We start from the raw sequence: 112,341 nt of genomic DNA on the forward strand, positions 1-112,341 counted from the left end.
CGCGCCCCCCGAAGCCGAGGCCAAAAACCACGGCGGCGCCTGAAACGCCGCCAACCCGCGCCACCGTGTTCCAGCTCCGCGCCTTGGCCCGCGGGGCCAAACCTGAAAGAATGCAGTGCTGGTCCGGACGCCCGCCCAGGTCCTGGGCCGGCCCTTTCCGGGCCTGCACGCCTGCCGCCAGCGAAAACCAGATGTCCGACATGAACCCGGTACTCCGCTGGTTCCACCAGCTGGGGTCGCCCCCCTACTTCGACCGCTTCGCCGCCCGCTGGGCGCCGTGGGGCTATGTCCTGGGCGCCCTCGTCATGGCCTGGGGCGTGTACGGCGCGCTGTTCCAGGTGCCCGCCGACTACCAGCAGGGCGACAGCTTCCGCATCCTCTACATCCACGTCCCGGCCGCGTGGATGAGCCTGCTCGTGTTCGGCCTGATGGCGCTGTATTCCGCGATCGCGCTCGTCTGGCGGATCAAGCTGTGCGAGATCCTGGCGATGGCCTGCGCGCCGATCGGCGCCGCCTTCACCGCGGTGACCCTGGCGACCGGATCGATCTGGGGCAAGCCGATGTGGGGCACCTGGTGGGACTGGGACCCGCGCCTGACCAGCCAACTGGTACTGCTGTTCCTGTACCTGGGCGTGATCGGCCTGTACCACGCCATCGACGACCGCCGCACCGCGGCACGCGCCGCCGGCCTGCTGGCCCTGGTCGGCGTGGTCATGCTGCCGATCATCCGCTACTCGGTGGTGTGGTGGAACTCGCTGCACCAGGGCCAGACCATCCGCGTGTTCGGCGAGTCCACGATGGACCCGAGCATGCTGCCGCCGCTGGTGTGGATGCTGATCGGCACCAAGCTCTGGTTCGCCGGTTCGCTGCTGGCGCGTGCGCGCGCCGACAACCTGCAGCGCGAGGCGGGCAAGGACTGGGTGCGCCGGCTTGCCGGGGCCGGGAGCACGCCATGAGCTATCGCGAATACGTCATCGCCGCCTACGCGGTGTTCGCCCTGATGCTGGCCTGGGACTACATCGCCCCGCGCCTCGCCATCGCCCGCCAGCTGCGCGCAGCGCGCAGGCTGGCCGCGCGCCGCGCCGCACGCCCTGCCGGCAACACACGTCCCACGGAGCTTGGTCGATGAATCCCACCCGCCGCAGGCGCCTCTGGTTCGTGCTCGCCGTCGTCGCCGCGGCCGCCCTGGTGGCGGTGCTGGTCGGCGCGGCGCTGCAGCGCAACGTCGCCTACCTGTTCACGCCGGCTGAGATCCTCGATGGCCGCGCCGGTGCCGACGTGGCTTCGGGGGCGACCCGGTTCCGGCTTGGCGGCATGGTCGCCAAGGGCTCCTTCGAACGCACGCCCGGCTCGATGGAGGCGCGCTTCCAGGTCAGCGACGGCGACGCGCTGATGCCGGTGGTGTACTCGGGGATTCTTCCCGACCTGTTCCGCGAGAGCCAGTCGGTGGTCGCCACCGGGCGCATGCGCGCCGACGGGACCTTCGTCGCCGAGGAAGTGCTGGCCAAGCACGACGAGACCTACGTGCCCAAGGAAGTGGCCGATAAGATGGGCCTGGCGCACGAGAAGCACAACGTCGACATGCCTGCCGCGGCCGACGAAGGCGCGCGCTAGTGCTGCCGGAGATCGGCCAGGCCGCGCTCGCCCTGGCGCTGGTGCTCGCGGTGCTGCAGGGCATCGCCGGCCTGGCCGGGGCCGCGCGCGGCCGCGAGGACCTGGCCGCGGTCACGCGCCCGGCCGCGATCGCACAGCTGGTGCTGGTGCTGGCCGCGTACGTGCTGCTGACGATGGCCTTCGTCACCGGCGACTTCTCGGTCAGGTACGTCGCCGACAATTCCAACACCCTGCTGCCGCTCGTCTACCGCTACACCGCGGTCTGGGGCTCGCACGAGGGCTCGCTGCTGCTGTGGGCGCTGATGCTGGCGGTGTGGAACGCCGCGGTCGCGCTGATGTCGCGGCGCATTCCGTGGAGCTTCCGCGCGCGCGCACTGGGCATCATCGGACTGGTGGCGGTGGGCTTCCTGTCGTTCATGGTGTTCACGTCGAATCCGTTCGACCGCCTGCTGCCCGCGGCGGTCGAAGGCCATGACCTGAACCCGCTGCTGCAGGATCCGGGGATGATCATCCATCCGCCGCTGCTGTACATCGGCTACATCGGCTTCGTGGTGCCGTTCGCCTTCTCGCTCGCCGCACTCCTGGAAGGCGTGGTCGACGCGCGCTGGCTGCGCTGGTCGCGGCCCTGGACCAACATCGCCTGGGCGTTCCTGACCGTCGGCATCGCCATGGGCAGCTGGTGGGCCTATTACGAACTCGGCTGGGGCGGCTGGTGGTTCTGGGATCCGGTGGAGAACGCCAGCTTCATGCCGTGGCTGGTCGGCGCGGCGCTGATCCATTCGCAGGCGGTGACCGAGAAGCGCGGAAGCTTCGGCAGCTGGACCATGCTGCTGGCGATCGCGGCGTTCTCGCTGTCGCTCCTCGGCGCGTTCCTGGTGCGCTCGGGCGTGCTGACCAGCGTGCACTCCTTCGCCGCCGACCCGTCGCGCGGCCTCTTCATCCTGGTCTTCCTCGGCGCGGTCATCGGTGGCGCGCTGCTGGTGTACGTGATGCGGGCGCCGCGGCTGGCGCAGGGCAAGCCGTTCTCGGTGTCCTCGCGCGAGACCCTGCTGCTGGTCAACAACCTGCTGCTGGCCTCGGCCTGTGCGATGGTGCTGTTCGGCACCCTGTACCCGCTGCTGGCCGACGCGCTCGACCTGGGCAAGGTCTCGGTTGGTCCGCCCTACTTCGGCACCCTGTTCCTGGTGCTGATGGCGCCGCTGGTGATGCTGGTGCCGTTCGGGCCGCTGACCCGCTGGCAGCAGGAGCAGGCGTCGAAGCCGATGGCGATGCTGGCGCCGTGGCTGGCGCTCGCGCTGGGGCTGGGCGTGGCGGCGTGGTTCCAGGCGCCGCAGGGCGCGGTGAAGACCGGGTTCGGCGTGTTCGCCGCGGCCTGGGTGGCGCTGGGCACGCTGCGCTTCGTCTGGACCCGCATCCGCGCGAAGGGCCGCAGCTTCACCCCCGAGATGCTGGGCATGGTGCTGGGCCACCTCGGCATCGCGGTGTTCGTGGTCGGCGCGATGCTGGTCGAGGCGCAGAACGTGCTGCGCGAGGTGCCGATGCTGCCGGGCCAGACCCAGACCATCGGCCGCTACGACTTCCGCTTCGACGGCGTCGACCGCGTGCAGGGTCCCAACTACATGGCCGACCGCGGCCACGTGCAGGTGTTCCGCGATGACCGGCCGCTGGTGCTGCTGCATCCGGAAAAGCGCGCCTATGCCAGCGGCGGCCAGGTGATGACCGACGCCGGCATCCACGCCGGCCTGCGCGCCGACATCTTCGTGGCCCTGGGCGAGCCGCTGGGCAATGACGCGTGGGCGGTGCGCCTGCACGTGAAGCCCTTCGTGCGCTGGATCTGGGCCGGCGCGCTGCTGATGGCGCTGGGCGCCGTGGTGGTGGCCTTCGACCGCCGCTTCCGCCTGCCGCTGAAGAAGGAGGATGCGCGATGAACACGCCCCTGCCGCCTGGAGCCCCCTTGCCGGGCGCGCCTGTGCCCGGAGTGCCGCCCACCGGCGGACGCCGCCTGCTGGCCGTCCTGCTGGTCGGGGGCTTCGTGGCCCTGCTGGTGCTGCTGGCCTGGGGCGTGAGCCGCTCCGACCGCCCCGACCGCGAGTCCCTGCCCTCGCCGCTGATCGGCAAGGCGGCGCCGCAGTTCTCGCTGCCGGTCCTGCATGACGCCAGCTACCGCGTCGGCAGCGGGGACCTGCGCGGCCAGCCCTACATCCTCAACGTCTGGGGCAGCTGGTGCCCGGGCTGCCAGGAGGAGCATCCGGTCCTGGCGCGCTACGCGGAAACCAAGAAGATCCGCGTGGTCGGCTACAACTGGAAGGACGAGCCCGCCGACGCGCTGCGCTGGCTGGAGCAGTTCGGCAATCCCTACTGGGTCGTGATCACCGACTACGAAGGCGAAACGGCCATCGAGTGGGGGATCTACGGCGCGCCCGAGACCTTCCTCGTCGACGCCGAGGGCATCGTGCGCTGGAAGCACGTCGGCCCGCTGACCGACGCGATCGTCGACGACGTGCTCGCGCCGATGGTCGCCGGGCTGGAGTCCGGCGGATGAGCGCGCGCGTGGCCCATGCCGCGAAGACCGTCCTGCTCGCCGGCGCGCTCGCACTGCTGGCCGCGGCCGGCCTGCTCGCACCGCAGTCCGCCGCCGCGCAGGCGGTGCGCAACGTCCAGCCACTGGAATTCCGCGACCGCGCCGAGGAACAGCGCTTCCACCAGCTCACCCTCGAACTGCGCTGCGTGATGTGCCAGAACCAGTCACTGGCCGATTCCGACGCGCCGATCGCCCACGACCTGCGCCGCGAGGTGTTCAACCTCATGCGCGAAGGCCGCAGCGATGCCGAGATCAAGACCTTCCTCGTCGAGCGTTACGGCGAATTCGTGCTCTACCGCCCGCCGTTCGGCGGCGGCACCCTGCTGCTGTGGCTCGGTCCCGCGCTCGTGCTGCTGGCCGGCGCCGTGGTGCTGGTGGTCGTCGTGCGCCGGCGTGCCTCGGCCAACCGCGTCGCGACCGATCCCGTCGACGACGGACAGGAGTGGTGATGACCGCGGTCTTCCTCCTCGTCGTGCTGCTCGTCGCGGTGCTGGCCACCGCCATGGTCGCCGCCCCGCTGCGACGTGCCTCGCCGCGCACCTGGCTGGTGGTGATGGCGGCGGTCCCGGTGCTGTCGCTGGGCCTGTACCAGACCCTCGGCACGCCCGCCGCGCTCGACCCCGCCGCCAGAAGACCGGTCGCCGATGGACTCGATGCCGCCACCCAGGTCGATCCGGCGGAGTTCGCCCAGGCCATCGCGGAGCTGCGCACGGAACTCGAACGCAATCCGGAGCAGCCCGAAGGCTGGGTGCTGCTTGCACGCTCGATGTCGGTCCAGGGTGACCATGCGGCCGCGCACGACGCCTACAGCCGGGCGCTGCGGCTGGTGCCGGACGAACCGGCGCTGATGGTCGAGGTCGCGCAGTCCAGCGCGCAGGCGCATCCGCAGAACCGCTTCAGCGACGACGCGGTGGCGCTGCTGCAACGCGCGCTGTCGCTACAGCCGGGCAACCAGCGCGCACGCTGGTTCCTGGGCGTCGCCCAGCGCCAGCGCGGCCTGGATGCCGAGGCGGCGGCCACTTGGGAAGGGCTGCTGCCACAGGTCGACGAAGCCACCGCTTCCAGCCTGCGGCCACAGATCGCGCAGGCCCGCGAGGCCGCCGGCCTGCCGCCGCTGGACCAAGCCACGGCTCCCGCTGCGGGCATGGCCACGCCATCGTCCGACGCGACCGCGGCCCGCGGCTCCACGGCTGCGGGCACCGCCGCCGGCGGCCTGCGGATCCGCCTGAGCCTTGCGCCAGGCGTGGCCGAGCGGGTTGGCCTGGAGGCCACGGTCTTCGTCATGGCGCGCCACCCCGACGGGCCTCCGATGCCGGTCGCCGCCGAGCGCCACCCGGTGTCGGCCCTGCCGCTGGACATCGTGCTCGACGACGGCGACAGCCCGATGCCGACCCAGCTGCTCTCGCAGCTGGACGCGGCGGTCGTCTCGGCGCGGATCTCCGCGCGCGGCACGGTCGAACGCCGTGCCGATGACGTGGAAGCCGCTCCGGTGCGGGTCACCCTGCCCAACGCGGGCACGGTCGAGCTGGTGATCGGCGCGGAGTGAGTCCGCGCGCGCGGATCGGCGCCTCGGCACTTCGGCCGCGGCGGTAAACTGGCGCCCATGACCGAATTCATCCCGCCCGGCACGCGCTGGATCGAGCTGCCCGCCGGCTTCGCCATGAAGCGCGGCGGCGTCCTGCCGCAGGGCCGCATCGCGTACGAGACCTGGGGCCGGCGCAATGCCGCCGGCGACAACTCCATCCTGATCCTCACCGGGCTGTCGCCGGACGCACACGCCGCGGCGAGCGCCGACGACCCCTCCCCCGGCTGGTGGGAGCCCATGGTCGGGCCCGGCAAGGCGATCGACACCGACCGCTGGCACGTGGTCTGCGTGAACTCGCTGGGCAGCTGCAAGGGATCCAGCGGCCCGGCGTCGGTCGACCCGGCCACCGGGCAGCCCTGGCGGCTCGCCTTTCCCGACGTCGCCATCGAGGACGTGGCCGACACGGCCGCCCACGTGGTGTGCGCGCTGGGCATCGGGCGGCTGGCCTGCGTCGTCGGCAACTCGATGGGTGGCATGGCGGCGCTGGCGCTGCTGGCGCGGCATCCAGGCATCTCGCGCAGCCACGTCAACGTGTCCGGCGCGGCGCGCGCGCTGCCGTTCTCGATCGCGATCCGATCGCTTCAGCGCGAAGCCATCCGCCTGGACCCGCACTGGAACAACGGCGAGTACGACGAGGCGCGCTATCCCGAGAGCGGGATGCGCATGGCGCGCAAGCTCGGCGTCATCACCTATCGTTCGGCGCTCGAGTGGGACGGACGTTTCGGCCGCGTGCGCCTGGACTCCGACCGCCGCGACGACGAAGACCCGTTCGGGCTCGAGTTCGAGGTCGAGAGCTACCTCGAGGCGCACGCGCGGCGCTTCGTGCGCAACTTCGACCCGAACTGCTACCTCTACCTGAGCCGCTGCATGGACTGGTTCGACATCGGCGAATCCTGCGGCGGCACCACCGCCCAGGGCCTGGCGAAGATCCAGGTCGAGCGCGCGCTGGCGATCGGCGTGCAGACCGACATCCTGTTCCCGCTGCAGCAGCAGGAGGAGATCGCCGATGGCCTGCGCGCAGGCGGCGCGGCCTCGACGTTCCTGCCGCTGGAGTCGCCCCAGGGGCACGATGCCTTCCTGGTCGATTTCGCGCGTTTCTCTCCCGCGGTCGGCGACTTCCTGGCCGCGCTGTGAGCCGGAAGCCGTCCGTTCGGGCCGCGGCATGCTGCGCCGCGGCGCGGGCGATGTGGCGGCCCGTCGTACACTCTTCGCCATGAGCAAGCCCAGCGAAGGCGCCGGCGGCGCCCTGCCCGACGTCCCGTTCCACGGTCGCGAGCGCCTGGTCGCCGGCATCGACCAGGCCCTGGCGGCCGGTGACTGCCACGCGGTGACCGCGGCGCTGCGCGTCGTCATGTGCGAGCTGATCCGCGACCCGGGCGTGCGCCTGCCCGACTGCGTGCACAGCCCGATCGAGGACCACTACGCGCGCCGCGAGCTCTATCGCAGCCCGACGCACGGCTACAGCGTGGTGGCGATGACCTGGGGTCCCGGACAGGGCACGCCGATCCATGACCATGCCGGCTGCTGGTGCGTCGAGGGCGTCTGGGAAGGCGAACTCGAGATCACCCAGTTCGAGCTGGTCGAGCGCGACGGCGACCGCTTCCGTTTCCGCTCCGCCGGCGGCCTGCAGGCAGGCCCCGGCAGCGCCGGCAGCCTGATCCCGCCGCACGAGTACCACACCATCCGCAACGCCGATCCGAGGGCCATCGCCGTTTCGCTGCATGTCTACGAGGGACCGCTGGAGCAGTGCTCGCGATTCGAGCAGGCCTCGGGCGAGTGGTATCTGCGCGTCGACACCGCCTTGCGCACCGACCAGGCTGCATGAGCTTCCGCTGCCGCTATACTTTGCGCCCGCGCCGGAATGGCGGAATCGGTAGACGCAGCGGACTCAAAATCCGCCGCCCTTAAAAGCGTGTGGGTTCGAGTCCCACTTCCGGCACCACGGTAGGATTTTTCTGACCCTCGAACGGGGCCAGCGCCGATACGGGCCTGGCGCGTGTCCGCGCATCATGTCCGCACCGGCAGCACAGCGCACCAACGGACGGAGCGCCGCCTACAGGGATGCATGGCCGTGGTCACTGACCACGGTGCTGGGCCGGATACCTCTCGCCTCATCGGCACCCCGCGCGGCTAACATGGCCCCATGTGCCTGATCGCCCTCGCCTGGCGCCAGCATCGCCACTGGCCGCTGGTCATCGCCGCCAATCGCGACGAATTCCACGCCCGCCCCACCGCCGACGCCGGCCTCGATCCGGACGACCCCACGGTCTATGGTGGACGCGACCTCGTCCAGGGCGGCGGCTGGCTGCAGGTCTCTGCGCGTGGCCGGCTGGCCGCGGTCACCAACGTCCGCGACGGCCCTGGCGCCTGGGCGCAGCCGCGGTCGCGCGGATGGCTGGTCCGCGACTTCGTCCGCGGCGATCTCTCCGCCAGCGACTTCGCCGCCGGACCGGCCGCGGAAACCGGCTACGGTGCCTTCAACGCGCTGCTTTGGGACGGATCCATGCTGGTCCATGCCAGCAACCATCCGGGCATGCAGCATGGCAACGTGGCGCCGGGCATCCACGCCATGTCCAACGGCGCCTTCGACGCGCCCTGGCCCAAGAGCATGGCGGCGACGCGCGCGCTGGAGACGTGGTTGGGCTGCGTCGCCGATATCGCGGATCCGCCTTGCACGGCCGACGTGCTGGAGCCGCTGTTCGCAGCCCTGGCCGACACGCAGGTGGCGCCCGACGCCGACCTGCCGGATACCGGCATCGGACTGGAGCTGGAACGCGCACTTTCACCGCCCTTCGTCTCCAGCGGCGTGGAATACGGGACGCGCTGCAGCAGCGTGGTGCTGGTGGGTCGCCGACAGATCGTGTTCGCCGAACGGCGGTTCGGGCCACGGGGCGGCGCCATCGGCGGGGGCATCGCCCGTATTCCGCTGCCGGGCAGCTGACGCGTCAGGGCGAGCTGGCGCGGCAGCGCAGCGGCGCGCTGTGCTCCAGGCCCTGCTCCCAGCCGTTGGGCCGGCGCAGCGCGATGGTGTCGTTGATGCAGGCCCGCTCCGCGCCGTCGCGCATCGCGGCAACCGGGCCTGGCAGCAGCACGACGTCGCCCCCGCTGCTCGTCCCTACCGTCACCCTGGCCGCGTCATCGACCGCGGCGTCGCCATCCGCCGTGCCGTCGGCCGGATCCTGCGGCACGGTCGCGATCGCGGCCGCGGGCACATCGTCATCGGCGAAGGCGGCGCCTGCCAGGTGCCGCACGATGTCGGCCACCAGGATGCCCGCCGCGACCGCCAGCAGCACGGGCAGGAAAAGCGACCACGGGTCGCGGCTGTCGCGCGGGATGACTCGGTTCATGGCGTGCCCCTCGGGAAGCGCCAGAGTAGCGCTTCGCGGCCCGGTCGCAGCCTCGGGTCAACCCGAGGAGACATCGCCATCGCACCGTCAATCCACCCGACCGTCCATCGGCGGACCTGGCCAGGGCCACCAGCCGCGCCCCGTCAGCGCATAGCGGTCGGCGGCCCGCTCGAAGCGGTTGCGCACGCCGATGCCGCCGCACAGGAAATACAAGGGCAGGAAAAACGGCCCCAGCGCCATGTACTGGTACACGTGCGCGCGTTCGTGGTCGGCCAGGCGCACGGTGCGCTGCTCGCACAGGCCTGCCCTGTGTGCATAGGTCAGGCAGTCGCCGTCCAGGCTGTCGCCGGTGTGCAGGATCACGTTGCCCAGCGTGAGCGCGCCTCCCGGACCCCAGGGCACGCCGTCGAAGGCCAGCGCGCGATCCGCGGCGCGCAGCCGCATCCGGGCACCGAACGGGAGCGCGGCCAGGCCGACGACCAGGCCCGCCACGGTGTTGGGCAGCGCCCACGCCATGCCCAGGATCCCGACGGCCAGGCGTGCCGCGCGCCTGTGCGCGCTCAACCGTCCTCGGGCATCAGCAGCCACAGGACCAGGTAGACCAGGATGCCGGGGAAGGCCGCCGACAGCACCGAGGCGACCACGTAGACGACGCGCAGCAGGGTCGAACTCCAGCCGAAGCGCCGCGCGATCCCGCCGACCACGCCCGCGAGCACGCGGTCGTCCAGCGGACGTGCCAGCCGTGGGCGCACGCTGCTCATCGCTGCGACAGCCAACCGTGGATCGCGTCGGGCACTTCCTTCTGCGCCCGGCCCGAAACGTAGATGCCGATGTGGCCGCCGCGGAACGACAGCTCGGAGTAATCGTCGGTGCCTACCAGCCCGCGCAGCGGCCTGGACGCAGACGGCGGCACCAGGTGGTCCTGCTCGGCGAAGATGTTGAGCACCGGCATCTCGACCATGCCCAGGTGCACCTCGCGGCCGCCGATCTCGATGCCGCCTTCGACGAAGCCGTTGCCCTGGTAGTACATGGTGATGAACTGGCGGAAGGCTTCGCCGGCCTGGTCCGGTGAATCGAAGATCCACTTCTCCATGCGCAGGAAGTCTTCCATCGCCGCCTTGTCGTCGAGGATGTCGGCCATGCCGACGTACTTCTGCACAAACAGGCGCCACGGCTTCAGCGTCAGGTAGCACATGTTCATCAGGTCGGCCGGGACGTTGCCGAGGGTGTCGACGAACAGGTCGACGTCCATCCCGCGGGTCCAGTTCGACAGCATGTTGTCCGGAGTGTGGAAATCCACCGGCGTGACCATGGTGATGAGGTTGCGCACCTTCTCCGGGTTGAGCGCGGCATAGCTCAGCGAGAACGCACCGCCCTGGCAGATGCCGAGCAGGTTGATCGCGTCGACGTCGTACTCGCCGCGCAGGTGGTCGACCGCGCCGCCGATGAAGCGCTCGATGTAGTCCTCGAGGTCGAGGAAGCGGTCCGAGCGGTCGGGGTAGCCCCAGTCGATGATGTAGACGTCCTGCCCGCGCGCGAGCAGCTGGCGCACCAGCGACTTGTTGTCCTGCAGGTCGACCATGTAGGGACGGTTGACCAGGGCGTAGGCGATCAGCAGCGGCACGCGCACCGTGGGTTCGCGCTCGCCGATGAAGCGGTAGAGCACCACCTTGCCATCGCGCCAGACCTCCTCGCGCCGCGTGGCGCCGAAGTCGACGTCGTCGACCTCGCGCAGCACCTGCAGTCCGGCGGTGAGCTTCTGCTGCAGGCGGAGCGCCTCCTCGGCCAGGCTCGCGGGCGTGATGTTGAGCGGACCGTACATGTCAGCGCTTCCCCTTCTTCACCGGCTTTGCCGCCTTCGCAGCGGGGCCCCTGGAGGGGCCCTTCCCGGCCGACTTCGCTGCCTTCGCCGGGCCCTTCTTCGCGATCGGCTCGGGTGCGCGCGGCACCGAACCGGAGATCGCGCCGCCGAATCCGCTGCGCGCCGACGACGCGCGCCTGGCCGCCTTCTTCGGCGCGGCGGCGGGCGCCGCAGCCGCGCGTCTCGCGGCGGCGCCGGAGGTACCGGCACGGGCCGCCGTCTTCGCCGCTTTCCTGGACGCGCTGCCGCCCCGCTTCGCGGGAGCCGGCGCGGCCGCTCCACGACGACGCGCCGGGGCCGCCGTCGTGCCGGCCCCAACCGGCTCCGCGGCGCCTGGCGGGGGCGTACGCCCCAGCGCATCGCGCAGCCGGCGCACCTCGCGCTCGAGCTGCGCCAGCTTGCGATGCGCGCCGTCGAGCTCGCTGCGCGTGGGCATGCCCAGCTGCGCGGTGGCGTCCTCGACCATGCGCTGCACGCCGCCGCGCACGCGCATCTGCGCGTTCACCAGCTGACCGTAGACGTCGCGGAATTCCGGCGACAGCGCGATGTCGGCATAGGCTTCCTCGGCGGCGTCGATCCAGAGGTCGAACAGCGCGCGCCCGGACTGCAGCTGCCGTCCCGGCTCTTCGTGGTCGATCAGCCGGTTCTCGAAGATCAGGAAGGCCTCCTGCTGCGCCTTCGCCATCAGTGCGGCATAGGCACTGGACGCCTGCTGGTATTCGACCATGTGGCCAGTCAGCTGCTGCATCCGCTCCTGCTGCTCGCGGCCGGCGCCGAACGCCGGCATCCGCAGCCAGGACGTGCCCTCGTCGCGCACCGACTGCAGCCAGGGCGACGAATCCTCCACCCACTGCTCCAGGCCCTGCAGGCCGTGCCCGCGCAGGCTGCGCAGCATCTCGGGGAAGGGATTTTCGCCGGCGGCGCCCAGGGCTTCCTTCCAGGCGCGCGCGACGTCCACCGCGTTGGTTTCCTGCCCGGCGAAACGCGCCGCGACTTCCTGCATGCGGGCGTACCACTGGCGGGCCTGGGTGTTGAAATGCCCGACCGCGTCGTTGGCCTCGGTGCGGCCGCCGTGCGCCAGGCGCGTCCACAGGTCCAGCGATTCCTGCCAGGCCTCGACGCCGGGGGGCAGCTGCGGTCCGCCCATCCCGGGAATGGTCGCCGCGGCCGGCGCCGCGCCGCGCAGCACGTCGCCCCATGCGGCCCAGTAGCGTCGCGCCAGCGACTCGAAATCACCCTGAGGATTGCCCAGCATTGCCCGTCTCCATCCGCGTGGCCCGATCATAGCAACCGCACAAGGCGGCGCCAGCGCCGGCTCAGGGCTTGGGAATGCGCAGGGTCTTGCTGATCATCAGCGAGCCGGACAGCGCGTACACCAGCACCAGCGGATGCAGCTGCCACGGCCCGACCTGCCACTGCCCGAGCCACAGGTTGTCGCCGATCGCACCCTGCCACGCGGCCACGGCCAGCAGTCCGACGATCGCGACGCTGGTCGGGATCGGCGTGCCTTCGAAATACTTCACCTTGTCGCCGCCGTCGGCCAGCGTCTCGGCGGTCACGTTGTAGCGCGCCAGGCGGCTCACGCCGCAGCCGACGAACCAGCTCAGGACCACCCAGTCCCAGCCGCCCTGCAGGCCGCAGGCGTAGCCCAGCGCGGCGGGTGCGACGCCGAAGGAGATGACGTCGGCCAGCGAGTCCAGTTCGCGCCCGAGCGTCGAGGCCACCTTGCGCCAACGCGCGATGCGCCCGTCGAAGGCATCGAAGACGAAGGCCAGCGGGATCAGCGCCATTCCGAGCAGCAGGTCACGGACGCCGCTGCTTCCAGCGCCCTCCTGCAGGTAGCGCATCGCGGCGAAGATCGCGCCGGTGCCGCAGAACGCATTGGCAAGCGTGAACCAGTCCGCCAGGTGGAAGTCGCGGAGCATGGAGAAGTGGCGCTGGCGGGTCATCGACGCTCCAATGTGCGCAAGGAAGGCTGCAGCATGCCAAACCCGATGTCAGCGCGGGGCAAATCCGCGTCAGCGCGGCATCGCGAGGTGGGAGACACCCAGTGCCGCGGCGCCGCGCGGCGTCGCTTCGATCACGGCGTCGACCGGCAGCGCCGCGCCATCGAGGTGGGCATCGACCCGGTCCAGCGCCTCGTAGACATAGGGCAGGAGCGGCAGGTAGCGCGCGCCATAGTCGGGGAATGCGAGGAAGCCGTCGAAATGCTGCACGTTGCGCACCTGCCAGTAGCGCACGTCGCGGCCGGCGGCACGGGCATGGCCGACGTAGGGCGCGCTGCTGAAGGCGACCGGGATCAGGCCGTCGTCGAGCCCATGCACCACCACTACCGGCAGCCCGGCGCGCGGCGGTGCCGCGCGCGTGGCGGCGATGCCGGCGCGCACGCGGTCGGCGTCGGGGCCCTGCCCGGTCGACAGGCCGCGCAGGCACTGCAGGCCGGTCCACGCCAGGTCGGGTGGCGCGAGGCCGACGTCCACCAGGCCCACGCCGGAACCCGGTGGAATGCCGCTGGCATCGGACCACCAGGCGGCACGTTCCGCGGCCGTCGCCGCTCGCGGCCGGAAGTCGCTGCCCTGTGCGGCGTACGAGAGTCCGCATGGCCCCTCGCCCACGCCGTAGCGGCCGTATGCGCTCGCATAGGTCGCGGCCACCGCGCGCCAGAGGTCGAAGCCGGCCGACAGCGCACCGGCGCGCAGCGCTTCGTCGGTCCAGCCGCTGTCGGCCAGGCGCTCGCGCGCCTGTCCGGCCTGCGCCGCGGTGTCCGCGCCGTCCAGCAGCCCCTGCGCGGCCAGCGATGCGCAGCGCGCGGCGTACAGCGGACGCACCTGGTCGAGCAGCGGCGGCTGCGGCAGCTGGTCCACCGCCAGCAGCGCGCAGGGCATCAGCAGCGCGGCTTCGGTGGTGTAGTCGTAGAGCGCGCGCGCGCCCGGCGCGTCGACGTACACATTGGGCTCGCCGGCCACGACCGCGTCCAGCCAGTCGCCTTCCAGCTCGGCCGCGCGCAGCACCGCGCCGCCGCCGTTGGAAATGCCCACCGCGATCACGCGCGTATTGTCGAAGGTGAAAGGCGCCTGCGCAGGCAGGGCCTCGTCCAGCGCGTGCAGCGCGAACTCGGCGGCCTGCTTCACGTGGCGGCCCCAGTCGGCTTCGGGGTTGTCCTGCGAATGGGCGTGCTTGAAGGCCACCCCGGTGGCGCCCTGCGCCGCGTCGGGCGCGAAGGCGATGTCGCCGGCGTCGCGCGCCGCGACGCGTCCATCCGCCCCGAAGCCCAGGCCCGCGTCGAGGTCGAAGTAGTCGCTGCCCGCGCCCTTGTCGGTATAGGCGACGGCGCAGCCGCGCGGCAGGCCCCAGGCACCGGCCACCGCGATCGAGCCGTAGATGCCGCGCGAGCCGGAAGATGCGGTGACCACCACGCAGCGCTTCGCGGCGTCGAAAGCGTCGGGCACCTGCGCCAGCACGCGGTGCGGATGGGTCGCGCCGGGGACGGTGGCATAGGCGGAGAATTCGCGACCGGGAACCGCGGCCACGCTGCCGTACAGGGTGCCGTAGCCACCGGCGGGGCCAAGGTCGGCAATCCCGCGCCAGTTGCTCCAGAGCGCGCGGCGGCGCAGTTCGGCGGCCGTCGGCGCCGCGGCGTCGGCGAACGCCGGCGGCACCATCTGGCGCAGGCCGTCGAGGCCCAGGCCCGCGGTCAGCAGGTCGTCGCCATCGCGATGCAGGCTGCTGCGTGGCTGCTCGAACATCACCGTCTCCCTTGCGTCGCGTGCGGCGGTCGAGGCGCAGCCGGCCAGCACGACCAGGGCCAGCGTCGCCGCCGTGGCGACCAGGCGCGCGCTCGGCGTGGTCGGGTTGGAATGCGGAAACTGGCGCACGTGGGCCACCTCAGGCTACCGGGAGTGCCCGCACCCTAGCAGCCACCCGCAGCCGCGGCATCGTACTTTCGTACGCGGGGGCCGGCCACCCTGGTTTGCTAACGTGGGCCATCCCCGCCAGGCATGCCCCAATGACCGACACCTTCCTCACCGGCCGCACCGCGCTGGTCACCGGCAGCACCTCCGGCATCGGCCTGGCCATCGCCTGCTCGCTTGCAGCGGCCGGTGCGCGCGTCGCGGTCAACGGACTGGGCGACGAGGCGCAGGTGGGGGCGGCACTGGAGGCGGTGCGCCAGGCCGGCGGTGGCGACGCCCGCCACTTCGACGCCGACCTGCGCGACGCCGACGCCATCGCCGCGATGATGGCCGGGATCGACGCCTGGTCCCCGGTCGACGTGCTGGTCAACAACGCCGGCATCCAGCACACCGCGGCGTTCGCGCAGATGCCGGTGGGCAAGTGGAACGACATCATCGCCATCAACCTCAGCGCCGCCTTCCACACGATGCGGGCGGCCCTGCCGGGGATGGCCGGGCGGGGCTTCGGGCGCGTGGTCAACATCGCCTCGGTGCATGGGCTGGTCGCGTCGAAGGACAAGGCGCCCTACGTCGCGGCCAAGCACGGCATCGTCGGGTTGTCGAAGGTGGCCGCGCTGGAGTATGCCGCGGCCGGCAGCCGCGACAGTGGCGGCGTGACCGTCAACTGCATCTGTCCGGGGTGGGTGGAGACGCCGCTGATCGAGCCGCAGATCGAAGCCCGCCGCAACGGTGGCAGCCGCGAGGACGGCGTGCGCGCCCTGGTGGCGGAGAAGCAGCCCAGCCTGCGCATGACCCTTCCCGCGGAAATCGGCGCGCTGGCCGTCTGGCTGTGCCGCCGCGAGGCGCACAACGTCACCGGCGCGTCGTTCCCCGTCGACGGCGGCTGGACCACGCAGTAACGCCGCGCGCGCCCGCAGGCCATGGCCACCCTCCTCATCGCCGACGACCATCCGCTGTTCCGTGCCGCCCTGCGCGGCGCCGCGGTCGAGGCCGAGGCCGGCACCGGCGTGCTCGAGGCCGGCACCCTGGACGACACGCTGGCCGCGCTGGAGTCGCGCGCCGACATCGACCTCGTGCTGCTCGACCTGCACATGCCCGGCAACCACGGGCTCGCCGGCCTGGCCGCGATCCGCGCCCGCTTCCCCGCCGTGGCGGTGGTGCTGGTGTCCGCCAACGAGGATCCGCAGGTGGTGCGCCGCGCGCTCGACCACGGTGCCGCCGGCTACATCCCCAAGAGCGCCGGCCTGGACGAGATGCGCGACGCCATCCGCACCGTCCTGGCCTGCGAGGAATGGCTGCCGCCGGCGCTGCGCGGCGCGGTCGCACGGGCCGCGTCCGCTCCGGGCGACGCGGATCTGGCCGCACGCCTGGCGAGCCTCACCGCGCAGCAGTTCCGGGTGCTGGCGCTGGTCGCCGAGGGCCTGCTCAACAAGCAGATCGCCGACCGCCTGGACGTGCAGGAGCGCACGGTCAAGGCGCATCTCTCGGCGATCTTCGAGAAGCTCGGCGTGCGCAACCGCACCCAGGCCGGGGTGATCCTGCGCGGGCTCGAACTCAGCGACCCGGCGCGCCAGGTCGAAAGCGCCGGCTGAGCGTCGGACGCGGCCGGTCCCGGCCCCCACGTGGTCCGCGCGAGATCAGCGCGAGAACGCCCAGGACTCCATGCGCCCGTCGCGATACGGCATCACGCCGTGGAACGGCCGCGGATCCCCGTCGAACACCAGCGGCACGAAGTGGCGATCGCCCTCCCACAGCGGCAGCTCGAGGATCCGGTCGACGTCGACCCACTCCAGGGTGCCTTCCGGGTTCGAGCCCGGCGGCGTGCCGGTGAAGTCCGTGACCAGGAAGACGAAGGCGAACCAGTCCTCGCCGCCCTTGCCGAAGCCCGGCCAGCCGATGGTGCCGCGCAGCGTGATGCGCGTGCAGTCGATGGCGGCCTCCTCGTGGATCTCGCGCCGCATGCCGGCGAGCGCGTCCTCGCCGGCTTCGAGTTTCCCGCCGAGGCCGTTGTACTTGCCCAGGTGCTGGTCGCCGGGCCGCGCGTTGCGGTGGACCATCAGCACGCGGCGTTGGTCGGGCGACAGGACGTAGCCGAGGGTGGCCAGGATCGGTGTGTAGGGCATCGGCACGGAAGGCAGCGGACGGACGCTGATTGTAGGGTCCGTGCCGCGCTCAGCCGGCGGGCGAGCGGGTGATGCGCATCCGGCCCAGCATCGACTTCAGCGCCAGCGGCCGCACCGGCTTCTGCAGCAGGCCGAGGCCGTGTTCGGCGACCTCGCGGCGCACCGCGTCGGTGGCATCGGCGCTGAGCACCAGGGTCGGCACCGCGGCGTAGCGCGCCGCCAGCCGCTGCCAGGCCTGGATCCCGGTATCGCCATCGTCGAGGTGGTAGTCGAGCAGCCACAGCTCGGCCGCGCGCTGCCCGTGCGCGCGCAGGGCGGCCTCGCTGCCGGCCACGGCGTCCACGCTGCAGCCCCAGGCCTGCAGCAGGTCGGACAGCGATGCCAGGGCCATCGGATCGTTGTCGAGCACCAGCACGTGCGCGCCGGCAAGCCCGCCACGCCCTGCAGCCGGAACCGCCTGTGCCGGCGCCGGCACCGCGGGCAGCGCGATCGCGAACACGGTGCCGACGCCCGGCCGGCTGTGCAGCTCGACGCGCGAACCGAGCAGGCGCGCGATCCGCTCGGCGATCGCCAGCCCCAGGCCCAGGCCCTGCCCGCCCACGCCATCGCCACGGCGGAACTCCTCGAAGATCAGCGTCTGCTGCGCGGGCACGATCCCGGGACCGGTGTCATGCACCTCGATGCGCAGCCCGCCCGCGCTGCGGCGCACGCCCAGCAGCACGCGTCCCTCGCGGGTGTAGCGCACGGCGTTGGCCAGGAAGTTCTGCAGCACCCGGCGCAGCAGCTGCGGGTCGCTGTGCGTCCAGGCCGCGGTGGCCACGTGGTCGAAGCCCAGGCCGCGGTCGCCGGCCAGCGCGCGGAACTCGGAGGCCAGCGGCTCGAGCACTTCGGCCAGCGGAAAGTCGCGCGGCTGTGGAACGAGGCCGCCGGCCTCCAGCCGCGCCATGTCGAACAGTCCGGTGAGCAGGTCGGTCGTCGAATCGAGCGCGCCGCGGATCTGCCCCAGCGACGCGCGCTGCGTGCCCGCCACCTGCTCGGCCAGCGCGTCGGTGAACAGCTGCGCCGCGTGCAGCGGCTGCAGCAGGTCGTGGCCGACGGCGGTCAGAAAGCGGCTCTTGGCCTCGTTGGCGCGCTCGGCTTCCTGCCGCGCCAGGTCCAGGCTGGCGGTGCGCTCCTCCACGCGCTGCTCGAGGGTCTCGTTGCTGCGCTTGAGCTCGGCCTCGGTGCGTCGGAACTGGGTCACGTCGGTGAAGGTGGCGACGAAGCCGCCACCGGGCATCGGGTTGCCGCGGATCTCGACGATGCCGCCGTCGGGGAACACGCGCTCGCTGACATAGGGCGTGCCGGCGCGCATATGCCGCAGGCGCTTGTCGGCCTCGGCATCGATGCGGCCGTCGACGCCTTCGACCAGCCCGCGGCCGAGGTTGTACGCCACCAGCTCCGCCACCGGCACGCCGATCCGCAGCAGCCCCGGCGGATAGCCGAACAGCTCGGCGTAGCGCCGGTTCCAGGCCACCAGGCGCAGCTCCCGGTCGACCACGCTGATGCCCTGGCTCATGTTCTCAAGCGCCGCTTCGAGCACCCGCTGGTTGAAGCGCAGGTCCTGCGAGGCCTCGCCGACGATCTCGGCCACGGTGTCGAGGTCGGGCCCGGCCTCGCGCCGCGCCGCGTCCAGCAGCAGCCGGGCCGACGCGCTGCCCAGCACCGCGGCGAGTTCGCGCTCGAAGCGCGCTTCGATCAGCGAAGGCACCGGGCCGCTGGCCGGCGCGCCGCGCAGCAGCTCGTCCACCGTGCGCGCCGGCAGGAAGCGCCGTCCGGCCTGGCGCAGCGTGCGCAGGTCCGAGCCGCGGGCCACGTCGCGATCGGGGGCGGACAGCCAGGCCGACAGCGCCAGGGTGGTGGCCGCGCCCACGAACAGGCTGACCCCGACCGCGCGCCCCAGCCGGCTCCAGCCGGTGAGCCCGAAGATGCTTTCCGGCGCCAGCCAGGCGATGCTCCAGGGGCCCGCGTGCAGCCAGTCGGCCTGGCCACCCACCAGCTCGACCAGCATCGGCGACAGCATCACCCAGGCCCAGGCCAGGAAGGCTATGACCACGCCCCACGTCGCCGCGGCCGCCGGCGTTCGCGTGCGCCACACCGCGCAGAACAGCGCCGGGGCCAGCGTCGCCAGCGCCGAGAACGACACCGCGCCGACGTCGGCCAGGGTCTCGCTGCCCGCGATCACCCGGCTGTAGGCCCAGGCCATCAGCATCACCGCGACGATGCCGGCCCTGCGCAGCGCCAGCAGCGCGCCACGGTGGTCGTCGCCCTCCCCGCGTCCGACCGCCCACGCGCCGCGCAGGAGGCCCGGCGTGAACCAGTGGTTGCCGATCATCAGGCTGAGCGCGAGCGTGCTCACCACCACCATGCCGGTGGCCGCGCTCAGTCCACCGAGGAAGGCGAACAGCGCCAGCCCGTCGTGGCCGAGGGCCGCGGGCAGCGCCAGCGCATACATGTCCGAGGGCACGCTGTCGCCCAGGATCGCCGTGCCGGCGCGCGCCAGCGGCAGCGTCGGCAGCGCGATCAGCACCAGGTACAGCGGGAACTGCCAGCGTGCGGTGCGTACGTCGCGCTCGTCGCGGCACTCGACCACGCCGACATGGAACTGGTGCGGCAGGATGAACATCGCCAGCGCGCCCAGCAGCACCAGCGGGATGAAGCCGCCGACCGGTTCGGGCGGCGACAGCGGCGCGGTGACGTCGATCTCGCCGAGCCCGAACCACACCAGCAGGCCCAGGGCCAGCATCGCGAGCAGTTTGAACAGCGACTCGAAGGCCATCGCGAGCACCAGGCCGCGGTTGTGCTCCGCGGCGCTGGCGCGGCGCGTGCCGAAGGCCATCGCGAACACCGCCATCGCCAGCGCGACGTAGAGCGCGCCGTCGCGCCAGGGCGGCACGGCCGCGGCCACGTCGCCGGCGCTGGTGAGCGTGGCGAAGCTCATCGTCACCGCCTTCAGCTGCAGGGCGACGTAGGGCACCATGCCCAGCAGCGCGACCAGGGTGACCACGGCGGCCAGCCACGGGTCCTTGCCGAGCCGGGTCGCGATGAGGTCGGCGATCGAGGTCGAGTTGCCCTCGCGCGCCAGCCGCACCAGCCGGGTCATGAACCCGAAGGCGATGATGTAGAAGACGATCGCGCCGAAGAAGGTCGGCGGCAGCGGCCAGCCGTAGCGCGCGGCCTGGGTCACCGTGCCGTAGAAGGTCCACGAGGTGCAGTGCACCGCCAGCGACAGCGCGTAGACGTGGCGCCAGTGACGCGCCAGCGCGCCGGGGTGCCGCTCGGCATAGAGGGCGACGCCGAACAGCAGGGCGAGCCACAGCGCCGCGGCGGCGACCACCACGCCGACGCTCACGCGGCCACTCCGTGGCGTCCGGTTGTCGTCAAGCGCATCGGCAAGGCCGGGCTCCCCTGTCCACGGCGCAAGGATACGGCAGTAGCCGGGCGCAAACGCACAGCGGCCGGGAGGTCCCGGCCGCTGGCACGCCAGTCACGATGGCTTCGGATCAGAAGTCGTAGCGCGCGGTCAGGCTGTACTGGCGCGGCGGGCCGTAGAAGCCGGTCAGCACGCCATAGGCCGGGATGTTGTAGCCGGTGGTGCGGTATTCCTTGTCGGCGAGGTTGCTGCCCTGGAGCGAGAACGACCAGGTGTCGTTGACGCGCCAGATCACGCCGGCACCGACCAGGCCGTAGCCGTCCTGGCGGATCGCCGGGCTGAGGTCGGTGGTTGGCCACACCTCGGACTGGTAGCTGTAGCCCACGCGCGCGGACAGGTTGCCGCCGTTCGCGAGGTCGGTGCGGTACTCGACGTTCAGCGCGCCGGAGAACTCCGGGGCGTTGGTGAAGTGCTGGGTGTCGGCGATGTCGACGCCGCCGCTCAGGAACTCGTCGTACTCCGCGTCCAGCCACGCCAGGTTGCCGCTGATCACCCAGTTCTGCGTCGGCAGGTACTGGTACTCGACCTCGACGCCCTGCACGGTGCCCTTGCCGGCGTTGGTGAAGTCGCCGAAGAAGCTCTGGCTGCCGTCGGGCAGGGTGTAGGACGTGAACACCGACAGCTGGATGTCCTCGTACTTGTTGTGGAAATAGGCGAGGTTGAGGAACAGGCGCTGGTCGAGGAAGGCCATCTTGCTGCCGACCTCGAAGCTGTCGACCTGCTCGTCGTCGAAGGGCTCGCCCGAGCGCGGGATCGAGGTGGTGTTGGCGCGGATGTTGAAGCCACCGGATTTGAAGCCACGCGAGGCCGAGCCGTAGACCATGACGTCGGGCGTCACCTCGTAGTCCAGGGACACGCGCGGCGAGGTGTTCTTGAAGTTGACGGTCTTGTCGAAGTTGGCCGCCGTGCCCCACACCGTGGTGTAGGCGGGATCGAGGTAGAAGCGGTTCAGCGCCACCGCGTGCTTGTCCTCGTCGGTATAGCGCGCGCCGACGTCGAGGCCGAGGCGGTCGGTGAGGTCGAACGTCCAGTTGGCGTACACCGCGTGGCTCTCGGTGAACACCGTGCCCTGGGTATCGCCGTACAGCGGGTTGGTCAGCGACGGCGCCAGGAGGGGGTTCGCGAAGTGGTTCAGCACCTGGCCGCCGGCCTCGCCGTCGAAGTAGTAGTAGCCCACCACGCCGCGGTGGCGGCCACCGGCGTCGTAGTTGGCCTGGACCTCGTGGCTGACCTGGCTGTCGCTATAGAACGCGCGCACGTCGACCAGCTTGAGCGGGGTCAGGTCGAAGTCGATGTTGGTTTCGGTGTCGGACTCGCGCTTGGCGATCACGTACTTGAACGCCCAGTCCGCGTTCGGACGCCAGTTGACGGTCGCCGAGGCGCCCTTCATCTCGGTGTCGTTGACGTTGGCCATCGCGCTGCCGATGTCGTAGCGGTCGTCGAACGGCGGATACGCAGGCGCCAGCGGGTTGGGCGCGAGCATCTTCGCGCCGCGCACGCCGGACTGGTCGTCGAGGTAGTCGAGCGCGAACTGGACGTCGAAGGCTTCGCTGGCGAAGGCGCCCAGCTGGAAGCGCAACGCGTTGATCTCCTTGTCGCTCACGTCCTGGCCGGTGTAGGTGTTGGTGCCGAAGCCGTCGCGGTTCATGCTGGCCACCGACAGGCGGGCGCGCAGCGCCTCGGTGCCGCCGATGGGACCGCCAATGCCGCCCTTGACGTCCAGCTGCCCGTGGTTGCCCACGGTGACCGCGGCGTAGCCGTCGAGTTCCTTGGGCAGCTCGCGGCCGATGTACTTGATCGCGCCGCCGATGGTGTTCTTGCCGTACAGCGTGCCCTGCGGGCCGCGCAGCACCTCGACGCGGCCGACGTCGAACACGTCGAGCAGGGCGCCCTGCGGGCGTGCGATGTAGACGTCGTCGAGATAGATGCCCACGCCCGGGTCGACGCCCCACAGGGTGTCGGACTGGCCGACGCCGCGGATGTAGGCGGTGGCGGCGCTGCTCGAGCCGCGCGCAGCGTAGATGGTCAGGTTCGGCACCTGCGCGTCGAGGTCGCCGATGTCCTGCACGTTGAGCCGGTCCAGCACCTCGGGGGTGAACGCGGTCACCGCGACCGGCACGTCCTGCAGCGTCTCCTCGCGCTTGCGCGCGGTGACGGTGAGGCCGCCCAGCGTGGTCGCGTCGCGGGCTTCGGCGCGCGGCGCGGTGTCGTCGCCGGCGTCCTGCGCCAGGGCCATGGGCGACGACAGCCCGAGGGCGATCGCCAGGCTCAGGGCGGTGTGCGGGATCTTGGCTCGCTTCATCTTGTTCCCCTCGGGATATGCGTGTGCGTGCGGCCGGATGCCGCCTTGATCGCAAGCCTAGGGGCCGCCCCCGCGGGTGGGCATCGTACCTTCGGACAATGGGAGGGCCGCACCCGCGGCGGGAACACTGTCTGCCGCACTCCGTCCCGCAGGACATCCCATGTCGTTCCTGATCGTGCTCGCCGCGCTGGTCTTCCTGATGTACGTCGCCTACCGCGGCCACAGCGTGATCCTGTTCGCGCCGATCGCGGCACTCGGCGCGGTGCTGCTGACCGACCCGTCGCTGGTCGCGCCGATGTTCACCGGCCTCTTCATGGACAAGATGGTCGGCTTCCTCAAGCTGTACTTCCCGGTGTTCCTGCTGGGCGCGGTGTTCGGCAAGCTGATCGAGATCTCCGGCTTCTCGAAGTCCATCGTCGCCGCCACGATCAAGGTGGTCGGCGCGCAGCGCGCGATGCTGTCGATCGTGATCGTCTGCGCGCTGCTGACCTACGGCGGCGTGTCGCTGTTCGTGGTGGTGTTCGCGGTGTATCCGTTCGCGGCCGAGCTGTTCCGCCAGGGTGACATTCCCAAGCGGCTGATCCCGGGCACGATCGCGCTCGGCGCCTTCACCTTCACCATGGACGCCCTGCCCGGCACGCCGCAGATCCAGAACATCATCCCGACCGCGTTCTTCGGCACCGACACCTGGGCGGCGCCCGTGCTGGGCACGCTCGGCGGCATCTTCATCCTCGCCCTGGGCCTGTCCTACCTCGACTGGCGCCGCCGCGTGGCCCAGCGCGCCGGCGAAGGCTACGGTGACGCCGCCACCCTGCTCAACGAGCCGGCGCCCTTCATCGGCGAACGCCTCGCGCATCCGCTGGTCGCCCTGCTGCCGCTGGTGATGGTGGGCGTGTCGAACCTGGTGCTGACCCGGCTGATCCCGGGCTGGTACGGCGACAGCCACAGCTTCATCCCCGCGGTCGTCGGCAACCCGGCGCCGGTGATCCAGGAAGTGGCGAAGATCGCCGCGATCTGGGCGGTGATGGGTGCGCTGCTGATCGGCATCGCGACGGTCATGGTGTTCGCGTGGAGGACGGTGTTCGCGCACTTCGCCGAGGGCACGAAGTCGGCGATCGGCGGTGCCCTGCTGGCCTCGATGAACACCGCGTCCGAGTACGGCTTCGGCGCGGTGATCGCGGCGCTGCCCGGCTTCCTGCTGGTGGCCAACGCGCTGGGCGCGATCCCGGACCCGCTGGTCAACGAAGCGGTGACGGTCACCGCCCTGGCCGGCATCACCGGCTCGGCCTCGGGCGGCATGTCGATCGCGCTGGCGGCCATGGCCGACACCTTCATCGCCAACGCGAACGCGGCCGGGATCCCCATGGAGGTCCTGCACCGCGTGGCGTCGATGGCGTCCGGGGGCATGGACACCCTGCCCCACAACGGCGCGGTGATCACCCTGCTGGCGGTGACCGGGCTGACCCATCGCCAGGCCTACAAGGACATCTTCGCGATCACCATCATCAAGACGCTGGCGGTGTTCGTGGTGATCGGGCTGTTCTACGGCTTCGGCCTGGTCTGAGGCCCGGGACGGGCGGCCGACGCCGACGACCGCCCGTCCGATCCCTGCCGGCGGTCACACCTCGCGGCGCCCGGCCTGGGCGATAGTCCACCCAGGGGACCATCGCGTCGGGGGACACCATGGCAAGCAACAGGGCGGCCGCAGGCCGCGTTTCGATCGAGGCCGTGCTGCGCGAGCGCTACGGCAGGAACTTCGACCGCGCCGCACGGCGACCCACCCCCGTCATGCCACCACCCGGTCCGCCCGGCGACGGCGACCGTCGCCTGCGCGACCCCGTCCTCCACCTGCCGCCGGCACCGGCCTGGGTGCGTGCGTGGAGCCGCCTGGGATACGGGATCTTCCCGGGCGCGCGGCAGGCCTTCGACGCCCTCGGTGGCAGCGACGTCGCGCGCTACGAGGCGCTGGTCGAGCAGCAGCTGGCATGGGAGGCGATCGACGACTCCGCGCTGGAGGACCGGCTGCAGGCCGGCGGCTACAGCACGCTCGGCAAGGGCCTGACCCAGCTCTGGGCCGACCACGTCCTGGGCAATCCGGCGTGGGAGGTCCGCATGCGCCCGGCCTGGGAATCGCAGCGCGCATGGATGATGCGCGCGGCGTTCTCGCGGCGGCAGCTGCACGAGCGCATGACGACGTTCTGGCACGACCACTTCCACGTCACCGGCAGCGACTACGACGTCGGCCCGGTGTTCGTGCACCACAGCCGGGACGTGGTCCGCGCGCATGCGCTGGGCAACTTCCGCGCCATGCTCGAGGCGGTGGCCAGCAGCACGGCGATGCTCTACTACCTCGACAACCGCTCCAACACGATCGCCGGGCCCAACGAGAACTTCGCCCGCGAACTGCTGGAGCTGCATACCTTCGGCGTCGAGAACTACCTCGGCTTCATGAGTCCCGCGCAGGTGCCGCCCTGCCCCGAGGATCCGTCGTATCCCATCGGCTATACCGACGTCGACGTCTACGAGACCGCGGCGGCGTTCACCGGCTGGTCGGTGCGCAACGGCCACTGGCAGTATCCGGGCGAGAACGACGGCAACTTCGTCTATCGCGCCGCCTGGCACGACGCCGGGCCGAAGTCCGTGCTCGGCATGTACCTGCCGCCGGCGCAGCCGGCGATGAAGGACGGCCGCGACGTCCTGGGCCGGATCGCCAGCCACCCCCGCGTGGCACGCTTCATCTGCCGCAAGCTCGTGCGGCACTTCGCCGGCGACAACCCGCCTGCATCCCTGGTGGCCAGCGCGGCACAGCTCTTCCGCAGCCACTGGCAGGATCCGGACCAGATCCGCGTCGTGCTGCGGCACATCCTGCGCTCGCCGGACGTGCGCGACGGCCGCCAGGGCAAGCGCCGGCGTCCCGCGGAGATCATCGCCGCGACCCTGCGCGCCGCCGCAAGTCCCTTCACCCTGCGACCGGAGCACGGCCGCAGCGACGACTTCATGTGGCGGCTGGGCGCCACCGGGCACCTGCCCTTCGACTGGCCGGCGCCGAACGGCTATCCCGACCACGCCGATGCCTGGTCGGGTGCCAACAGCTTCGGCATGGCCTGGCGGATGCTGGGCTGGCTGGCCGAGACGTCGGATGCGGACGTGCGCCTGCTGCCGATCGTCGAGGACAGCCGCGCCGGGGTGGCCAGCTGGACCGCCCCGAACCTGGTCGACTACTGGTGCCAGCGGCTGCTGGGGCGCGCGCCCGCGCCGGCCCGGCTGCAGGCGCTGCGGGCCTTCATGGGCCAGGGCGCCGCGGCGTCCTATGTCATCGCCGACAGCAATGCCTGGAGCGGCAGCGACCTGCGCGCGCACTACAACCACGACCGCCTGCGCAGCATGGTCTCGCTGCTGCTGATGTCGCCCGAATTCGCCACCCGCTGAGGACCCGACATGGCCGACCATCCGCTCTCGCGCCGCGCCTTCCTCAAGGGCTGCTGCGCCACGGCCGCCATCGCCGGCATTGCCCCGTCGATGTTCTACGCTCAGCCAGCCATCGCCGGCACGCCGCACGACACCCTGGTCCACGTCTTCCTGCGTGGCGGCATCGACGGCCTGAACCTGGTGGTCCCGGTCGGCGGCAATGACCGCGGCCACTACGAGGAAGCACGCCCCTCGCTGGCGATCGCCGCCAGCGGCGCCTATGGCGCCCTGCCGCTGACCCTGCAGGGCGGAGCCGGCACCGGCTTCGGCCTCCACCCGTCGGCCGGCGGCCTGCACGCGCTGTGGCAGGAGTCGCGGCTGGCCATCGTGCACGCCTGCGGCATGTCCACCACGCTGACCCGCAGCCACTTCGACGCCCAGCTGTACTGCGACCTTGGCACCCCGGGGCGCGCCGGAGGCGGAAGCGGCTGGCTGGCCCGTGCCTGGGACAGCGATCCCGCCGGCGCCAGCGCCGACATGCCGCTGCTGGGCGTGGCCAGCGGCCAGCGGCCAGCCGGCCAGCCTGCTCGGGGCCGCGGATGCCCTGTCGATGGCCAACCCCACCGAGTTCGCGCTCAACGACGGACCCTGGCAATGGCGCGAGGCGCGGCCAGGCGGGCCGGCCGGGCTGCAGGGCGTGAACGATGTCCTCGCCGGCTTCCTCGCCGGGCGCAGTGCCGTGGAGCATCAGTCGCGCGCCGCCGAGGCCGCGCTGCGCCGCATCCGCCAGCTGCCCTTCGCGGCCACGCTGCCGGCGGGCTGGCCCACCAGCACCTTCGCCCGCCAGCTCTGGACCGTGGCGCAGGCGATCCGTTTCGGCACCGGCCTGCGCTACGCCACCCTGGACCTGGGCGGCTGGGATACGCACGAGGGACAGGGCACGGCGGGCAGCGGCTACCACTACTACCAGAACAAGATCAGCGAGCTTTCCGAAGCCCTGACCGCGTTCTACGTCGAGATGGCCGCCGGCGGCGAGTCCTCGCGGGTGACGGTCGTGGTGCAGTCGGAATTCGGCCGCCGCGTGCGCCAGAACGGCAGCGGCGGCACCGACCACGGCTACGGCAATCCGCTGCTGGTGCTCGGCGACACCGTCAACGGCCGCCGTTTCTACGGCACCTGGCCCGGCCTGGACCCCGAGGTGCTCGCGCCCTGGTTCGGAGACCTGCCGGTGACCACGGATTATCGCCAGGTGTTCTCGGAACTGCTCATCCGCCGCATGGGCAACAACCGGCTGGGCCAGGTGTTTCCGCAGTACGCGGGCTACGCCCCGCTGGGCATCGTCCAGGGCCAGGACCAACCGCCGGTCTACGGCAGGCCGCCGGGGCCACGCACGCGAATCCGGGTCCTCGGGGGCTGACGCCGGCGCTGGCCAGGACGCCCGTCTCCGACGCGCCTTCGCCGATGGGAAGGTTCAGTTCCCAGGTGGGGGAGGCGCCCGGTGCAGCGTCGCGGCGCTTCGACGCATGGCCTGCTGCCGCTCATGTCCCCCGGTGCCGGCCTGCGGGCCGGCATCTCCTCCTGGACTTCCCGCTACGTGCCCTGTGCCCTGTGCCCTGTGCCCTGTGCCCTGCGTACAACGGCCAGCGGCCGAACCGCTCCGAACTGCGGTGCGATGCCTGCTGACGGGAAGTCAAGGAGGAGGCTTTGGCCGCAAGGCCGAAGCCGGGGGACATGAGCGGCAGCAGGCATCGCAGCACCGCCAGCCACCCCGCCAGCCACCCCGCCGGGCGACGTTCCGGGCGAAGTGGGACCCTGGATCCTGGAAGAGTGCCTCGTTCGAGTTCTCCCGTACGCCGGAGAAGCACAAAGAAAAAGCGGGCCGAAGCCCGCTTTCCCTGATGCTGCACGGCGCGATGGCGCCTGCGGACTTCCGGCTTACTCGGCCGGGGTGCCCTCGCCTTCCTCGACGGCCTTCATCGACAGGCGGATGCGGCCCTGCTTGTCGACTTCCAGCACCTTGACCTTGACCACGTCGCCTTCCTTGAGCACGTCGCCGACCTTCTCGACGCGTTCGTTGGAAATCTGCGAGACGTGCACCAGGCCGTCCTTGCCGGGGGAGATGGTCACGAAGGCGCCGAAGTCCATCAGCTTGACGACCTTGCCCTCGTAGATCCGGCCCGGCTCGACGTCGGAGGTGATCTGCTCGATGCGGTCCTTGGCGGCCTTGCCGGCGGCGGCGTCGACCGACGCGATGGTGATCGTGCCGTCGTCCTGGATGTCGATCTGGGTGCCGGTCTCCTTGGTGATCGCCTGGATGACCGAGCCGCCCTTGCCGATCACTTCGCGGATCTTGTCGGGGTGGATCTTGATGGTGATCAGGCGCGGCGCGAAGTCCGACAGCTCCGAGCGCGCGGTGGTCAGCGAGCTGGCCATCTCGCCCAGGATGTGCAGGCGGCCATGCTTGGCCTGCTCCAGCGCCACCTTCATGATCTCTTCGGTGATGCCCTGGATCTTGATGTCCATCTGCAGGGCGGTGATGCCCGCTTCGGTACCGGCCACCTTGAAGTCCATGTCGCCCAGGTGGTCCTCGTCGCCGAGAATGTCGGACAGCACGACGAAGTCGTCGCCTTCCTTCACCAGGCCCATCGCGATGCCCGCGACCGGCGCCTTGATCGGCACGCCCGCGTCCATCAGCGCCAGCGACGAACCGCAGACCGACGCCATCGAGGACGAACCATTCGACTCGGTGATCTCGGACACGACGCGGATGGTGTACGGGAACTCTTCCATCGTCGGCATCACGGCGAGCACGCCGCGCTTGGCCAGGCGGCCGTGGCCGATCTCGCGGCGCTTCGGGCCCATCATGCGGCCGGCTTCACCCACGGAGTAGGGAGGGAAGTTGTAGTGGAACAGGAAGTGTTCCTTGTACTCGCCGGAGACGGCGTCGATCACCTGGCCGTCGCGGGCGGTGCCCAGCGTGACCGCCACGATCGCCTGGGTCTCGCCACGGGTGAACAGCGAGGAGCCGTGCACGCGCGGCAGGATGCCGACGCGGCTGGCGATCGGGCGCACGGTGTCGAGCGCGCGGCCGTCGATGCGGACCTTGGTCTTGAGGACCGAGTCGCGCATGGTCTGGTATTCCTGCTCGCCGAACTCCTTGGAGAGTGCGCTCGAGGTCCAGGCATTGGCCTCGGCCTGCGGCGACAGGGCGTCAAGGATCGCCTTCTTGACCTTGGAGATGGTGTCGCGGCGCTCGAGCTTGTCACGCACCTGGAAGGCGCCCGCGAGCTGCTCGCCGATGGCGGTGCGCAGCGCGGACACCAGGCCCTCGTCGGCGGCCGGAGCGGTCCATTCCCACTTCGGCTTGCCGGCTTCGGCGACGAGCTCGTTGATCGTGGCGATGGCGGCCTGCATGGCCTTGTGGCCGAACATCACGGCACCCAGCATCACCTCTTCCGACAGCACGTTGGCTTCGGACTCGACCATCAGCACCGCGTTGGCGGTACCGGCGACGACGAGTTCGAGGTCGGACTCCTTGAGCTCCGACACGGTCGGGTTGAGCAGGTACTGGCCGCCCTTGTAACCGACCTTGGCGGCGCCGATCGGGCCGTCGAACGGCGCGCCCGAGAGCGACAGCGCGGCCGAGGCACCGATGAGCGCGAGGATGTCGCCGTCGATCTCCGGATTCATCGACATCACGGTGGCGATGATCTGGACTTCGTTGCGGAAGCCGTCGGGGAACAGCGGGCGGATCGGGCGGTCGATCAGGCGCGAGGTCAGCGTTTCCTTCTCGGTCTGGCGTCCTTCACGCTTGAAGAAGCCGCCGGGGATGCGACCACCCGCGTAGAACTTCTCCTGGTAGTCGACGGTCAGCGGAAAGAAATCCTGCCCTTCACGGGCGGTCTTGTTGGCGACCGCGGAAACCAGCAGCACGGTGCCGTCGCAGGAGACCATGACCGCGCCGCCGGCCTGGCGGGCGATCTCGCCGGTCTCGATGGTGACGGTGCGCTCGCCGTACTGGAAGCTCTTGGTAACTTTTGCCACGTTGTGAATTCCTTGGTGCGTCTTGCGATGAACCGGCGTGGGCCCTTGCCCCGGCCGGGTGGCGCGCCTGCAACGCGCCGGAAAAAGAACCGCGGCGCATTTCTGCGCCGCGGCGGGGTGTGGATCAGCGACGCAGGCCGAGCTTCTCGATCAGCGCCTTGTAGCGGCCGACGTCCTTGCGGTGCAGGTAGTCGAGCAGGCTGCGGCGCTGGTTGACCATCTTCAGCAGGCCGCGGCGGCTGTGGTGGTCCTGCTTGTGCACCTTGAAGTGCTCGGTCAGGTGCACGATGCGCGCGGTGAGCAGCGCCACCTGGACTTCCGTGGAGCCGGTGTCGTTCTCGCCGCGCTTGTTGTCTTCGATGATCTTGCTGGTGTCGATGGTCATGCTGTCGCCCTGGGTGATGCGTGGACCGCAGGAACCCCTTCGTGCGCATGGCAGGAAGGACGCACCGCGAGAACCGCCGCTTGCTGTGGATGCCGTGGCGACCGGTGCCCCGGCCGTCGGCTGCTTGGAAATAAGCCTTCGAATTGTAACGCGCCGCGGCCGGGCCGGACAAGGCGGACTCAGCCGGCCCGGGGGTTCCGCGGGCCGGGCTGGGCGCAGGCCCAGCTGAACATGCGCCGCGGGCGCAACCCGCCCTCGCCGTCGCGCAGGCCCAGGCCGAGCACCCGGCCTTCCGGGCCGAATATGGCCACTTCGCCGGCGGCGCCCGCGGCGCCGTCCGTCCCCTGCCCGTAGGCGAAGCCGGCGGCCGCCGATGCGTCGATCTCCACCCGGGGCCACGCGGCCATGCCCGATTCCAGCGGCAGCAGGCAGGCCTCCAGGCTGGACTCGCCGCGCTCGGCCAGCGCCTCGAGCTCGGCGAAGCTCCACATCCGCGGGTTCCTGAACGGGTCGACCCAGAGCCGGCGCAGCTCGGCCACATGCGCCCCGCAGCCGAGCGCCTCGCCGAGGTCGCGGACCAGGCTGCGGACATAGGTGCCCGAGCCGCACTCCACGCGCAGGCGCAGGATGTTGCCGGGGGCCACGCCTTCGGCGGCGTCGACGAGGTCGGCAGCCGAGAGCAGGCTGAATTCGTGGACCTCGACCTCGCGTGGCTCGACCTCCACGTCCTCGCCCCGGCGTGCCTTGGCGTACAGCGGCTCCCCGCCCCGCTTGAGCGCGGAGTAGATCGGCGGGCGCTGCTGGATGCGGCCGGTGAGCGGGCCAAGGGCCGCATCGATGGTGGCGATGTCGAGCAGGGGGACGGGCCGCTCGCGCAGCACCTCGCCTTCGGCGTCGTCGGTGTCGGTGACCTGGCCCAGCCGCGCCACCGCGTCATAGGCCTTGCGTGCGCCGAGCAGGCCGCCGGCGATCTTGGTCGCTTCACCGAAGCACAGCGGCAGGAGGCCGGTGGCGAGCGGATCGAGGCTGCCGGTATGGCCGCCCTTCTCGGCGCGGAACAGGTGGCGCGCGCGCTGCAGCGCCTGGTTGGAGCTCGGGCCCCGCGGCTTGTCGAGCAGCAGGATGCCGTCGAGCTTGCGGAATCTGGTGCGCGCGCGGGCAGTCATCGGATCATCGGACCGCCAGGCGGCCGGGAACTCAGTCTTCGGCCGGCGCGTCGGGCAGGTCGCGCAGCAGGTTGTCGATGCGCTCGCCGCGATCGACGGAGTCGTCGTAATGGAAGTGCAGCTCGGGCACGTGGCGCATCTTCACCGCGCGCGCCAGCCGGTAGCGCACCTCGGGCGCCACCGCCTTGAGGCCCTTGACGGCCTCGAGGGCGCGCTCGGACTGCAGCGCGGTGACCCAGACCTTGGCGTGCGCCATGTCGCGGGTCACCTCGACGTCCGAAACGCTCACCGACGGCAGGCCGTGCTCGGCCACCGCCTCGCGGACCAGCGTACCCAGCTCCCTGCGGAGCTGGGCGGACACGCGGTCGGTGCGATGGAAGGACTTCTGCGCCATCAGAGGGTGCGCTGCACTTCGACGCGCTCGAAGCACTCGATCTTGTCGCCCGGCTTGATGTCGTTGTAGGCCTTCACGCCGATGCCGCACTCGGTGTTGACGCGCACCTCGTCGACGTTCTCCTTGAAGCGGCGCAGCGATTCCAGCTCGCCCTCGAAGATGACCACTTCGTCGCGCAGCACGCGGATCGGCTTGTTCCTGCGGACCACGCCCTCGATGACCATGCTGCCGGCCACGGCGCCGAACTTGGAGCTGCGGAACACCTCGCGGACCTCGGCGGTGCCGATGATCTCCTCGCGGATCTCCACGCCCAGGATGCCGGACGCCACCTGCTTCACCTGGTCGATCACGTCATAGATGATCGAGAAATAGCGCAGGTCGAGGCCGTGCGTGTCGACCACCTTGCGTGCCGACGCATCGGCACGGACGTTGAAGCCGATGATCGTGGCCTTGGACGTCGCCGCCGAATTGGCGTCGGACTCGGTGATGCCGCCAACGCCGGAACGGATGATGTTGATCCGGATCTCGTCGTTGGACAGCGCGGTCAGCGCCTGGCGCAGCGCCTCCACCGAACCTTGCACGTCGGCCTTGATGACCAGCGGCAGCTCGAGCTGCTGGCCGCCGCCCATCTGCGCCATGATGTCTTCCATGCGGTTGCCCGCGGCCTGCACCAGGCGCGTTTCGCGGCGCTTGGCCTCGCGCTGCTGCGCGACTTCACGGGCCAGGCGCTCATCGTCGACGACCACGAAGTCGTCGCCGGCATCGGGCACGCCGGACAGGCCGAGCACCTGCACCGGGATCGACGGCCCGGCCGACGGCACCTGGCCGCCGGTCTCGTCGAACAGTGCGCGCACGCGGCCGTACTCGACGCCGCAGACCAGGAAGTCGCCCTTGTTGAGCGCGCCCTGCTGCACCAGCACCGTGGCCACCGGGCCGCGGCCCTTGTCCAGCGAGGACTCGATGACCGTACCGCTGGCGCGGCCCTCGGACATCGCCTTGAGTTCGAGCACCTCGGCCTGGATGCTGATCGCTTCCAGCAGGTCGTCGACGCCGTCGCCGGTCTTGGCCGACAGCTCGACCATCTGCGTATCACCGCCGAAGTCCTCGGCCACGATGTCGTGCGCGAGCAGCTCGTTCTTGATCCGCGACGGGTCGGCCTCGGACTTGTCGATCTTGTTGATCGCCACGATCAGCGGCACCTTGGCCGCCCTCGCGTGCTGGATCGCCTCGACCGTCTGCGGCATCACGCCGTCGTCGGCCGCGACCACCAGCACCACGATGTCGGTGAGCTTGGCGCCGCGCGCGCGCATCGAGGTGAAGGCGGCATGGCCCGGGGTGTCGAGGAAGCTGATGACGCCCTTGGCAGTCTCGACGTGGTACGCGCCGATGTGCTGGGTGATGCCGCCGGCCTCGCCGGTGGCGATCCTGGTGCGGCGGATGTAGTCCAGCAGCGAGGTCTTGCCATGGTCGACGTGACCCATGATGGTGACCACCGGCGGACGCTGGGTCTGGTCGCCCTGCACGTCCTCGACGTGGGCGAGCAGCTCGCTTTCCGCATCGTCGGCATCGGCGCGGATGGCCGTGTGGCCGAGTTCTTCGGTCACCAGCACCGCAGTGTCATGGTCGATGGACTGGGTGATGGTCGCCATGACGCCCATCTTGAACAGCGCCTTGACCACGTCGCCGCCCTTCAACGCGAGCTTCTGCGCAAGGTCGGCCACGGTGATCGCCTCGCCGATCGCGACTTCGCGCACCACCGGCGCGGTCGGACGGGTAAAGCCGGTCCCGGTCCGCGCCTGGTCGGGCTGGCGGCCGCGCTGCTGCTGGCGGCCCTTCGAGCGCGAGGCGCCGGCGCCGCGACGTGCACGGTCGGCGGGCGACAGGTGCAACTGGCCGGCAAAGCGCGCGGCGCTGTCGTCGTCCTCGACGCCGGCGACCATCGCGTGCGAGCCGCGGTTGGGCTTGCCCTTGTTCGCGGCGCGGTCGTCGCGCGGCGGCACGGCCGGCTTGGGATGGCCATGGCCATGCGCCTTGCGCGGGGTTTCCTCGACCGCGGACGCGGTCGCGGCGGCTTCCTTGCGGACGCGGTCGGCTTCCTGCTCGGCAACCAGCCGCTTGGCGGCTTCGGCTTCCTCGACGCGGCGGCGGTCGGCCTCGGCCAGGCGCTGCTGCTCGTCGAGGTTGCGCTGGCGCGACTCCTCGAGCTTGCGCAGGATTTCGGCGCGCTCGTCGTCGACGCCACCGCCGCTGCGGGCGCCGGATGCAGCGTCCTCGGGCTTGAGCGTGACCTTCTTGCGCACCACGACGTCGACGGTCGGCTTGTTGCGGCCGCCGCCCACGGTGAGCGTGCTCTTGCGCTGCAGGGTGATCTTCTTGGGGGCGACCGGATCCTCGGCGGCCTTCTCGGCACGACCGTGGGTGCGGCGCAGGAAGCCCAGGAGCTTCACCTTCTCGGTACTGGTCACGACCTGGTCGGGATCGCTGAACTTCATGCCCGCTTCGGACAGCTGTTCAAGCAGTTTCTCGACCGGCGTGTTCACCAGTGCGGCCAGCTTGCGGATGGTGGTTTGCTGCGACATTCGGATTCCGGTTCCTTGGGCGTCGGCTCGTGCCGCGCGCTATGGATCGATCAATTCATGGTGGTTTGCCGTTCTCGGGGGCCGTGGACGGCCCCGGCCTGTCAGCCTTCGGCCTCGAGGCGCGCGATCTCTCCGGCGCGCGCGGCCAGGACCAGCGCGGCGGCGCGTTCCCCGTCCAGGCCCTCGATGCCGAATTCCAGCACCTCGTCGGCGGCCAGGTCGGAGAGGTCCTCGGCGGTGCGCACGCCGTTGGCGGCCAGGGCGAACGCCGTCTCGTCGTCCATGCCCTCGAGCGCCAGCAGGTCGTCGGCCGGCACGTTCTCGCCGATCTCCTCCTCGACCGCAAGCGCGTCGTTGAGCAGCGCGTCGCGGGCGCGGGCACGCAGTTCCTCGACGATGTCCTCGTCGAAGCCCTCGACCGCCAGCAGCTCGCCGACCGGCACGTAGGCGATTTCCTCGACCGTGCTGAAGCCCTCGGCCACCAGGATGCCGGCGATTTCCTCGTCGACCTCGAGCTTCTCCTGGAACAGCGCGCGCGCCGTGGCCTGCTCGGCCTCCGACTTCGCGGTGACCTGGTCCTGGGTCATGACGTTGAGCTGCCAGCCCGACAGGCGGCTGGCGAGGCGCACGTTCTGGCCGCCCTTGCCGATGGCCTGCGCGAGGCGGTCTTCGGCGACCGCGAGGTCCATCGAGTGCTTGTCCTCGTCGACGACGATCGACTGCACTTCGGCCGGCGCCATCGCGTTGATCACGAACTGCGCCGGGTTGTCCGACCACAGCACGATGTCGACGCGCTCGCCGTTGAGCTCGTTCGACACCGCCTGCACGCGCGAACCACGCATGCCGATGCAGGCGCCGATGGGATCGGTGCGGGTGTCGTAGGCGACCACCGCGATCTTCGCGCGATCGCCCGGGTCGCGTGCACAGGCCTTGATCTCGACCAGGCCCTGGCCGACTTCCGGCACTTCGAGCTTGAACAGCTCCATCATGAATTCAGGCGCTGCGCGGCTGATGAACAGCTGCGGGCCGCGCGGCTCGGTGCGCACGTCGTACAGGTAGCCGCGGATGCGGTCGCCGGCGCGCACGACGTCGCGCGGGATCGCCTTGTCCTTGGGGATGAAGGCCTCGGCGTTGCCGCCGAGGTCGACGAAGACGTTGCCGCGCTCGACGCGCTTGACCACGCCGGTCACCAGCTCGCCGACGCGATCCTTCCACGCATCCACGACCTGCTGGCGCTCGGCCTCGCGCACGCGCTGGACGATGACCTGCTTGGCGGCCTGGGCTGCGATGCGGCCGAAGTCGACGTTCTCGATCTGTTCCTCGATGTAGTCGCCGACCTCGACGCCCTCGGCCTCGTCGACCGCGTCCATCAGGCGGATCTGCCGGTCAGGCGACTCCATGACCACGTCATCGGCCACCACTTCCCAGCGGCGGAAGGTCTCGTAGCTGCCGTCCTTCGAGTCGATCTGCACGCGCGTGACCACGTCCTGCTCGAGGTAGCGCTTCTTGGCCGCGGTGGCGAGCGCCGCCTCGAGGGCTTCGAGGATCACCGACTCGGGCACACCCTTCTCGTTGGCGACCGCATCGACGACCAGCAACAGTTCCTTGCTCATCTTCTGGTTCACTCCGCACTGGACGGCTTCGACGCCGCCGGCTTGTTGTTGGTATTGGATTTGCTGGCCGCCCCGCGCTTGCCGGGCCGGGCATCGCGGCCGGACGCGTCCTTCGCGGGGCCGTAGCCCAGCGCGACCCAGTCGGGGACCAGGCGCGCCTTGTCGATGTTGCCGGCGGACACCGCGAACGGCTGGCCGTCGACGTCGAAGGTGATCGTCTCGCCCTCGACCGTGGCGATCCGGCCCTGCAGGCGACGGCGTCCGTCCTGCGGCAGCTTCAGCGCGACCTTGGCCTGTTCGCCGAGGAAGCGCTCGAAGTGCGCCGGCTTGAACAGCAGGCGGTCGACGCCGGGCGACGACACCTCGAGGGTGTAGTTGCTGCTGATCGGGTCCTCGACGTCGAGCTGGGCCGAGACTTCGCGGCTCACCGCCTCGCAGTCCTCGATGCCCACGCCCTGCCCTTCGGCCATCGGGTCGGCGCCCGGGCGGTCGATGTACAGGCGCAGCAGCGCGCCGCCGCCGGGCGACGGCAGGTACTCGACGCCGAGCAGGTCCAGGCCCATCGCGGACACGGTCGGCGACAGGAGCTCAGCGATGTCGGTCGACTTGTCGGCCACGATGTCTCCTCTGTCCTGGTCGCCTGGCGCCGCGCGGCGCGGAAAAATGAAAAAGGGCCCGATGGGCCCCTTGTCCGATGCTGCTGGATCCGGTGCCGGCGCGCCTCGATGCGCACCGCGCGAGCCCGACTCCCGCAATCGAAAAAAGCCTCCTCGGAGGCTTTTCGTCGACTGCGAAAAGCTTGCAGCGGGTTTGCCGGGGCCGGCGCCTGTTGCGCCGATGCCATCCTGCAGGGTCCCGCTGAGCCGCTGGATTATAGGCCTCGCGCGCCCGTGCCGCAAGCTCACGGCGCGCGTGGCGCACCATCGGTTAACCTCTGCCTCTCCACGCGCAATCCGGTACCGGCTTCGATGAAACGCTCCCGCAAGACCGCCCTCGTCCTCATGGGCTCCGCCCCGCTGCTGCTGGTTGCCTGCGCGCAGCAGCCGGAGGTGCAGACCTCCGAAGGCCTGTTCACCACGGTCGAGGCCTGCGCCGCGGAAACCATGAATCCGGGGATGTGCCGCCAGGCCTTCGACGCCGCCCAGGCCCAGGCCGACGAAGTCGCGCCGCGCTATGCCTCGCGCGAGGACTGCGAGGCCGAATTCGGCGAAGGCCAGTGCGCGACCCGGCAGCACGCGGGCGGCAGCTTCGTCGGCCCGCTGATGGCCGGGTTCGTGCTGTCGCAGATGATGGGCGGCAGGGGCGGTGCCCTGGCGCCGGCGCCCGGTGCCGGACCCGCCGCGGCGGCTCCCGGCAACGCGCGTGCCACCCCGGCCTTCCTGTCCAACCAGTCCGGCTGGCTGCGGCCGCAGGCGGGCCCAGGCGGGGCGACGGCGCTGGCCCGCACCGGCCTGCAGCCCGACCGCGCCCCGACCGTCAGCCGCGGCGGCTTCGGCCGCTCGGGCGCGGGCCGCAGCGCCGGCGGCTGATGCGCCGGGTCGCGATCGAGGAGCGCCCCGACTGGCGCCAGCGCGCCGCGGACTGCGGCTTCGCCTTCCATACCATCGAGGGCGAGCGCTACTGGGACGAACGCGCCTACTACGCCTTCGACCTGCGACAGGTCGAGGACGACATCGAGGACCCCAGCGCGGAGCTCCACGCCATGGCCATGGAGCTCGCCGCCGAAGCCGCCGGCAGCCAGGAGCTCATGGAGCGGCTGGCGATTCCCCCCGACGCCCGCGACCAGGTGGCGGACAGCTGGCGCCGCCGCGATCCGCACCTCTATGGCCGGATCGACCTCGCCTATGACGGCCACGGGCCGGCCAAGCTGTACGAATACAACTACGACACGCCCACCTCGCTGTTCGAGGCGGCGTTCTTCCAGTGGGACTGGCTGGAGCGCCAGCGCGAAAGCGGCGTATTGCCCGGCGGCGCGGACCAGTTCAACTCAATCCACGAGGCCCTGGTGGCGCGCTTCGTCGCGATCGCCGGGCAGCTTCCGGCGCCGCTCTATTTCTCTGCGTCCGGCGACAGCGCGGAGGACCAGGGCACGGTCGACTACCTGCGCGACTGCGCCGCGCAGGCCGGCATCGAGTCCGGCACGATCGCGCTGGAGTCGATCGGACTCTCGGCCGACGGCCGTTTCACCGCCGGCGACGACGTGGTCATCGCCAGCCTGTTCAAGCTCTATCCGCTCGAGGACCTGTTCGCGGACGCGTTCGCTTCGGCCCTGCCCGGCTCGGGCCTGCGCCTGCTGGAGCCGCCGTGGAAGCTGCTGCTGAGCAACAAGGGCGTGCTGCCGCTGCTGTGGGAGCGACACCGCGGCCACCCGAACCTGCTGCCGGCCGAGTTCGACGCCGGCAGCGAGCTGCCTCCGGGCTGGGTCCGCAAGCCGCTGTTCTCACGCGAGGGCGCGAACATCGAGATGCACCTGCACGACGGCGACCGGATCGAGCAGCCCGGGCCCTATGCGGGTCCTGCGATCCGCCAGGCGCTCCACCTGCTGCCGACGTTCGACGGCGCGTGGCCGCTGGTCGGCAGCTGGGTGGTCGGCGACGTGGCCTGCGGCATGGGCATCCGCGAGGATGCATCGCCGATCACGCGTGACACCGCGCGCTTCGTGCCGCACGCGATCGTCGATGACGGGCGCCGGCGGATGGTGCTGGAGGCCTGAGCCACAAAAGAGAACGGCGCCCCTGTTTCCAGGAGCGCCGTTCGTGCTGCGTATGGTAGCGGGGGTAGGATTTGAACCTACGACCTTCGGGTTATGAGCCCGACGAGCTGCCAGACTGCTCCACCCCGCAGCAGACGAACATTATGCAGGAGTACCTGCTTTTCCGCAAGCTCCCGCGCGTCATCGCCGCGCGGAAGCGTGTGGCTTGCCTCAGGCGAACGCCGCCTGGCACCAGGCCATGACCGGGCTCCAGGCGATACCCAGCACCAGCAGCGCCAGCGCGTTGACCGCGAACAGCGCCTTCAGCGGCATGCTGTCGCGCGCTTCGATCACCCGGCCCTCGGGCTCGTCGAAGTACATGACCTTGATCACGCGCAGGTAGTAGAACGCACCCACCACGGCGAACACGATGCCGACGATCGCCAGCCACAGCATGTCGCCCTGGATCGCCGCGCGCAGCACCACCAGCTTGGCCCAGAATCCGAGGAAGGGCGGCACGCCGGCCAGCGAGGCCATGATCACCAGCACCATCGCCGCCATCCACGGGCTGCGGGCATTGAGGCCCTTGAAGTCCTCGATGCGGTCGGCTTCGAAACCGTTGCGCGCCAGCACCACGATCGCGCCGAACGCGGCCGCCGACATGATCGCGTAGCTGATCGCGTAGAACATCGCCGCCGCGTAGCCCTCGGGACCGCCGCCGGCGAGGCCGAGCAGCAGGAAGCCGACGTGCGACACCGTCGAGTAGGCCAGCATGCGCTTCAGGTTGGTCTGTGCAATGGCGAAGATGTTGCCGACCACCAGCGAAAGCGCCGCGATCATCGCCACCATCAGCTGCCACTGGTCCTGCAGCGGACCCACGCCGGATTCGAGCAGGCGGTAGGCCATGCCGAACACGGCCAGCTTGGGTGCCGAACCGATGAACAGCGTCATCGGCGTCGGCGCGCCGTGGTAGGCGTCGGGCAGCCACATGTGGAACGGGGCCGCGCCGAACTTGAAGCAGACGCCCACCACCAGGAACACGGTGCCGGTCAGCAGCAGGGTGCGCGTGCCGCCGTCGACGGTGGCGGCGGCGCTGGCGATGCTGGCGAGGTCCAGGCTGCCGGTGGCGCCGTAGACCAGCGACATGCCGAACAGCAGCAGGCCGGATGCCAGCGAGCCGAGCACGAAGTACTTCATCGCCGCTTCGGAGCCGACCGGGTTGTCGCGATCGATCGCCACCAGCGCGTACTGGCACAGCGCCAGCAGCTCGAGGCCGACGTAGATCGTCGCCAGGTTGGGCGCGGACACCAGCAGCATCATGCCGACCGTCGCGAACAGCATCAGCACCGGCAGCTCGCCCTTGTACAGCCCGCGCTCGCGCATGAAGTGCCAGGCATAGCCGAGCGACATCGCGGTGATGACCAGGATGAAGACCTTGAGCACGTCGGCGGCGGTGTCGCGCACGAACATGTCCGCCAGCACCATGCCCTGCCCGCCCACGCCGGCGACGATCATCGCCGCGGCACCGAGCAGGAGCGCGATCGCCAGCGAGTGGGTGACCACCCGGCGGCGCTCGTCGAGGAACAGGTCCAGCATCAGCAGCGCGAACGCGCCGATCACCACCACGAGCTCGGGCGCCAGCGGCGCGATATCGGCCAGCGTCCGGACGGGAAGGTTCAATTCACCAGGCATCATCGCGTCACGTTCCTCAAAGCTTGCTGTTGGCGAGCATGTCCGCCAGCTGCGCGATGGAGGGCTCCATCAGGTCGGTCAGGGGCCTGGGCCAGATGCCGATGAGCAGCACGCCGGCGGCGAACACGCCCAGCACCAGGGCCTCGCGGCCATTGATGTCCTTCATGGCGGCGACGTGGGCGTTGCCGGCCTCGCCATACATCACCCGCTTCACCAGCCACAGCGTGTAGCCGGCGCCCAGGATCAGGGTCAGCGCGGCCACGAAGGCGATCAGCGGGTGGTGCTGGAACGAGGCGACGATGACCATGAACTCGCCGACGAAGCCCGAGGTGCCCGGCAGGCCGGAGTTCGCGAACGCGAACAGCACGTAGAAGGCGGCGAACCAGGGCATCACGTTCGCCACGCCGCCGTAGTCGCGGATCATGCGCGTGTGCATGCGGTCGTAGAGCACGCCGACGCAGGTGAACATGGCGCCGGACACGAAGCCGTGCGAGATCATCTGCACCATCGCGCCCTGCATGCCCAGGCGCGCGGCTTCGGGGTTGCCGGTGTCGCGCACCAGGGCGAAGGCGATGAAGATGCCCAGCGTGACGAAGCCCATGTGCGAGACCGAGGAGTACGCGATCAGCTTCTTCATGTCCTGCTGGACCAGGGCCACGAGGCCGACGTAGACCACCGCGATCAGCGACAGCGCGATCAGCAGCCAGGCCCATTCGTGGCCCGCGTCGGGCGTGATCGGCAGGCTGAAGCGCAGGAAGCCGTAGCCGCCGATCTTCAGCATGATCGCGGCCAGGATCACCGAGCCGCCGGTGGGCGCCTCGACGTGGGCATCGGGCAACCAGGTGTGCACCGGGAACATCGGCACCTTGACCGCGAACGCGATCAGGAACGCGAAGAACAGCCACATCTGCTCGGTGGCGGTGAGCGGAAGCGCGTACAGGTCGGGCAGCTGCCAGCTTCCGGCCTTGAGGTACAGGTACACCAGGCCGACCAGCATGAAGACCGAGCCGAGGAAGGTGTACAGGAAGAACTTCACCGACGCATACACGCGGCGCGGGCCGCCCCACACGCCGATGATGATGAACATCGGGATCAGCATGCCCTCGAAGAACACGTAGAACAGCATCGCGTCCACGGCCGAGAACACGCCGATCATCAGCCCCTCGAGGATCAGCATCGAGGCGAAGTACTGGTTCACGCGCTTGTCGATCGAGGCCCAGGCGCCGATCAGCACCAGCACCGTCACCAGGGTCGTGAGCACGATCAGCGCGACCGAGATGCCGTCCGCGCCCAGGTGGTACTGGATGTCATAGGCCGGGATCCACTCCCGGGTCTCGACGAACTGCATCGTGGCCACCGCCGCCGAGGCGTCGTAGCCGGTGAACAGCGGGATGCTGATGGCGAACACCACCAGCGCGATCGCCAGCGACAGCCAGCGCGCGGCGCTGGCGCGATTGCCGAGCGCGAGCACCATCGCGCCACCGAGGATCGGCAGCCAGATGAGGATGCTGAGGAGGGGCCAGTTCGACACGTATCGTCTTCCGTCAGGTCCAGAGGTAGATCAGCACGGCCAACAGCAGGATCAGGCCGACGATCATCGCGAATGCATAGTCATAGAGGCGGCCCGACTGCAGCCGGCGCGAGACGGCCGACACCAGTCCGACCAGTCGCGCGGTGCCGTTGACGATGACGCCATCGATCAGGCGGCCGTCGACCGCGCTGGACGCCTTGCCGAGCTGCAGGCTGCCGCCCGCCAGGCCGCCGATCCAGAGATCATCGGCCCAGTACTTCTTCTCGAGCACGTTGACCGGCAGCGCGAACATGCTGCGGGCCTTCGTCGCGAGCTCGGGACGCCACCAGTACATGACCGTGGCGAGCACGAAGCCGGCCAGCGTCAGCCAGAAGGCGGGCGTCAGGAAGCCGTGCAGCGCGAACGCCACCGGTCCGTGCCACAGCTCGGACGCCACGCGCGCGAGGGTGTCGTTCTCCGGCAGCAGGTCGATCGCGCCGGTAAAGAACGGCATCACCTGCGCGCCGCCACTCCAGCTGGTGCCGAACAGCATCGGGCCGGCGGTGAAGAAGCCGATCGCGATCGAGGGAATCGCCAGCAGCACCAGCGGCAGGGTCACCACCCAGGGCGACTCGCGCGGTTCGTGCACGCCGTGGTGGTCGTCGTGCGCGGAATGCCCGTGCGCGTCGAGCTGCGAGGGCTCGTGGCGGGTCTCTTCGCCATGCGTGCCGTGCGCCTCGGCGGGATGCGACTGCTCGACCTCGCGGAAGCGCTCGCGCCCGAAGAAGGTCATGTACAGCAGGCGGAAGCTGTAGAACGAGGTGACGAAGGCGCCGAGCAGGACCGCCCAGTAGCCATAGCTGCCGACCCAGCCCATCCCCTCGGCGCCGGACTTCGCCGCTTCGATGATGGTGTCCTTGGAGTAGAAGCCGCTGAAGAACGGCGTCGCGACCAGGGCCAGGGTGCCGATCAGCATGGTGGCGAAAGTGATCGGCATGTACCGGCGCAGGCCACCCATGCGGCGCATGTCCTGCTCGTGGTGCATGGCGATGATCACCGAGCCCGCGCCGAGGAACAGCAGCGCCTTGAAGAAGGCATGGGTCATCAGGTGGAACACCGCCGCCGAGTACGCCGACACGCCCAGCGCCACGGTCATGTAGCCGAGCTGCGACAGCGTCGAATACGCGACCACGCGCTTGATGTCGTTCTGCACGATGCCGATCAGGCCGGTGAAGAAGGCCGTGGTCGCGCCGATGAAGAGGATGAACTGCAGCGCGGTCTGGCTGAGCTCGAACAGCGGCGACATGCGCGCCACCATGAAGATGCCGGCGGTGACCATGGTCGCGGCGTGGATCAGCGCCGAGATCGGGGTCGGGCCTTCCATCGAGTCCGGAAGCCACACGTGCAGCGGAACCTGCGCCGACTTGCCCATGGCACCGACGAAGAGGCAGATGCAGATCAGGGTCGCCACCGACCAGGCATAGCCCGGGATGATCTCGATCACCTGGCCGCCGCCGATCGTCGGCCCGGCATTGGCGAAGACCGTGGCGTAGTCGAGCGTGCCGAACCAGTAGGCGACGCCGGCAATGCCCAGCAGCATGCCGAAGTCACCCACGCGGTTGACCAGGAAGGCCTTGAGGTTCGCGAACACCGCGGTCGGACGCTTGAACCAGAAGCCGATCAGCAGGTACGACACCACGCCCACCGCTTCCCAGCCGAAGAACAGCTGGAAGAAGTTGTTGGCCATCACCAGCGTCAGCATGGAGAAGGTGAACAGGCTGATATAGCTGAAGAAGCGCTGGTAGCCCGGGTCGTCGGCCATGTAGCCGATGGTGTAGATGTGGACCAGCAGCGACACGAAGGTCACCACCACCATCATCATCGCGGTCAGCCGGTCGACCATGAAGCCGATGTGGATCTCGTAGCCGGCGACCTGGAACCAGGTGTAGAGGTTCTCGTTGAACGGCGCGGCGCCCTGCCCGACCAGCTGCCAGAGCACCCAGCTCGACAGCGCGCAGCTGACCGCCACGCCCAGGATCGTGGCCGTCTGCGCACCGACGCGACCGACCTGGCGGCCGAACAGGCCGGCGATGATCGCGCCAAGGAGCGGCGCGATCACGATCGCGATCAGCACCGCCTTCGAGATGACAATTTCCATGCCAGGCATTCCGTCAGCCCTTCAGCGTGTCGAGTTCGGCGACGTTGATCGTGCGCCGGTTGCGGAACAGCGTGACCAGGATCGCCAGGCCGATCGCGGCCTCGGCCGCGGCCACGGTGAGGATGAAGAACACGAAGACCTGGCCGGCGGCGTCGCCGAACTCGCGCGAGAAGGCGATGAAATTGATGTTCACCGAGAGCAGCATCAGCTCGATGCACATCAGCAGGATGATCACGTTCTTCCGGTTGAGGAAGATGCCGGCGACGCTGATGCAGAACAGCGCAGTCGCCAGCGTCAGGTAGTGGCCAAGCGCGAGGCCCTGTCCGAGGAATTCCATCACTTGCCCTCCACGCCGGTGGCATCGGTGGCCGGCGCTGCGTCGTCGGCGACGTGCACCGATGCAGGCATGTCGACCATGCGCAGGCGGTCACCCGGACGCGTGCGGACCTGGTCGCCCGGGACCTGGTGCTTGGTGCCGGGACGGCGGCGCAGGGTGAGCGTCACCGCGGCGACCACCGCGACGGTGAGGATCACCGCGGCGACCTCGAACGGCAGCAGGAAGTCGGTGAACAGCCGGCGCGCGATCCACACCGTGTTCGACACGCCGGCGGCCTCGACCGCGTCGGGTGCGAACGGCGTGGCGACGAAGGCCATGATCCCGATCAGCGACAGCAGCTCGAGCAGCATCACCACCGCCACGACCAGTCCGACCGGCAGGTAGCGCACGTAGCCCTCGTTAATCGGCACCAGGTCGATGTCGAGCATCATCACCACGAACAGGAACAGGACCATCACCGCGCCGACGTAGACCAGCACCAGCGCGACCCCGAGGAATTCGGCGCCCGCGATGATCCAGGTGCAGGCCACGCTGAAGAAGGTCAGCACCAGGAACAGCGCCGAGTGCACCGGGTTGCGCGCGCCGATCACGCCGATGGCGCCGGCGATCGCGACCGCTGCGAATGCGAAGAATGCGAGCTGTACGAAGTCCATGGCTTACCTGTATGCGGCGTCGGCGGCGCGGCGTTCGGCGATCTCCGCCTCCAGGCGGTCGCCCAGGGCCAGCAGCTGCGGCTTGGTGACGATGTTCTCGCCGCGGTTCTCGAAGTGGTACTCGTGGATGTGGGTCTCGACGATCGAGTCCACCGGGCACGATTCCTCGCAGAAGCCGCAGAAGATGCACTTGAACAGGTCGATTTCGTAGCGCGTGGTGCGCCGCGTGTTGTCCTCGCGCTGTTCGGAGTCGATGGTGATCGCCAGCGCCGGGCAGACCGCCTCGCACAGCTTGCAGGCGATGCAGCGCTCTTCGCCGTTCGGGTAGCGACGCAGCGCGTGCAGTCCCCGGAACCGCGGCGACTGCGGGATCTTCTCCATCGGGTACATCATCGTGTACTTCGGGCGCCACAGGTAGCTGACGGTCAGCGCCATGCCGCGGATCATCTCGATCAGCAGCAGGCTCCTGGCCCAGGAAACGAACTTGCCCATCACGCACCTGCCTCGAAGACGCCGAAGTACGCCATCAGCGCCGTCACCGCGATCCACGCGATCGACAGCGGAATGAACACCTTCCAGCCCAGGCGCATGATCTGGTCGTAGCGGTAGCGCGGGAACGTCGCGCGGAACCAGACGAAGCAGCTGGCGAAGAAGAAGGCCTTGGCGAACAGCCACCACCAGCCGTCACCCAGGATGACCGAGAGCACCGGGATGTCCGGGATCCAGGCCACCGGGATCGGCGACAGCCAGCCACCCAGGAAGAAGATCGCGGTGAGGAAGCTCACCAGGATCATGTTGGCGTACTCGGCCAGGAAGAACAGCGCGAACACCGCGCCCGAGTACTCGACCATGTGGCCGGCGACGATCTCGCTCTCGCCCTCGACCACGTCGAAGGGCGAACGGTTGGTCTCGGCCACGCCCGACACGTAGTAGATGACGAACAGCGGCAGCAGCGGCACCCAGAACCATTCCAGGAAGCCGGCGTCGCCCGACTGCGCCATCACGATCTCGCTCAGGTTCAGGCTGCCGGAGGCGACCATGACGCCGACCAGGGCGAAGCCCATGGCGATCTCGTAGCTCACCACCTGGGCCGCCGAGCGCATGGCGCCGAGGAAGGCGTACTTGGAGTTGGAGGCCCAGCCCGCCAGGATCACGCCGTAGACCGCCAGCGAGGTCATCGCCAGCAGGTACAGCAGGCCGGCGTTGGCGTTGGACAGCACCATGCGCGTGTCGAACGGCACCACCGCCCAGGCCGCGAGCGCGGGCGCCAGGGTGATGAGCGGCGCCAGGATGTACAGCACCTTGTGCGCGGCGCTCGGCCGGATGACTTCCTTGAACAGCAGCTTGAAGACGTCGGCGAAGGCCTGCAGCACGCCGAAGCCGACGTACATCGGCCCGTGGCGGACATGCATCCAGGCGATCAGCTTGCGCTCCCAGACCACGTAGAACGCCACGGCAATGATCACCGGCATCATGATCGCGAGGATCAGCAGCACCAGCCACAGGACGGTGCCGACCGGGCCGAGCGAATCCAGCCAGTTGCGCAGGGGTTCGAACCAGCCGAGCAGGACGCCGGCGGTGTTGTTCGTCGTCGTGCTCATGCGGCCTCCACCCGCACCGCGCCGGCGCCGAGCGCCGCGGTGGCGCCGTAACCGGACTCGACCAGGGCCGCACCGCGCGCGACGCGCTCGCTGGTGGCGACCGGCAGGGTCGCGGTACCGGTGCCGTTGGCGACGCGCGCCATCGCGCCGTCGCGCAGCCCGGCCGCGGATGCGTCATCGGGATTGAGGGTGATGCGTGCGCCCACGCTCAGCGGATGCGCCTGCAGCGCCGCCGCCCGGCGGGTCACGCCGTCGACGCGGTAGATCGCCTGCGCCACCGCGAGCTCGAGGCCGCCCTCGCCTGCCGCCGGCGCCGCGCCGCGCGCGACCTCGACCCGGCGCGGGGACACCAGCGCACGCGCGCCGGCGAAGTCGGTGAAGTCGAAGCCGTCCAGCTCCAGCAGGCCACCCAGCGCACGCAGCGCCTTCCAGCCCGGACGCGCCTCGCCCGGCAGCTTGCCGCCGGCGACGGTGCGCTGCTCGCGGCCATCGAGGTTGGTCAGGCTGGCATCGAGCTCCGGCAGCAGGCCGATCGGCAGGATCACGTCGGCGATGCGGCGCGTCGACTGGCAGGCGAAGTGGCTGAAGGCCACCACCTGCGCACCGCCCAGGGCCTGCATCGCCTTCGCCTGGTCGGCGAAGTCGAGGCCCGGCTCGATGCCGTAGATCACGTAGCCCGCGCGCGGCTGGGCCAGCATGCCGCCGGCATCGCGCGAAGCGGGAAGCACGCCCATGCGCGCCAGGCCGACCGCGTTGGCGCCCTGCGGGATGCGGCACAGCGCGGCGTTTACGCGACCGGCGAAGTCGGCGGCGGCGCGGCGGATGGCCGCGGCATGGATGCCGCATTCGGCCAGCGCGCCGACGATCACCACCGGTCGCACGGCGCCGTCGAGCGCGGACGCAAGCTCCGCCGAAGCCAGCGCGTCGGCGATCCGCGACGGTGCGACGATCGACGTGTGCGCGATGTCGAAGGTGAACTCGAAGTCCACCGGATTGACCACGTGCACCTTCGCACCTGCGCGCCAGGCCTTGCGCACGCGCTGGTGCACCAGCGGCAGCTCGTGGCGCAGGTGGCTGCCGACGATGACGATGGCATCGGCCTTCTCGATGTCCTCGACCGGCATGCCGAAGGCTTCGGCCACGGCGCCGTCGGACAGGTCGTGCTGGGCGATGCGGTGGTCGAGGTTGCCGGTGCCAAGGGCTTCGGCGAGGCGTGCGATCAGCGCGCCCTCCTCGTTGGAGGTCGACGGATGCACCAGGACGCCGAGGTCGTCGGCGGCGTTGTCGCGCAGGATCTGCGCGGCGCGCGCCAGCGCCTCGTCCCAGCTGGCCTCGCGCCAGTCGCCCTCGTCGCCGTTGGAGGCGACGCGGACCATCGGTCGCGTGGCGCGGTCGTCGGCGTACAGGCCCTGGTGCGAATAGCGGTCGCGGTCGGACAGCCAGCACTCGTTCACGGCCTCGTTGTCACGGGGCACGGTGCGCATCACCTCGCCGCGGCGGGCGTGCAGGAACAGGTTGCTGCCGAGCGCGTCGTGGTAGCCCAGCGATTCCTTCGCGATCAGCTCCCAGGGGCGGGCGCGGAAGCGGAACACCTTGTTGGTCAGCGCGCCGACCGGGCAGACGTCGATCACGTTGCCGGACAGCTCGGTGGTAAGCGGCTTGCCGTCGTAGGTGCCGATCTGCAGGTTCTCGCCGCGCTGCATGCCGCCCAGCTCGTAGGTGCCGGCGATTTCCGCGGTGACGCGGACGCAGCGCGTGCAGTGGATGCAGCGCGTCATCTCGGTGGCGACCAGCGGACCGAGGTCCTCGTCGGCGACGGTGCGCTTGCGCTCGGCGAAGCGGCTCACCGACCGGCCGTAGCCGATCGACAGGTCCTGCAGCTCGCACTCGCCGCCCTGGTCGCAGACCGGGCAGTCGAGCGGGTGGTTGATCAGCAGGAACTCCATCACGTTGCGCTGCGACTTCAGCGCCTTCTCGCTGCGCGTCTGCACGCGCATGCCGTCCATCACCGGCGTGGCGCAGGCCGGCGCGGGCTTGCCCATCTTCTCGATGTCGACCAGGCACATGCGGCAGTTGGCCGCGATGGCGAGCTTGTCGTGGTAGCAGAAGCGCGGGATCGGGATGCCGGCCTTGTCGGCGGCCTGGATGATCATCGAGCCCTTGGGCGCGGCCATCTCCACGCCGTCGATGAAGACGGTGACGTGGTCGGGCGGCAGGTTCGGGTTCACCGGCTGCGCGCTCATGCCGCGGCCTCCGTGCGTGCGTCGACGATCGAACGCCCGTGCTCGATGTAGTACTCGAATTCGTGCCAGAAGTGGCGCAGGAAGCCCTGCACCGGCCAGGCCGCGGCCTCGCCGAAGGCGCAGATGGTGTGGCCCTCGATCTGGCCGGCGGACGCGCGCAGCATCTCGACGTCCTCCATGTTCGCCTTGCCTTCGACAATGCGGGTCAGCATGCGGTGCATCCAGCCGGTGCCCTCGCGGCAGGGCGTGCACTGGCCGCAGGATTCCTGCCAGTAGAAGCGCGAGATGCGCTGGCAGGCGCGCACCATGCAGGTGCTGTCGTCCATCACGATCACCGCGCCGGAGCCCAGGCCGGAGCCGGCCTTCTGCAGCGCGTCGTAGTCCATGGTCAGGCCCATCATCGTCTCGCCCGGCAGCACCGGCATCGACGAGCCACCCGGGATCACGCCCTTCAGCGTACGTCCGGGACGCAGGCCGCCGGCCATTTCCAGCAGTTCGGAGAACGGGGTGCCGAGGCGGATCTCGTAGTTGCCCGGCTTCTGCACGTGGCCCGAGACCGAGAAGATCTTGCAGCCGCCATTGTTCGGCTTGCCCAGCTGGGCGAACCACTCCGGACCGTTGCGGAGGATCGCCGGCACCGAGGCATAGGTCTCGGTGTTGTTGATCGTGGTCGGCTTGCCGAACAGGCCGAAATTGGCCGGGAACGGCGGCTTGTAGCGCGGCTGTCCCTTCTTGCCTTCCAGCGACTCCATCAGCGCGGTCTCTTCGCCGCAGATGTAGGCGCCGGCACCCAGCGCGTTGTGGATGTCGATGTCCACGCCGCTGCCGAGGATGTCACGGCCCAGCCAGCCGTTCGCATAGGCTTCGGCCAGCGCTTCCTCGATGTGCTCGAAGGGCTCGTGGTGGAACTCGCCGCGCATGTAGTTGTAGGCGACCGAGGAGCCCGTGGCGTAGCAGGCGATCGCCATGCCCTCGATCACCGAATGCGGGTTGTAGCGCAGGATGTCGCGGTCCTTGCACGTGCCCGGCTCCGACTCGTCGGAGTTGCAGAGGATGTACTTCTGCACGTCACCCTTGGGCATGAAGCTCCACTTCAGGCCGGTGGGGAAGCCCGCGCCGCCGCGGCCGCGCAGGCCCGACTGCTTGACCATCTCGATGATGTCGGCCGGCGGGATCTTCTCCGTCAGCACCTTGCGCAGCGCCTGGTAGCCGCCGGTCTTGAGGTAGTTCTCGTACGACCAGGGCTTGTCGAAGTGCAGCGTCGTGTAGACCGCCTGGTGCTCCTTCGGCGCAGGGCCGACGGGGCCGTAGCCTTCGGAGACGTGGGAGTTGTGATGCGCCATGCCTGCGTCCAGCCTCACTTCAGTCCGTCGAGCAGCGCGTCGACCTGGGTCGCGTCGAGCTTCTCGTGGTAATGGCCGTTGATCACGACCACCGGGGCGCCGCAGCATGCGGCCACGCACTCTTCCTCGCGCTTGAGGTAGACGCGGCCGTCGGCGGTGGATTCACCCAGCTTGCAACCGAGCTTCCGTTCGGCATGCGCGACCAGGTCTTCGGCACCGTTGAGCCAGCAGCTGATGTTGGTGCAGAAGGCGACGTTGTTGCGGCCGACCTCGCGGGTCTCGAACATCGAATAGAAGGTCGCGACCTCGTAGGCCCAGACCGGCGGGATGCCGAGGTACTTCGCGACCGCGGCGATCAGCTCGTCGGTCAGGAAGCCGCCGTTCTGCTGCTGGGTCGCGAACAGGCCCTGGATGACGGCCGAGCGCTTGCGGTCGGGCGGGAACTTGGCCACCCAATGGTCGATATGCGCGCGCGTGTCGTCGCTGAGCACCGCCAGCGGATCGACGTTGCGGGCGTTCTCGAAGTTGCCGGTTGCTTTCATCGGTCCACTTCTCCGAACACGAGGTCATAGGTGCCGACCATCGCCACGACGTCGGACAGCATGTGTCCCTTCACCACCGTGTCCATCGACGACAGGTGCGCGAAGCCCGGCGCGCGCAGGTGCACGCGGAAGGGCTTGTTGGCGCCGTCCGAGACCAGGTAGCAGCCGAACTCGCCCTTGGGCGCCTCGACGGCCTGGTAGGTCTCGCCGGCCGGCACGCAGTAGCCTTCGGAGAACAGCTTGAAGTGGTGGATCAGGGCTTCCATGTCGTCCTTCATCTCCTCGCGGGAGGGAGGCGCGACCTTGAAGTTGTCGACCATCACCAGGCCGGGGTTGGCACGCAGCCACGCCACGCACTGGGCGATGATCCGGTTGGATTCGCGCATCTCGGCCACGCGCACCAGGTAGCGGTCGTAGCAGTCGCCGTTGGTGCCAACCGGGATGCGGAAATCGACCTGGTCGTAGCGCGCATACGGCTGCTTCTTGCGCAGGTCCCACTCGATGCCCGAGCCGCGCAGCATCACGCCCGACATGCCCCAGGCCATCGCCTGCTCCGGCGGGATGACGCCCACGCCGACGGTGCGCTGCTTCCAGATGCGGTTCTCGGTGAGAAGCGTCTCGTACTCGTCGATGCGCGACGGGAAGTCCCGGGTGAAGGCGTCCAGGAAGTCGAGCATCGACCCTTCGCGCCACTCGTTGAAGCGCTTGAGCTTGTTGCCCTTGCGCCACGGCGACTCGCGGTACTGCGGCATGCGCTCGGGCAGGTCGCGGTAGACGCCGCCGGGACGGTAATAGGCCGCGTGCATGCGCGCGCCGCTGACCGCCTCGTACACGTCCATCAGCTCTTCGCGCTCGCGGAACGAGTACAGCATCACCGCCATCGCGCCGAGATCGAGGCCGTTGGAACCGATCCACATCAGGTGGTTCAGGACCCGCGTGATCTCGTCGAACATCGTGCGGATCCACTGCGCACGCTCGGGCGCCTCGATCCCCAGCAGGGTCTCGATGGCCAGGACGTAGGCGTGTTCGTTGCACATCATCGACACGTAGTCGAGGCGGTCCATGTAGCCGATCGACTGGTTGAACGACTTGGACTCGGCCAGCTTCTCGGTGCCGCGGTGGAGCAGGCCCACGTGCGGGTCGGCACGCTGCACCACCTCGCCGTCCATCTCCAGGATCAGGCGCAGCACGCCGTGCGCGGCCGGATGCTGGGGACCGAAGTTCAACGTGTAGTTGCGGATTTCCTGGCGGGCCTCGGCCGGGCTGCTGGCCAGCAGCTCGCTGGGGGGGCGGATGCTCACTTGGTGTCTCCTGCGGCGGCGTGGCCGCGCACCGTCCCGACCTTGAGGTCGCGGTCTTCGCCGGCCGTGGTCGCGTAGCGGGCATCGTCGCGGATCACGCGCGGCACCAGCACGCGCGGCTCCACCGAGGTCACCGGCTCGTACACCACGCGCTGCTTCTCCTGGTCGTAACGCACTTCGACGTTGCCGATCAGCGGGAAGTCCTTGCGGAACGGATGGCCGATGAAGCCGTAGTCGGTCAGCAGGCGGCGCAGGTCCGGATGGCCCGGGAACACGATGCCGAACATGTCGAAGGCCTCGCGCTCGAACCAGTTCACGCCGGCCCAGACGTCGCACAGCGAATCCACTACCGGCAGCGCGTCGTCGGGCGCGAAGCAGGTCACGCGCAGGCGGCGGTTGTTGGCGATCGACAGCAGCTGCACCACCACCGAGAAGCGGTTCTCGGGCAGCGGGATCGCGCCCTCGCCGTCAGGCCGGTCGAGCTGCTGGGTGAAGGCCTCGCCATAGCGGAATCGGCCCGGACCACGACCCTCGACGCCACGGCTGAAGCCCTCGGACGAGGTGTTGGTGTCCCACTCGTCGGTGCCATAACCAAGATGGTCGACGCCGCACAGGTCCACCAGGACCTCGAAGCCGAACTCGTCGCGCAGGGCCTGGCACGACGCGCGCCATTCCGACGCCGCCAGCACGATGCCGACCTCGCCACGCGGCAGCGTGACGTCGACGAAGGCCTGCGGGAAGCGCGCGCGCAGGCGCGCGGCGAACGCGGTCGCGGACTCAGACATTGCGCTGCCCCGTCTTCTCGTCGCCGAAGTTGCTCGAGCGGCGGATCTTGCGCTGCAGCTGCAGGATGCCGTGCACCAGCGCCTCGGCCGTCGGCGGGCAGCCCGGCACGTAGATGTCGACCGGCACCACGCGGTCGCAGCCGCGCACCACCGCATACGAATAGTGGTAGTAGCCGCCGCCGTTCGCGCAGCTGCCCATCGAGATGACCCACTTCGGGTTGGGCATCTGGTCGTAGACGCGGCGCAGCGCCGGCGCCATCTTGTTGACCAGGGTGCCGGCCACGATCATCACGTCGGACTGGCGCGGCGATGGACGGAACACCACGCCGTAGCGGTCGAGGTCCATGCGCGCGGCACCCGCGTGCATCATCTCCACCGCGCAGCAGGCCAGGCCGAAGGTGACCGGCCACATCGAACCCGTGCGTGCCCAGTTGAGCAGGATGTCCGAGCTCGTGGTGACGAAACCCTGTTCCAGCAGGGGGTTGTCGCCCTCCGGCCGCAGGATGTCGTCGACGCGGCCCTCGGGCAGCGGATTGCTCGCGGCATCCGCGAGGCTGCGCGCAGCCTGGATCACTCCCATTCGAGCGCTCCCTTCTTCCACACATAGATGAAACCGATCAGCAGCATGCCGACGAAGATGCCCATCTCGATCAGGCCGAGCACGCCGAGCTCACGGAACACGGTCGCCCAGGGCACGATGAAGATGATTTCCAGGTCGAAGACGATGAACTGGATCGCGATCAGGTAGTAGCGGATGTCGAACTGCATCCGCGAGTCCTCGAACGCGGGGAAGCCGCATTCGAAGGCGGTGTACTTGTCGGCGAACTCGAACTTCGGTCCGAGCGCATTGCCGACGAGGATCAGGGCGACGCCGATTCCAGTGGCGACGAAAAGAAACAACAGGGTCGGCAGGTATTCGGCCAGCACGGTGTTCTCTCGGCTACGGGCCGCGCGGCGGCCCTTTGCTTGCTGGTGTCGGGCGGGACCGTGACCGGTCCCGCCGACGCTTGTATGGTGCCCAAGGGGGGACTCGAACCCCCACGACCTAAGCCGCTACCACCTCAAGGTAGTGCGTCTACCAATTCCGCCACCTGGGCAAGTTTTTCTGTCTCATCCCGCATGGCTGCGGGAGCGCGATAGTGTAATCGCTATCAGCCGCCCTGCGGGACTTCCCGTCCCGTTTCCCCCTGCGAGGGGGGCGATGCGGCGGGCGGCTGGTCCTCCGGCACGGCCGGGACCGTGGCGTCGGGGACGATCGGCGCGGCTTGCGGCGCCGAGGGAACCGCGGTATCGGCAGCCGGGGCCGCGGGAGCCGCCGGCACTTCGGACATCACGCCCAGGTCGACCGCGGCCGGACCGGACTGGCGGGCCATGTTCGTGGCCTGCCAGGCCATGAACAGGGTCAGCGCGAAGAACACGATCGCAAGCCACTTGGTGGACTTGGTCAGGAAGCTGGAGGCACCACGCGCACCGAACACGGTGGCCGAGGCGCCGCCGCCGAAGCCGGAACCGGCCTGGGCGCCCGCGCCGCGCTGCATCAGGATCAGCGCGATCATCGAGATGGCGACGAGCACGAAGACGATGTTGAGGATGAGCTGCAGCATGTTCCAGTTCTCTTGTGCCCGACGGTCAGCGGACCGCCGCGGCCACGATGGCCATGAAGTCCGTGGCCACCAGCGATGCACCGCCGATCAGGCCTCCGTCGACGTCGGGCTGGGTGAACAGCTCGGCGGCGTTGGCGGGCTTCACACTGCCGCCGTAGAGGATCGGCAGTGAATTTCCAATCTTAGCACTCCTTGCCGCGACCTCGCTACGGATGAACGCGTGCACGTCCTGGGCCTGCTGCGGGCTGGCGGTCAGGCCTGTGCCGATCGCCCAGACCGGCTCGTAGGCCACGACGGCACTGGCCAGGCCTTCGGCACCGACCAGGTCCAGGACCGGGCGCAGCTGGGAGGCGATCACCGCCTCGGTGGTGCCGCCCTCGCGCTCGTCCTTCGACTCGCCAACGCACAGGATCGGACGCAGGCCGGCGGCGAGCGCCGCGGCAAACTTGCGCGCGACGAGATCGCTGTCCTCGCGGTGGTACTGGCGGCGCTCCGAGTGCCCCACGAGCGCGAAGCGCGCGCCGGCGTCGGCCAGCATCGCGGCCGACACCTCGCCGGTGTAGGCGCCTTCGCCGTGCTCACTCACGTCCTGGCCGCCGAAGGCGATGCCCTGCGCGCCCCAGGCCTCGACCAGGCCCGCCAGCAGCGTGGCCGGCGGCAGCACCACGACCTCGACGCCATCGGCCGGCAGGCCTGCCGCCATCTGCTGCAGCAGGTCCGCGGCGGAGCTGCGGTTGCCGTTGAGCTTCCAGTTGCCGGCGACGATGCGAGTGCGCATTTCTGACCTCGGGTGTGGCGGGAGCGGTGATTCTAGGCGTTCACGCACGTTCCGTCATGGCCACGCCACTTGCGTGGCCATGCATTGCCCGCCGGTCAGGCGAGCTTGATCTCGCGCAGGCGCTCCTCGAGGTAGCCATGCGCCGTGATCGGTTCCGGGTAACGGCTCGGATTGTCCGCGGTCACGCAGGACGGCAGCACGTCGATCAGGAAGTCCGGGTTCGGGTGCAGGAAGAACGGCACCGAGTAGCGCGGCTGGCGCGCCAGCTCGCCCGGCGGATTGACCACGCGGTGGATCGTCGACGGATACACATGGTTGGTCAGGCGCTGCAGCATGTCGCCGATGTTGACCACGATGGTGTCGGCGTCCGAAGTGAACGGCACCCACTCGCCCTCGCGCGACTGCACCTCGAGGCCGGCCGCGCTGGCGCCGACCAGCAGCGTGATGAAGTTGATGTCACCGTGCGCGCCGGCGCGCACGTTCGGGATGTCGTCGGCGGTGATCGGCGGATAGTGGATCGGCCGCAGGATCGAGTTGCCGTTGTCGGTCTTGTCCGCGAAGTAGTCCTCGGGCAGGTCGATGTGCAGCGCCAGCGCGCGCAGCACCTGCGAACCGAGCTGGTCGAGCGCCTCGTACAGCGCATAGCCCTTTTCGCGGAATTCCGGGACCTCGTCCGGCCACAGGTTCGGCGGCATCACGTCCCGGTACTTCGAATCGTCCGGGATCTCGCGGCCGATGTGCCAGAACTCCTTCAGGTCGAAGTGCTTCGAATCCTTGGCCGTCTCCACGCCGAACGGCGTGTAGCCGCGGGCACCGCCACCGCCGGGCACGTGGTACGTCTTCTTGGTTTCTTCCGGCAGCGCGAAGAAGGCCTTGAAGGCGGCGTAGGCCCCGTCGATCAGCGGCTGCGGGATGCCGTGGTTGCGGATGCCGGCGAAGCCCCACTCGCGGTAGGCCGCGCCGAGGTCGGCGACAAAGGCTTCGCGATCCGAGGGGCTGGCGGGATGGGTGAACCGGCGGATGTCGAGGGTCGGGATGCGCGGGGCCATGGCTTACTCGGTCAGGCTCGTCCCCGGGCGGGGACGCTGGCCCGCCATGATACCGCCTCGCTCCCGCCCCCCCCTGCAGGAGCGGCTACAGCCGCGATCGCCCTGCCGGACTTCCCGGGATCGCGGCTGTAGCCGCTCCTACAAAAGCGGAAGGGGCGCGGGTCAGGTGGCGGCCTGGACCGCCGCGGCCAGCCGCTCCAGCGTCGATGCCACCAGGGCCTCGTCATCGGCCTCGACCGTGACGCGCACCACGGGCTCGGTGCCGGACGGCCGCAGGAAGGCCCTGCCCCGCCCTTCGACGGCGCGCTGGGCCTCGGCCAGCGCCGCCTGCACGCTGCCCGCCTCCGCAGGCCGGGCGCCATTGGCCACGCGCACGTTGACCGTGCGCTGCGGAACCTTGCGCAGGTCGCGCAGGGCGTCGGCCAGCGACGTGCCGCGACGGTGCAGCACTTCCAGCACCTGCAGCGCGCTGACGATGCCGTCGCCGGTGGTGGCGCGGTCCAGGCACAGCAGATGCCCCGAGGCCTCGCCGCCGAGGATGCCGCCGTGTTCGACCAGGGCCTGGTGCACGTAGCGGTCGCCCACTTTCGTGCGCATGAAGCCGATGCCGCGCGCGGACAGCGCCTGCTCGAGCGAGAAGTTGGTCATCAGCGTGCCGGCCACGGGACCCCGCAGCCGCCCGCTTTCCTGCCAGTCGCAGGCCAGCAGGTAGACCAGGTCGTCGCCGTCGCGCACCACGCCTTCGCCGTCGACGAACATCACCCGGTCGCCGTCGCCGTCGAAGGCGATGCCGAGCTCGGCGCCGGTCGCGCGCACGCGCTCGGCCAGGCCTTCCGGATGGGTGGAGCCCACGCCGTCGTTGATGTTGGTTCCGTTGGGATCGACGCCGATCGCGTCCACGCGTGCACCGAGCTCGCGCAGCACCATCGGTCCGATCTGGTAGGTGGCGCCATGCGCGCAGTCGACGACGATGCGCATGCCGTCCAGGTCGAAGCTGCGCGGCACCGAGCCCTTGCAGGCCTCGACGTAGCGACCCACGGCGTCGCGCGTGCGCACCGCCTTGCCCAGGCGGTCGGACGCGACGGTCGAGAACGGCTGGTCCAGCGCGGCCTCGATCGCGAGTTCGGTGGCGTCGTCGAGCTTCTCGCCTTCGGCGGTGAAGAACTTGATGCCGTTGTCGTGGTGCGGGTTGTGCGAGGCGGAAATCACGATGCCGCCGTCGGCGCGCATCGAATGCGTCAGGTGCGCGACCGCCGGGGTCGGCATCGGCCCCATCAGCTGCACGTCGACGCCGGCCGCGACCAGCCCGGCCTCCAGCGCGGCCTCGAACATGTAGTTCGAGATGCGCGTGTCCTTGCCGATGATGACCAGCGGCTTGCGCCACTCGTCGCCTTCGCGCACCCGCGCGGTGAGCGCGTGGCCATAGGCATTGCCCAGGCGCAGCATGAAGTCGGCCGAGATCGGGCCCTCGCCCACGCGGCCGCGAATGCCGTCGGTGCCGAACCAGCGCCGCTTGCCGGCGCTCATGCCGCGGCCTCGTCGGCCGGCGGCGCCGACTGGCGCATCAGCATGGCCAGCAGGCTGGCGATGCGCGCGCGCAGCTCGCGCCGGTCGCAGATCTGGTCGATGGCCCCGTGCTCGACCAGGAACTCCGAGCGCTGGAAGCCTTCGGGCAGGGTCTCGCGCACGGTCTGTTCGATCACCCGCGGGCCGGCGAAGCCGATCAGCGCCCTCGGCTCGGCGAGGTTGATGTCGCCCAGCATCGCGAACGAGGCGGAGACGCCGCCGGTGGTCGGATGCGTCATCACCGAGATGTAGGGCAGTCCGGCCGCGCGCAGGCGGCCGAGCGCGGCCGAGGTCTTGGCCATCTGCATCAGCGAGAACAGGCTCTCCTGCATGCGCGCGCCACCGCTGGCGGAGAAGTTGACGAAGGGCGAACCGATCTCCAGCGCGCGTTCGGCGCCCAGGGTGAAGCGCTCACCGACCACCGAACCCATCGAGCCGCCCATGTAGGCGAAGTCGAAGGCGGCCGCGACGATCGGGCTGCCCTTGAGGCGCCCTTCCATCGCGATCAGCGCGTCGCGCTCGCCGGTGGACTTCTGCGCCGCCTTGATGCGGTCGGAGTACTTCTTCTGGTCGCGGAAGCGCAGGACGTCGGTCGGCCCCAGGCGCGCGCCGATCTCCACGCCGCTGCCGGCGTCCAGGAAGGCCGCCAGCCGCGCGCGGGCGCGGATCGGCATGTGGTGCGCGCACTTGGGGCAGACCTCGAGGTTCTCCTCGAGCTCGGGGCGGTAGAGCACCGCGCCGCAGCTGTCGCACTTCTCCCACAGTCCCTCGGGCACGCTGCGCTTGCGTGCGGGACTGCCCTCGGTGCGGATGCGGGCGGGCATGACTTTCTTGAGCCAGGACATGCGTTTGCTGTGATCCTCTGCGGACGGGGCCGCGAACCCGGGGAGTTTAGCCCACCGCCCCGCGGGGACCGGCGTCGAGCGCCACCCGCAGGGGCGCGAGGAAGGCGGCCGCGGCGGCTGCGGCGCGTCCGCTTCCGGCGGCCTCCATCGCCCTGACCAGGGCGCTGCCGACCACGACGCCATCGGCGTCCACGGCCATGGCGGCCGCGCTGGCGGCGTCGTGGATGCCGAAGCCGACCACCACCGGCACGGGGCTGCGCGCGCGGATGGCGCGCAGGTGCGCGGCGGCGGCGGAGGTGTCCAGGCGCGCGGAATCGCCGGTGACCCCCGCCATGCTCACGTAGTACAGATAACCCTGGGCGAGATCGCAGAGCATGCCCATGCGTGCCTCGTCGGTCGTCGGCGAGGCCAGCAGGACCAGCGCGATTCCCTGCGCCGAAAAGGCCTCGCGGAACTCCGGGGTCTCCTCCGGCGGCAGGTCGACGAGCAGCACGCCGTCGACGCCGGCCGTCGACGCAGCCGCGGCGAAGGCCGCTGCGCCGCGGATCTCGATCGGGTTGAGGTAGCCCATCAGCGTGACCGGGGTGTGGTCGTCGCGCTCGCGGAACTCGCGCACGCGCTCCAGCACCCAGGCCATCCCGGCGCCGCGCGCGATGGCGCGCTCGGAGCTGCGCTGGATGGTCGGGCCGTCGGCCATCGGGTCGGAGAACGGCACGCCCAGTTCGATCGCATCGGCACCGGCGTCGACCATGGCGTGCATGACCGGCACCGTGTCCTCGAGCCCGGGATCGCCCGCGGTGATGAAGGGCACCAGCGCCTTGCGGCCGGCGGCGCGCAGGGCGTCGAAGCGGCGCGCGATCCGCGGCGAGACCGCCGCGCTCATACCTCGACCCCTTCGCGCGTGGCGATCGTGTGCACGTCCTTGTCGCCGCGCCCGGACAGGTTGCAGAGCACCAGCGCATCCTTCGGCATGTCGCGGGCGAGCTTGATCGCCTGCGCCACCGCGTGGCTCGATTCCAGCGCCGCGAGGATGCCTTCGGTGCGCGCCAGCAGGTGGAAGGCCTCGAGCGCTTCGTCGTCGGTCACGCCGACGTACTGCGCGCGGCCGCTGTCGGCGAGGAAGGCGTGCTCCGGCCCGACCCCCGGATAGTCCAGGCCGGCCGACACCGAGTGGGTCTCGATCACCTGGCCGTCGTCGTCGCACAGGACGTAGGTCCGGTTGCCGTGCAGGACGCCGATCCGCCCGGCGGAAATCGATGCCGCGTGCTGGCCGCTGGCGATGCCCTCGCCCGCCGCCTCGGCGCCGACCAGGCGCACGTCGCGGTCGTTCAGGAAGGCGTGGAAGATGCCGATGGCATTGCTGCCGCCGCCCACGCAGGCGGTGACCACGTCCGGCAGGCGGCCGTGCCGCTTCAGCATCTGCGCCCTCGCCTCCTTGCCGACCACCGCGTTGAAGTCGCGCACCATGCGCGGGTACGGGTCGGGACCGGCCACCGTGCCGATGATGTAGAAGGTGTCGGCGACGTTGGTCACCCAGTCGCGCATCGCCTCGTTGAGCGCGTCCTTGAGGGTGGCCGACCCGCTGGTCACCGGCACCACCGTCGCGCCGAGCAGCTTCATCCGGTAGACGTTGATCTTCTGCCGTTCGATGTCGGTCGCGCCCATGTAGACCACGCACTCCAGGCCCAGGCGCGCGGCGACCGTGGCGCTGGCGACGCCGTGCTGGCCGGCGCCGGTCTCGGCGATGATCCGGGTCTTGCCCATGCGGCTGGCGAGCAGCGCCTGGCCGATGGTGTTGTTGATCTTGTGCGCGCCGGTGTGGTTCAGGTCCTCGCGCTTGAGCAGGATGCGCGCGCCGCCGACGTGGCGGGTCAGGCCCACGGCCTCGTAGATCGGGCTCGGGCGGCCGACGTAATCGGCCAGGTCGGCGTCGAAGGCCGCGACGAAAGCAGGATCGGCGCGGGCGGCGTCATAGGCCGCGGCCAGCTCCTGCAGCGGACCCGCCAGGGTCTCGGCCACGAAGCGGCCTCCGTGGCGGCCGAAGTGGCCCCGTGCGTCCGGGAAAGCATGGAAATCGTCTGGCATGTCGTTCATCGGGCCCCTCCTTGCGGGCTCGCGGTGTCGTCGTCGGGGCGGCAGTCGGCGCGCCGCACCTCTTCCACGAAGGCGCGCATCAGGTCGCCGTCCTTGCGGCCGGGTGCGGACTCGATGCCGCTGCTGACGTCGACGCCCCAGGGTCGGGTCGCGCTGATCGCCGCGTTCACATTATCGGGGCCCAGGCCGCCTGACAGCAGGAACGGACGGGTCAGGCCGGGCGGCAGGGTGGCCCAGTCGAAGGCGCGGCCGCTGCCGCCGTCGTGCCCGCCGCCGTGGCTGTCGAACAGGAACGCCGCGGCGCCCGGCCAGGACGCGCCCAGCGCGGGCCCCGTGGGCACGGCGCTCGCGCCCATGCCCACCGCCTTGATCCATGGCACGTCGAAGCGGCGGCAGAACGCATCGTCCTCGTCGCCGTGGAACTGCAGGAGGCTGGGCCGGACCTGTTTCACCACCTCGCGGATCTCGTCGGCGCTGTTGTCGCGGAACACCGCCACCGCGTCCACCAGGGGCGCCAGCGCCTCGCGCAGCGCGCGCGCCTCGGCCGCGTGGATGCGACGCGAACTCGCGTGCGCGAACACGAAGCCGACGGCGTCGACGCCCAGCTCGCTGGCCAGGCGGACGTCGCCGGCGCGGGTCAGGCCACAGAACTTGATGCGGGTGCGGTACAGGGTACGAGGCATGTCAGGACGCCGGGAACGTGGGGGATGCCGTGTCCATGCCGGCGCCAGGGGGCGCAAGCGTGACCTCGGCGGGAAGGCGGCACTCGGCCGGGTAAAGCGGGGCCAGGAAGACCAGACCACCCGGCGGAGCGGTGGGCCCGGCCAAGCGGCGGTCGCGCGCCTGGAGGACCTCGGCGATCCAGTGCTCAGGCCTGGATCCGCCACCGACTTCGAGCAGGGAACCGACGATGTTGCGGACCATATGATGCAGGAAAGCATTGGCCTGCACCTCCACCGCCACCACGTCGCCCTCGCGCCAGACGCGGATCGCCTGCAGGTCGCGGCGCGCGTGCGGCGCCTGGCAATGGACGGTGCGGAACGCGGAGAAGTCGTGCTCGCCCACCAGACGCTGCGCGGCGAGGTGCATGGCGCCCGCGTCCAGCGGCTTCTTCATCCAGGCCAGGTACTGGCGGCCGAGCGCGGGGCGCACGGGGCGATTGATGATGCTGTAACGGTAGCGGCGCGCACGGGCCGAGAAGCGCGCGTTGAAGTCGTCGCCGACCTCCTGGCACCAGCGCACCGACATCGCCTGTGGCAGCAGCGACGTGGTGCCCATGACCCAGTTGCGCGGGCTGCGCGCCGCCGCGCTGTCGAAATGCACCACGTTGCAGCGGGCGTGGACACCGGCGTCGGTGCGGCCGGCGCAGGTGGTGGCGATCGGCGCGTCGGCCACCTTCGACAGTGCCCCTTCCAGCGCCGCCTGCAGGGTGTCCGCGCTGTCGACGCCGTGCGGAGTCAGCCGCTGCCAGCCCAGGAAACCGCCGCCGTCGTACTCGATGCCCAGGGCGTAGCGCATGGCGTGCGTCGACGGACCGGCCGCGCCGCGGGCGACCGCGGCCATGGCTCGTCCGTCAGGCGATGCCTTCCAGCAGGCGCGATGCTTCCGCGCGGGCGGCCGGATCCCCGGCTTCGGCGACTTCGCGCAGCAGGTCGCGGGCGGTGTCGGTATCGCCCAGGTCCAGGTAGGCGCGGGCCAGTTCGATGCGCTCGCTGCCGCCGGGCGCCGGATCGAGCGCCGCGATGGCCGCCGCGTCGTCCGCGGCCGCGCCGGAGTCGCGCGCTGCCGGCACGTCGTCGGACGGCGTCGCGGGGACGGTGCTGTCCGCATGCCATGCCGGGACGCCGGCCGGAGCCGGTGGCGGCGCGACCGGCGGGGCCGGTGCGTCGGCGCCGCCCCCGCGCGGCGGCGAGGCCGCGGCCAGGGTGGCGGTGTCGAAGCGCGGGCGCGGAGACGCCTTCGGCGCGCGGCGGACCAGCAGCCAGGCGGCGGCGGCCACGAGCAGCAGGCCCAGGCCGATCCAGACCCAGGGCAGGCCCGCTGCAGCCGAGTCCTCGGGTCCGGTCGCCGCGGCGGTCTCCGGAGGAGTGCCCAGACGCTCCTGGACCGCGGCAAGCTCGCTGTCCTTCAACGTCAGCAGCTGCGCCTGCTGGGCCTGCAGGCGCTCGAGGTCGGCGACGCGCGCCCGGAGCTCGGCCACTTCGGCGTCGCGTGCGGCCAGGGTTTCCTGGCGCTGTTGCAGCTCCTGCTGCAGTTCCTGTCGAAGCATCTCGCCCTCGCCACCGGCCTGGATGCCGGATCGTATGACTGCCTGCTGGCCGTCGCCGGCCGACGGCGGCACGATTTCGAGCCGCGCGTCCGCGGTCCGCTGCGCGGGCGTTGCCGCGGCGGGCTCCTCCTGGCGCGCGACGGGAGCGGCCGCCGTCGCCTCGTCGGCGCCGGGCTGCGCGGCGTCGGGCTGCGGAGCCGGCCGGGTCATGTCGCGCCAGGCGGCGATCTGCTCGCGCATCAGCGCGCGGGACTCGCGCGGGTCCAGCGCCGCGATTTCGCCGCGATCCGGGATGCGCAGCACCGCACCCTGGCGCATCAGGTTCAGGTTGCCGGCGATGAAGGCCTGAGGATTGGCGCGGAACAGCGCCACGATGGCCTGTTCGCGGCTGACCCCGTCACCGGCCAGGCCGCCGGCGATCGCGCCGAGCGTTTCGCCCGCGCGGACCGGGCCGTATTCGCCAGGCGTGGACGCGGCGGCTGGCGCGGCGGTTGCCGGGGTCGCGGTCGCGCGCTGCGGGGCCGCTTCGGCCGCCCCGGCCTGCGGCGGCGGCGTCGGTGCCGGATCGGCAGCCGCCGTCTCCTCGCGGACCTCGTCCGCCGGCACCGGCTCGGCGTCGGCCGCGGTCGGCGTGCGCACGATCGCGTTCGACGGCACCGCCACCGGTGCCTCGATCGCCGGCTGGGCTGGCGCGGAGACGGTCTGCGGCGCGTCCACCAGCGCGGAATACTCGCGCACCAGGCGGCCCTGGCCCCAGTCGACCTCGACCAGGAAGGTGAGCGCCGGCTGGGTCACCGGCTCGCGCGTGGTGACGCGGATGACCGGGTTGCCGCGTGCATCCAGCGCCACCGCGAACTCGAGCCCCGACACCACCGCATCCGGCGCGGCAAGGCCGATCCGGCGGAAGGTCTCCGGCGACGCCAGGCGCGCGCGCAGCTGGTCGAGCTCGGCCGGATCGCTGGACACGACCTGGATCTCGGCCAGCAGCGGCTCGCCGGCACGCGACTTGACCTCGATGCGGCCGAGCCCGAGGGCCAGTACCTGGCCGGCAAACAGCACCAGTGCCAGCCCGCACAGGGCCGCCCAGCGCAGTGCTCGCTGCAATCGCGGTGTCGTGGTCACGCCTTCCCCCGTCATGTCGCGTGGACTCTAGCGGCCCCGGCACTGCGCTGGCAACGCGGACGCGCCATCAGCCCTCGCCCGCCACCAGTTCCGCGACCTGGACCGCATTCAAGGCCGCACCCTTGCGGATGTTGTCGGCGACCACCCACAGGTCGAGTCCACGCGGGTGCGAGATGTCCTCGCGGATGCGGCCCACGTAGACCGGATCGTTGCCCGAGGCGTGGGTCACCGGCGTCGGATAGCCGCCCGGCACGCGCTCGTCCACCACCTCCACGCCCGGCGCCGCTTCCAGCAGCGCGCGCGCCTGCGCGGCGGTGAGCTTCTCGCGGGTTTCGACGTGGATGGCCTCGGCGTGCCCGTAGAACACCGGCACGCGCACCGCCGTCGGATTCACCTGGATCGCGTCGTCGCCGAGGATCTTGCGCGTCTCCCAGACCAGCTTCATCTCCTCGCGGGTGAAGCCGTTGTCCATGAACTCGTCGATGTGCGGGATCAGGTTGAAGGCGATCTGTACCGGGAAGCGGCTGGCTTCCGCGCCCTGGAACCCGAGCAGGGACGCGGTCTGCCGCCCGAGCTCCTCCAGCGCCTGGCGCCCCGCGCCCGACACCGACTGGTAGGTCGCGACGTTGATGCGCTCGATGCCCGCGGCGCGGTGGATCGGCGCCAGCGCGACCACCATCTGCATGGTCGAGCAGTTCGGGTTGGCGATGATGCCGCGCGGCCGCTGGCGCGCCGCCTGCGGATTGACCTCGGCGACCACCAGGGGCACGTCGGCATCCATGCGGAAGGCCGAGGAGTTGTCGATCACCACGGCGCCCGCGGCGGCGAACTTCGGCGCGTATTCCTTCGAGACCGCGCCGCCGGCGGAGAACAGCGCGATATCCACGCCCGCGGGATCGAAGCCGGCCAGGTCGCGCACCAGCACCTCGTCGTCGCCGAACGCCACCGTCGAGCCGGCCGATGCGGCGCTGGCCAGGGCGACCAGCTCCGCGACCGGGAAGCCGCGCTCGGCCAGGATCGACAGCATGGTTTCGCCCACCGTGCCGGTCGCACCGACCACGGCCACCCTGTATTGCCTGCCCATCGCCACTCCGGTTTCGTCTTCGCGCGGCGGCGCCGCGCAGGTGGCCATTATCGCGCGTTGGCGTCGGCAGCGGCGCCCAGCGCCGGATCGAGGGCGATGCGCTCGTCGAAGACGAAGCAGCTGCCTTCGTAGCCGAAGTCGCCCATGGCCTCGAACCAGCCCAGGATCCCGCCCTCGAGCTGAAGCGCGTGGGGATAGCCGGCAGCGCGCATCCAGTTGACCGCCTTCTCGCAGCGGATGCCGCCGGTGCAGAACCCGACCACGGTGGCATCGGCCAGCGCATCGCGATGCGCTTCCAGCGCGCCGGGAAGTGCCGTGAAGCTGTCGATCGGCAGGGTCAGGGCGCCGGCGAAGCTGCCGTGGCCGACCTCCTCGCGGTTTCGGGTGTCGAGCAGCACCAGCCGGCGGCCGGCGTCGTCGTGGCCCTGCCCGATCCAGCGCGCCAGGTCGGGCGGCGCGACGGCGGGCGCCCGACCATCCAGTGGCGACGCACCCTCGCGGCGGAAGCTGATGATCTCCGGCTTGCGCTTGACCTTCAGCCGCGCGAACGGGCGGGTCTGGCTCCGGCTCAGCTTGGCCTCGAGCGCGTGGAAGCGCGGATCCTCGCCCAAGCGCGCGAGGAAGACCTGGACGTCGCCGGCCTCGCCGGCCAGGAACAGGTTGATGCCTTCGTCCGCGACCAGCACGGTACCGAGCAGCGCCAATTCTTCCGCAAGCGCGCGCACCCGGGCGACGACGGCGGCGGGGTCGTCGATGGCGACGAAACGGTAGGCGGCGATGCTGGTGAACATCGCCGCATTCTACGTGCAGCCGCGGGGCGGGCCGATCCGGCCCTACCCGCCCACGGGGCTCGGCGGTCGCCCTGCATCCGGCCCGAAGCCCATCGCCGCAATCAGGTTGTCCACCGCCAGCGACACCATCGCGCGGCGCGTGGACAGGCTCGCGCTGGCGATATGCGGCGTCAGGACGACGTTGCGGCACGCAAGCAGCTTCGGATTGACCGCCGGCTCGCCTTCGAACACGTCCAGCCCCGCCGCGGCCAGCCGGCCCGACTGCAGGGCGTCGGCGAGCGCGTCCTCGTCGACCAGGCCACCGCGGGCGATGTTGGTCAGCGTCGCGGTCGGGCGCATGCGCGCCAGCGCGGCGCCGTCGATGATGTGGTGGGTCTGCGCCGAGTACGGCAGCACCAGTACCAGGTGGTCGGCTGCTTCCAGCAGCGCGTCGCGCGCCACCCAGCGCGCCGCACACGCCTGCTCGATGGCATCCGGCAGCCGCGTCCGGTTGTGGTACAGCACGCGCATGCCGAAGCCCCGGGCGCGCCGAGCGATGCCCTGCCCGATCCGCCCCATGCCGAGGATGCCAAGCGTGCTGCCGTGGATCCCGGCGCCCAGCAGCTGGTGGAAGCCCCAGCCCTGCCAGTGGCCTTCGCGCAACCAGGCTTCGGCTTCGGTGATGCGCCGCGCCGCGGCCATCATCAGCGCGAAGCCGAAGTCGGCGGTGGTTTCGGTCAGCACGCCGGGCGTATTGGTGGCGATGATCCCGCGCGCGGCCAGGGCGGCGACGTCGAGGTTGTTGTAGCCCACGCCGACGTTGGCCACGGCGCGCAGCCGCGGAGCGCGGGCGATCTCGGCTTCGCCGATGCGGTCGTTGAGCGTGACCAGGGCGCCGTCGCACGCAGCCAGCGCCGCCGCGATCGCCGCCGGGGCGTGGTCGGTGACGACCGGCGTGCGGGTGACGTCGAACCAGGCGTCCAGGCGCGCCTCGATATCCGGATACAGCGGCTGCGACACCCAGACCCGCGGCCGCTGGACGCCGGGTCGCGTCTCAGCCATGGCGCGGGCCGTCGGGCGCCGCCGGAATGCGCGGGGCCACCGCGCCGACGTCGCCGCACTGGGCGCGGTGGCGCAGCGCCTGGTCCATCAGTTCCAGGGCCAGCATCGCCTCGCAGATCGGCGTCGCGCGGATGCCGACGCAGGGGTCGTGGCGGCCGGTGGTGACGATGTCCACGACCTGGCCATCGACGTCCAGGCCCGCCACCGGCAGGCGCAGGCTCGACGTCGGCTTGAAGGCCACCGAACACGTGACCTGCTGGCCGCTGCTGATGCCGCCCAGGACGCCGCCGGCGTGGTTGGACAGGAAGCCCTCGGGCGTCATCGCGTCGCGATGCACGCTGCCGCGCTGCGCGACGCTGGCGAAGCCGTCGCCGATCTCCACGCCCTTGACCGCGTTGATCGACATCATCGCCGCGGCGATGCCGGCGTCGAGCTTGCCGTAGACCGGCTCGCCCCAGCCCGGCGGCACGCCGTCGGCGACCACGGTGACGCGCGCGCCGACCGAGTCGCCGGACTTGCGCAGCGCGTCCATGTAGCGCTCGAGCTCCGGCACCTGCGCGGCATCGGGCCAGAAGAACGGATTGCCCTCGACCGCGTCCCAGTCGAAGCCGCGCGGCGTGACCTCGCCGATCTGCGCGAGATGGCCGCGGACGGTCACGCCGTGGCGCTCGGCCAGCCACTTCCTGGCGATCACGCCCGCGGCGACCCGCATCGTGGTCTCGCGCGCCGAGCTGCGGCCGCCGCCGCGGGGGTCGCGGATGCCGTACTTGTGCCAATAGGTGTAATCGGCATGGCCAGGGCGGAACCGGGCGCCGATCGCGGCGTAGTCGCGGCTGCGCGCGTCGGTGTTGCGCACGAGCAGGGCGATCGGCGTGCCGGTGGTCAGGCCCTCGTGGACGCCGGACAGGATCTCGATCGCGTCGTCCTCGCGCCGCGCCGAGGTATGCCGGGTGCGCCCGGTGGCGCGGCGCCCGAGGTCGCGCGCGAAGTCGTCCGACGCCAGCGCGATGCCGGGCGGGCAGCCATCGACCACGCAGCCGATCGCCGGCCCGTGGGATTCACCGAAGGTGGTGACGCGCAGCAGCTGCCCGAAGCTGTTCACGGCCGCGCCCCGCGCGCCAGGCCCGCGGGCAGGCCCATCAGAACAGGCTGTCCGGATCGATGCCGGCTGCCGGATGCGGCGGCGCGGGCGTCGGCGATGCGGCCCGCGCGGCGGACGCTTGCGCGGGCGTGCCGCGCCCACGCTCGGCCGCCAGCTGGGCGATGCGCGCGTTGTGGGTCACCAGGTCGTGGCGCTCGACCACGAACACACCCATCTGCCCGACCTTGAACTCCACCCACATCAGCGGCAGCTCCGGCAGCAGGCGCGACAGCGCGCGCTCGGCCTCGCCGACCTCGCAGATGAGCAGGCCGTCCTCGGACAGGTGCAGCGGCGCGTCGCGCAGGATCTCCAGCACCAGGTCGAGGCCGTCGTCGCCGGCACGCAGGCCCATCTCGGGCTCGTACGAATACTCGCGCGGCAGCGCGTCGGTCTCGTCGTTGGTGACGTAGGGCGGGTTGCTGACGATCAGGTCGTAGTGCTCGCCCTGCAGCGCCGAGAACAGGTCGGAGCGCAGGAAGCGGGTGTTGTGCACGTCCAGGCGGCGCTCGTTCTCGCGCGCCAGGGCCAGTGCGTCGTCGCTCAGGTCGACGCCATCGACATGCCAGTCCGGGTTCCAGTGCGCCATCGCGATCGCGATGCAGCCCGAGCCCGTGCACAGGTCCAGCGCGCGACGCACGTCGCGGCCCGCCAGCCAGGGCTCGAAGCCCGACTCGATCAGTTCGGCGATCGGCGAGCGCGGAACCAGCGCGCGTGGATCGCTCTTGAAGCTGAGCCCCGCGAACCACGCCTCGCCGCACAGGTACGCGGCCGGCATGCGCTCCTCGATGCGGCGGATGAAGAGGCCGAGCACGTCCTCCTTCTCGGCCTCGGTCACCCGTGCCTGTCCGTAGACCGGACTGAGGTCGTGCGGCAGGTGCAGCGCGTGCAGGGTGAGCTGGGTCGCTTCGTCGAGCGCGTTGTCGTAGCTGTGGCCGAAGGTCAGGCCCGCCGCGTTGAACCGGCTGGCGCCGTAGCGGATCAGGTCGATGATGGTCTGGAGCTGATGGGTCGTCATGGCGCGCGTTCGCGGCGCTTTCCGCCGGGGCCACGCAGTATATAGGGAAGCCACGCTCCCTCCCCCGCGGGCCGCTATGATGGCCCGCCCCCGACGCCACGAGGCACCATGTTCAACCGCAGCATCCTGATCGTGCTGGTGATCGCCCTCGCCGCCGGACTCGGCCTCGTCGCCTCGCAGCGCTGGTTTGGCAGCCCCGCCGAACCCGCCGGTCCCGAACTGGAAACGGTGCGCCTGTTCCCGCAGGCCCGCGAGATCCCGCCCTTCGCCCTGCAGCAGTCCGACGGCACCCAGCTGGTGCCCGGGGAGCTGCACGGCCACTGGACCCTGGTGTTCCTCGGCTTCACCCACTGCCCCGATGTCTGCCCGACGACGCTGGCGGACCTCGCGCGTGCGCAGACCGCCTGGGAGGCCCTGCCGGAGGCGCGCCGCCCGCGGGTGCTGTTCGTCTCCGTCGACCCGGAGCGCGACACGCCGGACCGGATCGGCGAGTACGCGGCGTTCTTCCATCGCGACACCCTGGCGGCAACGGCCGACGTGCCGGCGCTCGAGGCCTTCGCGCGCGGGCTGTCGCTGGTGTTCATGAAGGTCCCCGGTCCCGACGGTGCCCCCGGGGACGCCTACACGATCGACCACTCGGCGGCGCTCGCGCTGCTGGACGCCGAAGGCAGGATGGCCGGCGTGGTCCAGGGTCCGCTCGATCCGGCCGCGATCGCGCGCGACCTGGCCGCACTCACCGGCGAGGTGCTGCCGTGAGCCTGGTCACCGCGCTGACCTACGCGCTGCCGCACCGCCTGCTGTCCGGCGCGGCGCGGCGGCTGGCCTATTCGGATCACCCGCGCCTGCGCGCCTGGCTGATCGACACGGTGGTGCGGCGCTTTGGCGTGGACCTTTCGGAAGCGGCGCAGTCCGACCCGGCGGCCTACTCCACCTTCAATGCCTTCTTCACCCGTGGCCTGCGCGAGGGCGCGCGCGTCGCCGATCCCGACCCCGAGGCGATCCTGATGCCGGCCGACGGCCGCATCAGCCAGTGCGGCGCGATCGAGGACGGCCGCATCTTCCAGGCCAAGGGCCGCTCGTTCACCGCGACGGAGCTGCTGGCCGACGCGACCGCCGCTGCCCCCTACGATGGCGGCCTGTTCGCCACGGTCTACCTGTCGCCGCGCGACTACCACCGCGTGCACATGCCCTGGAACGGCCGCCTGTTGCGCACCGTGCACGTGCCGGGCCGGCTTTTCAGCGTCGGCCCCGACGCGGTCGCCCGGGTGCCGCGGCTGTTCGCGCGCAACGAGCGCCTGGTCTGCCACTTCGCCACCGACTTCGGGCCGATGGCGGTGGTCATGGTCGGCGCGCTGCTGGTCTCCGGCGTCGAAACGGTCTGGAGCGGGGAGGAAATCCCGGCTTACGGCGATCGCGTCACCAGCAAGGATTACCTGGGTGGCGCCACGGTCGAACTCGCGCGGTTCCAGGAAATGGCGCGCTTCAACTACGGCTCGACGGTGATCGTGCTGCTGCCGCCGGGGGTCGCTGCACTCGCCCCCGGTCTCGGCGCCGAAACCGCCGTGCGCCTCGGCCAGCGGCTGGCGACGCGCCTGCGCTGACGGCACGGATGCGCGCTCCGGCGTAGAATCGCAGCCCGCAAGGCCGTCCCGGCCGCATCGAGGCCGCAGATGAGTTCCGACGCCCCCACCATTCTGTTCACCGATCTTGGCCTGCCGCAGCCCCTGCTGCAGGCCCTGACCGCGGTGGGCTACGAAGCCCCTTCGCCGATCCAGGCCGCGACGATCCCGCCGCTGCTGGCCGGCCGCGACGTCCTTGGCCAGGCGCAGACCGGCACCGGCAAGACCGCGGCCTTCGCGCTGCCGGCCATGGCCCGCCTCGACCCGACGGCGCGCAAGCCGCAGGTGCTGGTGCTGGCGCCGACGCGCGAACTGGCGATCCAGGTCGCCGAAGCCTTCCAGAAGTACGCCGCCTTCCTGCCTGGTTTCCAGGTGCTGCCGATCTACGGCGGCCAAGGCTACGGGCCGCAGCTGCAGGCGCTGCGTCGCGGCGTGCAGGTGATCGTCGGCACGCCGGGGCGCGTCATCGACCACCTCGAGAAGGGTTCGCTGGACATCTCCGAGCTGCGCCTGCTGGTGCTCGACGAGGCCGACGAGATGCTGCGCATGGGCTTCATCGACGACGTCGAGGCCGTGCTCGCGCGCACGCCGGAGACGCGCCAGGTGGCGCTGTTCTCGGCCACCATGCCGCCGCCGATCCGGCGCATCGCGCAGACCTACCTCAAGGATCCGGTCGAGGTCGCGATCAAGTCCGCCACCAGCACGGCGCGCAACATCCGCCAGCGCTACTGGATGGTCAGCGGCACCAACAAGCTCGACGCGGTGACCCGGATCCTCGAGGCCGAGCCCTTCGACGGCATGATCGTGTTCACGCGCACCAAGATCGCGACCGAGGAGCTGGCCGAGAAGCTGCAGGCCCGCGGCTTCGCCGCCGCGGCGATCAACGGCGACATCGCCCAGGCGCAGCGCGAGCGCACCATCGCCCAGCTCAAGGACGGCAAGGTCGACATCCTGGTCGCGACCGACGTCGCCGCGCGCGGCCTGGACGTCGATCGCATCAGCCACGTGCTGAACTATGACGTGCCCTATGACACCGAGAGCTACGTCCACCGCATCGGCCGCACCGGCCGCGCCGGGCGCAGCGGCGAGGCGATCCTGTTCATCGCCCCGCGCGAGCGCAACATGCTGCGCTCGATCGAGCGCGCCACCCGCCAGCCGATCGAGCAGATGGAGCTGCCGACGGTGGAGAACGTCAACGACGCGCGCATCGGCAAGTTCAAGCAGTCGATCACCGACACCCTGGCCGCGGGCGGGCTGACGCTGTTCCAGTCGCTGGTCGAGGACTACGAGCGCGAGTTCAACGTGCCGGCGGTGGAGATCGCCGCGGCGCTGGCGAAGATGGCGCGCGGCGACGTGCCGCTGCTGATGGAGGCGCCCAAACGCGACCCGAGGCCGGCGCCGGCGTTCGGCGAGGATCGCGGCTTCCGCGACCGCCCCGGCCGTCCCGAGCGCCCCGAGCGCGGCGACCGCGGTGACCGGCCCGCGTTCCCGAAGAAGGAGCGCACGGCACGCCCGCCCCAGGCCGGCATGCAGACTTTCCGGGTCGAGGTCGGCTACGACCACGGGGTGAAGCCGGGCAACATCGTCGGCGCCATCGCCAACGAGGCCAACCTCGAGGCGAAGCACATCGGCCGCATCGAGATCTTCGAGGACCACAGCCTGATCGACCTGCCTGACGGCATGCCGCAGGAGACCATGACCCACCTCAAGGGCGTCTGGTGCGCGGGCCAGCAGCTGCGGATCACCAGGGACGGCGAGGCGCCCGACACGGCCGGCAAGGTGCCGGGCCGCAAGCCCTTCGCGAAGAAGACCTTCGGCAAGAAGCCGTTCCCGCCGCGGACGCCGCACCGCAAGGGCCCGCGCCCGGAGTAAACGCCTGGGCCCTCAGGGGCCCAGCACGTGGATCACCTCGTCCAGTGGCGGCCAGCCGAACATTGGCGCCAGCCACCAGTACGCGGCAACCACGATCAGCACCCACAGCGCGAGCTTCAGCACGACGCCGGCGACCTTGAACGCCAGGTAGAGCCCGATGATGACCGCGACCAGGCCGAGCCAGGTCACGGGCGCATCCCTGTGTGCGCGTTCGTTCGCTGTGCGCGGAGCGTGGGCTGGGGAGGTGGCGGATGATCTGGCTGGTCGTGCATCGGGACATTCTACTTCGGGGTCATCGGGGCGTCGGGGCGGGAGACCGCCGGGCTATCCTGTCGCGATGACGATTTCATGCGATGTGCTGGTCATCGGGGCCGGCGCCGCCGGGCTGATGTGTGCGATGACCGCGGGCCGGCGCGGACGCGGCGTGCGGGTCATCGAGCGCGCCAACCGGCCGGGCAAGAAAATCCTGATGTCGGGCGGCGGCCGCTGCAATTTCACCAATACCGGCACCACGCCTGCCAACTTCATCTCGGCCAATCCACACTTCTGCAAGTCGGCGCTGGCGCGGTATCGACCCGCCGACTTCATCGACATGGTCGACCGCCACGGCATCGCGTGGCATGAGAAGGAGCTGGGGCAGCTGTTCTGCGACGAGTCCTCGAAGCAGATCGTGCGCATGCTGCTCGACGAATGCGGCGATGCCGGGGTCTCGATCGAGACCGGCTGCGACGTGCACGCGGTGACGCGGGAGGGGGACGGCTTCCTCGTCGACACCGCCCGCGGGCGGGTCGCGGCGGCGTCGCTGGTGGTGGCGAGCGGCGGACTGTCGATCCCGAGCCTGGGCGGCAGCGGCTTCGGGTATGCGCTGGCGAAACAGTTCGGCAACGCGGTGCTACCGACGCGCGCAGGCCTGGTGCCGCTGGTGCTCACCGGCAGCCACGCGGAGCGCCTGGAAGGGCTCAGTGGCGTCGCGCTCGAGGTCGAGGCCGTCGCGCGCGGCCCGTGCTTCCGCAACGCGATGCTGGTCACCCATCGCGGGCTCAGCGGGCCGGCGATGCTGCAGGTGTCCTCGTACTGGGAACCGGGCCAGCCGCTGGCGATCGACCTGCTGCCCGGCTTGGACGCCCTGGAATTCCTGCGCGCGCAGCGCGCGGCGCGTCCTGCGAGCGAACTGCGCACCGTGCTGGCCGAACGCATGCCCAAGCGCTTCGCGCAGCGGCTGTGCGAGCACTGGCTGGGGGACCGGCCGCTGCGCCAGTTCGACGAGCCGATGCTGGCGCGCGCGGCCGCCGCGCTGTCGGCGTGGCCGGTGGTGGCCAGCGGGACCGAGGGCTACCGCACCGCGGAAGTCACGCTCGGCGGCGTCGACACCGACGGGCTGTCATCGACGACGATGATGTCGCGCAGCGTGCCGGGCCTGTATTTCATCGGCGAAGTGGTCGACGTCACCGGCTGGCTGGGCGGCTACAACTTCCAGTGGGCCTGGGCCTCGGGCCACGCGGCGGGCACGGTGGCCTGACTCAGCGCGCGGCTTCGTAGCTCGTCGCGGCGCACAGCCGGGTATCGGTGGCGGTGGCGGCGGGAATGCCGTCGCCCTGCAGCGCGAGCAGCTTGACGACGCGGATGCCGGCCTCCTCGTAGCTGGCCAGCGCCAGGAAGCCGGTCTTCATGCTGCCGCAGAAGCCCTGGCCGTCGGCGCGCACTTCGTCCAGCACGCGCCGCAGCTCCACCGGCTGGCCGGCGTCGATGCTCATCATGTCGGCGTAGCGCTCGCCGGCGCTGTATTCGTCGCCACCGCGCACGATGGCCATGCGCTCGGTGACGAAGGCCGCGCCGTTCTCGCCGGTGATCCGCGAGTCGCCGATGTCCAGCGCGCCGGTCATCGCGGTGGAGACGCGGTCGGCCGGCACGAAGCGGCCGATGGCCACTGGCTGCAGGGTGGGCGGCGCGGCGCGCTCGGTCGGCGCCTTGCCGGGATCGGGCTCAAGCGAATTGCGCGGCGACGGCGTCGGCGCGCTGGTCGCGGGCGGCTGGTCCTGGCCGGCGGCGGGCACGTCGTCGCGCGCGCAGCCGGCGGACACGAGGCAGCCGAGCGCGAGCACGGCGATGGCGAAGCGGTCGAGCAGTTCCAAGCGGGAGTCCGGGGGGCGTCGGGTGCGCGCCGATGATAAGCGCTCGGCGACCACCGCGCGTCAGGGGTCGACCCGGGGTTGCGGAGCCGTGGGAAGTTCGGGCGTGGTCTCGCTGAGGATGCGCAGGCTCTCTTCGGCGCGCCGGCGCCGCGCGTCCGCGGCTTCGGGATCTTCGTCGTCCGCTTCCGCCCCACCCTGCGCGGCGCGCAGCGGAGCGCCGGGGAACGGCTGCATCGGGCCGCCGCCCGCGGACGCGCCGTTACCCGGCCTGCACTCGCCCAGCAGCGCGCCGGCCGAGACCTGGTCGCCCGCGACTTCCTGCACGCGGACCGCGAGGCCGGCCACGTCGCCGTGCGTGCCGAGGCGGCGGCAGGCCTCGGCGATGGTCGCGTGCCCGGTGCCGCGCGACGCCATCACCAGCAGCATGGTCATGCGGTCCACCCAGCCCGCCGCGCGCACGCCGGGAATGTCGGCGACGTCGCGGCGCGCGGCCTCGCGGCGGATCGCGCTGCCCCGGTCGGCCAGAAGGACCTGGCGATGCACCTCGGCCCCGAGGTCGGCCAGCCGCGCGACGGCCGCCGCGCCGTCGCCGGCCCTTGCGTCGCGGTCGATGGCGTCGAGCCCGGCGGCCGCGTCGCCGTCGGGGTTGTCCGCGTCGCCGTCGGGGTTGCGCGCGTCGCCAGCCGGTTCCGCGACCAGCGGCGCTCCGGCCTCGGCGCTCCCGGCCGGAGCGCCCTCGGCCGGCCTGCTCTCGACCGCTCCGTCGACTGCACGACGGTTCGCATCCGCGCCCGGGCGCAGCCAGTCGCGCACATGCTGGTAGCCGAACCACGGCAGCACCAGCACCAGCACGGCCAGCAGCCAGAAGGCCCGTCTTGCGTTGCGCCGCCTGCGCAGGGCGGAGCGGTCCGGCCAGTAGGGTGTCCTGCCCGGCCGGCTCGGGCTCACGTCCCGGCCCGCCCCAGCAGCACCACCGGCAGTGCCACGAGCAGCAGCAGGCCGACGATGCCCAGCAGTACCGCAAGCACCCGCAGCGGCTCGCGGCGGAACATGTCGGCAAACGTGTCCGCGCTGCCGTCCTCCACCGCCTGGGCATGTTCGGCGCGCGCGCGCGCCTGGCGGGCCGCCTGGTAGTCGTCCATCAGCCGCCGCGCCTGCGGGTAATCGGCGTCCTCCGACACCCAGATGCCGCCGTAGGAGATGCCCCAGCGGCTGGGCCGGGTTTCGTGGAAGGCGATGGCGTGCGCACGCAGGAAGCCGCGGACCTCGTCCGCCTCGTCCTCGGGCACCATCCGCATGTTGAGCAGGAGCTTCGCCATCGTGCACAGGATACCCGCGGCCCATGGCAGGCGCGCGAGCCCTGCGTCGCAGGTCGGTCCCGGCGTGGCTCGTCAGTCCCGCCCACCCATGGCGCGGCGCAGGTTGGCGCGGGCCGCGGCGTCCAGACGCGCGTGGAAGAAGTCACCGAGATAGATGCGTTCACGGCGCAGGAGGCCGCGCAGGAAGCGCCGCCGGTTGATCCGGTACAGCCAGCCGGGCACGGCGTCGCGGTATTCCTCTGCGATCGCGCGGTCGTAGGCGTCGAAGGCGGCGGCATCGGCGCCGAGGATGGCCATGTCGCAGTCGAGGAAGTTGCGGCGGTCGTCGCCGTCTGGGCCGTCGCCGAGCGCCTCCGGCGACAGCGCGCCATGGCGGGCGGTCAGCTCGATCAGGTCGACGACATGCGCCACGTCCAGGCCTGCGTCGGGCAGCCAGCGCGCGATGCCGTGCACGGCCAGTTCGGCCGATCGCGCCTCGTTGTCGCGGCGGCCGGGCTGGTAGACGGCGTCGTGGTAGAGCATCGCCAGCCAGGCCTCGCGCGGACGCGCCCAGCCCGGGCCGGCGGCGACCTCGTCGAAGTGGCCCAGCAGCGCTTCCACGTGGCCGAAATGGTGGTAGGCGCGCGGGGGCGTGGCGTAGGCGGCGCGCAGCGCGTCGAACATGCCGGCGGGCAGCGGGATCAGTTCGCGCACGGCCCTGCCCCGCGCCGACGCAGCGCCTGCGCGATGCGTTCGATGGCGACGGCCAGCTCGCGCCGGGCTTCGCCGGTGAGCGCCGCGTCGACGGCGGCGATGCAGGCGTCGCCGCCATCGGGAGTCGCCCCGGTCCAGGCGAAGGCGACGCGGTTGCTCATCTTCTCCTCCTCGACGACCAGCACCCGGTCCGCGCCGAAGGCATCGCGCAGCCGGCGGATGCGCGGCTCCGGGTCAGCGCCGTGCAGGTTGCTGGCCATGACGCCGCCGGGCACCAGCGCGTCGCGACAGGCGGCGTGGAAGGCCGGCGTCGACAGCGCGGGTGGAATGCCCGCGGCGTCGTAGCCGTCCACCAGCAGCACCTCGTAGCGCCCGGGCCTAGCCGCGATGAAGCGGGCGCCATCGTCGAGCACGACCTCGAGGCGCGCGTGGTCGTCCGGGATGCCGAAGTCCCGGCGCAGCGCGATCACGCCGGGATGGTTTTCCACGACCTCGAGCCGTGCCTGCGCGACGTGGCGATGCAGGAACTTGACCTGCGACCCGCCGCCGAGCCCGACGATGCCGATCCGCGCCGGTCGCGGCTGCCACAGCAGCGCCGCCAGCATGCTCCGCGTGTAGTCCACCAGCAGGCGGTCGGGATCGCCGGCGGCCATTCGGCTCTGGGTCTGGCCGCGCACGAACTGCAACGAGACGTAGCCGCGATGGCGGCGCAGGCGCGCAGGCGGCAGCGGAAGCCCGGTCGGATCCACCGCGGGCCCACCGCGCAGGCGGGCGAGCACGCCCTGGAGCCAGCCGGGTCCCTGTCCCTTGATCGCCACCCGGTTCTCCCGTCGCATCCGGACGCGAAGCCTAGCAGCGCCGCCTCAGCGCAGCTGGCTGTCCTTGCTGCCGCGGCGGTTGTAGCCGGCGTGCCCGGCCTCCTCCTCGTCGAACGCCTCCTGGCAGGCCACGCACAGCCGCACGCCGGGCACCGCCTTGCGGCGTGCCTCGGGGATGGGGGTCTCGCACTCCTCGCACGCGGCGCGCCCCGGACCGGTCCCGAGGCGGCTGCGCGCGCGCTCGATGGCGTCCTTCACCGTCGCGTCGATCTGGTCCTGCACGGCGCCGTCGCCTGCCCAGCCGGTGGCCATGGTCTGCTCCTGCACGTCACGGTGGCTCCAGCTTCGGTTATCGGGGCGGTGGATGGCGTGCACAAGTGCGGCGTCCGGGCAGGCCGGCCGCGACCCCCCGCAGGCGCAGCCTTCACCGCGGCATGCGAGCATTGATCCATGCGCACCCGCCTTTCCGGACCCCTCGCCGCCCTCCTGTTCACACTCGCCCTGGGCGTCGGGGCCGCGTCGGCCCAGGACGCCGCGCCACCGGCTGGACTGCCCGATGCGGCCGGCCTGCCCGATGCGGCTGGACTGCCCGATGCGGGTGATCCTCTCGATACGGCTGAAGCCGTGTCCGCAGACCTGCTGGAGAGCCGCCGCCTGGCCCAGCGCCTGCAGGACACGGGCCTGGCCGACGTTTCGGTCACCGTGCGCGACGGCGTGGCCGAGCTCCAGGGCGTGGTGCTGGCGCCGGAAGACCGCGAGCGTGCCGCGCAGGTGGCCGCCCAGCAGCCGGGGATCGCCCGCGTCGACAACCGCGTCGTCCTCAGCACGCGCTTTACCGACCGCGTCGCCACCGCCTCGGAACTGGCCCTGGACAAGGTGACCCGGCTGCTCGCCGCCCTGCCCCTGCTGCTGGTCGCGATCGCCGTCGTGGCCCTGGCCTGGTGGTTCGGAAAGTGGCTGGGCCGGCGCCTGGGCGCCCGCATCGCGCGCCGCAACTGGCAGTCGGAGAATCCGTTCTTCGCCAGCCTGGTGCAGCAGCTGGTGCAGTGGCTGGTCCTGCTGGGCGGCGTGCTGGTCGCGCTCGACCTGCTCGGCGCAACCGCGCTGGTGGGCGCGGTGATGGGTTCGGCCGGCGTGATCGGCCTCGCGCTGGGCTTCGCCTTCAAGGACATCGCCGAGAACTACGTCGCCGGCGTGCTGCTCAGCATCCGCCGTCCGTTCGCGCCGGGCGAGCTGCTGCGCATCGACAATGCGCACGAAGGCAAGGTCGCGGCCCTGACCTCGCGCGCCACCGTCCTGGTGACCCACGATGGCAACCGGCTGACGCTTCCCAATGCGCTGGTGTTCAAGTCGGTGGTGCTGAATTTCTCCAGCAATCCGAAGCGGCGCCTCGAGTTCACCATCCCGCTCGACGTCGAGGAATCGATCCGCCACGTGCAGGAGATCGCGCTCGACGCGATCCGTGCGATCGACGGCGTGGCCAGCGATCCCGGTCCGTCATGGACCGTCGATGCCTATGACGCCGGCGGCATCACCCTGCGCTTCTTCGCCTGGGTCGACCAGCGCCAGTGCGACCTCGGCAAGGTGCGCAGCGAGGCGATCCACGCCGTGCGCACGGGCCTGGCCGACGCGGGCGTGCGGACGCCGCGCAACATCCAGTACACGACCGAGCTCGTGGACGGCGCAGCGCCGGCGCCGCACCCGCACCCGCACCCGCATCCGCGCGAGGCCGCGGCCGACATGTCGGTCAACCGCGACCTCGACGCGCACCTGGTGGCCGAGCAGCGGGCCCACGCGAGCGAAGACCTGCTTCCCGAAGACGAGCCCGTGGTCGAGCCTTCGCCGCGCTGATTCGGATTATTCCTACCCCGGAAACGCGAAGTCGCCGACGGGCGACCGGACGGTGGTGGCGCAAGCTTGGGACGCCCCGGCAGCACGGCCCTGCACCGGTCACGGATGCCGCTCAGCAACGGAAACGGCCGCGACCTTGAGCAAGTCGTGAAGCTGGGCCGGGGCTCCCCCAACATCGAGGCACGCCCATGGTCGAGATCAAGCAGCTTGCGGCCGGCTTCCAGGTCTGCGGCGCGACGTTCGACGAGGTCTTCCACAGCCGGTTCAAGGCGACCATGGCGGCCCACGCGGTCGCGCTCGGCGACGCCACGGCCAGCGGGCGCCCTGTGGCGATCATCCTGCCCAGCGACTGGGGCGACACCATCCTGGTCGAACCCGGCCGGGTGGCGCCAAGGGCGGTCTCCGCGGACACCCTCGGTGCGGCTCGCGGCTGAGGCTGCGGGCGCGTTCGCCGACGCGCCCGGCTCGCCTCAGCCTTCCGACGGCCGCGGCGGCGGCATGTCCGCCGGACGCGCACACCCGCGCGTCGGACCCACGCCGTCGACGACCAGTTCGCCCGAGTAGGGAAAAACCGCGCCCGACATGCTGTCCTGGCAGGGACCGGGGGCGAGCCGGACCTCGATCGTCCCGGCGCCGTCGCGGGCTTGGACCACGCGCGTGCCGTCACCGGCCTCCTCGCGCTCGATCGCGAAGCGCCGGCCCGCGACTTCGGGACCGTCAAGCACCACCGCGCTGTCTTCCACGCGGGCCTGCCAGAACGGCTCGTTGGTCGACATCAGGAAGGCCGGCGGGAGCACCGTCGTGGGCGTGGGCGTCGGCGTCGACCTCGCGTCGGACGTGGCCGTGTCGGACGTGGCTGCGTCGGGAGCATGGGCTGGCGGCGTGGCCGGCGACGCGACGGGAGCCCCGGCGGTCGGCCCGGCAGGCGCGGCAGGCGCGGCAGGCGCGGCAGGCGCGGCAGGCGCGGCAGGCGCGGCAGGCGCGGCAGGCGCGGATGGTACGCGCTCGCAGCTCCCGAGTACGAGCGCCGCGAACAGGCAGGTCAGGACGGGTCCGCGCTTCATGGTTGCCTCTCACGGTTCGGATCTGGACGGAGCAGCATGCCCCATCGGGCTGCCGACGGCGTCAGGCCCGGGACAGCCAGCGCAGCACGCCGCCGGCCGCGACGTGGCCGCTGGCGAAGCAGGCGGTCAGCAGGTAGCCCCCGGTCGGCGCCTCCCAGTCGAGCATCTCGCCCGCGGCGAAGGTTCCCGGCCGCGCGCGCAGCATCAGCTCCGCATCCAGCGCCTCCAGGCGCACGCCGCCGGCGCTGCTGATCGCCTCGGCGATGGGCCGGGGCGCGCGCAGGCGCAGCGGCAGCCGCTTGGCCGCGGCGGCCACGGCCTGCGGATCATGCAGGGCGTCGGCGCCGAGCACCTCGCGCAGCAGGCCCGCCTTGACGCCGTCCAGGCCGGCGGCGCGACGCAGGTGTTCGGACAGGCTGCGCTTGCCGCGCGGGCGCGCCAGTTCGCCCTGCAGGCGCGCATTGTCGCGACCGGGGGCGAGGTCCAGCTCGACGACCGCGTGCCCCTCGCGCTCGATCCGGTCCCGCAGCGCCGCCGAGATGGCATAGACCAGGCTGCCCTCGATCCCGTGCGCGGAGACCACGCACTCGCCCTGCAGCGCATGCAGGCTGTCGTCGGTCTCGCGCCAGTGCGCGATGACCGGCTTCAGCGGGGCGCCGGCGTGTCGCTGCGCGAAATGCGCCGACCAGTCCACATCGAATCCGCAGTTGGCCGGCCGGAGCGGCGCGAGGTCGATGCCGGCTTCGCGCAGCAGGTCCTGCCACGCGCCGTCCGAGCCCAGCTCCGGCCAGCTGCCGCCGCCCAGCGCGAGCACCGTCGCATCGGCCTCGAAGATCCGCTCGCCGTCCGGCGCCTCGAAGCGCAGGCCTCCGCCGTCGGTCCAGCCTGTCCAGCGGTGGTGCACGTGCAGCTGCACGCCCTCGGCGCGCAGCCGGCGTACCCAGCCGCGCAGCAGCGGTGCGGCCTTCAGGTCGCGGGGGAAGACGCGGCCCGAGCTGCCCACGAAGGTCTCGACGCCCAGGCCAAGCGCCCAGGCGCGGAGCGCGTCGGCGTCGAAGGCGTCCAGCCAGCCGGCCACCTCGCCGGCGCGCTCGCGGTAGCGGCTGGCGAACAGCGCGGGCGGATCGGAATGGGTGAGGTTGAGGCCGCCCTTGCCGGCGACGAGGAACTTGCGGCCCACCGACCCCTTGGCCTCGAAGACGTGCACCTCGCAGCCCGCCGCGCGCAGCCGCTCGGCCGCGAACAGCCCGGCCGGCCCGCCGCCGACCACGGCGACGCGGCGACCCGGTGCCGGGGCCATGTCGAGGGCGGACGCCGCGTCCATGGGAATCAGGCCTTGCGCAGGAAGCAGGTTTTCAGCACCAGGTCCTTGATCCGGTCGGAGTGGCCCTCGATGTGCTCGGCGTCGTCCTCGACCAGGCGGATGTTGCGGATCACCGTGCCCTGCTTGAGCGGAATCGACGAGCCCTTGACCTTGAGGTCCTTGATCACGACCACGGTATCGCCGGCCGCCAGCGGATTGCCGTTGACGTCGCGCACCACCGGGGCATCGCCCGCCGCGCCGTCGCCGGGCGCCCACTCATGGCCGCAGTCGGCGCAGACCAGCAGGGCGCCATCGGCATAGGTGTTCTCCAGTCCGCATTGCGGACAGGCGGGGATGGCGGGCATGGCGGCTCCAGCGTGCGTGGGGCCGTTCATTGTAGCCGCGGGCCGCCGGCGGCCCTGGGCCGCAGCACCGCCAGGCCACGACGCAGGCGCTCCAGCGGCGTCGGATCGACGGGTCCGTCGTCGAGCAGCACGTCGGCCAGCGCGCGGCGCAGCGGCGGCAGCGCGCGTCCGGCCCCGATGATCGCGCGGCGCAGCGGTCGCAGCAGCGCGCGGTCGTCGGTGAACACACGCACCACCAGCCCGGTTCCGAGGAACAGGGCGGCGCAGCCGGCGCGGTGGCGCCGCTGGTAGCGCGCCAGCAGGCCGGGTTCCGCCGGATCGCCATGGCGCGCCATCGACTCGGCCACGATCGAGGCCAGGCGTTCGACGCTGGCCAGGCCGAGGTTGAAGCCGTGCGCGGTGACCGGATGCATGCCGACGGCGGCGTCGCCGACGAGTGCGAAGCGCTGGCCGACGAAGCGGTGCGCCCAGGTCGCAACCAGCGGCCAGGCGTGCACCTCGCCTTCGAGGACCATGCGGCCGAAGCGGCCGCGATATCGCTGCTCCAGCTCCCGGGAAAACTCCGCGGGATCCAGCGCCACCAGGCGCTCCGCTTCGGCCCCGGTGACGGTGAGCACCGCGGAGGCCAGGCATTCGCCGAGCGGCAGCAGGGCGCGCGTCTGGCCCTCGCCGAACCATTCCCAGGCCACGCCACCGTGCGCCAGTTCCGGTCGGACGCGGCAGACCAGCATGGTCTTGCCGAAGTCGTGCATGGCCACGGGAATGCCCAGCGCCCGGCGGGTGGCCGAGAAGCGGCTGTCGGCCGCCACCAGCAGCGGCGCTTCGAAGCGCCGCCCGTCCTCGAGCACCACGGCGGCGCTGCGCGAACCCGCGGTAACCGATGCCACGCACGCATCGAAGTGCACGCGGATGCGCGGATCCGCTTCGACCATCGCCCAGGCCGCGGCGCGGATGTCGCTGTTGGCGATCAGGCTGCCCAGGGCCTCATGGCCGAACGGCGCGGCATCGACCTCGAAGCCCTCGCCGGCATCGCCATCGGCCACCCTGGCGCGCACCAGCGGATGCACGCGGCCGGCCTCGATCCGGTCGAGGACCCCGAGCTCGCGAAGGATGCGCAGCGAGCCACGGGTGAGGGCGATTTCGCGCCCGTCAGGCGCCGGGCTGGCGATCGCCGACCGCGGCTGGCGCTCGATCACGTCGACCTCCAGCCCGCGCAGCGACAGCGCGCGCGCCAGGCACAGGCCGGCGGGGCCGGCACCGACGATGAGGATGGACGGCTCGGACATGCAGCGCTCCGGATCGGACGGGAGCGTGCAAGCCTAGGATGGCCGGCAGGGCCGGACCCTGACCGCGGTCAAGCGGTCGAGCGGTCCCGCGCGGCGGCATGCACCGCCGGCTCGGCGAGGAAGCGCCCGACCTGGTACCAGACCAGCAGTGCGCCGCCGCCGATGGCCAGCGCGCAGAGGCCGTTGCCCGGCTGCGCCAGGTACAGGGCGGTGGCCAGTCCCGCCGTGAGCGTAAGCCATGCCCATGCCTGCCAGCGCTGCAGCAGCGCCCGCCGCGTCTCGCGGCCGATGATGTCCCTCGCCTGGGCGGCGGGGATCCCGTATTCCTCGCTGATCACTTCCGGATGCATCGCGTGGCTGGCTCCTGTGGCTGTTCGGACTGCGGACCTCGGTGGGACGGACGACGTGGGTGCCCGATTACGCCACGGAACGGGGGCCGAAGAAAAGGGGCGGCCACATCGCCGCCCCGCAGGCCCGTCTGGAAGTGCAGTGCGCCGCCGCGCCGCCGCGCGCCCCGCCGCCCGGACTAGCGCTTCGCCTGCAGGTCGGCCTGCTCGCGCTCGAGGAAGGCTTCGATCAGCTGCGGCTGGCGCTCGAACAGCCAGTCGGCCATCGCCTGCTCCTGCTCCAGGATCGCCTGGCAGACCCGCTCGACCTCGTCCTGCCCCACGCGACGGGCGGCCACGACCAGCGCGCGATACGTGGCGATCTCCATGTGTTCGAACGCGTAGCTGATGCCGATGCCCTTCGCAACTTCGTCGCTCATCATCGCGTTGCCGGCCGCATGTATGGCCGCCATCCCCTTGGCGATCGTGCTCTTCGCGGTGGGAAGGCTCCCTCCGAGCTGTTCGATGCACGCCGCGACCTGCGACGCCTGCTGGCGGGTTTCCTCGATGTGCTGCTCGATCCGCGTCCGCAGCTCCGGGTAGTGTTCGATGCGCGAAGCCATCGCAGCCATCATCGTCTCGGCCTCCTGCTCCATCGCATAGGCGTCCTGCAGCCAGCTGAGCAAGCGCTCGTGGTTGTGCGTGGTCATGTGCGTTCTCCGTTCAATGTGCGGGCCATGCAACAGCAGGCTGCGTCGCACGCCGGTGAGCGCCGGCCGTGATGCGGCACGTCCGTGCCGGCAACCGACGGCAGGTCTTCACGGCGTGTGGACCGGGTCCCACGCGCTGTCAGGCGCCCGAAGATGCAGGTGTCGATGCAGGCCGCATGGAAAGCCGCTCGAACTCGGCCACGTCGTGCGACGAGAACAGCGTCAGCTCGCTGGCATGTGCCTGCCGAAGGGCACGCAGGCGGGCCTGGTTGTGCAGGCGCGCCGGCCGGTCGAGCTCCATCATCCACTGGTAGGCGCGCAGGCCAGGCGGGCACTTCGGCTCGGAGCGCATTTCCTGCTCGTGGAAGTAGGCGTCGCCGGCGAGGAAGCGCCAGCCTGTACCCGTGTCGACCGCGACGCCGGCATGTCCGTGCGTGTGCCCCGGCAGTGGCACCAGGAGGATCTCCGGAGGCAGGCCGGCAAGATCACGCACGGCATCGAAGCCCATCCACGGTGCGCCAGCTGCGCCGTCGTAGACCCGCCAACGCCCACGGCTGGCCCACTGCTGCGGGCGGAAGCGCTGACGGTCCAGCCATGAAGCCTGCGCGACAGCGTGGTCGCGCTCGCGGGCGAGCATGTGCACGGTGGCTTCCGGGAAGTCATCCAGTCCGCCGGCGTGGTCGAAGTCCAGGTGCGTGAGCACGATGTGGCGCACGTCGCGCGCGGCATGGCCGAGGGCCTCGACCTGGCGGACGGCAGTCATCGCCTCCCTGAACCCGGGCGCGACCAGGGCGAGAAAAAAGGCGCTCAGGCGTCCGCGTGGATCGCGTACGTCCTGCAGGCCCAGTCCAGTGTCGATCAGGACCAGGCCAGCTGGCGTTTCGACCAGCATGCAATGGCAGGCAAGGTGACCCCGCTCCACGAGGCCGCGGGTGCGCCCATCCATCAGGCGACCGCCGAGCGGGCACGTGGAAATGCAGTTGAGATGGTGAATGCGCACTTGCCACTCCTCACCCCCGGACCAGCCCCGAGCATGGAGAGCACGCCATGGGGCCTGCGTGACGCGACGCTGCCACCGGACGCGCGTTGTGCGCTTTTTTCACAGCCATGTTTCACAGGCGCGTCCGCTCACGGGGAAGAGGGTCACACCTCCCCCACGCGAGAAGCCCACCATGAACAAGACGACTCCCCTGCTCTACGCGCTGCTTCCCTTGGCCCTGGTGGCCTGCCGGGGCGGCGACGATGCCGGCCAGCAGGACCCGGCAACCGGCACGGCCGCCGCGGGCATGGCTGACGGCGGTGTCGCCGCGACCACGGATGCGACCGCGGGCGACGCCACCGCGTCCGCGGCGATGGATCCCACCACCGGAACCGCCATGGCCTCCGGCGACGCCGATCACAAGGCGCTGCTCGCCGTGCAGGAAGTCGACCGCCACGAGATCGCCGCGGCCGAGGACGCACTTTCCAAGAACGTCGAGGGCGAGGTGCGGCGCTATGCCGAGACGCTGCGCGACGAGCACACGCGCAACCTCGAGGCGACCACCCGGCTGATGGGTGACGACAGCGGCAGCGCCGGAACCAGCGCCGCGATGGCACATGGCGCCGGCGGCAGCGACGCAGAGCTCGCGGCCATGCGCCAGAAGCACGAAGCCGAGCGCACGCGGCTCGCAGCGCTGGAAGGCGAGGCATTCACCACGGCCTGGGTCGACGCGATGGTCAAGGGTCATGAGGAGGCCCTGGCCAAGCTCGACAGCGAGCTGATTCCCGGCGCCAGCGACGCGGGCGTGTCGCAGCACCTGCGCGATACCCGCGCGGCCATCCAGCGGCACCTGGATACGGCGCGCTCGCTGCAGGGCGGCGCTGGCGGCATGTGAAAACAACGAGGGGCAGGCCACTGGCCTGCCCCCCGTCGATATGCGGGAATCAACGACGCGACGGCGTCACCAGATCCGGACGCGATCCTCCGGCGCGATGTACAGCTTGTCGCCTTCGCTCACGTCGAACGCGTCGTACCAGGCATCGATGTTGCGCAGCGGCGCGAACGCGCGGATGTGCCCCGGCGAATGCGTGCCGTTGACCAGCTGCTGGCGCAGCGCATCGTCACGCCACAGGGTGCGCCACACCTGGGCCCAGCCCATGAAGAAGCGCTGCTCGCCGGTGAAACCGTCGATCTCCGGCGCGTCCCTGCCGTCGAGCGAGCGGCGGTAGGCCTCCAGCGCGATCGTCAGGCCGCCGAGGTCGCCGATGTTCTCGCCCATCGCCACCTTGCCGTTGATGTGCATGCCCGGCAGCTGCGGGAACGCATAGGCCTCGTACTGCGCGCCCAGCTTCGCGGCCTCGGCCTCGAACTTGGCGGCGTCGTCCGCCGTCCACCAGTCACGCAGCAGCCCGGCGCCGTCGGACTTGCGCCCCTGGTCGTCGAAGCCGTGGATGATCTCGTGGCCGATCACGCCGCCGATGCCGCCGTAGTTCACCGCCGGATCCGCGTCGGGATCGAAGAACGGCGGCTGCAGGATCGCGGCCGGGAACACGATCTCGTTCTTGACCGACGAGTAGTAGGCGTTGACCGTCTGCGGGGTCATGCCCCACTCGGCCTTGTCGACCGGCTGGCCGATGCGCGCGCGGTCATAGTCCCATTCGAATGCGGCTGAACGCAGCGCGTTGCCGAGCACGTCGCCTTCCCTGACCTCGAGCGCGGCGTAGTCGCGCCAGGTGTCCGGGTGGCCGATCTTGAGCCCGAAGCCGGCCAGCTTGGCGCGGGCCTCGGTCTTGGTGTCCTCGCCCATCCAGGCAAGCGTGTCCAGCCGCGCGCCCATGGCGGCCTTCACGTTGGCGACCAGCGCGTCCATCTTGGCCTTGGCGTCCGGCGGGAAGTACAGCTGCACGTAGTCGCGGCCGATCGCCTCGCCCATGGCCTCCTCGGCATGCGCCACGCCGCGCTTCCAGCGCTCCTTCTGTTCCGGCTGGCCGGACAGGAACTTCGAACGGAAGTCGAAGTGCGCGTCGACGAATGCCTTCGACAGCAGCGGCGCAGCCTGGTCGGTGACGTGGAAAGCCTGCCAGGCCTTCAGCGTGTCGAGGTTGGCCTTGGCGAACAGCGCGGCCAGCTTCGGAATGGCGCTGTCCTGGCGGACCACCGCACGCTCGGCCTGGCCGACGCCCGCGGCGGTGAAAAAGCGCTCCCAGTCGAAGCCGGGCGCGGTGGTCGCGAATTCGGCGCGCTCGACCGGGTTGTAGGTGCGGCTGCGGTCGCGGCTCTCGGCGCGGGTCCAGTGGGCTTCGGCCACCGACTTCTCGAAGTCGAAGACGCGCTGCGCGTTGCCCTTCGGATCGTCCCAGCCGGCCAGCTCGAGCAGCTGGCCGATGTAGGCGACGTAGCGCTCGCGCTGCGGCGCGAACTTCTCGTCCAGGTACATCTGCCGGTCGCCCAGGCCCAGGCCAGACTGGCTCATGTACAGCGTGTAGCGGTCCGGATCGCGCTGGTCGTCGGAGACGCCGAGGCGGAACAGCGTGGCACCGACGCTGCCGGAGGCCGCACCCATCAGGTCGGCCAGCACGTCGCGGTCGGCGGCTGCGCGGATGGCGTCGAGGTGCGGCGCCAGCGGCTTCGCGCCCTGCGCCTCGATCGCGGCCTCGTCGAGGAAGCCGCGGTACAGCGCGGCGACCTTGGCCGCGTCGCCGGTCGCGGCGGCGCCCTGCTCCACATAGCCCTCGACGAGCCCGCGCACGCGCGACTCGGACAGGTCGCGCAGGGCGAGGAACGAGCCGTACATCGACTTGTCGGCGGGGATTTCGGTGTCGGCGGCCCACGTGCCGCTCACGTAGCCGAAGAAGTCGTCGCCGGGCGACACCGAGGTGTCCATGCCGGCCGTGTCGACGCCCCAGGTCCCCATGCGGGTGGCGGCGACGGCACCGCCCGACGCGCCCGCGGCGTCCACGTCGACCAGGGCCACCAGGTGGCAGGCCTCGTCCAGGCAGCGGTCATGCGCGGCGACGGGCGCGACGGCACCGCAGGTGAGCACGAGGGTGGTGGCAAGGCTGAGCAGCGACATCTTCAAGGTGGAACCTCCGGCGCGGAATGGGGCGGAACTGTGCGCCCGCGGATGCGCGGGCCCGGGGCGAGTCTAACCGCCGGCCTCGCGGTGCCACGCGTGACCGTGGTCATGGTGGCCAGCGCCCTGGCCCGATCTGAGAGAATCCGCATCTTTCGCGCGTCGCGACACAGGAGCCGCATGGGGCAGCAGTTGCCGGTCTGGATGCAGGAGTGGCTGGGCGTGATCGTGCCCCTGGGCCAGGTCCTGCTGATCGTCCTCGTCGCGTGGCTGCTGCGGGTGATCGCGCGGCGCCTCGGCGATCGGCTCTGGGCCCGCTACGACGCACCGCCCGAACTCGTGGTCGGCTCGCGGCGCGTCATCACCTTCCTCATCTCCGCCGCGGCGCTGCTGCTGGTGCTGCAGCGGCTGGGCGTGTCCGGAACCGTGCTGTGGACCGCCTTCACCGGCTTCGCCGCGGTGGCCGCGGTGGCGTTCTTCGCCGCGTGGAGCGTGCTGTCCAACATCTTCTGCACGATGCTGATCCTGGCCACGCGGCCGTTCCGGCTGCACGACCACATCGAGATCCTCGAGGGCGGCGACAAGCCCGGCCTCGGCGGCCGGGTCACCGACATCAACCTGGTCTACACCACGCTGCAGGAGGTGGACGACGCCGGCGAGCCGCGCGGCAGCGTGCTGCGCGTGCCCAACAGCCTGTTCTTTCAGCGCAGCGTGCGGCGCTGGCGCAGCGCCGAGGACCGCAGGCGCGCGCTCAGGGCCGCCAAGGGGCCCGAGTCCGGCCTCGGCGTCTGAGGCCAGGGCCCGGCCGTTGCGCGCCGGCGCGCAACGGACCGTTGCGCCCGGCACCCGCGCTGCGGACCGCCCGCGCCCCCATCCTGTGGACATCGCATCCACGCATCCACAGGACTCCGCCATGGGCCAGTACCGCCTCGCCATCGTCGTCGGCAGCAATCGCCGCGACTCCATCAACCGCAAGCTTGCCGAAGCCCTGGCGCGCCTGCTGCCCGACGCCTTCGATGTCAGCTGGCCGCGCATCGACGACCTGCCGATGTACAACCTGGACCTCGAAGGCCAACGCCCGGCCGAGGTCGAGCGCTTCACCGCTGAAATCGCCGCCGCCGACGCGGTGGCCGTGGTCATGCCCGAGCACAACCGCTCGCTGCCGGCCGTGCTGAAGAACGCCATCGACTGGGGTTCCAGGCCGATGGACGCGAATGTCTGGCGCGGCAAGCCGGCTTCGATCACCGGCACCACCCCGGGCGCGATCGGCACCGCCGTGGGCCAGCAGCACCTGCGGCAGATCCTCGGCATCCTCGGCGCGGTGGTCCAGGGCGGCGAGGCCTACATCCAGTTCAAGCCCGACCTCGTCGGCGCCGATGGCGAATTCACCGATGCCGGCACGCGTGCCTTCATGCAGGCGCACGTGGACGGGTTCGTGGACCTGGTCCGGCGCCTGCTGCCGCGCTGAGCGGGGCGGGAGCCGGACGGGGCTAGAATCGGCCGACCCCCTGGAGTCCGTCATGAACGCCATCAAGCGCAGCTTTGTCCTCGCCGCCCTCGCCCTCGCCTCCGCCTGCTCGTTCCAGGCCCGCGCGACGCTGCAGCCGGGCGATCCCGCACCGGACTTCAGCGCGCCGGCCTGGCTTGCCGGCGAGGCGTTCGAATACTCGCTGGCCAAGGCCCTGCGTGACGGACCGGTGGTGCTTTACTTCTTCCCCGCCGCCAACACGCCGGGCTGCAACATCGAGGCCGCGCTGTTCTCGCAGGCGGTCGACGACTTCCAGGCCCGCGGGGTCTCGGTGATCGGCGTGACCGCCGGCAACACGGGGCAGCTGCGCGAGTTCTCGGCCGACAAGGCCACCTGCGCCGGCAAGTTCCCGGTGGCCGCCGACGCCGGCGCCAGGATCGCCGCCAGCTATGCCGCCACGCTGGAGCGCAAGCCGGAGATGGCGAGCCGCACGTCCTACCTGATCGGCCAGGATGGCCGCGTCCTGGCGGTGCATTCGGACCTGAACCCGGCGCAGCACGTGAAGCGCATGCTCGAGGCCATTCCCGGCCGCGCGGATCGCCAGTCCAGCGCCGCGCGTGACTGAGGCGCCTTCACGCGACGGTACGCCGTTTGCCACGCCGTGCAGCTCTCGTCAAGAGCATGCGAACAATTTGTTAATGCGCGATTGGTACAATGGGCCCAGGACGCGCGTGCCCTCGGGCCACCCGCCGCGTCCCGGTCCGGCAGTACGACATCCCGCGGCGCGCAGCGCCAACCTCCCCGGGACGCAATCGTCCCCACTGCCCGTGCCCGCCCTCCGCAGGGCCGCCCGCCGCCGCGTGCGCGCGACGCGGCCACCCACGACAGGAGTCGAGATGTCCCGCAGCAGCACCAAGAAAACCGCCACCCCCGCCACCGCCGCCGCCCCGGCCGCCGCACGGCCGCGCGCCTCCGCGCCGCTGCGCCGGAGCAGCTCCGCCGCCGCCAGCGCCGCGCATCTCACCAGCCAGCGCATCGCCGCCGACGTGGCCGCGTTCAAGAAGTCGGGCGGCCGCATCGAGGTGCTCGGCAACACGCCGCTGCGCCCGTACACCTCCCGCAGCACCACGCGCAAGGCCACCAAGGTTGCACCCAAGGCCGCCAAGGGCGGCGCCAAGGGCTGATCCCCGGGGAGACGGCGCGCCTGGCGCGCCGTCTCCACGCTGGCGACCGCCCCGGTCGACCGGCCCCTCAGGACGTCGGCTCGACGCCTGCCGGGCCACGCGCGCGCGCCGCGCCCCCGGCTCCCGCGTCCACCTCCTGTTCGACATCACGTCCCGACGTCACGCCGCAGGCCGCGGCGATGAAGACCACGTCGGTCGACGAGTTGAGCGCGGTTTCCGCCGAATCCTGCACCACCCCGACGATGAAGCCGATCGCCACCACCTGCATGGCGATGTCGTCGCTGATTCCGAACAGCCCGCAGGCCAGCGGGATCAGCAGCAGCGACCCGCCCGGCACGCCCGACGCGCCGCAGGCGCCGATCGCCGCGACCACGCTGAGAAGCAGCGCGGTGGGCAGGTCGACCGGAATGCCCAGGGTGTGCACCGCCGCCAGCGACAGCACCGAAATCGTGATCGCCGCGCCCGCCATGTTGACCGTGGCACCAAGCGGCACCGCGACCGAACAGGTCTCCCTGTGCAGCCCCAGCTTGCCGCAGAGCTCCATGTTGACCGGGATGTTGGCCGCCGAGGACCGGGTGAAGAACGCGGTGATACCGCTCTCGCGCAGGCAGCGCAGTACCAGCGGATAGGGATTGCGCCGGGTCACCGCGAACACGATCAGCGGATTGCCGACCAGCGCGACGAACAGCATCGCGCCGAGCAGCACCGCCAACAGGTGCGCGTAGTCCCACAGCGCCGACAGGCCGGTCTCGGCCAGGATCGACGCCACGATGCCGAACACGCCCAGCGGTGCCAGCCGGATCACCAGCCGGACCACGCGCGTGATCGCCTCCGACAGGTCCGACAGAACCTGGCGCGTCCCCTCGCCCGCCTGCCGCAGCGCCAGGCCCAGGGCGATGCCCCAGGCCAGCAGCCCGATGTAGTTCGCCTTCACCAGCGCGTTGAGCGGATTGTCGAACACCTGCAGCACGAGGGTGCGCAGCACCTCGCCGATGCCGCCGGGCGCGCTCAGCGCGGTCTCGGCGGGGATCGTCAGCGCGAGCGTGGTCGGGAACATGAAGCTCGCCGCCACTCCCACCAGGGAGGCCATCACCGTCCCGACCAGGTACAGCGCGAGGATCGGCCGCATGCGCGTGTCCTGGCCTTGGCGATGGTTGGCGATCGAGGCCGCGACCAGCACCAGGACCAGCACCGGGGCCACCGCCTTCAGCGCCGAGACGAACATCGTGCCGAGCAGTCCGACCGCGGCGCCCGCGGCGGGCGAGACCATGGCCAGGACAATGCCGGCCAGCAGGCCGATGACGATCTGGGTCACCAGGCTGGGTCGGCGCAGGAAGGACGGGAGGGGCATGGGCGGATCCGGAATGCGGCAGCCGGCCATGATAGGGCGTCCGGCGCCGGCCTGATCCAGGTCAATGCCGCGTCCGCCACGACCGGCGACCGTATGCAGGTGCCAACGCAATGGAGGACGCCATGGGCCAGCCCATCCCGCTCGAACTCGCCGACCGCGCAGGCCCCGACGACATCGAAGTCGACGGCGCTCTCGTGGCCAGCGGGCTCGGGCTCGACGTGGAGGACTTCCGCGCGCTCATGGCCGCGGGCAAGGTCAGCGTCCTGTGCGAGCGCGGGACCGGCGAGGACGCCGGCCTCTACCGCGCCAGCTTCTACCACCAGGGCCGGCGCGTCCGCCTGGTGGTGGACGCGCAGGGCCGCACGGTCGGGCCGCCTGCGCCTCCTGCGCCCGGAATGTAAGCGCGTCGCCCACGCGCCCTTCACATGCGTGTCAGCATGCGGCGGGCCATCATCCCCCTGTTTTCCAACCCCCACGAGGACTTCATGAAATTCCATGCATCCCTGATCGCCGCCGCCTGCGCGCTCGCCCTGTCCGCCTGCGGCGGCGAGTCGCAGCAGCCCGTCGATACCGCGGCCCCCGCGCCGGCGCCGGCCACGCCCGCGGACACCGCGCCGGTCGACACCGCGCCGGTCGACGGCGCGCCCGTCGACGGCACGACGACCCCCGCGACCGGCACCGCCCCGGGCGCGACGGACCCGACCGCCGCGGGCGGAACCGCTGGCGCCGGAACGGACGCCGCAACCGCCGCAGGGGCGGCAGCGGGTGGCGAAGCCGTGGTCACCGGCTGCAGCGTCGCGATCGAAGGCAACGACATGATGAAGTTCAACGTGTCGTCGATCACCGTGCCGTCGAGCTGCAGCGAGTTCACCATCAACCTGACCCACGTCGGCCGCCTGCCCGAGGCCGCGATGGGCCACAACGTGGTGGTCACCGCGGCGTCGAACATGGCCAGCGTCGCTGCCGACGGCATCAGCGCGGGCGCCTCGGCCGGTTACGTCAAGGCCGGCGACGACCGCGTGGTCGCCGCGACCGAGATGATCGGCGGCGGCGAAAGCACGTCGGTGACCTTCGACGTGTCCAAGCTCAAGGACGGCGGCCCCTACCAGTTCTTCTGCAGCTTCCCCGGCCACGCGGCGCTCATGAAGGGCAGCATCAGCGTCGGCTGAGGCCACCGCGGAACCGCCTGACGCCCGCGCCGGCCCGTCCGGCGCGGGCGTCTGCGTTCCGGGCCCGGCGGGATGGCGACGGATAACGCGCGTAAAACATCCCGGGGACTACTGTCTGGCCTCGCGGAACGGCATCCCGCCGGCCGCCGATCGCCTGCTGGAGGTTCCGCATGTCCTACTACACCGGTCTGGTCGCCGCCGTTCCCACGGCCCGCAAGCAGGAGTACATCGACCACGCCGCGGCGGCGTGGCCGGTGTTCGCGGCGCACGGCGCCACCCGCATGGTCGAGACCTGGGGCGTCAACGTCCCGCACGGCCACACCACCGACTTCCACCGCTCGGTCGAGGCCGGCGACGACGAGACGGTGGTGTTCTCCTGGATCGCCTGGCCCGACCGGGACACCTGCGATGCCGCGTGGCAGAAGATGGAGACCGACGAGGCCATGGCCGCACTGCCCGCCATGCCCTTCGACGGCAGCCGCATGATCTACGGCGGCTTCTCGCCGGTTCTTGAAGCGGGCGAGCCGATGGGCTCGGCCTACTACCAGGGCTTCGTCCTGGCGGTGCCCGCCGCGAACAAGGAGGCCTATGCCGCCATGACGCACACGGGCTGGGAGATCTTCGGCCAGCGCGGCGCGCTCGGCGTGGTCGAGGCCTGGGGCGAGGACGTCCTGCGCGGCAAGCGCACCGATTTCTTTCGCGCGACCAAGGCCGTCGAGGGCGAGGTGCCGGCGTTCAGCTGGATCGCCTGGCCAGACCGCGCCACCTGCGACCAGGCCGAACAGGCCATGCAGGACGACCCGGCGATGCAGGACATGCCCGAGATGCCGTTCGACGGCCGGCGCATGATGTGGGCCGGCTTCGAGCCGATCTTCGACTCCGCCACGGCGTCCTGACTCAGGCGGTGCCTTCGGGCGCCGTGTGCACCACGACAGCGGCGCCGGCGGCGGGAACCTCCGGGCCTGCGCTGGCGTCGCTGGCCGCTTCGACCGCGTCCGCCGGCGCCGTGAACAGGTCCCAGGCCGAAATGAACAACGCGGCGATCAGCGGGCCGATCACGAAGCCGTTGAGCCCGAACAGCGCCATGCCGCCCAGCGTGGACACCAGCACCACGTAGTCCGGCATGCGCGTGTCCTTGCCGACCAGGATGGGGCGCAGGATGTTGTCGACCAGCCCGATCACGAACACGCCGTAGCCGATCAGCACCAGGCCCTGCACGACCGAGCCGGTCGCGAGGAAATAGATCGCCACCGGGCCCCAGACCAGGAAGGTGCCCAGCGCCGGCAGCAGCGACAGGAAGGCCATCACCACCGACCACAGCACCACGCCCTGCACGCCGAGGATCCAGAAGATCAGGCCACCGAGCGCGCCCTGCACCAGGGCCACGACGATGTTGCCCTTGACCGTGGCGCGGATGACGGTGGTGAACTTGCCGATCAGGGCGCGCTTGTGCGCCTCGTTGAGCGGGATCGCGCGGTGGATGCGCGCGGCCAGCATCGCGCCGTCGCGGAACAGGAAGAACAGCAGGTAGAGCATCATCGCGAAGGCGATGAAGAACTGCACCGTGCCCTGGCCCAGGTTGAGCGCCTGGGTCGCGACGAACTGGCTGAGGCTGGCGGCACCGTCGGCCAGCTTGTCCTGCAGCTCGGCGACGGTACCCAGGCCCAGGCGATCCAGCAGGTTGCTCGCCCAGTCGGGCAGCACGCGCATGACCTGCTGGAAGTAGTGCGCGAACCCGATGTCGCCTTCGCGCGCGCGCTGGAAGATCGACGTCGCCTCCTGCACCAGCGACACCGCGATCAGGCTGACCGGCAGGATCGCGATCACCAGGCAGACGCCCAGGGCCGCCAGCGCCGCCAGGTTGCGCCGCCCCGGCATCCGCTGCAGCAGCCAGCGGTGCAGCGGCGCGAACAGCAGCGCCAGGATCACCGCCCAGAACACCGCGCCGTAGAACGGCAGCAGGATCCAGCCGAACGCCAGCGTCACCGCCAGCAACAGGAAGAGGAAGACCTTGCGCTGCAGTTCGATGGTGTGCATTGCGATGGCATTGGCGGCGGAAGCCGGAGTTTGACAGGCTTCCGCCGCCGCGACAGCTTCCCGGCCCGGGCGTCCCGTCAGGGCATGCGGGTCAGAGCATGCGCCGCAGCACGCCATCCTTCCTGATGAAATGGTGCACCAGGGCCATGCCGGCGTGCCCGAGCACCATGGCGACCAGCAGCCACGCCAGGGGCGAGTGCAGCGCGCCGCCGACGTTCGCCAGCCACGGAATTTCCGCGCCCTTGGCCACCAGCTCCATGCCGAACACGGTCAGCCCGTAGCCATTGCCGAGCATGATCGCGAGGCCGGTCAGGGGCATCAGCAGCAGCGCCACGTACAGCGCCACGTGTCCGGCCTTCGCCAGCAGGCCCAGCGCGCGCGGCGGCGGCGCGGGCGGGCGGTTCCCCTGGTTGCGCAGCGCCCAGACGATGCGTGGAACCACCAGCAGCAGCACCAGCACGCCGATGGAGATGTGCCAGGGCACCAGCGTCTGGCCGACCCAGTGTTCGCCGTCGTCGATGCGGTCGAAGAGCTTCAGCGCCTGCCAGATGACCAGCAGGGCCACCGTCCAGTGGAAGAAACGGGAGACGGTTCCATAGCGTTCCCTGGTGTCACGGCTCATCGAAGGCTCCCTGGCGGTCGGCGGACGTCGTGGCTGGAGGATGCATCGGCAGCCGACGATCGTCGACCCCGCGGCTCATGAGGCAGGACGGCTCGCGGCGTCGAGTGCCTCGTGCGCGGACGCCGGCAGCACCAGGTCGGCCGCGGCCATGATGTCCTCGAGCTGGTCCAGGCGGGTGGCGCTGGCGATCGGCGTCACGCGCGGCTGCGCCATGAGCCAGGCGAGCGCGACCTGCGCCGGGGTTGCCGAGACGGCGTCGGCGACACCGCGCAGCGCGTCCAGCAGGGCCAGCCCGCGCGCGTCGAAGTAGCCGCCGAGGAATCCCGCGCGGGCACTGCCCGCCAGGTCCTCCACGCGGCGGTACTTGCCGGTCAGGAAGCCGCTCGCCAGCGAGAAATAGCTCACCACGCCCAGCGCGTGCGCGTCGGCCACCGCGGCCAGCGCCGACTCGTAGCCCGCGCGGTCGTACAGGTTGTAGCCCGGCTGCAGCACCTCGTAGCGCGCCAGCCCCTGGTCTTCCGACACCGCGAGCGCCTCGCGCAGCCGCGGCGCGTCGTAGTTCGACGCGCCCACCGTGCGCACCTTGCCCGCGTCCACCAGCCTGGAAAACGCGGCGAGGGTTTCCTGCAGCGGCACGCTGGCGTCATCCGCGTGCGCGAAGTAGACGTCAAGATGGTCGGTGCGCAGGCGACGCAGCGAATCCTCCACCGCGGCCTCGATATTGGCCGCCGACAGGCCGGTGCGCGGCGCCCACTTCCCGACCTTGGTCATCAGCACGACCCGGTCGCGGCGGCCGCGCGCCGCCAGCCAGCGCCCGATCACGGTCTCGGACTCGCCGCCTGACAGGCCGGGGGCCCAGGCGGAGTAGACGTCGGCGGTGTCGATGGCGTTGAAGCCGCGCTCGACGAAACGATCGAGCAGCGCGAACGACGTCGCCTCGTCGGCGGTCCAGCCGAAGACGTTGCCACCCAGCACCAGCGGTGCGACGTCGGGGCCGCTGCGGCCCAGTTTGCGGGTCTTCATGCGATCGACTCCTCAGGCGATGGTTTCCACGGTGCCGCCATCGACGCGCAACGCGGAGCCGGTGGTGGCGCTGGCCTGCGATGATGCGGCGTAGACGCTGAGGTTGGCGACCTCTTCGGGGGTGGCGAAGCGCCCGAGCAGGTTCGAGGGCCGGTTTTCGGCCAGGAACAGGGCCTCCATCTCCGACGGCGACACGCCGCGCTCGGCGGCAAGCCCGGCCATCATGTCCACCGCGCCGTCGGTGCGGGTGGGGCCCGGCAGGATGGTGTTGACCGTGACGCCGGTACCAGCCAGCGCCTTGGCCAGGCCGCGCGAGAGGCCCTGCAGGGCCGCCTTGCTGACGCCGTAGTGCACCATCCCGGTCGGGATGTTGAGCGCCGATTCGCTGGACACGAACTGGATCCGACCCCAACCGCGCTCGCGCATGCCCCGCGCGTAATGCCTGGCCAGGCGCACGCCGCTCATCACGTTGACCTGCCAGTACTCGTCCCACAGCGCGTCGTCGATGTCGAAGAACCCGCGCGCGCCATAGATGCCGAGGTTGTTGACCAGAATGTCCGCGTCCGGACGCTCGGCAACGAGGGCGCCACAGCCGTCGGCGGTGCCGAGGTCGGCGACCACGCCGCTGGCATCGGTGCCGCCGGCGGCCTCGCGCAGCGTCGCCAGCGCGGCATCCACGCGCGCCTGGCCGCGGCCCACGACGGTGACGGTGGCGCCGGCCTGCGCCAGTCCGGTGGCGATGGCCAGGCCGATGCCACCGGTGGAGCCGGTGACGATCGCGCGCTTGCCGGAAAGATCGATCTTCATGGGGAATCTCCTGTTGGGGTCCGGCGTGGTTCAGCCGAAACGGAATGCGGACAAGGTGGTCTTCATGACCTCCTCGGAATAGACCTTGCGGCCCGGCGAACCCGCGCCTGCGCCGGCGGCGACGAGCAGCGGAAGCAGGTGCTCCTCGCCGCCCGGCGGATGGCAGGCGCGGGCGTCGGGCGCAGCGGCCCAGTCGCGCAGCAACGACTCGCGCAGCGGCGCGTCACTCTCCACCGCCGCGGTCAGCCACGCATCGAAGCGCGCCGACACCGGGGTATAGCGCGGATCACCGTAGCCGCGCATGTTGTGGAAGCTCATGCCGCTGCCGACGATCAGCACGCCTTCATCGCGCAGTCCGGCGAGGGCACGGCCGGCGGCAATGTGCGCGGCGACATCCAGGTCGCCGCGCAGCGAGAGCTGCACCACCGGCACGTCGGCCTTCGGGAACATCAGCTTCAGCGGGATGAAGACGCCATGGTCGAAGCCGCGCGAGGGATCAACGCCCGCCGGCTGCCCGGCCTCCCCCAGCAACCCGGCGATCCGCGCCGCAAGCGACGGTTCGCCGGGCGCCGGGTAGGACAGCTCGTAGGTGTGCGCCGGGAAACCGCTGTAGTCGTAGATGAGGCCGGGGCGCGCCTGGCCGGTGGCGGCGAAGGCCGGCTCCAGCCAGTGCCCGGACACCAGCGCGATCGCGCGCGGTGGCTCCGGCAGGGTGGCGGCAACGCCCTTGAGGAAGCCGGCCATCCGGTCCCAGGTGTCGGCCGGATTCCAGTCCATGAAGAAGCAGGGCCCGGCGCCGTGCGGGACGAAGAAGACGGGCATCCGGGCGGGGCCCGGGGCGGTGGAATCCGTGGCGGAGGCTGTGGAGTTTGCGGTGGTCATATTCATGGCGACCAGTGTCGGCCTTACCGATTCTGATTGGAATCGGCCAATCCTGGCCAACAGTTCGCACTCTTAGTGTTAGATTGGCGGCATGGACCGGATCACCAGCATGCGCGTCTTCGTCCGCGCGGCCACCGATGGCAGCCTGTCGGCCGCGGCCCGGCACCTCGGCATGTCGCCGGCCATGGCCACCAAGCATGTGAATGCCCTGGAGGCCCGCCTCGGCGTGAAGCTGCTCCATCGCAGCACCCGGCGGCTCGCGCTGACCGAGGCCGGCAGCGACTATCTCGAGGCCTGCCTGCGGATCCTGCCCGACATCGACGAGGCGGAAGCCGCCACCGCCTCCCAGCGGGTCAAGGCCAGCGGCCTGCTGCGCATGAACGTGCCGCTGTCATTCGGCCAGGCCTTCGTGGCGCCGCTCATCCCGGAGTTCTGCCACCGCTTTCCGGAGGTCACGGTGGAGCTGGGGCTGAGCGACGCCGAGCTCGACCTCCTCGCGGGCGGCTGGGACCTGGGGGTGCGGATCGGGCGCCTGGCCGACAGCCCCCTGCAGGCGCGCCGGCTGGGTGACAGCCCGATGCGCGTCTGCGCCTCGCCGCACTACCTCGATACCCGCGGCGTGCCCCGCCGGGTGGCGGAACTGGTGCAGCACAACTGCCTGGGCTACACCCTGTCGGCCACGCAGGGCCGCGGAACCTGGGCCTTCGGCATCGATGGCGACATCCGCGTGCCTGCCAGCGGCAACCTGCTGGCGAACAACGGCGACGCGCTGCTGGCCGCGGCGGTGCGCGGCCAGGGGATCATCTACCAGCCCGGTTTCATCGTCGACGCGGCGCTCGCGCGCGGCGAACTGGTGGCGCTGGAGCTGGATCGGCCGACCGTGGCGCTCGGCGGCATCCACGTGCTCTACCCGCCCGACCGCCGCCCACCGGCCAAGGTGCGGGTGATGATCGACTACCTGGCCGATGCCTTCGCGGATGGACGTCCCGGGATTCCCACGCCGCGCTGAGCCTCAGAGCGTTGCCGTGACCTCGCCGCCGCGGCCCGCCAGGAGATCCTTCGCGCGCTGCTGCTCGTCGCGCGACAGCGCATGCACGACGACCGTGGTGCGGCGCGCTTCCATCGCCTCGTGCGTGGCGTGCACGTAGCGGTCGTGGTCGGGACGGATCGACACCAGGCCACCGAGGAGCAGTCCGCCAATGGTGGCGAAGAAGACCGTGGCCAGGCCTGCCGCAACCGGCGAGCGGGTCACGAACGGCAGCCCGGCCCACATCATGATGCCGAACGCGATCGCGCCCAGGATTGCGCCGAGGATGCCCAGCTTCACGTGCGCCACCAGGATGGTGCGCCAGATGCCCTTGCCCTCGGGCTCGAGCTTGATGTTGGCATCGGGCTCGTCGGGCGCGATCACCTTGACCTGCTGCGGCTGCAGGCCGGCCTCGGACAGCAGCGCGGAAGCCGCGTCGCGCGCCGCCGCGGCGCTGTCGAACACCGCGGCGAGCTTGCTGTTGGAGACCTCTCCGGTCAGCGGGTTGTCGGACATGACCCGGCTCCTGATGGACTGCGGCGATGATGGCAACCGCACCGTCCCGCCGGCGTGAGCGGCTGCGCCGCCAGCGTGAGCCACTCCCGCGTCGTGGTCAGCGCCGCTGAAGCAGGCGCGTCCTCAGCTGCAGCCGCCGCAGCAGGTGCTGCCACCGCTGACATGCAGTTCCTGCACGACCGGGGTGACGCCAAAGCCGGCCCGGCGCAGCGCCTCGGTCACCTCCGCGGTGCCCGCGCGGGTGACGATGTCGAGCCGGCCGCTGTCGGCGTCGAGCGCGACCTGGGCCGCGGGGTCCAGCGGGCGCAGCGCCGCGGCGAGGGTGGCGGCGTCCGGCCGGCCGTTGATGTCGAACTGCATGGGGATCTCCGGGTCATGGCGCCGGCATGCCCGGCGTCGCCATGGTCGGCGGCGCGTCCCGCCCGCGTCCTTGATGCGGATCAAGCGTCCGCCAGTCCTGCGCTATCGTGGGCATGACCACGGCACCCAGGAGTCCCGCATGCCCCGCCTGACCGCGAAGGATTTCTCCCCCGAGCTGCTCGAGCTCTACGACGGCTACGTGCACGGGCGGATCACCCGCCGCCAGTTCCTCGACCGCGCCAGCCTGCTGGCGGTCGGCGGCATGACGGCCGTCGGCATCCTGGCCGCGCTGAGCCCGAACTACGCGCTCGCCCAGCAGGTGCAATTCACCGACCCGGAGATCCGCGCGGAGTACATCAGCTATCCCTCGCCGCGTGGCCACGGCGAGGTGCGCGGCTACCTGGTCCTGCCGGCCGCCGCGCAGGGCCCGGTGCCCGGCGTCGTGGTGGTGCACGAGAACCGCGGCCTCAATCCCTATATCGAGGACGTCGCGCGGCGCGTGGCCAAGGCGGGCTTCGCGGCGCTGGCGCCCGACGGCCTGAGTCCGGTCGGCGGCTATCCCGGCAACGACGAGCGCGGCCGCGAGCTGCAGCGCGAGGTCGATCCGGAAAAACTCATGAACGACTTCTTCGCCGCCATCGAGTTCCTGCTCGCCGATCCGCGTACCACCCACAAGGTCGGCATCACCGGCTTCTGCTACGGCGGCGGCGTCTCGCACGCGGCGGCGGTGGCCTACCCCGAGCTGGCCGCGGCCGTGCCCTTCTACGGCCGCCAGGCCAGGCCGGAGGACGTGCCGCGCATCAAGGCGCCGCTGCTGATCCACTTCGCCGAGACCGACGACAACGTCAACGCGACCTGGCCGGCCTACGAGGCGGCGCTGAAGGCCGCCGGCACGGACTACGAGGCGCACGTCTATCCCGGCACCCAGCACGGCTTCCACAACGACTCGACCCCGCGCTACGACGAGGCCGCGGCGAAGTTGGCGTGGGAACGCAGCATCGCCTGGTTCCGCCGCCACCTTGCGTGACGTGGGGTGGCGCGGAGCGCGAGTGCGGTCCCTAGGCGCGGGTGGTGACCTGGAAGGCGACGCCCGCCGCCAGTCCTAGCCCCGCGCCAGAAAGCAGCTCGGCGGCCACATGACGGCCGAGCACCCACCGCGACCATGCCACCGCCAGCATCGCGGCGAGTAGCAGGCCCGATGCCAGGGCGTGGGGCCAGGCGATGCCGGCAGCGAATGCGGCAAACGCGACATGCAGCGAACTCTTCAGCCGCCCGTGCAGGAGACGGCCCCCGAGCACGATCGCGCCCGGCAGGGCGACCGCGACCACCACGTCGCGATGCGCGCCGGCGGCCGCGAGCGCGAGCGCGAGCCCGAAGAACAGCCATGACGCGAAGCGGTTGAACTCGGCGCGTTCGTGCCGCTGCGAAGCATCGATGTGCGCCCAGCGCCCCGAGCGTGCCTTGGCAACGCTGTAAAGCATCACCGCGCCTGCTGCGAGCGCGACGCTGGCCAGCACCTGGCGTTGCAGCCCGGAGGGAGCGCCGGCCCCTGTCGCCACGGCCGACGCCACCGCCATCAACGGCACGGGATGGCACAGGATCGAAATCCCCCGGGCCAGTCGCTGGCGATGGACGGACTCAGCCATTGCCGCGCCTCCGGAGCTGCCGGGACGCGAGCGCCACGCACGCCAGCCCGACGACGGCGCCCGGCCAGACGCCCCAGACCAGCGCCGATGCCAGGCCGAGGTACAGCGCAAGTCCGCCGGCGAGCGTCTCCCACAGGTCCTCCACCGCGGGCACCTGACGCGTGCGTCGCAGTTCGAAGCGGACCACGAGCGCAACCAGCGGAGCCACCACCAGCAGGCACAGCCCGATCCAGCCCAGCCGGCCGACCCAGAAGCCCGGCTCGCCGGGACTTCCGGCATCGATCGGCAGGCCCAGGCGCTCGCCCAGCCATGCGGCCGGAAGCTCGGCCAGCTTGTGCCAGAGGTACAGCGGCATGCCGAGTGCGCCCAGCACTGCAATCAGACGCCCCAGTGCCCGCCTGGCCAGCAGCCGGCGCGCCAGCGGTTCGAAGGCGAGCACCGCGCCGGCCTGCAGCCACATGACGCCGACCAGGGCCAGCGTCGGCGGCAGCATGTTGTTGCCCGCCAGCGCCACGCCCACCATCGCCACTGGATAGCCGCTGGCCATCGCCAACGCGAGCCACGCCGCGCCCAGCAGCAGCAGGCCCACGCCTGCGCGCACGCCGCCGAAGCGCCCGCGCTTCCACGCGATGCCCAGCTGCTGCGGCACCAGCCAGACCAGCAGCATGTTGATCCAGGCGATGCCGGCCGCGCTGTCGGCAACGCCGCGGCCCAGCCAGCGCAGCGCCTGCGGCGTCCAGGCCTGCGCGCGCACCACGTCGAGCACCGCCGCCACGGCCACCAGGCCAAGCACGGCGCGCAGGCCAAAGCGCGCGTCCAGGCGCAGGCACCAGGGCAGCAGCGCCTGCACCGTCAGCAGCATCAGCAGGAACCAGAGGTGGATCGTCAGCGACTGGTTGAAGACGGCCAGCAGGCGCCCGCCGGTGAACAGCGACAACGCGGCCAGCAGCACCAGCGCCGCCATGTAGGTGACGGTCGGCCGCGCCAGCCCGAGCGCGCGCGCCGCCCACCACTGCGCCTGCCGTCCGTCCCGCAGCCGCCGCTCCACGCTGCCCGCGCTCACCGCCGCCGACACGAAGACGAACAGCGGCACCACCTGCACCAGCCAGGTCAACACGCCGGCCGCGTCCCAGATGCCGAGCAGGTGGTCGGTCTCGACCAGCCGGCCGTCGACCAGCCGCGGCAGCGTCGCGACCCAGTGCCCCAGCACCACCACCAGCAGCGCGCAGGCGCGCAGTGCATCGGGATAGGGATCGCGATCGGGTGACTGGGCCATGGCGTCGCGCGCAGAGGATTCGCCGCATCTTAATGGGCGGCGCCGGACGCGGCCCACCGCATTGTCGCGATCCTGCACGCGTTTACCCGGCCTGCGGCGCGGACTATGCTGGGCCGTGCCTGCCTGCATCACGAGGGCACACCACGGCGGCCGGAAACACGGCCGACCCGCCACCACCACGCGAGGATCGCTTCATGGTCAGCATGAATCGACGGCAGTTCCTCAAGGTCTCGGGCACCGGCCTGGCAGGCTCCAGCCTGGCGCTGCTCGGCGCCAGTCCTGCGCCGGCCATGGCCGAAGTCCGCCAGTTCAAGCTGGCGCGCATGACCGAGACCCGGAACACCTGTCCCTACTGTTCGGTTGCCTGCGGCCTGCTCCTCTACGGGCTGGGTGACGGCGCCAAGAATTCCGCGGCCGCCATCGTCCATATCGAGGGCGATCCGGACCATCCGGTGAACCGCGGCACGCTGTGTCCGAAGGGCGCCGGGCTGATCGACTTCATCCACAGCCCCAACCGGCTGAAGCAGCCCGAATACCGGGCGCCCGGCTCGGACACGTGGCAGCCGATCAGCTGGAACGACGCGCTTGACCGCATCGCGCGCCTGATGAAGGACGATCGCGACGCGAACTTCGTCGCGCAGACGCCCGAAGGCCGCACGGTCAACCGCTGGCTCACCACCGGCATGCTGGCGGCCTCGGCCACCAGCAACGAGACCGCCTACATCACCCACAAGGTCGCGCGCAGCCTCGGCCTTCTCGCATTCGACAACCAGGCCCGCGTTTGACACGGCCCGACGGTGGCAGGTCTTGCCCCGACGTTTGGCCGTGGAGCGATGACGAACCATTGGGTCGACATCAAGAACGCGGACGTGATCCTGATCATGGGCGGCAATGCAGCCGAGGCCCATCCCTGCGGGTTCAAGTGGGTCACTGAAGCCAAGGCACACAACGCCGCCAAGCTGATCGTGGTCGATCCGCGCTTCAACCGCTCGGCATCGGTCGCGGACTACTACGCCCCGATCCGCACCGGCACGGACATCGTGTTCCTGGGCGCGGCCATCAGCAACCTGCTCGAGACTGACCGGATCCACCACGAGTACGTCCGCAACTACACGGACATGTCCTTCGTCGTGCGCGAGGACTTCGCCTTCGACGGCGGCATCTACTCGGGCTATGACGCCGACCGCCGGCGCTACGACAAGGCGACCTGGGACTACGAGCGCGGCGACGACGGCTACGTCGTCACCGATCCCACGCTGCAGCACCCGCGCTGCGTCTACCAGCTGCTGAGGAAGCACTACGCGCGCTACACGCCGGAGATGGTCGAGCGGGTCTGCGGGACCACGCAGGAGCAGTTCCACACGGTCCTGGACATGCTTGCGTCGACCGCCCGCCCCGACCGCGTGGCGACGATCCTCTACGCGCTGGGCTGGACCCAGCACTCGATCGGCTCGCAGATCATCCGCACCGGCGCGATGCTGCAACTGCTGCTGGGCAACATCGGCGCGGCCGGCGGCGGCATGAACGCGCTGCGCGGCCATTCCAACATCCAGGGACTCACCGACCTCGGGCTGATGTCGAACCTGCTGCCGGGCTACATGACCCTGCCCAACGAGCACGAGCAGGACTACGGCACCTATATCGCCTCGCGCACGCTGAAACCCCTGCGCGAGAACCAGCTCAGCTACTGGCAGCACTACGCCAAGTTCCACGTCAGCCTGATGAAGACCTGGTGGGGCGACGCGGCGACGGCGGAGAACGACTGGGCCTTCGACTACCTGCCCAAGCTCGACAAGCCCTACGACATGCTCCAGACCTACGAGCTGATGGACCAGGGCAAGGTCAACGGCTACATCTGCCAGGGCTTCAACCCGCTGGCGGCGGCGCCGAACAAGGCCAAGATGGTCTCGGCGCTGTCGAAGCTGAAGTTCATGGTGATCATGGACCCGCTGGTGACCGACACCTCGGAGTTCTGGAAGAACCACGGCAAGCACCACGACGTCGATTCCTCGGCGATCCAGACCGAGGTCTTCCGCCTGCCGACCACCTGCTTCGCGGAAGAGGAAGGCGCGCTGGTGAATTCCGGCCGGTGGCTGCAGTGGCACTGGAAGGGCGCCGAGCCGCCAGGCACCGCCAAGCCCGACATCGAGATCATGGCCGGGCTGCACCTGCGCATCCGCGAGCTGTACAACACCGAGGGCGGCGCGTTCCCGGATCCGATCGTCAACCTGGCCTGGAACTACGCCCAGCCCGCGCACCCCAGCGCCACCGAGCTGGCGATGGAGTACAACGGCCGCGCGCTCCAGGACCTGGCCGACCCGCGCGACCCGACCCGCATCACCCGCCGCAAGGGCGAGCAGGTGTCCGGCTTCGGCGAGCTGCGCGACGACGGCAGCACCGCCAGCGGCTGCTGGATCTATGCCGGCTGCTGGACCCAGGACGGCAACATGATGGCGCGGCGCGACAACAGCGATCCGACCGGCATCGGCCAGACCCTCAAGTGGGCCTGGGCCTGGCCGGCCAACCGCCGCATCCTGTACAACCGCGCCTCCGCCGACTCCTCGGGCAGGCCCTTCGATCCGACCCGCGCCCTCGTGGCCTGGAACGGAACCGCCTGGGTCGGCTCCGACGTGCCGGACTTCAAGGCCGACGAGGATCCCGCCGGCGGCATGGGGCCCTTCATCATGAATCCCGAGGGCGTGGCGCGCTTCTTCGCCCGCGACGGGATGGCCGAGGGCCCGTTCCCCGAGCACTACGAGCCGTTCGAGACCCCGCTCGGCTACAACCCGCTGAACCCGGACACCCCCGGCGCCACCAGCAACCCGGCTGCACGCGTGTTCGAGAGCGACCTCGCGACCATGGGCACGGTAAAGGACTTCCCCTTCGTCGGCACCACCTACCGCCTGACCGAGCACTTCCACTACTGGACCAAGCACGTCCCGCTCAACGCGATCCTGCAGCCCGAGCAGTTCGTCGAGATCGGCGAAGGGCTGGCGCACCAGATCGGCGTGGCCAACGGCGAGCGCGTGCGCGTCTCGTCCATGCGCGGCCACATCGAGGCGGTGGCCGTGGTCACCAAGCGCATCCGCGCGCTCAAGGTCGACGGCAAGACCGTGCACCATGTCGGCATCCCGATCCACTGGGGCTTCACCGGGGTCGCCAAGCCCGGCTACCTGGCCAACACCCTCACGCCCTCGGTGGGCGACGGCAACTCGCAGACACCCGAGTTCAAGTCGTTCCTCGTGAACGTGGAAAAGGCATAGGAGCGCGGCGATGGCACTGCAATCACTCGACATCAAGCGGCGCTCCGCGACCACCTGGGAGCCGCCCGGCGCGCGCGAGCCGCACGCCGGCGGCTCGGTCGCCAAGCTGATCGACACCTCCAAGTGCATCGGCTGCAAGGCCTGCCAGGTGGCGTGCATGGAGTGGAACGACCTGCGCGACGAGGTCGGCGAGAACATCGGCGCCTACGACAACCCCGCCGACCTCACGCCGCAGTCGTGGACGGTGATGCGCTTCGCCGAGCACGAGCGCGACGACGGCGGCCTCGAGTGGCTGATCCGCAAGGACGGCTGCATGCACTGCGAGGACCCGGGCTGCCTCAAGGCCTGCCCGGCGCCGGGTGCGATCATCCAGTACGCCAACGGCATCGTAGATTTCCACGAGGAGAACTGCATCGGCTGCGGCTACTGCATCACCGGCTGTCCGTTCGACGTCCCGCGCATCTCGAAGAAGGACAACAAGGCCTACAAGTGCACGCTGTGCTCGGACCGCGTGGCCGTGGGCCAGTCCCCGGCCTGCGCCAAGGTCTGCCCGACCGGCGCGATCGTGTTCGGCACCAAGGAGGCGATGACCGACCACGCCGCGGGGCGCATCGTCGACCTGAAGTCGCGCGGCTTCGACAACGCCGGCCTGTACGACCCGCAGGGCGTCGGCGGCACCCACGTGATGTACGTGCTGCACCACGCCGACAGGCCGGGGCTGTACAGCGGCCTGCCGGAGAATCCGACGATCAGCCCGATGGTGGCGCTGTGGAAGGGCGTGGCCAAGCCGATCGGCCTGGCGGCGATGGCGCTCACCGCCTTCGTCGGCTTCTTCCACTTCATCCGCACCGGGCGCCAGACGGTGAGCGAAGTGGACGAGCAGGAGGCTGCGACCTCGCTGGGCGACGGTCCGCCTGCGGGCGATTACCCGCCAGGCAGCCTGCAGCGCGCACGCGAGGAGGCACACCGCCATGACTGAGCGCATCCAGGGCGGGCATCCGCGCGAAGTCGTGCGCTACACCGCCAACGAGCGCACCAACCACTGGCTGGTGGCGATCGGCTTTGTGCTGGCCGGCCTGTCGGGGCTGGCGCTGTACCACCCGGCCATGGCCTGGCTCTACGCCCTGTTCGGGGGCGGGCCGTGGACGCGCGTGCTGCACCCGTTCTTCGGCGTCTTCATGTTCCTGGTGTTCATCGTCTTCGCCTGGCACATGCGCGGCTCGAACCGGGTCGACGCGCGCGACCGCCAGTGGCTGCGGCAGATCGACGACGTGGTCGCCGGGCGCGAGGAGCGCCTGCCGGAGGTGGGGCGCTACAACGCCGGGCAGAAGCTGCTGTTCTGGGGACTGGTGCTGTGCATGCTCGGGCTGCTGGTGACCGGCATCGCGATGTGGCAGCCGTGGTTCGCGCCGGCCTTCCCGATCGTCCTGGTCCGCATCGCCTCGGTGCTGCACGCGATCCTGGCCACGGTGATCATCTGCATGATCATCTTCCACGCCTACTCGGCGTTCTGGGTCAAGGGTTCGATGGGCGCCATGGTCCGCGGCCGGGTCAGCCGCGGCTGGGCCTGGAAACACCACCGCGCATGGCTGCGCGACGTCGACCGCGACGCCCACCGGGACTGAGCGCGGGCCGGCCGCGGTCTTTGCCCCGGCCGGCACCGATGCCCTAACCTGCCCCGACGTGGGCAGACCGGCGCGCCCCCGGCGCGCCGTCCTTTTTTTCACGCTCCGAAGGAGGCACCGTGCCGCGCATCCTGCCGCGAGGCGAGATCGAAAACCTCGACCACACCCGCATCCCGCGCCTGCGCATCCCCGAACGCGCCGGCGTGTTCTCCGATCGCGCCACGCGCCTGCGCCAGCTGGCAGCGTCGAGCACGGTCGGCGACTACCTGCTGCTGATGGCGCGCCTGGCGGATGCGCAGCAGCGCGCGCTGAAGGTGTTCATCGCCCCGGAGGTCGATGCCGGCGCGCTGGCCGAGGCCCGCAGGCACGACATGCCGCCGCTGCCGGCCACCAGCCTGGCGCGCGACCCGGCGTGGCGGGCCGTGCTCGCCGGACTGCTGGACGAAGTCGCGTCCGACCCCGGGACGCCGGCGCAGGCGGTCGAGGCCTGCACCGCGCTCGCGCGCGCGCTCGACGCGATGCCCGAGCGCGTCGAGCAGATCGCCGATGGCCTCCTGGCCGGGCGCGTCGAGGGTGCCGACGTGGCGCCCGCGCCCTTCGTCATGGCCGCCCTGCAGGTCTACTGGACCGCGATGGCCTCGGGGCTGCAGGAGGCGCAGCTGCCGGTCGGTGCCTTCGGCCTCTGCCCCACCTGCGGCACGCCGCCGGTGGCGAGCGTGGTGCGCATCGGCGGCGCGCATGACGGCTACCGCTACCTGTGCTGCCCGCTGTGCAGCTGCGAATGGCACCTGGAGCGGGTGAAGTGCTCGCACTGCGCCGGCACCCGGGACATCGCCTACCACTACATCGAAGGCGGCCGCGAAGGCGTCAAGGCCGAGACCTGCGATGGCTGCCGCAGCTACCGCAAGATCTTCTACCAGGACACCGATCCCTTCATGGAGCCGGTGGCCGATGACCTCGGCAGCCTGGCGCTCGACATGCTGATGGGCGACGAAGCCTATGCGCGCCGCAGCGGCAATCCGCTGCTGTGGCAGGACAGCGGGGACTGACCGTGACCGTGCCCGACGACGACGCAGCGGCGGGCGCGAGCGACATTCCCTCGCTCGACCGCCTGCTGAAGGATCCGGCGATCGCGGCCCTGGCCACCGCGCACGGACTGGCTGGCGTGACCTCGGCGCTGCGCGCACGACTGCAGGCGCTGCGCGACGAGGCGCGGGCGGGGACGCTCCGGCACGCCGCGCTGGCGCCCGCCACGCTCGCCGAAGATCTCGGCGCAACGCTGGAGCGCGCCGCGCGCCCGCGCCTGCGCGCGGTCTACAACCTCACCGGCACCGTGCTGCACACCAACCTCGGCCGCGCCGTGCTGCCGGACGTCGCCGTGCAGTCGGTGGTCCAGGCCCTGTCCTCGCCGATGGCGCTGGAGTACGACCTCGAGCGCGGCGCGCGCGGCGACCGCGACGACCTGGTCGAAGCCCTGCTGTGCGAACTCACCGGCGCCGAAGCCGCGACCGTGGTCAACAACAACGCCGCCGCAGTGCTGCTGATGCTCAATTCGCTGGCCAACCGCCGCGAAGTGGTGGTGTCGCGCGGCGAGCTGGTCGAGATCGGCGGCGCCTTCCGCGTGCCGGACATCATGTCGCGCGCCGGGGCGAAGCTGGTCGAGGTCGGGACCACCAACCGGACCCATCCCGGCGACTACGCCGGCGCCATCGGTCCGCGCACCGCGATGCTGATGAAGGTGCACTGCAGCAACTACGCGATCACCGGCTTCACCAGCAGCGTGGACACGCCCGCCCTTGCGGAGATCGCGCACGCACGTGGCCTGCCGGTTGGCGTGGACCTTGGGAGCGGCTCGCTGGTGGATCCGGCGCGCTGGGGCCTGCCGCACGAGCCGACCGTGCGCGAGACCCTCGCAGCCGGCGCCGACCTGGTGACCTTCAGCGGCGACAAGCTGCTCGGCGGCCCGCAGGCCGGCCTGATCGTGGGCCGCGCCGACCTGGTCGGCAAGATCCGCCGGAATCCGCTCAAGCGCGCGCTGCGCGTGGGCAAGCTCACCCTGGCCGCGCTGGAGCCGGTGCTGGCCCTGTACCGCGCGCCCGAACACCTGCCCGAGCGCCTGACCACCCTGCGCCTGCTGCTGCGTCGCCCCGCCGCCATGCACGCCCAGGCGCTGCGCCTGGTCGCGCCGTTGCAGGCCGCGCTGGGACCGGCGTGGATGGTCGGCGACGCGGCCATGGCGAGCCAGATCGGCAGCGGGGCGATGCCGGTCGAAGCGCTGCCCAGCCACGGCCTGGTGCTGCGCCCCGCGGCGGCTCGCGGACGCGGGCGCGCCCTCGCCGGCCTGGGCCAGTCGCTGCGCGGCCTGCCGCGCCCGGTGATCGGGCGCATCGCCGACGATGCGCTCTGGCTCGACCTGCGCTGCCTGGAGGAGCCCGACGAAGCCGCCTTCGCCGCGCAACTGGCGGCGCTGCGCGCGTGATCGTCGGCACCGCCGGGCATATCGACCACGGCAAGACCCGACTGGTGCGCGCCCTGACCGGGGTCGAGACCGACCGGCTGAAGGAGGAGCAGGCGCGCGGCATCTCGATCGAGCTCGGCTACGCCTATGCGCCCCTGCCGGACGGCGGGGTGCTCGGCTATGTCGACGTACCCGGCCACGAGAAGCTGGTGCACACCATGGCCGCCGGCGCCTGCGGCATCGACTTCGGCCTGCTGGTGGTGGCCGCCGACGACGGCGTGATGCCGCAGACCCGCGAACACCTGGCCATCCTCGGGCTGCTGGGCGTGGCGCGCGGCGCAGTCGCGATCAGCAAGGCGGACCGGGTCGATGCCGGGCGGGTCGACCAGGTGCGCGCCGATGTCGCCGCGCTGCTGCAGCACGGACCGCTGGCCGGTGCGCCCATGTTCGCCACCGACGCCACGGCGGATGGCGACCCGGGCGTCGCGGCGCTGCGTCGGCACCTGGAGCACGAGGCGCGCACCGCACCCGGGCGTGATGCCGGGGGACTGTTCCGCCTAGCCGTGGACCGCGTCT

110 protein-coding genes, 3 tRNA genes and 2 pseudogenes (1 of these 115 only partly in view) are annotated in these 112,341 nt (G+C 71.0%); 41 read left to right on the top strand and 74 right to left on the bottom strand.

Annotated features, from left to right (window positions below; genetic code table 11):
- On the bottom strand, positions 1–202 hold a 202-nt coding region (locus JG616_RS13555), incomplete at its 3' end, for a hypothetical protein (protein ID WP_207748979.1).
- On the opposite strand from JG616_RS13555, the gene JG616_RS07965 reads away from it, so the two are divergent.
- The 11 genes from JG616_RS07965 (at position 201) to JG616_RS08015 (ending at position 8,721) form a co-directional block, all read left to right on the top strand.
- Entirely contained in the window at positions 201–956 is a 756-nt protein-coding gene (locus tag JG616_RS07965; RefSeq protein ID WP_199392261.1) for a heme ABC transporter permease, read from the top strand. The genes JG616_RS13555 and JG616_RS07965 overlap by 2 nt on opposite strands.
- Positions 953–1,129 (top strand): heme exporter protein CcmD, encoded by a 177-nt coding sequence (gene ccmD / locus JG616_RS07970; RefSeq protein WP_199361928.1) that lies wholly within the window; start codon positions 953–955, stop codon positions 1,127–1,129. The genes JG616_RS07965 and ccmD overlap by 4 nt, the downstream gene beginning before the upstream one ends.
- On the top strand, positions 1,126–1,614 hold the full coding sequence (ccmE, locus tag JG616_RS07975; protein WP_199361927.1) for a cytochrome c maturation protein CcmE: 489 nt from the start codon (positions 1,126–1,128) through the stop codon (positions 1,612–1,614). The genes ccmD and ccmE overlap by 4 nt, the downstream gene beginning before the upstream one ends.
- Positions 1,614–3,542 (top strand): heme lyase CcmF/NrfE family subunit, encoded by a 1,929-nt coding sequence (locus JG616_RS07980; protein ID WP_199392262.1) that lies wholly within the window; start codon positions 1,614–1,616, stop codon positions 3,540–3,542. The genes ccmE and JG616_RS07980 overlap by 1 nt, the downstream gene beginning before the upstream one ends.
- On the top strand, positions 3,539–4,156 hold the full coding sequence (locus JG616_RS07985; protein WP_199361925.1) for a DsbE family thiol:disulfide interchange protein: 618 nt from the start codon (positions 3,539–3,541) through the stop codon (positions 4,154–4,156). The genes JG616_RS07980 and JG616_RS07985 overlap by 4 nt, the downstream gene beginning before the upstream one ends.
- Positions 4,153–4,644: a cytochrome c-type biogenesis protein gene (locus JG616_RS07990; protein ID WP_199361924.1), complete on the top strand. Its 492-nt coding sequence runs from the start codon at positions 4,153–4,155 to the stop codon at positions 4,642–4,644. The genes JG616_RS07985 and JG616_RS07990 overlap by 4 nt, the downstream gene beginning before the upstream one ends.
- Positions 4,644–5,741, top strand: coding sequence for a tetratricopeptide repeat protein (locus JG616_RS07995; RefSeq protein ID WP_199392263.1), 1,098 nt, complete (start codon positions 4,644–4,646; stop codon positions 5,739–5,741). Before JG616_RS07990 ends, JG616_RS07995 begins: the two co-directional genes overlap by 1 nt.
- Before the next feature lie 57 nt (positions 5,742–5,798).
- Positions 5,799–6,914, top strand: coding sequence for a homoserine O-acetyltransferase (locus JG616_RS08000; protein WP_199392264.1), 1,116 nt, complete (start codon positions 5,799–5,801; stop codon positions 6,912–6,914).
- A gap of 79 nt (positions 6,915–6,993) precedes the next feature.
- On the top strand, positions 6,994–7,605 hold the full coding sequence (locus JG616_RS08005) for a cysteine dioxygenase family protein (RefSeq protein ID WP_199392265.1): 612 nt from the start codon (positions 6,994–6,996) through the stop codon (positions 7,603–7,605).
- Positions 7,606–7,635: 30 nt separating this feature from the next.
- Positions 7,636–7,722, top strand: a tRNA-Leu gene (locus JG616_RS08010).
- A 201-nt stretch (positions 7,723–7,923) separates the two neighbouring features.
- Positions 7,924–8,721 carry an NRDE family protein gene (locus JG616_RS08015; RefSeq protein ID WP_199392266.1) on the top strand — a complete coding sequence of 266 codons (798 nt, stop codon included), beginning with the start codon at positions 7,924–7,926 and terminating at the stop codon, positions 8,719–8,721.
- A gap of 4 nt (positions 8,722–8,725) precedes the next feature.
- On the opposite strand, the gene JG616_RS08020 is transcribed toward JG616_RS08015, so the two are convergent.
- The 7 genes from JG616_RS08020 to JG616_RS08050 form a co-directional block, all read right to left on the bottom strand.
- Entirely contained in the window at positions 8,726–9,127 is a 402-nt protein-coding gene (locus JG616_RS08020; RefSeq protein ID WP_199392267.1) for a hypothetical protein, read from the bottom strand.
- 87 nt (positions 9,128–9,214) lie between these two features.
- Positions 9,215–9,643, bottom strand: a complete 429-nt coding sequence (locus tag JG616_RS08025; protein WP_235973079.1) for a hypothetical protein — start codon at positions 9,641–9,643, stop codon at positions 9,215–9,217.
- A gap of 44 nt (positions 9,644–9,687) precedes the next feature.
- The gene (locus JG616_RS08030; RefSeq protein ID WP_199361918.1) at positions 9,688–9,888 is read right to left on the bottom strand and encodes a PspC domain-containing protein; all 201 of its coding nucleotides are present in this window, start codon (positions 9,886–9,888) and stop codon (positions 9,688–9,690) included.
- Positions 9,885–10,949, bottom strand: a complete 1,065-nt coding sequence (gene phaC, locus JG616_RS08035; RefSeq protein ID WP_199361917.1) for a class III poly(R)-hydroxyalkanoic acid synthase subunit PhaC — start codon at positions 10,947–10,949, stop codon at positions 9,885–9,887. The genes JG616_RS08030 and phaC overlap by 4 nt, the downstream gene beginning before the upstream one ends.
- Position 10,950: 1 nt before the next feature.
- Positions 10,951–12,243, bottom strand: a complete 1,293-nt coding sequence (phaE, locus tag JG616_RS08040; protein WP_199392269.1) for a class III poly(R)-hydroxyalkanoic acid synthase subunit PhaE — start codon at positions 12,241–12,243, stop codon at positions 10,951–10,953.
- Positions 12,244–12,304: 61 nt separating this feature from the next.
- On the bottom strand, positions 12,305–12,937 hold the full coding sequence (locus JG616_RS08045) for a CDP-alcohol phosphatidyltransferase family protein (RefSeq protein WP_199361915.1): 633 nt from the start codon (positions 12,935–12,937) through the stop codon (positions 12,305–12,307).
- A gap of 69 nt (positions 12,938–13,006) precedes the next feature.
- Positions 13,007–14,863, bottom strand: coding sequence for a 3-hydroxybutyrate oligomer hydrolase family protein (locus JG616_RS08050; protein WP_343224998.1), 1,857 nt, complete (start codon positions 14,861–14,863; stop codon positions 13,007–13,009).
- Between the two features lie 131 nt (positions 14,864–14,994).
- On the opposite strand from JG616_RS08050, the gene JG616_RS08055 reads away from it, so the two are divergent.
- Both JG616_RS08055 and JG616_RS08060 read left to right on the top strand, forming a co-directional pair.
- Positions 14,995–15,798 carry a 3-hydroxybutyrate dehydrogenase gene (locus JG616_RS08055; RefSeq protein WP_199392270.1) on the top strand — a complete coding sequence of 268 codons (804 nt, stop codon included), beginning with the start codon at positions 14,995–14,997 and terminating at the stop codon, positions 15,796–15,798.
- Positions 15,799–15,819: 21 nt separating this feature from the next.
- Entirely contained in the window at positions 15,820–16,491 is a 672-nt protein-coding gene (locus JG616_RS08060) for a response regulator transcription factor (RefSeq protein ID WP_199361913.1), read from the top strand.
- A gap of 45 nt (positions 16,492–16,536) precedes the next feature.
- Here JG616_RS08060 and JG616_RS08065 read toward each other — a convergent pair whose 3' ends face one another.
- From JG616_RS08065 to JG616_RS08075, 3 genes are all read right to left on the bottom strand, one after another.
- Complete coding sequence (locus tag JG616_RS08065; RefSeq protein ID WP_199392271.1) at positions 16,537–17,022, bottom strand: 8-oxo-dGTP diphosphatase; 486 nt, start codon at positions 17,020–17,022, stop codon at positions 16,537–16,539.
- 49 nt (positions 17,023–17,071) lie between these two features.
- Positions 17,072–20,413, bottom strand: a complete 3,342-nt coding sequence (locus JG616_RS08070; RefSeq protein ID WP_199392272.1) for a PAS domain-containing hybrid sensor histidine kinase/response regulator — start codon at positions 20,411–20,413, stop codon at positions 17,072–17,074.
- A gap of 151 nt (positions 20,414–20,564) precedes the next feature.
- The gene (locus tag JG616_RS08075) at positions 20,565–22,796 is read right to left on the bottom strand and encodes a TonB-dependent receptor (protein ID WP_199361910.1); all 2,232 of its coding nucleotides are present in this window, start codon (positions 22,794–22,796) and stop codon (positions 20,565–20,567) included.
- Between the two features lie 160 nt (positions 22,797–22,956).
- Here JG616_RS08075 and JG616_RS08080 point away from each other — a divergent pair, with 160 nt between their 5' ends.
- The 3 genes from JG616_RS08080 (at position 22,957) to JG616_RS08095 (ending at position 27,621) form a co-directional block, all read left to right on the top strand.
- Positions 22,957–24,360, top strand: coding sequence for a GntP family permease (locus JG616_RS08080; protein ID WP_199361909.1), 1,404 nt, complete (start codon positions 22,957–22,959; stop codon positions 24,358–24,360).
- Positions 24,361–24,479: 119 nt separating this feature from the next.
- Positions 24,480–26,225 (top strand): DUF1800 domain-containing protein, encoded by a 1,746-nt coding sequence (locus JG616_RS08085; RefSeq protein ID WP_199361908.1) that lies wholly within the window; start codon positions 24,480–24,482, stop codon positions 26,223–26,225.
- Positions 26,226–26,814: 589 nt separating this feature from the next.
- Positions 26,815–27,621, top strand: coding sequence for a DUF1501 domain-containing protein (locus JG616_RS08095; protein WP_199392273.1), 807 nt, complete (start codon positions 26,815–26,817; stop codon positions 27,619–27,621).
- Between the two features lie 518 nt (positions 27,622–28,139).
- Here the strand turns inward: JG616_RS08095 and pnp are convergent.
- From pnp to rimP, 7 genes are all read right to left on the bottom strand, one after another.
- The gene (pnp, locus tag JG616_RS08100) at positions 28,140–30,248 is read right to left on the bottom strand and encodes a polyribonucleotide nucleotidyltransferase (protein WP_199361902.1); all 2,109 of its coding nucleotides are present in this window, start codon (positions 30,246–30,248) and stop codon (positions 28,140–28,142) included.
- A gap of 124 nt (positions 30,249–30,372) precedes the next feature.
- On the bottom strand, positions 30,373–30,633 hold the full coding sequence (rpsO, locus tag JG616_RS08105) for a 30S ribosomal protein S15 (protein ID WP_199361901.1): 261 nt from the start codon (positions 30,631–30,633) through the stop codon (positions 30,373–30,375).
- A 179-nt stretch (positions 30,634–30,812) separates the two neighbouring features.
- A complete protein-coding gene (gene truB, locus JG616_RS08110; RefSeq protein ID WP_199361900.1) occupies positions 30,813–31,799 on the bottom strand; it encodes a tRNA pseudouridine(55) synthase TruB in 987 nt (328 codons plus the stop codon).
- A gap of 31 nt (positions 31,800–31,830) precedes the next feature.
- The gene (gene rbfA, locus JG616_RS08115; protein ID WP_199361899.1) at positions 31,831–32,193 is read right to left on the bottom strand and encodes a 30S ribosome-binding factor RbfA; all 363 of its coding nucleotides are present in this window, start codon (positions 32,191–32,193) and stop codon (positions 31,831–31,833) included.
- Positions 32,193–34,772: a translation initiation factor IF-2 gene (gene infB, locus JG616_RS08120; RefSeq protein ID WP_199361898.1), complete on the bottom strand. Its 2,580-nt coding sequence runs from the start codon at positions 34,770–34,772 to the stop codon at positions 32,193–32,195. The genes rbfA and infB overlap by 1 nt, the downstream gene beginning before the upstream one ends.
- Before the next feature lie 101 nt (positions 34,773–34,873).
- Positions 34,874–36,385: a transcription termination factor NusA gene (nusA, locus tag JG616_RS08125; RefSeq protein WP_199361897.1), complete on the bottom strand. Its 1,512-nt coding sequence runs from the start codon at positions 36,383–36,385 to the stop codon at positions 34,874–34,876.
- 8 nt (positions 36,386–36,393) lie between these two features.
- Positions 36,394–37,002: a ribosome maturation factor RimP gene (gene rimP / locus JG616_RS08130; protein ID WP_199392274.1), complete on the bottom strand. Its 609-nt coding sequence runs from the start codon at positions 37,000–37,002 to the stop codon at positions 36,394–36,396.
- 351 nt (positions 37,003–37,353) lie between these two features.
- Between rimP and JG616_RS08135 the strand changes: the two genes are divergently transcribed.
- Both JG616_RS08135 and JG616_RS08140 read left to right on the top strand, forming a co-directional pair.
- The gene (locus JG616_RS08135; RefSeq protein ID WP_199392275.1) at positions 37,354–37,914 is read left to right on the top strand and encodes a DUF1190 domain-containing protein; all 561 of its coding nucleotides are present in this window, start codon (positions 37,354–37,356) and stop codon (positions 37,912–37,914) included.
- On the top strand, positions 37,914–39,098 hold the full coding sequence (locus JG616_RS08140) for a glutathionylspermidine synthase family protein (protein ID WP_199392276.1): 1,185 nt from the start codon (positions 37,914–37,916) through the stop codon (positions 39,096–39,098). The genes JG616_RS08135 and JG616_RS08140 overlap by 1 nt, the downstream gene beginning before the upstream one ends.
- A 53-nt stretch (positions 39,099–39,151) precedes the next feature.
- Here JG616_RS08140 and JG616_RS08145 read toward each other — a convergent pair.
- The 31 genes and pseudogenes from JG616_RS08145 to prmB form a co-directional block, all read right to left on the bottom strand.
- Positions 39,152–39,228 (bottom strand) — tRNA-Met (locus JG616_RS08145).
- Positions 39,229–39,308: 80 nt separating this feature from the next.
- Positions 39,309–40,757 (bottom strand): NADH-quinone oxidoreductase subunit NuoN, encoded by a 1,449-nt coding sequence (gene nuoN, locus JG616_RS08150; protein ID WP_235973063.1) that lies wholly within the window; start codon positions 40,755–40,757, stop codon positions 39,309–39,311.
- Between the two features lie 28 nt (positions 40,758–40,785).
- On the bottom strand, positions 40,786–42,300 hold the full coding sequence (locus JG616_RS08155) for an NADH-quinone oxidoreductase subunit M (RefSeq protein WP_199392277.1): 1,515 nt from the start codon (positions 42,298–42,300) through the stop codon (positions 40,786–40,788).
- A 13-nt stretch (positions 42,301–42,313) separates the two neighbouring features.
- Positions 42,314–44,437 carry an NADH-quinone oxidoreductase subunit L gene (gene nuoL / locus JG616_RS08160; protein ID WP_199392278.1) on the bottom strand — a complete coding sequence of 708 codons (2,124 nt, stop codon included), beginning with the start codon at positions 44,435–44,437 and terminating at the stop codon, positions 42,314–42,316.
- Between the two features lie 13 nt (positions 44,438–44,450).
- Entirely contained in the window at positions 44,451–44,774 is a 324-nt protein-coding gene (gene nuoK, locus JG616_RS08165) for an NADH-quinone oxidoreductase subunit NuoK (protein WP_199361891.1), read from the bottom strand.
- Entirely contained in the window at positions 44,774–45,427 is a 654-nt protein-coding gene (locus tag JG616_RS08170; RefSeq protein ID WP_199361890.1) for an NADH-quinone oxidoreductase subunit J, read from the bottom strand. Before JG616_RS08170 ends, nuoK begins: the two co-directional genes overlap by 1 nt.
- Before the next feature lie 3 nt (positions 45,428–45,430).
- The gene (gene nuoI, locus JG616_RS08175; RefSeq protein ID WP_199361889.1) at positions 45,431–45,919 is read right to left on the bottom strand and encodes an NADH-quinone oxidoreductase subunit NuoI; all 489 of its coding nucleotides are present in this window, start codon (positions 45,917–45,919) and stop codon (positions 45,431–45,433) included.
- Positions 45,919–47,028, bottom strand: coding sequence for an NADH-quinone oxidoreductase subunit NuoH (nuoH, locus tag JG616_RS08180; RefSeq protein ID WP_199392279.1), 1,110 nt, complete (start codon positions 47,026–47,028; stop codon positions 45,919–45,921). The genes nuoI and nuoH overlap by 1 nt, the downstream gene beginning before the upstream one ends.
- Positions 47,025–49,271: an NADH-quinone oxidoreductase subunit NuoG gene (gene nuoG / locus JG616_RS08185; protein WP_199392280.1), complete on the bottom strand. Its 2,247-nt coding sequence runs from the start codon at positions 49,269–49,271 to the stop codon at positions 47,025–47,027. The genes nuoH and nuoG overlap by 4 nt, the downstream gene beginning before the upstream one ends.
- Positions 49,268–50,614: an NADH-quinone oxidoreductase subunit NuoF gene (nuoF, locus tag JG616_RS08190; RefSeq protein WP_199392281.1), complete on the bottom strand. Its 1,347-nt coding sequence runs from the start codon at positions 50,612–50,614 to the stop codon at positions 49,268–49,270. The genes nuoG and nuoF overlap by 4 nt, the downstream gene beginning before the upstream one ends.
- A gap of 14 nt (positions 50,615–50,628) precedes the next feature.
- Entirely contained in the window at positions 50,629–51,156 is a 528-nt protein-coding gene (gene nuoE, locus JG616_RS08195) for an NADH-quinone oxidoreductase subunit NuoE (protein WP_199361885.1), read from the bottom strand.
- Positions 51,153–52,457: an NADH-quinone oxidoreductase subunit D gene (locus JG616_RS08200; RefSeq protein WP_199392282.1), complete on the bottom strand. Its 1,305-nt coding sequence runs from the start codon at positions 52,455–52,457 to the stop codon at positions 51,153–51,155. Before JG616_RS08200 ends, nuoE begins: the two co-directional genes overlap by 4 nt.
- Entirely contained in the window at positions 52,454–53,242 is a 789-nt protein-coding gene (locus tag JG616_RS08205) for an NADH-quinone oxidoreductase subunit C (RefSeq protein ID WP_199392283.1), read from the bottom strand. Before JG616_RS08205 ends, JG616_RS08200 begins: the two co-directional genes overlap by 4 nt.
- Positions 53,235–53,822 (bottom strand): NADH-quinone oxidoreductase subunit B, encoded by a 588-nt coding sequence (locus tag JG616_RS08210; protein ID WP_199361882.1) that lies wholly within the window; start codon positions 53,820–53,822, stop codon positions 53,235–53,237. Before JG616_RS08210 ends, JG616_RS08205 begins: the two co-directional genes overlap by 8 nt.
- Positions 53,813–54,169, bottom strand: coding sequence for an NADH-quinone oxidoreductase subunit A (gene ndhC / locus JG616_RS08215; RefSeq protein ID WP_199361881.1), 357 nt, complete (start codon positions 54,167–54,169; stop codon positions 53,813–53,815). Before ndhC ends, JG616_RS08210 begins: the two co-directional genes overlap by 10 nt.
- 85 nt (positions 54,170–54,254) lie before the next feature.
- Positions 54,255–54,339, bottom strand: a tRNA-Leu gene (locus tag JG616_RS08220).
- Positions 54,340–54,393: 54 nt separating this feature from the next.
- Positions 54,394–54,846: a preprotein translocase subunit SecG gene (gene secG / locus JG616_RS08225; protein WP_199361880.1), complete on the bottom strand. Its 453-nt coding sequence runs from the start codon at positions 54,844–54,846 to the stop codon at positions 54,394–54,396.
- A 25-nt stretch (positions 54,847–54,871) separates the two neighbouring features.
- Positions 54,872–55,624, bottom strand: a complete 753-nt coding sequence (gene tpiA / locus JG616_RS08230) for a triose-phosphate isomerase (RefSeq protein ID WP_199392284.1) — start codon at positions 55,622–55,624, stop codon at positions 54,872–54,874.
- A 95-nt stretch (positions 55,625–55,719) separates the two neighbouring features.
- Positions 55,720–56,673, bottom strand: coding sequence for an isopenicillin N synthase family oxygenase (locus JG616_RS08235; RefSeq protein WP_199392285.1), 954 nt, complete (start codon positions 56,671–56,673; stop codon positions 55,720–55,722).
- A gap of 162 nt (positions 56,674–56,835) precedes the next feature.
- The gene (gene glmM, locus JG616_RS08240) at positions 56,836–58,200 is read right to left on the bottom strand and encodes a phosphoglucosamine mutase (protein WP_199361877.1); all 1,365 of its coding nucleotides are present in this window, start codon (positions 58,198–58,200) and stop codon (positions 56,836–56,838) included.
- Complete coding sequence (accD, locus tag JG616_RS08245) at positions 58,197–59,084, bottom strand: acetyl-CoA carboxylase, carboxyltransferase subunit beta (RefSeq protein WP_199392286.1); 888 nt, start codon at positions 59,082–59,084, stop codon at positions 58,197–58,199. Before accD ends, glmM begins: the two co-directional genes overlap by 4 nt.
- Positions 59,085–59,130: 46 nt before the next feature.
- Entirely contained in the window at positions 59,131–59,967 is an 837-nt protein-coding gene (gene trpA / locus JG616_RS08250) for a tryptophan synthase subunit alpha (protein ID WP_199392287.1), read from the bottom strand.
- Positions 59,964–61,178 (bottom strand): tryptophan synthase subunit beta, encoded by a 1,215-nt coding sequence (trpB, locus tag JG616_RS08255; RefSeq protein WP_199361874.1) that lies wholly within the window; start codon positions 61,176–61,178, stop codon positions 59,964–59,966. The genes trpA and trpB overlap by 4 nt, the downstream gene beginning before the upstream one ends.
- Positions 61,175–61,861, bottom strand: coding sequence for a phosphoribosylanthranilate isomerase (locus JG616_RS08260; protein ID WP_199361873.1), 687 nt, complete (start codon positions 61,859–61,861; stop codon positions 61,175–61,177). Before JG616_RS08260 ends, trpB begins: the two co-directional genes overlap by 4 nt.
- 1 nt (position 61,862) lies before the next feature.
- Positions 61,863–62,696: a tRNA pseudouridine(38-40) synthase TruA gene (gene truA / locus JG616_RS08265; RefSeq protein WP_199392502.1), complete on the bottom strand. Its 834-nt coding sequence runs from the start codon at positions 62,694–62,696 to the stop codon at positions 61,863–61,865.
- A gap of 55 nt (positions 62,697–62,751) precedes the next feature.
- The gene (locus JG616_RS08270; protein ID WP_343224999.1) at positions 62,752–64,569 is read right to left on the bottom strand and encodes a FimV/HubP family polar landmark protein; all 1,818 of its coding nucleotides are present in this window, start codon (positions 64,567–64,569) and stop codon (positions 62,752–62,754) included.
- 67 nt (positions 64,570–64,636) lie between these two features.
- Positions 64,637–65,653, bottom strand: a complete 1,017-nt coding sequence (locus JG616_RS08275; protein WP_199392289.1) for an aspartate-semialdehyde dehydrogenase — start codon at positions 65,651–65,653, stop codon at positions 64,637–64,639.
- A 47-nt stretch (positions 65,654–65,700) separates the two neighbouring features.
- A complete protein-coding gene (locus JG616_RS08280) occupies positions 65,701–66,444 on the bottom strand; it encodes a rhodanese-like domain-containing protein (RefSeq protein WP_199392290.1) in 744 nt (247 codons plus the stop codon).
- 42 nt (positions 66,445–66,486) lie between these two features.
- On the bottom strand, positions 66,487–67,485 hold the full coding sequence (locus JG616_RS08285; protein ID WP_199392291.1) for a D-glycerate dehydrogenase: 999 nt from the start codon (positions 67,483–67,485) through the stop codon (positions 66,487–66,489).
- Complete coding sequence (gene aroC, locus JG616_RS08290) at positions 67,478–68,587, bottom strand: chorismate synthase (protein ID WP_343225000.1); 1,110 nt, start codon at positions 68,585–68,587, stop codon at positions 67,478–67,480. The genes JG616_RS08285 and aroC overlap by 8 nt, the downstream gene beginning before the upstream one ends.
- 139 nt (positions 68,588–68,726) lie before the next feature.
- Positions 68,727–69,641: pseudogene (gene prmB, locus JG616_RS08295) on the bottom strand (50S ribosomal protein L3 N(5)-glutamine methyltransferase); the annotation flags it as partial.
- A 108-nt stretch (positions 69,642–69,749) separates the two neighbouring features.
- Between prmB and JG616_RS08300 the strand changes: the two are divergent.
- From JG616_RS08300 to JG616_RS08310, 3 genes are all read left to right on the top strand, one after another.
- Positions 69,750–70,397, top strand: coding sequence for an SCO family protein (locus JG616_RS08300; RefSeq protein ID WP_199392293.1), 648 nt, complete (start codon positions 69,750–69,752; stop codon positions 70,395–70,397).
- Positions 70,394–71,242, top strand: coding sequence for an archaetidylserine decarboxylase (gene asd, locus JG616_RS08305; protein ID WP_199392294.1), 849 nt, complete (start codon positions 70,394–70,396; stop codon positions 71,240–71,242). The genes JG616_RS08300 and asd overlap by 4 nt, the downstream gene beginning before the upstream one ends.
- 69 nt (positions 71,243–71,311) lie before the next feature.
- Positions 71,312–73,132: a DEAD/DEAH box helicase gene (locus tag JG616_RS08310; protein WP_199392295.1), complete on the top strand. Its 1,821-nt coding sequence runs from the start codon at positions 71,312–71,314 to the stop codon at positions 73,130–73,132.
- Positions 73,133–73,144: 12 nt separating this feature from the next.
- Here the strand turns inward: JG616_RS08310 and JG616_RS08315 are convergent, their stop codons facing one another.
- The gene (locus tag JG616_RS08315; RefSeq protein ID WP_199361863.1) at positions 73,145–73,321 is read right to left on the bottom strand and encodes a hypothetical protein; all 177 of its coding nucleotides are present in this window, start codon (positions 73,319–73,321) and stop codon (positions 73,145–73,147) included.
- A 148-nt stretch (positions 73,322–73,469) separates the two neighbouring features.
- Here JG616_RS08315 and JG616_RS08320 point away from each other — a divergent pair, with 148 nt between their 5' ends.
- Positions 73,470–74,651 carry an NAD(P)/FAD-dependent oxidoreductase gene (locus JG616_RS08320; RefSeq protein WP_199392296.1) on the top strand — a complete coding sequence of 394 codons (1,182 nt, stop codon included), beginning with the start codon at positions 73,470–73,472 and terminating at the stop codon, positions 74,649–74,651.
- A gap of 1 nt (position 74,652) precedes the next feature.
- Here the strand turns inward: JG616_RS08320 and JG616_RS08325 are convergent, their stop codons facing one another.
- From JG616_RS08325 to JG616_RS08350, 6 genes are all read right to left on the bottom strand, one after another.
- Positions 74,653–75,264, bottom strand: coding sequence for a hypothetical protein (locus tag JG616_RS08325; RefSeq protein WP_199361861.1), 612 nt, complete (start codon positions 75,262–75,264; stop codon positions 74,653–74,655).
- A 60-nt stretch (positions 75,265–75,324) separates the two neighbouring features.
- Complete coding sequence (locus JG616_RS08330; RefSeq protein WP_199392297.1) at positions 75,325–76,212, bottom strand: hypothetical protein; 888 nt, start codon at positions 76,210–76,212, stop codon at positions 75,325–75,327.
- On the bottom strand, positions 76,209–76,583 hold the full coding sequence (locus JG616_RS08335; protein WP_199392298.1) for a DUF6164 family protein: 375 nt from the start codon (positions 76,581–76,583) through the stop codon (positions 76,209–76,211). The genes JG616_RS08330 and JG616_RS08335 overlap by 4 nt, the downstream gene beginning before the upstream one ends.
- 72 nt (positions 76,584–76,655) lie before the next feature.
- Complete coding sequence (locus JG616_RS08340; RefSeq protein WP_199392504.1) at positions 76,656–77,246, bottom strand: hypothetical protein; 591 nt, start codon at positions 77,244–77,246, stop codon at positions 76,656–76,658.
- Between the two features lie 17 nt (positions 77,247–77,263).
- Entirely contained in the window at positions 77,264–78,112 is an 849-nt protein-coding gene (locus tag JG616_RS08345; protein WP_235973065.1) for a transferase, read from the bottom strand.
- Between the two features lie 27 nt (positions 78,113–78,139).
- The gene (locus tag JG616_RS08350) at positions 78,140–78,406 is read right to left on the bottom strand and encodes a DksA/TraR family C4-type zinc finger protein (RefSeq protein ID WP_199392299.1); all 267 of its coding nucleotides are present in this window, start codon (positions 78,404–78,406) and stop codon (positions 78,140–78,142) included.
- A gap of 138 nt (positions 78,407–78,544) precedes the next feature.
- Between JG616_RS08350 and JG616_RS08355 the strand changes: the two genes are divergently transcribed.
- Complete coding sequence (locus JG616_RS08355; protein WP_199392300.1) at positions 78,545–79,945, top strand: mechanosensitive ion channel domain-containing protein; 1,401 nt, start codon at positions 78,545–78,547, stop codon at positions 79,943–79,945.
- Between the two features lie 188 nt (positions 79,946–80,133).
- Entirely contained in the window at positions 80,134–80,379 is a 246-nt protein-coding gene (locus JG616_RS08360; RefSeq protein WP_199392301.1) for a hypothetical protein, read from the top strand.
- Positions 80,380–80,415: 36 nt separating this feature from the next.
- On the opposite strand, the gene JG616_RS08365 is transcribed toward JG616_RS08360, so the two are convergent.
- The 7 genes from JG616_RS08365 to JG616_RS08395 form a co-directional block, all read right to left on the bottom strand.
- Positions 80,416–80,721, bottom strand: a complete 306-nt coding sequence (locus JG616_RS08365; RefSeq protein WP_199392302.1) for a hypothetical protein — start codon at positions 80,719–80,721, stop codon at positions 80,416–80,418.
- 349 nt (positions 80,722–81,070) lie between these two features.
- Positions 81,071–82,333, bottom strand: coding sequence for a TIGR03862 family flavoprotein (locus JG616_RS08370; RefSeq protein WP_199392303.1), 1,263 nt, complete (start codon positions 82,331–82,333; stop codon positions 81,071–81,073).
- A gap of 5 nt (positions 82,334–82,338) precedes the next feature.
- A complete protein-coding gene (locus tag JG616_RS08375; RefSeq protein ID WP_199361852.1) occupies positions 82,339–82,677 on the bottom strand; it encodes a zinc ribbon domain-containing protein YjdM in 339 nt (112 codons plus the stop codon).
- Positions 82,678–82,703: 26 nt separating this feature from the next.
- Positions 82,704–83,963: a 5-demethoxyubiquinol-8 5-hydroxylase UbiM gene (ubiM, locus tag JG616_RS08380; protein WP_199392304.1), complete on the bottom strand. Its 1,260-nt coding sequence runs from the start codon at positions 83,961–83,963 to the stop codon at positions 82,704–82,706.
- Between the two features lie 68 nt (positions 83,964–84,031).
- Positions 84,032–84,313, bottom strand: coding sequence for a hypothetical protein (locus JG616_RS08385; protein WP_199392305.1), 282 nt, complete (start codon positions 84,311–84,313; stop codon positions 84,032–84,034).
- Positions 84,314–84,489: 176 nt separating this feature from the next.
- Positions 84,490–84,999: a ferritin-like domain-containing protein gene (locus tag JG616_RS08390; RefSeq protein WP_199392306.1), complete on the bottom strand. Its 510-nt coding sequence runs from the start codon at positions 84,997–84,999 to the stop codon at positions 84,490–84,492.
- Positions 85,000–85,138: 139 nt separating this feature from the next.
- Entirely contained in the window at positions 85,139–85,999 is an 861-nt protein-coding gene (locus tag JG616_RS08395) for an MBL fold metallo-hydrolase (RefSeq protein ID WP_199392307.1), read from the bottom strand.
- A gap of 172 nt (positions 86,000–86,171) precedes the next feature.
- Between JG616_RS08395 and JG616_RS08400 the strand changes: the two genes are divergently transcribed.
- On the top strand, positions 86,172–86,873 hold the full coding sequence (locus JG616_RS08400; protein ID WP_199392308.1) for a DUF4142 domain-containing protein: 702 nt from the start codon (positions 86,172–86,174) through the stop codon (positions 86,871–86,873).
- Positions 86,874–86,939: 66 nt separating this feature from the next.
- Here the strand turns inward: JG616_RS08400 and JG616_RS08405 are convergent, their stop codons facing one another.
- Positions 86,940–89,051, bottom strand: a complete 2,112-nt coding sequence (locus tag JG616_RS08405) for a M13-type metalloendopeptidase (protein WP_199392309.1) — start codon at positions 89,049–89,051, stop codon at positions 86,940–86,942.
- 180 nt (positions 89,052–89,231) lie between these two features.
- On the opposite strand from JG616_RS08405, the gene JG616_RS08410 reads away from it, so the two are divergent.
- The 4 genes from JG616_RS08410 (at position 89,232) to JG616_RS08425 (ending at position 91,703) form a co-directional block, all read left to right on the top strand.
- Positions 89,232–89,843, top strand: coding sequence for a mechanosensitive ion channel family protein (locus JG616_RS08410; RefSeq protein ID WP_199392310.1), 612 nt, complete (start codon positions 89,232–89,234; stop codon positions 89,841–89,843).
- A 121-nt stretch (positions 89,844–89,964) separates the two neighbouring features.
- Positions 89,965–90,519, top strand: coding sequence for an NADPH-dependent FMN reductase (locus JG616_RS08415; RefSeq protein ID WP_199392311.1), 555 nt, complete (start codon positions 89,965–89,967; stop codon positions 90,517–90,519).
- Positions 90,520–90,571: 52 nt separating this feature from the next.
- Complete coding sequence (locus tag JG616_RS08420) at positions 90,572–91,144, top strand: peroxiredoxin (RefSeq protein ID WP_199361847.1); 573 nt, start codon at positions 90,572–90,574, stop codon at positions 91,142–91,144.
- 355 nt (positions 91,145–91,499) lie between these two features.
- Positions 91,500–91,703: a hypothetical protein gene (locus JG616_RS08425; RefSeq protein WP_343225009.1), complete on the top strand. Its 204-nt coding sequence runs from the start codon at positions 91,500–91,502 to the stop codon at positions 91,701–91,703.
- Positions 91,704–91,770: 67 nt separating this feature from the next.
- Here the strand turns inward: JG616_RS08425 and sstT are convergent, their stop codons facing one another.
- The gene (gene sstT, locus JG616_RS08430; RefSeq protein ID WP_199392312.1) at positions 91,771–93,054 is read right to left on the bottom strand and encodes a serine/threonine transporter SstT; all 1,284 of its coding nucleotides are present in this window, start codon (positions 93,052–93,054) and stop codon (positions 91,771–91,773) included.
- Between the two features lie 122 nt (positions 93,055–93,176).
- Here sstT and JG616_RS08435 point away from each other — a divergent pair, with 122 nt between their 5' ends.
- The 4 genes and pseudogenes from JG616_RS08435 (at position 93,177) to JG616_RS08450 (ending at position 95,119) form a co-directional block, all read left to right on the top strand.
- The gene (locus tag JG616_RS08435; RefSeq protein ID WP_199361845.1) at positions 93,177–93,455 is read left to right on the top strand and encodes a DUF6522 family protein; all 279 of its coding nucleotides are present in this window, start codon (positions 93,177–93,179) and stop codon (positions 93,453–93,455) included.
- Between the two features lie 84 nt (positions 93,456–93,539).
- Entirely contained in the window at positions 93,540–94,223 is a 684-nt protein-coding gene (azu, locus tag JG616_RS08440) for an azurin (protein WP_199392313.1), read from the top strand.
- Positions 94,224–94,393: 170 nt separating this feature from the next.
- Positions 94,394–94,738: pseudogene (locus JG616_RS08445) on the top strand (DUF1428 domain-containing protein); the annotation flags it as partial.
- Positions 94,739–94,750: 12 nt separating this feature from the next.
- Positions 94,751–95,119 carry a DUF1428 domain-containing protein gene (locus JG616_RS08450; RefSeq protein WP_199392506.1) on the top strand — a complete coding sequence of 123 codons (369 nt, stop codon included), beginning with the start codon at positions 94,751–94,753 and terminating at the stop codon, positions 95,117–95,119.
- Position 95,120: 1 nt separating this feature from the next.
- On the opposite strand, the gene JG616_RS08455 is transcribed toward JG616_RS08450, so the two are convergent.
- From JG616_RS08455 to JG616_RS08475, 5 genes are all read right to left on the bottom strand, one after another.
- Entirely contained in the window at positions 95,121–96,260 is a 1,140-nt protein-coding gene (locus JG616_RS08455) for an AI-2E family transporter (RefSeq protein ID WP_199361843.1), read from the bottom strand.
- A 91-nt stretch (positions 96,261–96,351) separates the two neighbouring features.
- Entirely contained in the window at positions 96,352–96,882 is a 531-nt protein-coding gene (locus JG616_RS08460) for a cytochrome b (RefSeq protein ID WP_199361842.1), read from the bottom strand.
- A gap of 75 nt (positions 96,883–96,957) precedes the next feature.
- Positions 96,958–97,905, bottom strand: coding sequence for an aldo/keto reductase (locus JG616_RS08465; protein ID WP_199361841.1), 948 nt, complete (start codon positions 97,903–97,905; stop codon positions 96,958–96,960).
- 12 nt (positions 97,906–97,917) lie between these two features.
- The gene (locus JG616_RS08470) at positions 97,918–98,712 is read right to left on the bottom strand and encodes an SDR family oxidoreductase (RefSeq protein WP_199392314.1); all 795 of its coding nucleotides are present in this window, start codon (positions 98,710–98,712) and stop codon (positions 97,918–97,920) included.
- 30 nt (positions 98,713–98,742) lie between these two features.
- The gene (locus tag JG616_RS08475; protein WP_234446472.1) at positions 98,743–99,534 is read right to left on the bottom strand and encodes a class III extradiol ring-cleavage dioxygenase; all 792 of its coding nucleotides are present in this window, start codon (positions 99,532–99,534) and stop codon (positions 98,743–98,745) included.
- A 169-nt stretch (positions 99,535–99,703) separates the two neighbouring features.
- Between JG616_RS08475 and JG616_RS08480 the strand changes: the two genes are divergently transcribed.
- Positions 99,704–100,603 carry a LysR family transcriptional regulator gene (locus tag JG616_RS08480; protein WP_199392315.1) on the top strand — a complete coding sequence of 300 codons (900 nt, stop codon included), beginning with the start codon at positions 99,704–99,706 and terminating at the stop codon, positions 100,601–100,603.
- Between the two features lie 3 nt (positions 100,604–100,606).
- Here JG616_RS08480 and JG616_RS08485 read toward each other — a convergent pair whose 3' ends face one another.
- Together JG616_RS08485 and JG616_RS08490 are read right to left on the bottom strand one after the other, a co-directional pair.
- On the bottom strand, positions 100,607–101,137 hold the full coding sequence (locus JG616_RS08485; protein ID WP_199392316.1) for a hypothetical protein: 531 nt from the start codon (positions 101,135–101,137) through the stop codon (positions 100,607–100,609).
- A gap of 123 nt (positions 101,138–101,260) precedes the next feature.
- Entirely contained in the window at positions 101,261–101,497 is a 237-nt protein-coding gene (locus tag JG616_RS08490; RefSeq protein ID WP_199361837.1) for a hypothetical protein, read from the bottom strand.
- Between the two features lie 139 nt (positions 101,498–101,636).
- On the opposite strand from JG616_RS08490, the gene yghX reads away from it, so the two are divergent.
- Positions 101,637–102,524, top strand: coding sequence for a YghX family hydrolase (yghX, locus tag JG616_RS08495; RefSeq protein WP_199392317.1), 888 nt, complete (start codon positions 101,637–101,639; stop codon positions 102,522–102,524).
- A gap of 31 nt (positions 102,525–102,555) precedes the next feature.
- On the opposite strand, the gene JG616_RS08500 is transcribed toward yghX, so the two are convergent.
- Both JG616_RS08500 and JG616_RS08505 read right to left on the bottom strand, forming a co-directional pair.
- A complete protein-coding gene (locus JG616_RS08500) occupies positions 102,556–103,143 on the bottom strand; it encodes a hypothetical protein (RefSeq protein ID WP_199361835.1) in 588 nt (195 codons plus the stop codon).
- The gene (locus tag JG616_RS08505; RefSeq protein WP_199392318.1) at positions 103,136–104,419 is read right to left on the bottom strand and encodes an acyltransferase family protein; all 1,284 of its coding nucleotides are present in this window, start codon (positions 104,417–104,419) and stop codon (positions 103,136–103,138) included. Before JG616_RS08505 ends, JG616_RS08500 begins: the two co-directional genes overlap by 8 nt.
- A gap of 194 nt (positions 104,420–104,613) precedes the next feature.
- On the opposite strand from JG616_RS08505, the gene fdnG reads away from it, so the two are divergent.
- The 6 genes from fdnG to selB form a co-directional block, all read left to right on the top strand.
- A complete protein-coding gene (gene fdnG, locus JG616_RS08510) occupies positions 104,614–107,682 on the top strand; it encodes a formate dehydrogenase-N subunit alpha (RefSeq protein WP_199392319.1) in 3,069 nt (1,022 codons plus the stop codon).
- 10 nt (positions 107,683–107,692) lie between these two features.
- Positions 107,693–108,661 carry a formate dehydrogenase subunit beta gene (fdxH, locus tag JG616_RS08515; RefSeq protein WP_199392320.1) on the top strand — a complete coding sequence of 323 codons (969 nt, stop codon included), beginning with the start codon at positions 107,693–107,695 and terminating at the stop codon, positions 108,659–108,661.
- Positions 108,654–109,307, top strand: coding sequence for a formate dehydrogenase subunit gamma (locus JG616_RS08520; RefSeq protein ID WP_199392321.1), 654 nt, complete (start codon positions 108,654–108,656; stop codon positions 109,305–109,307). The genes fdxH and JG616_RS08520 overlap by 8 nt, the downstream gene beginning before the upstream one ends.
- A 119-nt stretch (positions 109,308–109,426) precedes the next feature.
- The gene (fdhE, locus tag JG616_RS08525; RefSeq protein WP_199361830.1) at positions 109,427–110,356 is read left to right on the top strand and encodes a formate dehydrogenase accessory protein FdhE; all 930 of its coding nucleotides are present in this window, start codon (positions 109,427–109,429) and stop codon (positions 110,354–110,356) included.
- A 2-nt stretch (positions 110,357–110,358) separates the two neighbouring features.
- Positions 110,359–111,786: an L-seryl-tRNA(Sec) selenium transferase gene (gene selA / locus JG616_RS08530; protein ID WP_343225001.1), complete on the top strand. Its 1,428-nt coding sequence runs from the start codon at positions 110,359–110,361 to the stop codon at positions 111,784–111,786.
- Positions 111,783–112,341, top strand: the 5' end (the start) of a protein-coding gene (gene selB, locus JG616_RS08535) for a selenocysteine-specific translation elongation factor (RefSeq protein ID WP_199392322.1). Its footprint extends 1,382 nt past the window's final position; only the first 559 of its 1,941 coding nucleotides appear in the window; the start codon lies at positions 111,783–111,785; its stop codon lies off the right edge, out of view. The genes selA and selB overlap by 4 nt, the downstream gene beginning before the upstream one ends.

The organism is Luteimonas sp. MC1895 (assembly GCF_016457215.1).
Taxonomy (GTDB): Bacteria; Pseudomonadota; Gammaproteobacteria; order Xanthomonadales; family Xanthomonadaceae; genus Luteimonas.

Bases quoted from the DNA above. Each gene is read 5' to 3' on its own strand.
- nuoG (WP_199392280.1), bottom strand. From the start codon at position 49,271: ATGAGCGCGCAGCCGGTGAACCCGAACCTGCCGCCCGACCACGTCACC.
- JG616_RS08375 (WP_199361852.1), bottom strand. From the start codon at position 82,677: ATGCCCGCCATCCCCGCCTGTCCGCAATGCGGACTGGAGAACACCTAT.
- JG616_RS08000 (WP_199392264.1), top strand. From the start codon at position 5,799: ATGACCGAATTCATCCCGCCCGGCACGCGCTGGATCGAGCTGCCCGCC.
- nuoE (WP_199361885.1), bottom strand. From the start codon at position 51,156: ATGAAAGCAACCGGCAACTTCGAGAACGCCCGCAACGTCGATCCGCTG.
- JG616_RS08320 (WP_199392296.1), top strand. From the start codon at position 73,470: ATGACGATTTCATGCGATGTGCTGGTCATCGGGGCCGGCGCCGCCGGG.
- glmM (WP_199361877.1), bottom strand. From the start codon at position 58,200: ATGAGCGCCGGCAAGCGGCGCTGGTTCGGCACCGACGGCATTCGCGGC.
- JG616_RS08435 (WP_199361845.1), top strand. From the start codon at position 93,177: ATGGGCCAGCCCATCCCGCTCGAACTCGCCGACCGCGCAGGCCCCGAC.
- JG616_RS08205 (WP_199392283.1), bottom strand. From the start codon at position 53,242: ATGTCTGAGTCCGCGACCGCGTTCGCCGCGCGCCTGCGCGCGCGCTTC.
- JG616_RS08520 (WP_199392321.1), top strand. From the start codon at position 108,654: ATGACTGAGCGCATCCAGGGCGGGCATCCGCGCGAAGTCGTGCGCTAC.
- JG616_RS08015 (WP_199392266.1), top strand. From the start codon at position 7,924: ATGTGCCTGATCGCCCTCGCCTGGCGCCAGCATCGCCACTGGCCGCTG.
- JG616_RS08005 (WP_199392265.1), top strand. From the start codon at position 6,994: ATGAGCAAGCCCAGCGAAGGCGCCGGCGGCGCCCTGCCCGACGTCCCG.
- azu (WP_199392313.1), top strand. From the start codon at position 93,540: ATGAAATTCCATGCATCCCTGATCGCCGCCGCCTGCGCGCTCGCCCTG.
- phaC (WP_199361917.1), bottom strand. From the start codon at position 10,949: ATGTACGGTCCGCTCAACATCACGCCCGCGAGCCTGGCCGAGGAGGCG.
- trpB (WP_199361874.1), bottom strand. From the start codon at position 61,178: ATGAACGACATGCCAGACGATTTCCATGCTTTCCCGGACGCACGGGGC.
- JG616_RS08210 (WP_199361882.1), bottom strand. From the start codon at position 53,822: ATGGGAGTGATCCAGGCTGCGCGCAGCCTCGCGGATGCCGCGAGCAAT.
- secG (WP_199361880.1), bottom strand. From the start codon at position 54,846: ATGCTGCAGCTCATCCTCAACATCGTCTTCGTGCTCGTCGCCATCTCG.
- fdxH (WP_199392320.1), top strand. From the start codon at position 107,693: ATGGCACTGCAATCACTCGACATCAAGCGGCGCTCCGCGACCACCTGG.
- JG616_RS08450 (WP_199392506.1), top strand. From the start codon at position 94,751: ATGGGCTCGGCCTACTACCAGGGCTTCGTCCTGGCGGTGCCCGCCGCG.
- JG616_RS08465 (WP_199361841.1), bottom strand. From the start codon at position 97,905: ATGAAGACCCGCAAACTGGGCCGCAGCGGCCCCGACGTCGCACCGCTG.
- JG616_RS08045 (WP_199361915.1), bottom strand. From the start codon at position 12,937: ATGACCCGCCAGCGCCACTTCTCCATGCTCCGCGACTTCCACCTGGCG.
- JG616_RS08350 (WP_199392299.1), bottom strand. From the start codon at position 78,406: ATGGCCACCGGCTGGGCAGGCGACGGCGCCGTGCAGGACCAGATCGAC.
- JG616_RS08420 (WP_199361847.1), top strand. From the start codon at position 90,572: ATGAACGCCATCAAGCGCAGCTTTGTCCTCGCCGCCCTCGCCCTCGCC.
- JG616_RS08410 (WP_199392310.1), top strand. From the start codon at position 89,232: ATGGGGCAGCAGTTGCCGGTCTGGATGCAGGAGTGGCTGGGCGTGATC.
- JG616_RS08500 (WP_199361835.1), bottom strand. From the start codon at position 103,143: ATGGCTGAGTCCGTCCATCGCCAGCGACTGGCCCGGGGGATTTCGATC.
- nuoI (WP_199361889.1), bottom strand. From the start codon at position 45,919: ATGGGCAAGTTCGTTTCCTGGGCCAGGAGCCTGCTGCTGATCGAGATG.
- rpsO (WP_199361901.1), bottom strand. From the start codon at position 30,633: ATGACCATCGACACCAGCAAGATCATCGAAGACAACAAGCGCGGCGAG.
- tpiA (WP_199392284.1), bottom strand. From the start codon at position 55,624: ATGCGCACTCGCATCGTCGCCGGCAACTGGAAGCTCAACGGCAACCGC.
- JG616_RS08385 (WP_199392305.1), bottom strand. From the start codon at position 84,313: ATGCATCCGGAAGTGATCAGCGAGGAATACGGGATCCCCGCCGCCCAG.
- trpA (WP_199392287.1), bottom strand. From the start codon at position 59,967: ATGAGCGCGGCGGTCTCGCCGCGGATCGCGCGCCGCTTCGACGCCCTG.
- JG616_RS08470 (WP_199392314.1), bottom strand. From the start codon at position 98,712: ATGAAGATCGATCTTTCCGGCAAGCGCGCGATCGTCACCGGCTCCACC.
- JG616_RS08075 (WP_199361910.1), bottom strand. From the start codon at position 22,796: ATGAAGCGAGCCAAGATCCCGCACACCGCCCTGAGCCTGGCGATCGCC.
- sstT (WP_199392312.1), bottom strand. From the start codon at position 93,054: ATGCCCCTCCCGTCCTTCCTGCGCCGACCCAGCCTGGTGACCCAGATC.
- JG616_RS08490 (WP_199361837.1), bottom strand. From the start codon at position 101,497: ATGCAGTTCGACATCAACGGCCGGCCGGACGCCGCCACCCTCGCCGCG.
- JG616_RS08235 (WP_199392285.1), bottom strand. From the start codon at position 56,673: ATGGCCCCGCGCATCCCGACCCTCGACATCCGCCGGTTCACCCATCCC.
- JG616_RS08280 (WP_199392290.1), bottom strand. From the start codon at position 66,444: ATGTTCACCAGCATCGCCGCCTACCGTTTCGTCGCCATCGACGACCCC.
- JG616_RS08405 (WP_199392309.1), bottom strand. From the start codon at position 89,051: ATGTCGCTGCTCAGCCTTGCCACCACCCTCGTGCTCACCTGCGGTGCC.
- JG616_RS08340 (WP_199392504.1), bottom strand. From the start codon at position 77,246: ATGTTCGACGCGCTGCGCGCCGCCTACGCCACGCCCCCGCGCGCCTAC.
- JG616_RS08085 (WP_199361908.1), top strand. From the start codon at position 24,480: ATGGCAAGCAACAGGGCGGCCGCAGGCCGCGTTTCGATCGAGGCCGTG.
- JG616_RS08415 (WP_199392311.1), top strand. From the start codon at position 89,965: ATGGGCCAGTACCGCCTCGCCATCGTCGTCGGCAGCAATCGCCGCGAC.
- JG616_RS08475 (WP_234446472.1), bottom strand. From the start codon at position 99,534: ATGCCCGTCTTCTTCGTCCCGCACGGCGCCGGGCCCTGCTTCTTCATG.
- JG616_RS08170 (WP_199361890.1), bottom strand. From the start codon at position 45,427: ATGGACTTCGTACAGCTCGCATTCTTCGCATTCGCAGCGGTCGCGATC.
- JG616_RS08480 (WP_199392315.1), top strand. From the start codon at position 99,704: ATGCGCGTCTTCGTCCGCGCGGCCACCGATGGCAGCCTGTCGGCCGCG.
- JG616_RS07965 (WP_199392261.1), top strand. From the start codon at position 201: ATGAACCCGGTACTCCGCTGGTTCCACCAGCTGGGGTCGCCCCCCTAC.
- JG616_RS08360 (WP_199392301.1), top strand. From the start codon at position 80,134: ATGGTCGAGATCAAGCAGCTTGCGGCCGGCTTCCAGGTCTGCGGCGCG.
- infB (WP_199361898.1), bottom strand. From the start codon at position 34,772: ATGTCGCAGCAAACCACCATCCGCAAGCTGGCCGCACTGGTGAACACG.
- JG616_RS08055 (WP_199392270.1), top strand. From the start codon at position 14,995: ATGACCGACACCTTCCTCACCGGCCGCACCGCGCTGGTCACCGGCAGC.
- JG616_RS08275 (WP_199392289.1), bottom strand. From the start codon at position 65,653: ATGGGCAGGCAATACAGGGTGGCCGTGGTCGGTGCGACCGGCACGGTG.
- JG616_RS08505 (WP_199392318.1), bottom strand. From the start codon at position 104,419: ATGGCCCAGTCACCCGATCGCGATCCCTATCCCGATGCACTGCGCGCC.
- JG616_RS08020 (WP_199392267.1), bottom strand. From the start codon at position 9,127: ATGAACCGAGTCATCCCGCGCGACAGCCGCGACCCGTGGTCGCTTTTC.
- JG616_RS08285 (WP_199392291.1), bottom strand. From the start codon at position 67,485: ATGGCTGAGACGCGACCCGGCGTCCAGCGGCCGCGGGTCTGGGTGTCG.
- JG616_RS08400 (WP_199392308.1), top strand. From the start codon at position 86,172: ATGAACAAGACGACTCCCCTGCTCTACGCGCTGCTTCCCTTGGCCCTG.
- JG616_RS08260 (WP_199361873.1), bottom strand. From the start codon at position 61,861: ATGCCTCGTACCCTGTACCGCACCCGCATCAAGTTCTGTGGCCTGACC.
- JG616_RS08370 (WP_199392303.1), bottom strand. From the start codon at position 82,333: ATGGACGCGGCGTCCGCCCTCGACATGGCCCCGGCACCGGGTCGCCGC.
- nuoL (WP_199392278.1), bottom strand. From the start codon at position 44,437: ATGGAAATTGTCATCTCGAAGGCGGTGCTGATCGCGATCGTGATCGCG.
- rbfA (WP_199361899.1), bottom strand. From the start codon at position 32,193: ATGGCGCAGAAGTCCTTCCATCGCACCGACCGCGTGTCCGCCCAGCTC.
- truB (WP_199361900.1), bottom strand. From the start codon at position 31,799: ATGACTGCCCGCGCGCGCACCAGATTCCGCAAGCTCGACGGCATCCTG.
- JG616_RS07990 (WP_199361924.1), top strand. From the start codon at position 4,153: ATGAGCGCGCGCGTGGCCCATGCCGCGAAGACCGTCCTGCTCGCCGGC.
- JG616_RS08300 (WP_199392293.1), top strand. From the start codon at position 69,750: ATGTTCAACCGCAGCATCCTGATCGTGCTGGTGATCGCCCTCGCCGCC.
- nusA (WP_199361897.1), bottom strand. From the start codon at position 36,385: ATGAGCAAGGAACTGTTGCTGGTCGTCGATGCGGTCGCCAACGAGAAG.
- JG616_RS08310 (WP_199392295.1), top strand. From the start codon at position 71,312: ATGAGTTCCGACGCCCCCACCATTCTGTTCACCGATCTTGGCCTGCCG.
- JG616_RS08060 (WP_199361913.1), top strand. From the start codon at position 15,820: ATGGCCACCCTCCTCATCGCCGACGACCATCCGCTGTTCCGTGCCGCC.
- phaE (WP_199392269.1), bottom strand. From the start codon at position 12,243: ATGCTGGGCAATCCTCAGGGTGATTTCGAGTCGCTGGCGCGACGCTAC.
- nuoF (WP_199392281.1), bottom strand. From the start codon at position 50,614: ATGGCGCATCACAACTCCCACGTCTCCGAAGGCTACGGCCCCGTCGGC.
- JG616_RS08455 (WP_199361843.1), bottom strand. From the start codon at position 96,260: ATGCACACCATCGAACTGCAGCGCAAGGTCTTCCTCTTCCTGTTGCTG.
- JG616_RS07995 (WP_199392263.1), top strand. From the start codon at position 4,644: ATGACCGCGGTCTTCCTCCTCGTCGTGCTGCTCGTCGCGGTGCTGGCC.
- JG616_RS08390 (WP_199392306.1), bottom strand. From the start codon at position 84,999: ATGACCACGCACAACCACGAGCGCTTGCTCAGCTGGCTGCAGGACGCC.
- JG616_RS08345 (WP_235973065.1), bottom strand. From the start codon at position 78,112: ATGCGACGGGAGAACCGGGTGGCGATCAAGGGACAGGGACCCGGCTGG.
- JG616_RS08140 (WP_199392276.1), top strand. From the start codon at position 37,914: ATGCGCCGGGTCGCGATCGAGGAGCGCCCCGACTGGCGCCAGCGCGCC.
- JG616_RS08065 (WP_199392271.1), bottom strand. From the start codon at position 17,022: ATGCCCTACACACCGATCCTGGCCACCCTCGGCTACGTCCTGTCGCCC.
- JG616_RS08095 (WP_199392273.1), top strand. From the start codon at position 26,815: ATGGCCAACCCCACCGAGTTCGCGCTCAACGACGGACCCTGGCAATGG.
- JG616_RS08080 (WP_199361909.1), top strand. From the start codon at position 22,957: ATGTCGTTCCTGATCGTGCTCGCCGCGCTGGTCTTCCTGATGTACGTC.
- nuoK (WP_199361891.1), bottom strand. From the start codon at position 44,774: ATGGAATTCCTCGGACAGGGCCTCGCGCTTGGCCACTACCTGACGCTG.
- JG616_RS08135 (WP_199392275.1), top strand. From the start codon at position 37,354: ATGAAACGCTCCCGCAAGACCGCCCTCGTCCTCATGGGCTCCGCCCCG.
- JG616_RS08460 (WP_199361842.1), bottom strand. From the start codon at position 96,882: ATGAGCCGTGACACCAGGGAACGCTATGGAACCGTCTCCCGTTTCTTC.
- JG616_RS07985 (WP_199361925.1), top strand. From the start codon at position 3,539: ATGAACACGCCCCTGCCGCCTGGAGCCCCCTTGCCGGGCGCGCCTGTG.
- JG616_RS08485 (WP_199392316.1), bottom strand. From the start codon at position 101,137: ATGTCCGACAACCCGCTGACCGGAGAGGTCTCCAACAGCAAGCTCGCC.
- ccmD (WP_199361928.1), top strand. From the start codon at position 953: ATGAGCTATCGCGAATACGTCATCGCCGCCTACGCGGTGTTCGCCCTG.
- yghX (WP_199392317.1), top strand. From the start codon at position 101,637: ATGCCCCGCCTGACCGCGAAGGATTTCTCCCCCGAGCTGCTCGAGCTC.
- JG616_RS08355 (WP_199392300.1), top strand. From the start codon at position 78,545: ATGCGCACCCGCCTTTCCGGACCCCTCGCCGCCCTCCTGTTCACACTC.
- accD (WP_199392286.1), bottom strand. From the start codon at position 59,084: ATGTCCTGGCTCAAGAAAGTCATGCCCGCCCGCATCCGCACCGAGGGC.
- JG616_RS08025 (WP_235973079.1), bottom strand. From the start codon at position 9,643: ATGGCGTGGGCGCTGCCCAACACCGTGGCGGGCCTGGTCGTCGGCCTG.
- JG616_RS08365 (WP_199392302.1), bottom strand. From the start codon at position 80,721: ATGTCGACCAACGAGCCGTTCTGGCAGGCCCGCGTGGAAGACAGCGCG.
- ccmE (WP_199361927.1), top strand. From the start codon at position 1,126: ATGAATCCCACCCGCCGCAGGCGCCTCTGGTTCGTGCTCGCCGTCGTC.
- JG616_RS08335 (WP_199392298.1), bottom strand. From the start codon at position 76,583: ATGGCGAAGCTCCTGCTCAACATGCGGATGGTGCCCGAGGACGAGGCG.
- JG616_RS08030 (WP_199361918.1), bottom strand. From the start codon at position 9,888: ATGAGCAGCGTGCGCCCACGGCTGGCACGTCCGCTGGACGACCGCGTG.
- ubiM (WP_199392304.1), bottom strand. From the start codon at position 83,963: ATGTCCGAGCCGTCCATCCTCATCGTCGGTGCCGGCCCCGCCGGCCTG.
- truA (WP_199392502.1), bottom strand. From the start codon at position 62,696: ATGCGCTACGCCCTGGGCATCGAGTACGACGGCGGCGGTTTCCTGGGC.
- nuoH (WP_199392279.1), bottom strand. From the start codon at position 47,028: ATGAGCACGACGACGAACAACACCGCCGGCGTCCTGCTCGGCTGGTTC.